Raw genomic sequence first — 115,343 nt, forward strand, 5'->3', positions numbered from 1 at the left:
GGGAACTATGGGAGTATTTTGAAGACATCAAAGTTTTTATGGTGAAAAATAATGATTGTATTTATAAGTTGGAATCATATTACGTGATAGAATAAAAGAATATTTTTTAGTTATTAAGGAATGTCTAAAACAATACAAATAATGAAAAATGTGATAATGATTGTATTTTAAAAACAATTTAAGTGAAAATTATTCTATAACAAATTTGAAGAGCTTTAAAAGAAAATATACTATTCAAACGAATACACCAACACTTTTTTATTTTTTTTAAAAGTATATCTAGTTCATCTAAAACACTCACTGAAACTGTTGGGCAGCCCTAACTAGTAGCAATGGGGTTTGGGTAGGTTTCTTTTTCAGGCATGGCTTTCCAGCCATGTAATACCACAATTCTTTTTCGCATGTTGCTATTTGTTTTCCCCGACAACTACTTTCGGGTTTGTGTCTTTAAGTCTTGGTTCTATTTTAGCTACGGATGTGCATTTACCCAAACTTCCCCATCTACAAAATGTTCTTTTTTCCAAATTGGGACAGTTTCTTTTAGCGTATCAATAGCATATTGGCAAGCTGCAAAAGCTGCTTTTCTATGAGCAGATGAAACCGCAATAATTACAGGAATATCACCAATTTTCAATTCACCTTCAGCATGGTGAATGGCAATTTTTAAAATGTCAAAATCTGCTAAGGCTTTATCTGCTATTTTCTGCATTTCTTTTATAGCCATCGGCTTGTAAGTAGAAAAATCTAATAAATTAACTTCTTTGTTTTTTGTAGAATTACGTACCGTTCCAACAAATAAAGCAATTCCTCCACAAGAGGCATCTTTTACAAAGTTGTAACACGTTTGTAAATTCAATTTTTCTGTGGTTACATGTATTGATGTGTTTTGCATATTCCAAAATTAAGCATTTATAAAGCTTATTTGTACCTGAATTCAGGGGTTTTAAAAACTCAACCCAAATACAACACCATTGGTAGCTTTTCCGTTAAAATGGGATCGCACATAATCAACTCGTAAAAATCTAAATTTGCCAAAACCGATATTATCCAACCCAACTGAATATTCAGAATAAGGTTTGTTGTCAGGTGTAAACAACGCTTTTGCACCGACCACCAATTGAAATTGAAGTTTATTCATCAATGGAATTTTTCGTAACAGATAACCATTAAAATGATGTTGTGCATGAAATTCGGCGTACTGATCATCTGTACTTAAATCATAATACGGTAATAAATTAAAGCTATTGGTATAGTTTAAATCTAGATTTACATGAGTTTGATTTCCGTTAAAGTGCTTGTAATCTGTAAAGGAAAGCTCATCCGTATTTAAAAACTTCCCTGCTTTTACATTGTAAGAAAAGGTTCCTTTGTTCCCAAATTTTAAGTCTTGATACAAACGTGCTTGTATCAAATCATAATTGTATTTCTTATCACTTGCAGCAAACCCTTTAGTGTAACCTAAGTTTAAAGTAGGGTATTTAGTTTCGTATACATTTATTTTTCTATCGGGTAGTGAAATGTATTTTTGATCAAATTTAATGGAAGCTCCAAGTGAAAACTTATAAATACTATGTTTGTCAAAAGCTGTTGAAGTGTAATTGTAAGGCTCTAATGGATTGTTAGAAGAATATTTCTCATTCTCTTTGTTTAGAATGACCCAATCGGCATGGTTAAATAAAGGCTTTCTGTTTTCGTAACTGAATGAAGAATTCATTCTTAAGCCATTAAAAATTTCTTTTCCTCCACTTATAGAAACAAAAGTTTTGTCGTAATACTTGGCATAATTATCTTCAAAAAACAAAGAACTTACCGCATTTACTATTGGAGCAATAGGCTCGGAAGCGTTGAATTGCATAATTTTTCTACCTCCATTTATAGAAATGTACGGATTAGATCTTCCATTAAAACGATAAGTAAACCCTCCACTCAATCTTAACTGATCATCTGACAAACCATAATCAATTTTGGTTCTTATAGTAAAACTTCTATTTTCGTTTTTGTAATACTTATAAAATGATAAATCCATATTGGTATGCCATCCTTGTACAGTATTAAACATAGAATTAAATACTGGAGAGCCAATAGATAAGCCCCATTTTTCATACGTATTTGAATAATTATAGCCCGTCAACACATTCATAATTTTAAATGCATTCCGTTTCTGATCTACAGAATCTAAATATTTTTCTGACTGTCTAATTTCTTTAATACTATCTTTCAGATTATAATCCTTAATTTCTTCAACAGTAAGGGGAATAGGACGCCTGTTTTTCCAAAAAAGACTGTCTTTTTTATTGGCACTATCTACAAAAGAAAGAATTTCATTGGTAAAAGTAGCTTTGGTAAAATTAGGTTGAAAATTATAATTGCTATATACTCCAGTAAACCGACCATCTACATTTATACCAAACATTCCGAATATAAAATCAATACTCTGAGAAAATAAAGTAAACATTTTATCCTTTTCAGAATATGAAAAATTTTGCTTTAAGGTTAATTTTTTTACTATGGGTTGCTGTATTTGTTTACCAGTAACAGACAATTCAGCTGCATATATTTCCCATTTATCTTCTACAATATAGATAAATCCATTGAAGGAATTATCTGTGGGTTTTTTAGGCTCAACTTTTATTTTATTAATCAAAAACTCGCCTTCATAATAACTATTTACCAACGTATATTTATAATAGTTAAAGGCATAAGTAGCAATAGGCGAAACAATATTATCAGGTCCCAAATTAATCAAATTGGTATATAAATTAAAATTAACTTCTGAGGCTTGATTAAAACTAAAACCATTATCATCACCACTAACTTTAGAAGCTAGAATTTTCTCTTTAAACTCTTTTTCACTTTTAGTAATTTTAGATATGGTTTCAGAAAGATACAAAACGCCACTTCGAGTAGAATCGAGACCTCCGCCTAAATCACCTAATTCAAAACCCATAATTTTTTCAGGAGCATTTTTAATTCTATAGATACCGCGTGAGTAAAAATCAGCTGTAAACTCCGCTGTTTTCTTAAAGTTTTTATCTTTTGAGGCAATAGCAGCCTTAATAATTCTATGAGCAGGATTATCTTTAGTACTTAATTTTACCTCTTCTAAAGCCAATGCATCCTCTTTTAAAACTACATTTAATTGAAAAGGAAACGCTTTAATGTTCACCTCTTTTTTAAGTGTTTTAAATCCTAGGTATTGAAAAATGATGGTATGTTTTCCTAGTGTTGTAACATTTAAATTGTAAATACCATTATCGTTTGAGGTAGTGCCATTATAAGAACCCTCAATATAAATATTTACAAAAGGTAAAGGAGTATTGTCTTCATCTTTTACATTACCAGTAATTTGAGCTTGTGAAAAAGAATAACTAATAAAAAAGAATAACGTAATTTTAAATTTCATAGGCTTAATTTAGTTGAAAACGTGTTTGAACACAAACCTAAATGATTATATTTTAGAAAATTAATAAGAATTTGTTAAAAGTGTATGTAACTTTGTTTAAGTTTTGTTAATGTTTACAAAATACACCTTACTACAGGAGGTGTTTAGATTGGGAATTTCCTATTTTTGCGAACCCTAATTTCAAAAGACATCTTCCATGAAAACTACTTTTAGAGTTGTATCTATTTTAGAAGGATTATCTTATTTAATATTACTATTTATTGCGGTTCCTATTAAATATATTGGCAATGATGAATCATGGGTTAAACTATTTGGTATGCCACATGGTTTATTGTTTGTTGCATATGTTGTTTTGGCTTATTTAATAAAGGCAGAATTAAACTGGAACACTAAAACGTTTTTAATAGTACTTCTAGCTTCAATAATACCATTCGGTACTTTTTATATAGATAAGAAATACCTTAGAAATTAATTGTTTACATATTTTTTTAACCTCCACTAACTGGAGGAATTAATGCTACTATATCATTATCCTTTAACTGATAATTATCTTCAACATAATTTTCGTTAACAGCTACTGAGAAACTATTATAGTCAGCCAGTTGTGGATATTTTTCATGTAAAATAGCCTTAAATTGTTTTATACTACAATTATTAGACAATCTAAATTCAGATGTACTTTTTCCAACAATATCTTTTACAATTCCAAAAAACAATAGTTCTATTTTCATATCGTTTTGTTTATATCGGTACAATTGCATTACTTTTGTAGAAGTAAAGATACGTAATTCTTTAACTATAATTGATTGACTTAGATTTGCATCAATACCCCTTTTTATAAAAAAAGTGGATTACAAATGATTAAATGAATAAAGTTTTCCCAATATTAAACTGGCTTCCTAATTATAAGGCATCTTACTTAAGAGGAGATCTTTTAGCTGGTTTAACTATAGGTATTATATTAATTCCACAAGGTATTGCCTATGCTATAATAGCAGGTTTGCCTCCTATTTATGGACTTTATACGGCTTTACTACCACAGTTAATTTACACTATTTTTGGAACCTCCAGGTGGATGTCAACAGGACCAACTGCCTTAGATTCATTAATATTAGCCTCAAGTATTTCTGCTTTAGCTATAGTAGGTAATGAACATTACGTAGTTACCGTTCTTGCAATAACCCTACTTACTGGTATTTTTCAATTAATACTAGGAGTCTTTAAACTAGGTTTTATTATGAATTTTGTCTCTAAACCTGTACTAACAGGGTTTGTAACTGCGGCTGCCGTAATTATAGCATTAAGCCAATTTAGAGACTTATTTGGAATCAATGCTCCTCGTAGCAACCAAATTCAATATATTCTTTCTGGTCTATATAACAATTTTGGATCTTTACATTGGCATAGTTTAGTAATTGGTGTTTTTGCTATTTTTATTATTTATGGATTACAAAAAATTAATAAAAAACTACCAGGACAACTTATTGTTATAATTTTAGGAATTGCCATAATGGCTTTAGCTTATAATTATTTAAGTGATGTTGAAATTGTAAAAACAATTCCTAAAGGCTTACCCTCATTTGCAATACCAGAATTAAACTATGACTTGTTCTTAAAATTAATGCCAGTTGCTTTAACGCTTTCTTTTACAGGTTTTTTACAAGCAACTTCCATATCAAAATCACTACAAGAAGCTGATTCTAAATTAGATACAAATAAAGAACTAATAGCATTAGGAATGAGTAATTTTATTGGATCTTTTTTTAATGCCTATGTATCAACAGGTAGTTTTTCAAGATCAGCAGTAAATAAAGAAGCGGGTGCAAATACTCCATTATCCAATCTTTTTGCCGCTCTTTTTATTTTAATAACTCTCTTATTTTTAACCCCTTTATTTTATTATTTACCTAAACCTGTACTTGCGGCTATTATTATTACAGCAGTAATTAAACTAATAAAAGTAGAGCAAATAAAATTTTTATGGAATACCAATAAAAAGGATTTTATAATGATGTTAATCACCTTTTTAATTACCTTAACTTTTGGTATTAAAGAGGGAATTATAGTTGGGGTTTTAGTATCTATTTTTGTAGTAATTTTTGAATCATCCAAACCGCATATGGCCGTTTTAGGCAAAGTTCCTGGTACAACCTATTTTTATAGAAATATAGACCGCTTTGATGATGTTCATACAGATGAGGATATTTTAATTGTTCGATTTGATGCCCAATTATATTTTGCCAATGTAAATTATTTCAGAGAAAAATTAGATCGATTGGTAAATTTAAAAGGAGATAAATTAAAATTAATAGTAATTGCGGCTGGAGCTATTCACAATATAGATAGTACTGGTATTGCTACTTTAGATGATATTATAACAAAATACCATAAGAGAGGTATTAAAATTTACTTTACAGATATAAAAGGCCCTGTAAGAGATTATTTTACTGTTAGTAAACTTATAGACAAAATAGGTGTAGAAAATTGTTTTATGCATGTACAAAATGCTATTGAATATTACAGAACAGGAAAAAGTAATGGTGACTTTTTAAAGTATATAAATCAGTCCAATAAAAAACTACATAAAGAATAGTATTTTCCGGCCACTAAAATAATCTAATAAAACTGCAATTACATTTAGCTTTCACTTAATAGTTTCTTTATAAAAATACTATTCACTATTTTTTATTACAACTTTACAATCCTTAACATTTCTTTGTAATTTTTGTTACCAAAGTTTATTATATTAGTGAGTATCTTTGTAAAATTGAGAATTTTGTGCCCTATCCATATATTTATGGGTGGATAATTTAAAAAAGGAAAATATGAATATTGAACAAATTTATACTGGTTGTTTAGCTCAAGGAGCCTATTATATTGAAAGTAATGGTGAAGTTGCCATTATTGACCCTTTACGTGAAGTGCAACCTTATATTGATAGAGCAGAAAAAGATGGTGCAAAAATTAAATACATTTTTGAAACCCATTTTCATGCAGATTTTGTAAGCGGACATGTTACATTAGCAGAAAAAACTGGTGCAACAATTGTATTTGGTCCCACAGCAAAAACAAATTTCGATTCATATGTGGCTAAAGATGGTGAAGTCTTTAATTTAGGTAATATTACAATAACAGCCTTACATACTCCTGGTCATACTATGGAAAGTGTATCGTATCTATTAAAAGATAAAAATGGTAAAGATTATGCTCTCTTTAGTGGAGACACATTGTTCTTAGGTGATGTTGGGCGTCCAGATTTGGCTCAAAAAGCAACTTCAATGACACAAGATGAACTTGCAGGTTTGCTGTACGATAGCTTAAGAACAAAAATTATGACCTTAGCAGATGACGTTATTGTATATCCCGCTCACGGAGCAGGATCTGCTTGTGGTAAAAATCTAAGTAAAGAAACGGTAGGTACAATCGGTGAGCAAAAAAAGACCAATTATGCTCTAAGAGCAAATATGACTAAAGAAGAATTTATTAAAGAAGTTACTGACGGTCTATTACCTCCACCTCAATATTTCCCTTTAAATGTTCAAATGAATAAAGAAGGTTATGATAGTATTGACACAGTTCTAAAAAAAGGAACAACGGCCTTATCTCCTGAAGAATTCGAAAAAATTGCCAATGATACTGATGCCTTAATTTTAGATGTTAGACATCAATCTGAATTTATAAAAGGATTTATTCCTAGGTCAATTTTTATTGGCTTAGACGGAGGATTTGCCCCTTGGGTTGGAGCGTTAATAAAAGATGTACAACAACCTATTTTATTAGTAACTCCAGAAGGTAAAGAAGAAGAAACTGTTACTAGATTATCTAGAGTAGGTTTTGATAACACTTTAGGTTACCTCAAAGGTGGTGTTAATGCTTGGAAAAAAGCAGGTAAAGAAATTGATACATTAGAATCAATTTCCGCAAAAACACTTGAAACTAAAATTGATGATGAAATTGCAGTATTTGATGTTAGAAAACCTGGCGAATATGCTAGTGAACACATTGTTGATGTACCTAATACACCTTTAGATTTTATTAATGATTACCTTTCTGAATTTCCAAAAAATAAAGAGTTTTATGTACATTGTGCTGGTGGATACCGCTCAGTTATCGCTGCCTCTATATTAAAAGCTAGAGGATATCATAATGTTATTGATGTTGCAGGTGGTTACGATGCAATTAAAGAAACATCTATTAACAGAACAGAATATGTTTGTCCTTCAACACTTTAAACTAAGAATATGAAAAATTTACCAATAAGTTTATTTATCGTTATCGCGTTATTATTCTCTTGTAAAAATAACTCACAAAACACTGATAAAAATGCAACTATTGAGGTTGTAAATGCAACTGATTTTAAAGCTAAAATAGACAATGCTAAGGAAGTGCAATTGGTCGATGTTAGAACACCTAAGGAGTATAACACAAGTCATTTAAAAAACGCTAAAAACATTAACATTTTTGATGCTGATTTTTTAACAAAAATGAATACTTTAGATAAGTCTAAGCCTGTTTATGTATACTGTAAAAGTGGTAAAAGAAGTAGTAACGCCGCTAAAAAACTAAAAGAAGCTGGCTTTACTAAAATATATGATTTAAATGGTGGAATATTAGCTTGGACTAAAGAAAATTTAGAAACCAATTAATAAAAAATTATGACAACTATAGAAATATTAAACCTCAAATGTGGAGGTTGTGCAAATACTATCAAAAAAGGGATATTATCAATTGATGGTATTACTGAAGTAGCAGTAGATTTAGATTCTTCAAAAGTGAGTGTAAATTCTGAGAATGAGTCTGTTTTACAGTTGGTAAAAGAAAAACTCTCTAAAATGGGTTATCCAGAAGCTGGAGATGCCAATACTATTTTGCATAAGGCTAAATCTTTTGTGAGTTGTGCTACTGGTAGAATGACTGAAAAAGCATAAAAAAATGGCTTCATTTAATGAAATAATAAACCAAGACGTACCTGTCTTGGTCGATTTTAAAGCAGATTGGTGTGGTCCTTGTAAAATGATGACACCTATTTTAAAAGAAGTGAAACAACAGCTTAAAGACAATGTAAAAATTGTAAAGATAGATGTTGATAAAAATCAAGCTGTGGCATCAAAATTTCAGGTAAGAGGTGTACCAACATTAATACTATTTAAAAAAGGTAAACAAGTTTGGCGGCAGTCTGGAGTATTACAGGCTAGTGATATCATTTCAATTATAAAAAACAATTGAAAAACTTAAAAACAAAAAAAATAAGCGTGATCAAAATCACGCTTATTTTTTTATTTTCATTAAGGTCAGACAAGTAACTTATTCCTCTAACAATTCATTAATAGCATCTAAATTAGGTGCCAATATAATTTCTATACGTCTGTTTTTAGCTTTTCCTGCTGAGGTGGCATTACTTGCTACAGGCATAAACTTACTGCGGCCCGCAGCGGTAACTTGCTTAGGGTCTACATTATTATCAACCAAAATACGTACAATTGCTGTAGCTCTTTTAGTAGACAAGTCCCAGTTGTCTATTAAAACGCCTTTTCCTCCATAAGGCACATCATCTGTATGTCCTTCAATTAAAACATCAATTTCGGGGTTTTGTGTTAACACCTCAGCTAAATTATTAACCGCTCTACGTCCTTCACTATTAACTGCCCAACTACCAGAACTAAACAATAGTTTATTTTCCATTGAAACATACACTTTACCATTTTTACGTTCAACAGTTAAACCTTTACCTTCAAAACCTTGTAAAGCTGCAGAAACAGCATCTTTTAATTGTTGCATGGCAGCTTCTTTGGCTGCAATTAAACTTTCAAGCTGATCTACTCGAGCTGAACGCTCACTTAATTGACTTTGTAATTCCGCTAATCGGTCACTTTCAGCTGCCAACTTTGCTTCCTTTTCTTGTAATTCAACCAATAGCTTTCTATTTTCTTCAGCTTTAGCAGACAATTGCTGCTCACTATCATTAGCTAAATTCTTATATTCTGCTTCTAACCTATTTTTCTTTTCTTCTAATTGATTTACTGCATTGGTAATTCGTTCTTTCTCCTCTTCTAAGTTAGCAAGTTCAGATTGCAGCTTGAGCCTTTCAGCTTCTAATTCTTTTTTCTGATCTATTAGATTCTGATTTTCGTTAAATAATGCTTCGTGATTACCACGTAATTTATCATACTTTTCTTCTAACTCGGTATACACTTTTTTAGAAACACACGAGCTAACTAATGTTACAGTTAAAATTAATAAAGCTAATTTTTTCATGATATATATTTACTAATTATTATTGATTATAATCTAAATAAACTATTCAATCTCTACACCAATAGGACAATGATCTGAATGTTTGGCTTCTGGCAAAATATATGCTCTTTTAAGTCGGTCTTTTAAAGGTGCTGCGGCCATGCAGTAATCTATACGCCATCCTTTATTATTATTTCTTGAATTAGCTCTGTAACTCCACCAACTGTAATTATGAGGCTCTTTATTAAAATGCCTAAAAGTATCAATAAAACCACTATCAATAAACTTGCCAATCCACTCTCGTTCTACAGGCAAAAACCCAGAAACACCTTTCATTTTCGGATTATGAATATCTATTTCTTGATGGCATATATTAAAATCACCACAGATAATTAAATTAGGAACATCTTGTTTCAAATTATTTACATAATCCTGAAATTCATCCATGTAATTTAATTTAAAATCTAATCGAGCATCATTAGTACCAGAAGGTAAATATAAGCTCATTACCGAAACATCATCAAAGTCTAAACGTAAGTTTCGACCTTCAAAATCCATAGTTTGAATACCTGTACCATATTCAACATGATTTGGTTTTAATTTAGACAATATGGCAACACCACTGTATCCTTTTTTTTCAGCCGAAAGCCAATAATGATGTGGGTAACCTGCTTGTTCAAAAATTTCTAAATCTAACTGGTCTTTATGAGCTTTTGTTTCTTGAATACATATTACATCTGGGTTAGCTGCTTGCAACCATGTCATAAATCCCTTTCTTAAAGCTGCTCTTATACCATTTACATTATAAGAAATTATATTCATTTATTCTATAGTTTTATTATTAGAGTAAATACATACTAACTATTTCTAGTATATAAATCTCTTAACGTTCTTCGCATTACTTTACCAGAAGCAGTTCTAGGCAATTTATCAATTTTTATAAGCTCCGCAGCCTTAAAAAGTGGATTAAGTTCTTTTTTAATAACAGTATTTATCATCGATAGGTATGATAAATCTTCATCTTTTGATTCTTCTTTAGATTCATTGTTAACATAAAAAATAATCAAATTACTTGGTCCGCCATCTTTTGGTGAAACTGCTATAGCGGCTGATTCTTTAACAAAATTTAAGCTATTAACTACTGCTTCTATCTGAACGGAACTCACTTTTATACCTCCTAAATTCATAGCATCATCTACCCTTCCCATAGCTTTATAATATCCGTTTTCTAAACGGACCAATCGATCTCCATGTCTACGTAACTTTTGACCTTTGTATGTTGGAGTTCCTTTATAATAAACATCGTGATGATTTCTATTTAATAACGTTTCAGACAATCCGATTATAGGTGGAATTAAGAATAATTCACCTGAATCTGTAGGTTTATTATCTGAATCCATTAAAACAAACTCCCCTCCTAACGCCTGTGTAGAAAAAGTACTTGGAATATTTTCCTGAACTACAGTACTAGTTATGTAACCACCTCCTATTTCTGTTCCACCACAATATTCGATTATTGGTTTATGATTTCCCAATTGCATTAAATACTCCATTTCTTTTGGATTAGATGCTTCTCCAGTAGAACTAAAACATTTAATAGCACTCCAATCTAAATTTTCAATACACCTAGTTCTAACCCAATGCTTTACAATACTTGGCACTACACCCAACATGGTAACCCTGGCATTTTGAACAAACTCTCCAAAATTACGATCAATTGGAGCCCCATAAAACAATGCAATACTCGCTTTATTAATTAATGCTGAAAAAATTAACCATGGCCCCATCATCCAGCCTAAATTAGTAGGCCAACAGACCACATCATTTTTTTTAATATTATGATGATAATAACCATCAGACGCCGATTTTATGGGTGTTGTATGCGTCCATGGAATAGCTTTAGGCTCTCCTGTTGTGCCTGATGAAAATAAAATTGTAATTACATCTTTAGGATTTTGAATTACACTATTAAATATAGTTTTATCAATTAAAAAATCATCCCAAAATAGATCATCTTCTCTAACATGTTCTAAATCTTTTGTAACTTTAATAATTATTGCCCTTGGAGCATTTGCTTCAACTACTTTTTCATACAAAGGCAACTTTTTACCTGCCCTCAATAAAAAATCTTGAGTAAAAATTAATTTTGGTTTCGTAATTTTTAACCGAACTGCAATTTCATTTGGTGTAAAACTATCTGCAACGGTGGCTACAGAAATTCCAGCTTTTATTGCTGCCAAATAGATAGCCACTGCCTCTAAAGTCATAGGCATATCAATAGCTATTACATCTCCTTTAACTAACCCAGCATTATATAAACTATTAGCAATTTTATTAACTAATTGTTCTAATTGTTTTTGTGATATTTTTTGTAATGAGCCATTTTCTTCTTGGTAGATTATAGCTGTAGCATCTTGTTCATTCTGAAAACAGCTATCTACAATATTAAATTGAGCATCTTTTAACCATTCTGGATTTTCAACATCTTGAAGATTACATACTTCTGAAAAAGGAGTTTTAAAACTAATATTAAGGTTGCTAATGGTCTCAGACCAAAATTCTTTTTTGTTAGAAACTGACCATTTCCAAAAATCTGAATATTGGGTAAAATGATGTTGTTGCATCATTTTATAGATGTTACTATTTTTTAGAATATCTTCATTAGGTATCCAGTACATCTAAATAAGTTTAAAATTCAGGCACTTCTTCAATAGTATTGTCCCCCTCCTTATTGGTTTTATATTTTTCGCAATCTAACTCAATAGACAAATTATCAGGTTTTGTAAATGCTTTGTCGCTTATGTTTAACTCAGAATCTGCATAGCATTTTTTCATATACAATGCCCAAATAGGTAACGCCATAGAAGCCCCTTGTCCTCTACCAATATCTGCAAAATGAATAGCTCTATCTTCACCTCCAACCCATACTCCAGTAGTTAAATTTGGCACAAACCCCATAAACCATCCATCAGATTGATTTTGAGTTGTACCAGTTTTACCAGCAATAGGATTGGTAAATTTATAAGGATAGCCGGTTACTATATCATCAGGATATTTACCCGATGAAGTTCGAAGACGTAAACCTGAACCTGCGGTGGTTACACCTTCTAATAAATTAACCACTGTATAAGCAGACTCTTCACTCAACACCTCTTTAGTTTCAGGTGTAAAATTGTCAATAACAGTACCGTTTTTATCTTCAATACGTAATACCATCATCGGTTTTACATACATTCCTTTATTAGGAAACGTATTATAAGCACCTGTCATTTCAAACAATGATAAATCTACTGTACCTAAAGCAATAGAAGGAACTGCTAGAATATCACTTTCTATTCCTAAATTATGAGCCAATTTAACAACATTTTCTGGAGTGGTTTTATCAATTAACTGAGCAGTAATAACATTTGTAGAAGTTGCCAATGCATTTTTCAACGTTTTAAATCCTCCATATTTATTGTCAGAATTTTTTGGTGCCCAATCTTTATCTAATCCATATTTACCTTTTGGTATTGTCCAGATAGTATTAGAAAACTCTTCACACGGAGACAATTGCAATTGATTAATCGCAGTCGCATATACAAAAGGTTTAAAGGTTGAACCTACTTGACGTTTACCTTGTTTTACTTGATCGTATTGAAAGTGTTTGTAATTTATACCTCCTACCCAAGCTTTTACATGACCCGTTTGAGGTTCCATAGACATTATACCTGCCCGCATAAAGTATTTGTAATACCTAATTGAATCTAAAGGAGTCATTATAGTATCTATTTCACCTTTCCAAGAAAACACACGCATTTCTGTCTTTTCATTAAAAGACTTGATAATATCTTCTTCAGAAACCCCGGCTTTTTTCATTCGCCTATATCGATTAGACCTTTTCATAGCCGACTCCATATTACGTTTAATTTCTTTTTGAGTTAAATCGAAAAAAGGAGCGTTCTTGTTGTTTTTTTGCTGTTTGTTAAATACTCTCTGAAGATTTGACATATGTTCTTCCATAGCTTCTTCTGCATATTTTTGCATACGAGAATCTAGAGTAACATAAACTTTTAATCCATCACGATAAATATTATATTCTGTTCCATCTGGTTTTTTGTTCTCTTTTACCCAATCTTTTAAAAACCCGCGTAAATATTCTCTAAAATAAGTTGCAACACCGTAACCAGTATCTTCAGGAGAAAAATCAAGTATTAATGGTAATTTTTGCAAAGAATCTTTTTCCTCTAAAGTAAGTGTTCCATTTTTTTCCATTTGCATTAACACCACATTTCTTCGTTGTAACGATTTCTCTTTAGAAATTTCTCTTTTTGGATTGTATTGACGAGGATTTTTAAGCATTGCCACTAATACTGCAGCTTCTTCGGTTTTTAATTCTTTTGGTTCTTTACCAAAATAAATACGAGCAGCAGAACGTAAACCTACAGCATTATATAAAAAATCTTGTTTATTAAAATACATGGCTATTATCTCTTCCTTGGTGTATTGACGCTCCAATCTCAAGGCAATAATCCACTCTTTAACTTTTTGAGTTATTCTTTCTATAATATTTTTAGATCCTTCTCCATGAAATAATAATTTGGCCAATTGTTGTGTAACAGTACTAGCTCCTCCATCTTGACCTAACTTTACTGCAGCCCTAATAGTGCCATAAAAATCAATACCTGAATGCTCGTAATAACGCACATCTTCAGTAGCAATTAACGCTTGAACAATATTTTCAGGAATATCTTTATATTTTATAGGTGTTCTATTTTCGTTAAAATATTTACCTAAGGTTTTATTATCAATAGAAATAACTTCTGTAGCTAGATTGTTTTCAGGATTTTCAAGTTCTTCAAAGCTAGGTAACGGACCAAAAACACCTAAAGATCCCAATAAAAATAGTAACGTGATAAAGCCAAAACCACTAAAAAATAATATCCATAACCATTTGGTATATTTTTTAAATGCTGCTGTATTGTCTGAATTTTTCTTATTCATTCGTAATCATTTTTTCAATTTGTATTCCCACATCTGTTACGCCTTTTAATGCTGTTATTCCATCAACTTCCCCACTTTTTCGCATGGCTTGTTGAATAGAAATATCATAAACACCTGTGGTTGGAAAAATTACATTGGTTTTAAATTCAAGCAGGTTTTCTTTAAGATCAGTTAAACCCTCTCCTAAAAAATTTCCTTCAACATCTGCCATTTCATATTCTAACGTATCTACAACTCTATAATTGTTAGGAAAATCTATTCCTACTATTAAAAATAAGTTGCTGTATGCATAATCATTATTATTTCTAAGGTTAATATAGACATTATTTCTTGAAATAGTATCTACGGGACTAAATTGAAACTTAACAATAGAGTCTTTGTGCCATTCAGCATTTGGAATTGATTTATACTCATTATAAACCAAATTATTAGTACATGAGGTTAAAACTAATAATACGATAACTAAGCTTAATATATTACGCATTTTTGCGGGATGATTTTCTTTTATTATTTCTATTTTTTCTTCTTTTGTTGTTCTTCTTCCTTTTTCCTTTATCAAATCTAGTTAAACTATCTTGACCAACTACATTTGTAAAAGCAGACGCTGGTTCAGCCTCAACATTAGATTTAGACGCATACATTTCTAAACTAGGAACTTTTTTTCCAGCTTTATTCAATTCAATAATTTCGTTTACTTGATCAACTTCTAAATCAATCCATTGCATAGGATTATCTTTATATGCATACCAAAGCAACCCTTTAAAAATATCCATTTTCTGAAAAACAGCTTTTCCTTTTTCAGTTAGTAACCAAATATCCGTTTTTGGGAAATTTTTCAAGGCATCTAAATAAGAATCTAGTTCATAATTTAAACAACATTTAAGTTTACCACATTGGCCTGCTAATTTTTGAGGATTTAATGATAACTGTTGGTATCTTGCAGCAGAAGTACTTACTGACCTAAAGTCAGTTAACCAAGTAGAGCAACACAATTCTCTTCCACAAGAGCCAATTCCACCAAGTCTTGCCGCTTCCTGACGCAAACCAACCTGTTTCATTTCCACTCTAATTTTAAAAGTAGAAGCTAATTCCTTAATTAACAACCTAAAATCTACTCTATCATCTGCGGTGTAGTAAAATGTTGCTTTATTTCCATCTCCTTGAAATTCAATGTCAGAAAGTTTCATTTTAAGTCCCAGCCTATTAACAATCAACCTTGATTTTCGCTGCACTTCTTGTTCTTTATCTCTAGCTGCTTTCCAAACGTCGATATCACGCTGTGATGCTTTTCTGTAAATTTGCTTTACATCTTCACTATCATATTTAATCTCCTTTTTACGCATTTGAATTTTAACCAATTCTCCAACTAAGGAAACTGTCCCAATATCGTGACCTGGAGAAGCTTCAACAGCAACAATATCTCCAATAGAAATAGGTAAATTTTTAGTGTTTTTATAAAAATGTTTTCTGCCGTTTTTAAAACGGACCTCAACAATATCAAAAGTAGATTGTCCGTTAGGCAAAGTCATGTTAGACAACCAATCAAAAACGGTTAACTTATCACAACTTCCAGTACCACAATTTCCGTTACTTTTGCAACCTTTAGGTACGCCATTTGCATCTGTAGAGCAACTATTACAGCTCATATTTATATTTTATATTTTGAGTTATATCTAAAAAAAGATATAACATAAATTCATGTTTAAATACAATAGATTTTCTACTGTATCGTTTGGTTATAACCCAAACTAATTAATTTGTAAATATAAATATAATTCGTAACATGAAAAGTTAATAAAATTATATTTAAAATTAGTTACATTTGTTTTTGTCTTTTACATCAACCCAACCAATCATGAAAAGATCCTTGTTCGTATTATTTATGTTTCCTGTGTTAAGTTTTTCACAAATAACCATAAGCGAAACTTTTGGCAAAGATTTAAAGTTCAATCCCAATAACTCTAGTTGTATTACCCAAGAAGCAAAGGAAATAATTCAGAAAAAGATTCAAATAAACATTAATAATTTAAAAAAGCAAGGTAAGCTTTCTGTAAAGAAATCAACAGCACAATCCCCTACTTTTATTTGGCCTGTCAAAAAATCTTCATCGTCAACTTACAATGAAGTATGGGCAATTTCTAATTATGTAGACCATAATGCTTCAACTCCAAACAATTTGCAAGATTATAATTGTGGCACTCGTACGTATGACACAGATGATGGATACAATCATGCTGGTACAGATATTTTTACATGGCCTTTTTTTTGGGATCAAATGGAAAACAATATAGCAGAGGTTGTGGCAGCAGCTCCTGGAACAATTATAACCAAGTCTGATGGTCAATTTGACAAAAGTTGTAGCTCTAATAGTAATCCTTGGAATGCCATTTACCTGCAACATAGTGATGGTAGTGTAACATGGTATGGTCATCTTAAAAATGGAAGCTTAACTTCAAAATCTGTTGGAGACACGGTAGAAGAAGGAGAGTATTTAGGTATAGTAGGTAGCTCTGGAAATTCAACAGGCCCTCATTTACATTTTGAAGTTTATGATAATAATAATAATTTAATTGACCCTTTTAGTGGTTCTTGTAACAATATTACATCATGGTGGAAAGAACAACCTGATTATACAGAACCTCAAATTAATGCAGTTCTAACCCATAGTGATGTGCCAAATTTATCTACATGTCCTGAGGATGAAACCACAAACATCCAAAATAAATTTTTGCCAAATTCTGACATTTACATGATTGCATATTTTAAAGATCAATTGGAAAATACATTAGCATATTATAGAGTTTTTGACCCAAACAATATATTAATTGCTAATTGGTCTGAAAGTTTTACAACCAATTCTACACATTCTTACTGGGGTAGAAAATTATCTAACCTAGCAACTATAGGCACTTATCGATTAGAAGTAAGGTATGAAGGCAAAGTTGTAAATCACAGCTTTGAAATTAACACCACCTTAGGTATAGATGATGAAAAGCTAAAAAGTGTTGCCGTGTCTCCAAATCCATTTGAAAATGATATAAAAATTTCAGGCTTCGCTTTAGAAAAAGACAATTATTACATTTCCGTTTTTAATCAATTAGGACAAAAAATAGTGGAAAAAGATGACTTTTCTGAAAATTTAGATTTACATTTTTTGTCAAAAGGAATGTATTTTCTTAATATTGGCAACAAGATTACCGGCGGATCTAAAACTTTTAAAATTATTAAAAAATAAATGCTTTTTTCAGACATTATAGATCAAGAAACAGTAAAAAAACAGCTTATTTATAGTGTTAAAAGCGGAAGAATACCCCATGCTCAACTTTTTGTTGCTCCAAAAGGGACAGGTGCTTTACCCCTAGCAATTGCTTATGCTCAATATATTTTATGCAACAACCAAGATGGCGAAAATCAAAATGGCGACCAAGCTTGTAATATTAAAGTAAATAATTTAAGTCACGCAGATTTACATTTTGCCTTTCCAGTAGCCTCTACAGATAAAGTAAAAAAACATCCTGTGAGCGATTTGTTTTTAGATGAATGGAGAAAATTTGTAAAAGAAAATCCTTACGGTGATTTATTAAATTGGTATGCTCAATTAGGGATTGAAAACAAACAAGGACAAATAGGTGTAGATGAAGCTGAAGCGATTGTAAAAAAATTAACGTTAAAATCTTACGAAGGTGGTTATAAAGTGATGATAATTTGGATGGCGGAAAAATTAAATAATACAGCTTCTAACAAATTATTAAAACTAATAGAAGAACCTCCAAATAAAACCATTTTATTATTAATTACTGAAAATCAAGAGCAAATTATTAATACGATTTTATCTCGTTGTCAAATTATAACCTTAAAACCATTAAGTGAAAACCATATTAAAAACGCTTTAATGGCTAAACAACAGATAACAGAAAACGAAGCTGTAAAAATTGCACATCAAGCTGATGGCAACTGGAACAAAGCAATTCATATTTTAAATAATTCTAACAAGGATGAACAATTTGAACAATGGTTTATTCTTTGGATTCGCACTGCTTTTAAAGCTAAAGGAAACGCTTCTGTAATTCAAGACCTTATTACTTGGAGCGAAACTATTGCTAGTAACAATAGAGAAATTCAAAAAAGTTTTTTGAACTACTGCTTACAGTTTTTCAGACAAGCACTACTAAAAAATTATACGGCTGATTCTCTTATTTATATTAAACCATACACTCCAAGTTTTGATTTGGCAAAATTTGCTCCATTTATACACAGCGGTAATATTTTAGACATTACAAATGAAATGAATGATGCTATTTACCATATAGAACGTAATGGCAATGCTAAAATAATTCTATTAGATTTGTCTATAAAGTTAACTCGACTTTTACATCAAAAAGAAGCCGTTTAAAAATTGATATTTTTAGCAAATATCCGTAAAAGATCATATGATTAATTCTTAACAAAGTTTTCTATAGAATTAGAAAAAATTCTATAGACAATTAACAATAAATTATTAATTTGTGCTTTTGCAAAGCATTTCTAACTCAAAAAACAGTCGTATATTTGTTTTTTCTACATGGCAAAACAAAAGGTAAATAAAACGAAGATTAAAGAAAAACTAACGTTTAAATATCGCTTTGTGGTATTAAACGAAGACACTTTTGAAGAACGTTTTTCTTTTAAACTAAACCGACTTAATGTACTAATTTTAAGCTCTTTATTTTCAGTATTACTAGTTGGGTCAACCATATTTTTAATCGCATTTACACCTCTTAAAGAATATATTCCAGGTTACTCATCAACTGCCTTAAAGAAAAAAGCAACTGATTTAGTTTACAAAGTAGATTCTTTAGAACAAAAATTGGCAGTTAATGATGTATATCTCCAAAATATTCAACAAGTTCTCACTGGTAAGGTGAAAGATTTTACTATAAATAAAGATTCTATTGAAGAACATTTACATTCAAAAACTGAGGAAATAAATTTAGATAAAACAATCTCTCCTGTTGATTCTATGTTTAGAGAAGAAGTAGAGCGTGAAGATAGATTTAGTGTTTTTGAAAAAGCAACCAAAAAAACAGATTTGGTTTTTTTTGCACCAATTTCAGGTAAAATTACAGATGTTTTTAACCCTGAAGAAAAACACTATGCAATAGATATTGCAGTTGAAAAAGATTCTCCTGTAAAAGCAGTTGCCGATGGAACCGTTATTTTTTCTGGTTTTACAGCAGATACTGGTTTTGTAATTATTATAGAACATGCTAAAGGATTTTTATCTGTTTATAAGCATAATTCTTCATTACATAAAGAACAAGGCGACTTTGTAGAATCTGGTGAAGCTATCGCAAATGCAGGCTCTACCGGAGAATTATCTACAGGTCCCCACTTACATTTTGAATTATGGAATGATGGTTTCCCTGTAGACCCCTTAAACTTTATAGATTTTAAATAATGAGCATCAAATCTATTTTAGCTAAACCAATTGCTAAACGTATTCAAAAACAAACGTATAAATGGGCTAACAAACCTGAAGAAACCCAAGAAAAAGTCTTTAAAAAACTAATAGCCCAAGCCATAAATACTAAATTTGGTAAAGATCATAATTTTGAAACTATAAATTCTTATAACGACTTTAAAACAAGAGTTCCTGTCAGAGATTATGAAGCATTCAAACCTTATATCGAGCAAATTTTACAAGGAAAATCTGATGTGCTTTGGCAAGGAAAGCCACTTTATTTTGCAAAAACTTCAGGTACAACTTCAGGTGCTAAATATATTCCATTAACTAAAGAGTCTATGCCTTTTCATATTAAAGCAGCTCGCAATGCTCTATTAATGTATATTGCTGAAACTGGTAATTCCAATTTTGTTAATGGTAAAATGATTTTCTTACAAGGTAGTCCTATTATTGATAAGAAAAACGGTATCAAAACAGGTCGACTTTCAGGAATTGTAGCACATTATGTGCCTAATTATTTACAAAAAAATAGGATGCCATCATGGGACACCAATTGCATAGACGATTGGGAGACAAAAGTTGATGCTATTGTTGAAGAAACTATAAAAGAGGACATGACTCTTATTAGCGGTATTCCTTCTTGGGTACAAATGTATTTTGAAAAATTAATAGCAAAAACAAACAAACCTATTTGTGAAATATTTCCAAATTTTAATTTGTTCGTTTATGGTGGTGTAAATTATGAGCCTTATAGAAATAAGTTTGAAAACATGATGGGGAAAAAGGTAGATTCTATAGAACTTTTTCCTGCTTCTGAAGGTTTTTTTGCATTCCAAGATAAGCAAAATGAATTAGGAATGTTACTCTTATTAAACAATGGTATTTTTTACGAATTTATTAAGGCTGATGAATTTTTTAATGAAGACGCAAAACGTATAACCATTGCAGATGTAGAATTAGGAGTAAACTATGTAATGATAATTTCTACCAATGCTGGCTTGTGGGCTTACAATATTGGTGATACTATTAAATTTACCTCTCTTAAACCACACAGAATAATAGTTACCGGAAGAATAAAACATTTTATTTCTGCTTTTGGCGAACATGTTATTGCTAAAGAGGTTGAACAAGCCTTGCAAAATGCTATTAAAGGTACTGATATTGTTGTAAATGAATTTACTGTAGCTCCTCAAACGAATCCAGAAAATGGATTACCTTATCACGAATGGTTTATAGAATTTGAAAATAAACCCTCAAACATGAATGATTTTTGTGCGAAAATAGATGCTAGTATGCAACAACAAAATTCATATTATTATGATTTAATAACAGGAAATATTCTGCAAACACTTAAGGTTACCGAAATACAAAAAGACGGTTTTCAAAATTATATGAAATCTATAGGGAAATTAGGTGGGCAAAATAAAATACCAAGACTGTCAAATGACAGAAAAATAGCGAGTCAATTGGAAGTTTTTAAAAAATAATTCATTAAACAATTAATTTCTTTAATTAATAATACCATTGAAAGTTATATCTTTAAATATCGGAACAAAGAAAACTATTCAATGGAAAAATAAAACCGTTGAAACAGGTATTTTTAAATACCCTGTAAAAACACCCATCTTTTTAAATACTGAAAATGTAAAAAATGACACCATTGTAGATAAAAATAATCATGGTGGAATTAATAAAGCCGTTTATATATACGGAGAAAATCATTATCACTATTTTAAAAATTTGTATCCAAATTTAGATTGGAAACATGGTATTTTTGGCGAAAATATAACGCTTAAACATCTCAATGAAACCCAAATACATATTGGTGAAATTTATCAATTAGGAGAAGCCCAAATACAAGTAACACAACCTCGATTACCTTGCTATAAATTAGGAATAAGATTTAACAATCAATCTATCATAAAGCACTTTTGGAATTCAACAAAGTCTGGAGTCTATTTTAAAGTAATTAAACGAGGTAGTGTAAATATTGGCGATAAATTAGTATTGCTTCATTCTGCTCAAGAAAACCTTACCATTGCAGAAACATACACACTTAAAAAACCTAAATGATTTAAACCTTTATTTAATCTTTTAGTCAAAATTTAAAAAAGCTAAAACGATTATGAAAAAAGCACAAACCATTGTATTAGGCCTTATTATTTTATTATTTAGTAATTCTTGTACTACTACAGTTAGACCTAGTCACACTAAAACCTTAATTATTAAAAGAGCACCTCAATATAAAAAAGTTGTTTATGTAAAAGGACGAAAATATTACACTTGGGGAGGTAAATACTATAAAAAAACAAAAAGGGGTTACGTGTTTATATCCTTCTAAAGCAAAAAACTCGAGTTTTTCAACTCGAGTTTTCAGGGTTATTGATTTTGGTTATTTCAATTAATATCTTACTTATTTTTCAATAAATCTCTAATTTCAGCTAATAAGTCTTCTTGAGAAGGACCTGCTGGTGCTGCTGGTGCTGGCGGAGTTTTTGTTTTATTGTAAGCTTTTACAATCATAAATAAAACAAATCCTACAATAATTAAATTAATTATTGAATTAATCCATCTACCATACATTACTGCATTTTCTGGTTTGCTTACTGTTCCGTCAGCTGCAATTTCTGCTGGTGATAATACATATTTTAAATCGGCAAAATCAACGCCTCCTGCAAAGTTACCAACGATAGGCATCATAATATCTGACACAAAACCGTTTACAACTAAGCCTACAGCTCCTGCTAGTATAACAGCTACAGCCAAATCTATGACATTACCTGTCATAATAAAATCCTTAAATTCTTTTAACATTTTAGTTTTATTTTATAGGTTATTAGGCCGCTAATATACAAAAATTAACATTTACTTAACTATTCTTTTTACACGTTGCGAAATTGCTGTTAAAATTTCATAAGGAATAGAGTTAATGGCATCTGCAAAATCACATATCATTTCTTGATTATCAAAAATGATTACTTCATCTCCTTCTTTACAATTAATATCACTGACATTAACCATTAACATATCCATGCAAACATTACCAATAAAGGGTGCTTTGAAACCATTAATGGTTACATATCCTTTACCATTACCAAAAGCTCTATAAATACCATCAGCATGACCAATTGGTATGGTTGCTGTTCTAATTTTTTTTTCTGCTTTAAACGCTCTGTTATAGCCAACCGTTTCTCCTTTCTCTATTGTATGAATTTGAGAAATAATAGATTTTAAAGAAGCAACATTTTTTAATTGCTTAGTAAATTTTGCCTCATTAGCAAAACCATAAAGACTAATTCCTATTCTAACCATATCAAAATGTGCTTCTGGATAATTTAATATCCCTGAAGTATTTGCCATGTGAAACAATGGACGATAATTTAATTTCAATGTTATTCTTTTAATAATACTTTTAAAAATCTCAATTTGATTGTTTGAAAAATCTCTTTCCGATAAATCTTCACTAGCAACCAAATGTGAAAAAACAGAAGCAATTTTAACAACTGAAGTTTTTGATAAATACTTAAATATTAAATCAACATCATTTTCAACAAACCCTAGTCTATTTAAGCCTGTATTAAATTTAAGATGTATCGGGTAATTATTTAACCCCAATGCTTGTGCTAAATCTATAAAGGCTGTTAGCACTCTTTTACTATACAAATTAGGTTCTAAACAATAATTTATTACTGTTTTAAAATCAATAATTTGAGGGTGTAATACTAAAATAGGTGTTTTAATTCCAGCTTCTCGTAAAACTACACCTTCTTTAGCATAAGCAACTGCAAAATAATCTACTTTTAGTTTTTCTAAATGTTTTGCAATACTACTGGGTTCAGTTCCATAAGCAAAAGCCTTTACTACGGCTAATGTTTTTGTATTTTGATTCAGTTTTGATTTAATATACTCGAAATTATGCTGAAGTGCGTTTAGGTTAATTTCTAAAACCGTTTGTTGTGTCCCTGTCATTTATTCTTTTAATTTAGAGGAAATACTTTCAGCGTCTTTTACATCCATATTTTTTACCTTTTCTTTTAACATTTCTTTATAATACGCAGCCCTACTTAATGGTTCATATTCTTCTGTTTCTCCTAAAAAAACCACATTCTCATTCTTTATTTTTCTATGACTATAATGGGCTAAATTTCCCGTTTTTGTACATACCGCATGCACTTTGGTAACATACTCAGCAGTAGCCATTAGTGCAGGCATTGGACCAAAAGGATTTCCTTTAAAATCCATATCTAAACCCGCTACAATAACTCGCACTCCTCTATTTGCCAAATCATTACATACAGATACAATTTCATCGTCAAAAAATTGTGCTTCATCTATACCCACTACATCAACATCATTAGCTAATATTCTAATGTTTGCTGCCGCCGGAACTGGTGTTGAACGAATTTCATTGGCATCATGAGAAACTACATTTTCTTCATCATAACGGTTATCAATAGTTGGCTTAAAAATTTCAACTTTTTGTTTAGCAAATTGAGCTCGTTTAAGTCTTCGTATAAGTTCTTCTGTTTTACCCGAAAACATAGAACCACAAATAACCTCAATCCAACCAAATTGTTCTGCTTGATTTACTGTATTTTCGAGAAACATTTTGTAATTTTAAACGTTGAAAGATTATAACTTTGTTTTGTGATTATAGAATCAAAACAAATCTATTAAAAAATAGTCCGACAACATAAATAAAATTATCATTTTATGCACAAAAAACTTGAAGCGGAGCTAGTGAGCCTAGCCCATAGCATTTTACAAATGAAAAATAAAGATGAAGTTTTAGCCTTGCAAGAAAAGGCAAGATTGATTTACGAAAAACTTTCTGTACTTGCTTTTGTTGATGATTATCTGGTAACAACTCCCAATCTCCAAAAATCAAAAGAAGATATAATTGCCGAGGTTCAAGCTAAAATTGAGAAAAAGCTAAAAACAGTAACTATAAATACAAAGCCCAATTCTATTGTAAAACCTTCTGTACAAACAGAAGTAAAGCCAATTGAAGAAAAGAAACCTATAGAAGAAAAAAATTTGTTTGAACCCACTTTTGACAAAGTAAAAATTGACATTAAAGGGTTAAAAGCCAACCAAATAAGCTCTAAAGAAGAATTTAGAGATTCTGTTTCTGCTGATAAAACCTCAACTTTATTTGACGATGATGATGAACCTAAAGAAAGAAAAACATTGAATGACAAACTATTTAATAAAACTATACAAGTAGGCCTAAATGATAGAATTGCTTTTGTAAAGAACTTATTTAATTTTAGCCAAGCAGATTTTAATAGGGTCTTATCTCAGTTAAACACCTTTAAATCAGAGAAAGAAGCAAAAGATTTTATCTACAATCAAATTAAACCTGAATATGATTGGACTGGAAAAGAAGAATATGAAACCCGATTAATTAATATTATTGAAAGAAAATTTTCTTAATAAATGAAAGCACAAGAATTTAACAATTTATTTGATGGTGTTATTGACAAATACCATATAGAAGATAGCGTTGATCAACCTTTTACAAATCCTTATAACAAAAACTCCTTAGAGCATTTATTATACAGAAAATGCTGGATTGATACAGTACAGTGGCATTACGAAGACATAATTCGCTTACCAGACATTAATCCAGAAGAAGCATTAACTTTAAAACGAAAAATTGACGCATCAAATCAAGATAGAACCGATATGGTTGAATATATTGATAGTTATTATTTAAATAAATATAAAGATGTTACTATTCAACCTAATGCTACTATTAATACTGAAAGTCCAGCATGGGCAATTGATCGTTTATCTATCTTAGCATTAAAAATCTATCATATGAAAGAAGAAGCTAATAGAGCATCAGCTTCTGATGAGCATAGAGCAAATTGCAAAACTAAATTAGGGGTTTTATTAGAACAACGAAAAGATTTAACTACTGCTATTGACGAGTTGTTAAATGACATTTCACAGGGTAAAAAATTTATGAAAGTATATAAGCAAATGAAAATGTATAATGATGATGAGCTAAACCCAATGTTGTATGCAAAAAAATAATTATTGAAGATCTTTCTTTAATGCTTCAATTGTTTTTTTTGAATTTCCAACATAAATTTTATCGTTAATTAGTATTACAGGACGTTTTAAAAATGTGTATTCATCTAAAATTAACTGTTTATAATCTTTCTCGGATAAAGACTGATTTTTTAAATCCATTGCCGTATATTTTTTTGAACGCTTATTAAATAAAGCTTCATAACTATTGGTTAAGGTATACATCTCTTCCAATTGAGAAACGGTGATGGGGTCAGTTTTAATTTCTTGAAGCGTAAACTCTTTAGTATCAATTTCTTTTAAAATTCTTCGACAAGTATCACAAGTTTTAAGAAAATATATTTTTTTCATTTTAATGAATTTAAATTTTAAACCCTTAATTTCACGCTAAAATAAACAATATGAATAAACAATTTGACATTTTGAGGTCAAACAGAATTTTAATCTTAAAAATTATTAATGACTGTACTTTAGAGCAAGTAAATAAAATACCTAAAGGTTTTAAAAATAACATTGCTTGGAACATAGGTCATCTTATAGTGACACAGCAGTTACTTTGTTATCAGTTTTCAAATATTCCTTTACATGTTACTGAAAAAATGATAGAAAAATATAAAAAAGGAACTGCCCCAGAAGAGCCAATTACCGAGAAAGAATTTTTACAAATAAAAAAACAATTTTTAGCTATCATAGATAAATTTGAAGAAGACTTTAAAACAACTATTTTTAAAACATATACACCTTATACAACCAGTGCTAACGTAACTTTAAATTCAATCTCAGATGCTATTGAATTTAATAACTTTCATGAAGGAATTCATTTAGGATACATTATGGCATTAAAAAAATTAGTGTAATTTTAGTTTTTAAATATTTATAAATAGAAAACCGAACATGAATACTATCTTTGGTTAATCTTAAATCAATTAAATAACAGAAAATTACAATGAAATTCAATACTAAAACTATACATGGCGGTCAACATCCAGACCCCTCTACAGGAGCTGTAATGCCTCCAATATACCAAACTTCTACTTATGCACAGAGCAGCCCTGGAAAACATCAAGGGTACGAATATTCAAGAGCCGCTAATCCTACACGAACAGCTTTAGAAAATAATTTTGCCGCTATTGAAAATGGCACTCATGGATTTGCTTTCTCTTCAGGGCTAGCAGCAATAGATTGTGTTTTAAAGCTATTAAATCCTGGGGATGAAATAATTACTGGTGATGACTTATATGGAGGTTCTTACCGAATGTTTACTAAATTATTTGAAAAATATGGATTAAAATTCCATTTTGTAAACATGGAAGACGCTTCAAATGTGACAAAATACATCAATAAAAATACTAAACTTATTTGGCTCGAAACCCCCACCAATCCATTAATGAAAATTGCAGATATTGAGCAAATTTCAAAAAATGTTAAGGCTTTTGATAAAACTATTCTTGTTGCTGTTGACAATACATTTGCCACTCCTTATATACAACAACCTTTAGATTTAGGTGCTGATATTGTAATGCATTCTGCTACCAAGTACTTAGGAGGTCATTCAGATTTAGTTATGGGAGCTTTAATGGTTAAAAACGAAGAGCTAGCTGAACAAATACATTTTATTCAATTTGCAGCAGGAGCAATAGCTGGACCACAAGATAGTTTTTTAGCTTTAAGAGGCATAAAAACCCTACATTTAAGAATGCAACGCCATAGCGAAAATGGATTAGCTATTGCTAATTATTTAGCTTCACATCCTAAAGTAGAAAAAGTGTACTATCCTGGTTTAGAGAATAGTAAAAATTATATGGTAGCAAAACAGCAAATGAAAAGTTTTGGAGGAATGGTATCTTTCAAATTAAAAAATAATAGTAAAGATGCTACATTTAAGGTATTAGAAAGTTTTAAGCTATTTACATTAGCCGAATCCTTAGGTGGAGTAGAAAGTTTAGTAAATCATCCCGAAACGATGACACATGCCTCTATTCCTGCAAAAGAAAGAGAAAAAATAGGCATAACAACCAACTTAATTAGATTAAGTGTGGGTATTGAAGCTATTGAAGATTTAATAAATGATTTAGAAAGTGCGTTAGGTTAATAGTATTTACTACCAAAAATTTCCATATCAAAAACAACACCAATACTAAAATAAATTAAGGTATCGTTAAATTTACTAGAAGCATCTTTTTTAGAATCTAGACCATCATATTTATCTGTAAAGAAATATTGCCAACGACCATCTAGAACTAAATCGAAATTATCTAATTTATAACGTGTCCCAGCACTCATCGTCATAGAAAAACCATCTTGTTTACCCACATACACTTGGTCTTGCCATTTTTCAGGTAAAACAGAAGGGTTCGTTGTCCAATCTCCTAAATCTGAAGTTAATTCAGGGTTAAACATGTTGTATTGAATACCAACACTAATATATGGAGCAAACCTATCATCATCATTAAATAAAAGACCATAATCTTCTAAATTCTTAAAATAATATTCTAAAGCAGTACCAATATTTAAGGATTTTGTCTTTCCTTTCATTGCTCTAAGTTCTGCTAACTCAGAATTTCTTGAGCCATCTGCAACGTAACGTCCCTTATGCTCTAAGCTATTATTAAAATAATAAGACACTTCTGTTTTTAACTTAAAGTGATCTGAAAAATAACTTGCTCCATTTCTCCAGTTATAATTACTACCGTAAAAACTTAAATAGTGAACAGCAGCTAAACCAAAACTAGTAGGTGTACTACTTGGTAAGTGATGTCTTTCACCATAGTCAGTTTGCATAATAACAGGTCCTGCAGTAATACCAAACTCATTACTTAGCTCAAGTTGAGCGAAAGCTTTTGGCATGGAAAAAAGTATAATTAATGTAAATAATTTATAAGATAGTTTCATGTACTCTCCCTTTTGGGTCGCAATTTAGTAAAAATTATGCAATAGCATTATTTAAAACAACTAATAAAACTTAAATTTAGTAAAAATATTGTTTCCTTTTAAAAATTAATCGCATGGATTCCAAAAAACCTCTTCAAAGTTAATAATTTTAGAGTCCTTAACTCTAATTCCCTCGTTAACTAATAGTTGCTCCATTAGATTAATTCCATTAAAATGGTGTTTTCCCGTCAGAATCCCATTTCTATTAACTACTCTATGAGCTGGAATCGACTCATCTAAGTGGCATGCATTCATAGCCCACCCTACCATTCTTGCTGATTTTGCTGCACCTAAATATTTCGCTATTGCACCATAAGACGTAACTCTACCGTAGGGAATTTTCCTTACTACTTTATAAACCTTTTTAAAAAAGTTATCATCATTCATATAGAAAAATAATAATTACTAAAACAATATTAGTTATAAAACGTCCTAAATTTAATATAAGTAATAGCTTTATTCTGTTCTAAAAACTGATTTTCATAAAATGTTTGAATTTGTGTAACTTCTAACGGACTATGGTTATTGTTGTAAATATCATGATGAGCATATATAATCTCATGATTACCTTCTTGTAACAATCCTAATGTATATCCATGCAAAAATTCACTATCAGTTTTTAGGTGTATAACGCCTTCATCATTAAGAATCTGTTGGTATTTTTTTAAAAAATCTGGATTTGTCAATCGATGTTTCATCCTCTTAAATTTGATTTGAGGATCAGGAAAAGTAATCCAAATTTCATTAACCTCATTAACAGCGAAACATAAATCAATCAATTCTATTTGAGTACGAAGAAAAGCAACATTATCAAGCTTTTCTTCTAAAGCTGTTTTAGCTCCTCGCCAAAAACGAGCTCCTTTTATATCTACACCAATATAATTTATTTGTGGATTTTGCTTAGCTAATGCAACAGTGTATTCACCCTTGCCGCAACCTAACTCTAAAACAATAGGATTATTGTTTTTAAAAAAAGTATTCCATTTCGATTTTAAATGAAACCCATCAAAAATTTCTTTTCGCGAAGGTTGTAAAACATTTTTAAACGTTTCATTCTCGCGGAAGCGTTTCAATTTATTTTTACTTCCCAAAATTTGTTTTTATTAAAGACTATTTTCTCTTTGGTGTTTAACCATTTGCCCAAGCCAATAAAAAGCAGCAATGAAACCCAATGAAACAAAAACAGTATTTATAATATTAGATGACCACCAACCACTGTCCATAAACCTAAAATAATCATATGGTACAAATAAAACATTTGTAAAAAAATCGCCAATAGCTCTAAAAATATTGTTTGCAATCATAACTTAAGTATATTTACAGGGCAAAAATATGAAATATTACCAATGATTGCGAATTTTTTTAATAAATCAGCTCCAGCTACCACTTTATCCATTTTTATTATAACATCTTTGGTTGTATTAGTTTCTATTTTTACTACAACAGCTGCTGATTTCAACTTCATTTTTTTTATTAAAAAAATAGCAGTGCTTTTACTTTTAATGCTAACGCTATTTCTAATTCAGTTTATTACCAAAAAAAATGGATTAATAAAAGATAATGCTTATGATTTACTTTTAGTAGTACTTTTTATGACAATGTTTCCAAAGAGTATTGAAAAAACCAATTTTATACTATTACATTTCATTCTATTATTGGCATTCCGAAGACTTTACAGCTTAAGAACCATTAAAACTCCTAAAGAAAAATTATTTGACAGCTCTTTTTATATTGGTATTGCAACTTTAATATATCCTTGGTCTATATTCTATCTGGCATTACCATATGTTGCAATTGCTAACTTTAACAAAAGAACCATAAGAAATGTAATTATTCCATTAGTAGGCTTTGCAACCCCTTTTATTATATATGTGTCTTATCTCTTATTGATAGATAAGTTTACAACATTTGAGCTTGATTTTAACTATAACTTTATATTTACTGAATATAATGCTTTAAATTTATTAGCTCCTATAGCTCTACTCTTAGGGTTTTTAATATGGGTAATAATACCCACAACTATTAGAATAGTTAGCTTTAATACTGATTTAAAAAACACTTGGTATCTTTTACTTGCTCATTTAATTATAAGTATTCTGGTTATCATACCAGCTCCTATAAAAGATGGTTCTGAGTTTATATTTTTATTTTTTCCTTCTGCAATAATTTTCACCAATTATCTTCAAGTTGTAAAGGAGAAATGGTTTAAAGAAGTCTTTTTATATCTATTTTCTCTAATAGCAATTATAACCTATTTTTTATAACTTTTCACCATAACATAAATCGCCAGCATCACCTAAACCAGGTACAATATAACCTCTAGCATTTAATTGATGGTCAATAGTAGCAATCCACAAATGTGTATTTTCAGGAAAAACCTTTTCTGCATATGCTACACCTTCTGTAGAACCAATTACAGAAATAATATGAATTTGTTTTGGCGTACCATGATTTTCGAAACCTTTAAGTACATTTTCTAAGGTTTTACCAGTAGCCAGCATTGGATCAGCTAAAACTAAAATTTTATCATTTAATGCAGGTGAGGCCAAATAATTAACTATAACTTCAAAATTATCTTTACCTTTTGGATGATGCCTGTATGCAGAAACAAAAGCATTTTCTGCTTTGTCAAAATAATTTAATATACCCTGATGCAAAGGAAAACCAGCTCGTAAAATAGAACATAAAATTAAATCATCATTTAATACAGAAACTTTCTTATCACCTAATGGTGTTTGAACATTTTTTGAAGTAAATTCTAAAGTTTTACTCAACTCATAGGAGAGAATTTCACCAACACGTTCTATGTTTCTACGAAACCTCATGCTGTCTTTTTGAATATTAACATCCCTTAATTCAGAAATAAATTGGTTTAAAACACTATTGTTCTTTTCAAAATTGTGAATTATCATAAAATGGTCTTTACACAAAAATACACTTTTAAACCGAATTTTTAAGTGATAATAATTTTGGAATTCTTAACAATTTTTTAAAAATATCGTATCTTCACGGTCTATAACATAAAAAACTAAATAATAAATTATGGGATTATTTTCATTTATTAAAGATGCTGGTGCAAAAGTATTTGGCATCGGAAAAACTACAGAAGAAGAGGCTGCTGAAGATGCTGCGAAAGCTGCAGAATTGGCTCATGAAAAAGCTGAAAAATTGGTTAATGCTGTTGAAGCTCTTGGCTTTGGTGTAACTGATTTAAATATTTCTGTTGATGGTGATACAGCTACTGTTTATGGTGAAGCTGAAAATCAAGCTACACGAGAAAAAGTAGTTTTAGTAGTAGGAAATACTGAAGGTATTGCAAGTGTTGACGACAGAATGACTACTGCCGTTCAAGAGCCTGAAGCACAATTTCACACTGTTGTTAGTGGAGATTCTTTAAGTAAAATTGCAAAAAAATATTATGGTAACGCTATGAAGTACCCTGTAATATTTGAAGCAAATAAACCAATGTTGTCTGATCCTGATAAAATTTATCCAGGACAAGTATTACGTATTCCTTCTGAAGACTAAATTAGAAAGAATATAAAATAAAAAACCTCCTTAGTGGAGGTTTTTTATTTTATATTAATTTTATAATTGAAAACGAAGACCTAATGAAATATTTTGTTGCTCTACAAGAGCATCTTTAAAGATAGGATTTAAATCATACTTTAAATATAACGTGGTATCACCAAAACCAACATAAGTGCTTAGTCCATAAACAAAGTTAGGTGTGTTATACTCTCTTTTTATTTTATCTTTTATCTTTTCTCCATCTATTTTGTATTTTAATTTTTGACGCGTACCTAAGTTAAATCCACCATAACCACCAATTCCGAACTTAAACTTTTTATATGTAGAATATCTAATACTTTTTTCAGTCTTTTTAACTTTTGAAGGACCAAATTCAAAATGAACAGGAAATACCAAATTATCCATGCGTAATTTTGATTTTTTTAAATCATAATCAAATTCTTGTAACTCTGTTTGACCATCTTTACTTACAAAGTATTGATTATTCTTTGGCTTTAAACCGTTAAACTGTAATGATAGTCCATAATTGAATCTTAAAAAATTAGAGTTTTTAAACACCCTCGTTTGCCACTGCCAACCCAATTCAAAAAAGCGGCTCCCTCCTACTTTATATGGAGAATCATCTAAAGACTGATTGTCTATCAATGCATTGTTAAGACCAAATGCAACAATTAAAGCCGATGAGGTTCTATTATCATATTTTATTTTTTTGGGGCTTCTATGTTTTATACTTACTCCGAAGAGAGTGCTATTATTATCAGTATCACCAAAACCAATTATGGCTGTTGCACCTCCTGATTTAGAATCAATTATGGTTTCGACCAATTTACTATTACCATTATTTCGTTTTAAAAGATCTATTTTATTGTCAATCAAAGCAATTTTATGTTCAATATTAATAGCATGAATTTTGGCTGCATTCTCTTTTAAAATATTTGCTTCTTCAAGACTTATTTCTTTATTTTTTAGAACTTTATTAATATTTTCAACTTTTCGTTTGAGAATGGCTTTTTCTTCGTCCATTACACGACTTTTTTCATTTTTCAGACTGTCAATTTTAGAGTTAGCCTTTTCTTGTGCATTTAAATTTAGGGTGCTAAATACCATTAGCAAACCTATTATATAGATACTTTTTTTCATGTGTTTATTTTTATCGCTTTTTATGTTCACACGCAGTTCGCAAACCATCTTTTTATAGATAATACTGCGTTATCATGCTCGTGCAATTTTGTAAATTTTATAAATTATTAATTTGAATCGGCAAGGGCATTTTTTGTTTCTAACATTCCTTTTTTAAGCAAGTCGAAAAGTTTGTCTTTCAAAGGTCTTTCTAATTCTCCTTCAACTTCATTCAACAAAGCCATAGCATCAACAGAATGATCTTGTCTAAATAATTTGTTTTGAAGAATTTCCTTTTGAGCTTGCAATATTAAAGAGTCCACTTCTACATCTGTTAAGGTCTTTTCATTTTGTTCTAATTGGTCAACTTTAGCTACTACTTCGGCAATTTTTTGTTGTAACAATTCTTCTTTATTAATCGCATTTGTTTCAATGTTAACTTCCAATGTAGGTTGAACCAATGCAATAGTATTTGTATCATTTTTTAGAGATTGATCAATTACTTTTCCCGGTTTTTCAACCTCTTCATTTTCATTAACCTTTGAATTTGTCTTTCCTTTATCTATTTCTATAGTAGCTACCTTAACTTCTTGAGTTTTTTCTAGTAACGGTTTTGATTCATTTTCTATGGTTTCAATATTTTCTTTATTAGTTTTAACCAAAATATTAGTATCATCAGTACGAGTTGTATCATAATTAAAATATATAGTTGATATAATAAGTAACCCAGCAAAACTAGCGGCGATTCCTAACCACAAATAGCTTGATTTTTTTTTCTTTTTAGGAGAGTCTAACCTTTTAGAAATTTTATCCCAAGCGTTATCTGATGGCTGAATTTCTCGCTGGTTTAATTCCTTTTTTATATGTTGTTCAAATTTATTTAGTTCCATAACCTATAATTTTTTGTTGCTTCAATTTTTTCTGAAGCATTTTCCTAGCTTTAAACAATTGTGACTTCGAGGTACTTTCTGAGATATCTAACATTTTTGCAATCTCTTGATGCTTGTAACCTTCTACAATATGTAAAATAAATACTGTTTTATACCCTGTTGGCAACTCATCTATTAAAAGTTGAATATGAGCCACATCTAATTCAGAAGTATACGAGTCAACCTCATTATTACGATCAATAATATCATCATCATATACCACAAATTGTTGCTTTCTGAGGTGAGAAATGGATTCCCTTACCATTATTTTCCTTATCCACCCTTCAAAACTACCTTCATGTTTAAATGATTTTAAATGCTTAAACACTTTTACAAATCCATTTACCATTACATCTTCTGCAAATTGAAAATCATTAATATACTGTCTACAAACACTTAACATTTTTGGTGCGTGTTTTTCGTACAACAGCCGCTGTGCTTGCCTATTTTCAGCAGCAGCTTTTTTAATCAATTGCTTTTCGTTAGTATAAAATGGTATAATTTTCAATGATTATAATTTCTATTTATATAGACGCAGTGAAATTTAAAATAGTTGCCTGAAGTGAAATAAATTCTTAAAAAAATAAAACCACAATATTTAATAGAACCTTCTTAAATTTTTTTTAGTAAAATTCCACTCTGGAGTGTACAAGTATTGCAAGTATTCAGCATCATACCATGGAGAAATACTTGTATTATTAAAATTCTTTAACACATGAATTTCCTGTGCCGGCATATAGCTCTGAGCTAACAAGAATAGCTTTTTCCCGTTATCATTTTTAACAACATCAACAACTACAACAGCATGCCCCGGATTACCTCCTTGTATAAAAACATCGCCTATTTGTAAATCTTCTACATCAATTTTCTTCATCTCCTTTTCTAAAGATAAGGTTCCTGCATAGCTAAAAACCATTGTTAAGTATTTATCAAAAGTCGCTCTTGAATTACTCTGTTCAGCTCCGCTATACCAACTGACCGTATTTCCTTTAACTGAAATTCGCTGTCCACTTCGCCATTTGTTATACTTCGCATTAAAACCATTGGTAAAATTAAAATGTATACTATCGTATTTCTTTTGCTGATAGAGATAGTCGGCACGCAATCGAATTGCAGCATCTGCACATTGTTGTAAATTTCGTTTACCAACATTTATATCAAAAATAGCAGCATGCACATCTTGTCGGTTCTTTAAATTACCATTATAAAGCCGAACTTGCTTGCCGTGCTTTTTTAATGGATAGTTTTGCAGAAAATAACCGAATGAATCTTTTTGAAGAGAATCTCTTTTATACCCATTTGGCGGATTAAATCTAGTTTTAAGTGTATGTCCGTCTGGGTTTATTCTATCCTGTTCTAATGTTGGTATTATAGCAATACTCAAGAGATTTTGTGATACTTTTTCTTTTTTGAATGAAAAAAGTATAACTAACAGAATAATACTTGCACTTTTTTTAATCATAAAAAATAGACTATCAACTATTATTCCATAAAAGATTACCCAATCTTCTAAACAACTTCCTCAATTTTACGTATCACTGTTTGAGGGTTAATGCTACGCATCACATCTTCATAGCCATCAAAAATTTTATTCCCATAAATAGAACAAGGTAGTTTCGGATATTTATCTAAATTTGGTAAAATTTGATATTCATTTGGTTGATTAAAAGGTGCAAAGCCTGCATAGGGATGAGTAACGCCCCAAATGGTAATTGTTTTAACACCTTGCATAGCCGATAAATGTCCGTTGGCTGAATCCATGCTTACCATAACATCTAAATTGGAAATCAGTGCCAATTCTTCTTTAAAATTTAATTTTCCGGCTACAGAAATTGTATTTGCATAACGTTTTTCTAGATTGCTTAAAACCTTTACTTCCTTCTCTCCTCCACCAAATAGTAATACCTTATAATTGTTTGTTATTGTCAACTTATCAATTACATTTTCTATTAAATCTAGTGGATACATTTTTCCATTATGTTGTGCAAAAGGAGCAATTCCAATCCATTTTTTATGGTCTAAACCTATTAAATTGGTTGTTTTTTGTGTTAATTTTTCTTTTTCAGGAAAAATAGGGCTTGATAAATCGATTGGATAACCTAATTTTTCAAATACATCTGCATAACGTTGGTGTGAGGTTTTTAGTTGTTTAAAAATCTTATTCTCAGCACGTGTTAACGCTTTTTTTTCTGCTCTACCTTTATCAATTACAGCATTTTTTATTCCAAGAAGAAAAAATCGTAATACTTTTGATCGCAGCACATCATGTAAATCTGCAATTGCATTGGGCTTTAATTGCTTTAGCTCTTTACTTAATTTAAATAATCCCTTAATGCCTTTATGTTTATCTTTAACATCTGCAGTATAAAAATTAACATTTGGAATATCTTCAAATAATGGTTTTAGAAAAGCTCTAGAGACCATGGTTATTTTAATATTAGGGTATTGCTTTATCAAAGCTCTAATTACCGGTACTACCATTGCTACATCTCCCATTGCTGAGAGACGAACAACTAAAATATGTGATGATTTAAAACCCATAAATTTTGAATAAAATTACTAAAAATACTATTGTAGTTATAAAAAACCCCACATAGTTTAAAACTATGTGGGATTTATAAATTCAATTTAAAAATTATAAAACTAAATATTAACCTTTTATAATTTTTTCTTGATGATCAATAGACTCTTGATGAATAGATTTGAATATCTTTTCAATAAATTCTTGACTTAATCCATGTTGGGCTCCTTCTTTAATTACTCCTTGAATTACTTCTGACCATCGACTACGTTGTAAAATGGCAACATTACTTTCTTTTTTAACCTTACCAATTTCTTTTACGACATCCATTCTATCACCTAATAAATCAATTAATTGTTTATCCAATTCATTAATTTGAGCTCTAAGATTATTCAATTTTTCTAAAGAATCTTTTTCTTCAACTCTATCTTTACGAACTTTAAGCTGTTCAGTAATTTCTTTTAATCTTGCCGGTGTAATTTGTTGTTTTGCATCACTCCAAGCATTGTCAGGATCAAAATGAGTTTCTATCATTAATCCTTCAAATTTTAAATCTAGAGAAGTTTGACATACATCAAAAATACCAGTTCTTTCACCACAAATATGAGAAGGATCATTAATAATAGGCAATGTTGGAAATCTTTGTTTCAACGCAATTGGAATTTGCCATTGTGGTGTATTTCTATATTTTGTTTTCTTAAAAGAAGAAAAACCTCTATGAATAGCTCCTAAATTTTCAATACCCATAGTGTGCAAACGTTCAATAGCACCAATCCACAATTCCAAATCAGGATTAATAGGGTTTTTTACCAATACAATCTTATCTGTTCCCCTTAAAGCATCAGCAATTTCCTGAACTGCAAATGGATTTACAGTAGTTCTTGCACCAATCCAGATGATATCAATATCAAATTCTAATGCCAATTTTGCATGTTCTGCATTAGCAATCTCAACAGTGGTTAACATTCCTGTTTCTTTTTTTACTTTTGCCATCCATGGTAATGCCTTTACGCCATTACCCTCAAAATTACCAGGGCGTGTTCTTGGTTTCCAAACACCCGCTCTAAAAACGGTAGCATCTGTTTCTTTTAGTTGATGAGCTATTTTTAACACTTGCTCTTCTGTTTCTGCACTACATGGGCCAGCAATTACTAATGGATGGCTTAATTCCATCTTTTTTAACCATGTTGAGAAGTCCTTTGTTTCCATAATTTTTCTGTTTGCTAATAAATACTACTGTGTATTTTGTTCTTATTTCTGTTTATTATTTGTTACTGATTTTTAATCACTTACCTACTTAACAATACCGTCTAGTATGTTTTTTATTCTATTTGTATTCTCCATTATACTATAAACCTTTTCATCTGAACCTTCTTCAATCAAATTTTTAAAGGTTTCAAGATTTTTAATGTATTCGTTTAATGACTTTAATACATTTTTTTTATTCTGTAAAAAAATTGGAGTCCACATCGCTGGCGAACTTTTTGCCAACCTTACCGTTGATCTGAATCCACTCCCTGCCATATTAAAAATATTATGCTCATTCGGCTCAATTTCTAGTACCGTTTTACCTAACATAAACGAACTAATATGTGATAAATGTGATACATAAGCAATGTGTTTATCATGTTCATCGGCATTCATAAACGTAGTTCTCATTTGTAATTCATCAAAAATTTGTAATGTTTTTTCCAATATTTTTTTACCGGATTTATCTTTATCACAAATAATATTGATTTTATTTGTAAATAATCCACTAAAAGCAGCCTCTGGACCTGAAAATTCAGTTCCTGCAATAGGATGTACCGCTACATAATTTTTCCTATTTGCATGATTTTTAATTTGATCACAAACCGGTCCTTTTACTGAACCAACATCAAAAACTAATGTGTTTTTATCAACACCATTCAAAACCTTATTTGTTACAGTAGGAATTGCATCTGCCGGAACGGCAACAATAACAACATTAGCTTCGGCAATATCATTTTCAGTTCCTATTTTATCGATAATACCAAGCTCTAAGGCTTTTTGAGTATGATTTTTATTTTTATCTAAACCTATAATTTGACTCCCTCTATTTTTCTTTAGGTCAATTGCCAAGGAGCCTCCTATTAAACCTAATCCAATTACAACTATTTTTTCCATTAATTCTGATCAATTAAAATACGTTGTAAAACTTCATTTAATACTTCTTCTGCAACACAAAGAGACAACCTAATATACCCTTCTCCATTTGTTCCAAAAATAGTTCCTGGTGCCAAAAAAACATTATATTTATACAAGAGATCATCTGCTTTTTCTTCTGCTTTTTGCCCATTCGGTAATTTTGCCCAAACAAATAGCCCAGAAGCTTCTTCATCATAAGAACATCCTAGAACATCAGCAATTTTCCAAGCAATATTTCTTCGTTTTTTATATACAACATTTAAGTTATCAAACCAATTACTGTCAGATTGTAATGCTGCAATTGCACCTTGTTGAATGCCATAAAACATTCCAGAGTCCATATTGCTTTTTACTTTTAATACAGTTTCAATATTACTTGATGCCCCCAATAACATACCTACTCTCCATCCTGCCATATTAAAAGTTTTACTAAGTGAATTTAATTCAAGTGCTACATTTTTAGCTCCTTCAACACTTAAAATACTTTGCGGATTATCATTTAAGATAAAGCTATATGGATTATCATTTATTAATAAAATATCATGCTTTTGAGCAAAAGCAATCAAATTTTTATATAATGTTATTGTTGCATTTTTACCTGTTGGCATATGAGGATAGTTAATCCACATTAATTTTACCTTTGACAAATCAGTTTTTTCTAACTCTTCTATGTCAGGAAACCAACCATTTTTATCGTTCAAATCATAAAATATAGGTTCTGCTTCCAATAGTTTTGTAACTGATGTATATGTTGGGTACCCTGGATTAGGAATCAAAACCTGATCTCCAGAATCTAAAAAGGCCATTGAAATATGCATAATCCCTTCTTTAGAACCCATTAACGGCAATATTTCATTTTCAGGATTTACATCAACACTATAATACTTGTTATAAAAATTAGAAATTGCTGCTCTAAACTCTGGCAACCCTTGGTAACTCTGATAACCATGAATATTGTTTTGTTCTAATGCAACCTCCATTGCTCTAAGCACCGTAAGAGGAGGATCCAAATCAGGACTTCCTATTCCAATATTAATAATGGGTTTTCCACTTGCTTTAAGCTGACGAACTTCCCTTAACTTCTTAGAAAAGTAATACTCTTGAACACTATTTAATCTGTTGGCTTTAGCTGGCATATTTACGTTTACTTTGTTGATATTCGCCTAATATTTTTAGTTCACTAACATTTTCTTTAACCTTTTCAATTGCATTTTGAAACTGTTGATAATTATCAAAAATAACATCAACAAAAAAAGCATAATTCCAAGGATCATCAATAATGGGAAGCGATTGTATTTTAGATAAATTCATATTGAAGTTGGCAAAAATACGCAAAACATCAGACAAACTTCCTGTTTGATGATGCGTTACAAATCGTAACGACGCTTTATTTATAACTTTGGGAATTACAATATTTCCATTATTTTTCTTTAACACGAAAAAACGTGTATAATTCTGTTTTCTAGTTTGTATTTTACTTTCTATAATATTTAAACCAAAAATTTCTGCTGCTTTTTTACTTGCAATGGCCGCAATACCCATCAATTGCTTTTCTCTAATTTGCTTTGCAACTTCTGCCGTATCTGCTGCTTCTACCAATCTTATTTCTGGATAATCTCTAAAGAATTTTCTACATTGTAATATTGCCATTGGATGTGACCATACTTCTTTAATATCTGATAATAATTGTCCTTCAAGTGCCATTAAATTATGTTGGATAGGCAAATGCACCTCTCCTTGTATTTTTAAATCAAATTCATTGATTAAAGCATAATTAGACAAAATTGAACCCGCCAATGTATTTTCTATAGCCATTACAGCACCATCCACTTGGTTTGAATTTATTAATCGAGGCATTTCATCAAATGACAAACATTCAGTTAATTTAATAGTATCACCAAAATACTGATTTGCCACAATGTGATGGAAAGATCCTAATATTCCTTGAATTGCTATGTTCATTTTAAATTATCTTAGAACTGAATTAGTCTTTCACACCTAATAAAAACAATTGGCTTCAATAAAATTTGTATAATTTTACGTTTAACCACCAAAGATTTCAACTTGGTAAAAGTTTAAATCAGCTCATAAAAAAAGCCTCGAATTAACGAGGCTTTTATATGATTGTGTTTATAATTTCTTATTCAAAAACACCTACAAAGCCTCGCTTCATCTTAAAAAAATAAAAGAAGTAAAAATAGGCTTGCCAAGTGTTATTAATTTTCATTTTATCACATTTGATAGAGCAAATCTATACTTATAATTTTAAAAAACAAATTTTTTTTAGCGAATTCTAATGTTTTTTATGGAATTGATATAAAAAATGAGTTGTTTTTAAATTAAAAAGGCTTAATGTTATTTTAAAACTTAAAAAATTAAAAAATCCTCAAAACATATTTTTCTCGATTAACTTGTAATAAACATTATATTTTAATTGTAATTGACCATAAAACTCAAACTACTTGATGACACAAGTCTTTTTAGACTAATTACGAGCCCTAAAATGCTAATTAATCACAAATTAAACCTTAAATTTATCCTATATTAATAAACATGTTTAATCTATTATGAAAAGAGCTCTATCAATTTTAACCATAGCTTTACTTATTTCATCTTGCAATAACAAACCACAAACTAACAAACTGCAAAAACCTAATATTGTCTTTATTATGTCAGATGATCATGCTTACCAAGCCATAAGTGCCTATTCTGATAAATTAATTAAAACCCCTAACATAGATCGAATAGCCAATGAAGGAATGTTATTTACAAATGCAAGTGTTACAAACTCTATCTGTGCACCATCACGAGCGGTTATACTTACTGGAAAACACAGCCATTTAAATGGAAAAATTGATAACTTAAGCAAATTTGACACAACCAATGTCACATTTCCTCAATTACTTCAAAAAGCGGGTTATCAGACTGCTATGTTTGGCAAACTTCATTTTGGTAATAAACCAAAAGGTTTTGATGAATTTAAAATTTTACCTGGACAAGGGAGCTATTATAATCCAAAATTTATAACTCAAACAGGAGATACTGTAATTAACGGCTATGTAACCGATATAACTACTGACTTAGCCTTAGATTGGTTAAAAAATAGAAGAATTTCAGAGAAACCTTTTCTATTAATGTATTTACACAAAGCCCCTCATAGAGCGTGGTACCCACATGAAAAACATTATAAAAAGTTTACAAAAAAAACTTTTCCTTTACCTGAAACTCTTTTTGATAATTACAAAGGTAGACTTGCAGCTAAAACTGCCGAGATGAATATCTTAAAACATATGCATTTAGCTTACGACAATAAAATTGATAAAGAGATTTTAAAAGAATTAAACATCTATGATGGCATGGCAAGATCTGAAATAAAAAGAATGACTACTCAACAGCGTAGTAGTTGGGATAGTGTTTACAATCCTATTATTTCCGATTTTAAAAAACGCTATCATAAAATGAATGAAAAAGAATTAACAGAATGGAAATACCAACGTTATATGCAAGACTATTTGGCAACCATAGCTTCTGTTGATGACAATGTTGGACGTATGTTAGACTATTTAGACCAAGAAAACTTATCAGACAATACATTAATAGTATATACATCAGACCAAGGTTTTTATTTAGGAGAACACGGATGGTTTGATAAGCGTTTTATGTATAATGAGTCTTTTAAAACACCATTATTGATAAAATGGCCAAATAAAGTTACTCCAGGAACTACTGAAGATGAAATGGTTCAAAATTTAGATTTTGCCCAAACTTTTCTTGAAATAGCTGGAGCACATGTTCCTGAAGATATGCAAGGAGAAAGTCTTATTCCTTTATTAACAGGTAATAAAGAAAAATGGAATAGAGATGCTGTATATTACCATTATTATGAATATCCAGCAGAGCATGCGGTAAAACGTCATTACGGCATAGCAACAAAAAAATATAAAATAATTCACTTTTACCATGACATTGACCAGTGGGAGTTTTACGACCGTTCAAAAGACCCTCAAGAAATATACAACTTTATAGATAATAAAGATTATGCCGATACCATTGTAGAAATGAAACAAAAGTTAGAAGAAATTAGAGCAAAATATAAAGATTCGGAGAAGTTAGATAATTATTATATTGAACTCTATAACGACTTAAAAACACGTTAATTATCTCCTTTTAAAATCAATATTATTCTTAAAAGAATAGTTCTAATAAAAAAATTAAGGATAACATTTACAACATATAATATAATTCACAACGAAGTGCCAATGTACAAATAACCAATTATGTATATTATATATCTCGTTTTTAATTTTTAAAAACTGAGTATTTCTTCTTAAATTGCTGAACATATATTTAACATTCATTATCTAACCCATAATCTTAAATACTATGAAACCAATTATTTACGCTTTCCTTTTCCTTTTTATTATAAGAATTAATGCTCAGGAAAATATTACATATCAAAAGCCATCTAAAGAAATTTTAGATTTAGTTGATGTACCATTGGCTCCATCAGTTCTAATGGATGACGCTAAGTCTGTAATGGTGTTTTTATATAGAGATGCCTTTAAAACCATTGCTGAATTGTCAGAAGATGAATTGCGATTAGGCGGATTAAGAATAAATCCTATTACGAATATTGGTAGTAGAACCAATTACTACAATAACATAAAATTAAAAAGTTTAGGCAGTAAAAAAGCTGAATTAATTCAAGTTTCAGGCCTACCTAAAAATCCTAGAATTGCAAATATCAGTTGGAGTCCCGATCAAAAAAAAATCGCTTTTACACATACTACAACTAATGGAGTTGAACTTTGGGTAATAGACATTGCAACTGTAAGTGCAAAAAAATTAACTGAAGCCAACATCAATGCTAACCTACGTGATGCTATCAATTGGTTTAAAGATAGTGAGTCTATTTTAGTAAAAATAATTTCGAATGATAGAAAAGAGTTAATAAATACTGCAGAAGCTATTCCTGAAGGACCAACAATATCAGTTAACGATGGTAAAAAAGCTCAAAATAGAACTTATCAAGATTTGATTAAGAATGCTAACGATGAACATAATTTTGAACAATTAGCCTTGTCTGAACTTCATAAAATTTCTTTAAATGGCACTTCGTTAAAATGGTTAGAAAGTGCAATGTACAAGTCTATCAGTTTTTCTCCAGATGGAAATTATGTAATGGTATCAACTATAGAAAAACCATTTTCATACATTGTTAATTACAACCGTTTTCCTTCTAAAACTAAAATTTACACCAAAAATGGTATGGAAGTAGCTACAGTTTTAGAGTCTCCTTTATTAGAAGAACTACCTAAAGGATTTATGGCAACTAAAAAAGGAAGAAGAAATATTAGTTGGCGTTCAGATAAACCTGCTACACTTATTTATGTAGAAGCTTTAGATGAAGGTGATCCTAAAAAACAAGTAGAATATAGAGATGAGGTTTTTCAATTAGAAGCTCCTTTTACAGGTAATGGTAAAAGTATTCTTAAAACTATTAACAGATATTCAGGAATTCAATGGGCAAATGATAATACCGCTATTGCTTATGACCGTTGGTGGAATACTAGAAACACTAAAATTTATATTTTTAATCCTTCTGATACTACTCAAAAACCAGAAATAATCGAAGATAGAAATTATCAAGATGTATATTCAGACCCAGGTTCTTTTGTTTCTAAAAGAAATGAATTTGGAAGTTATGTTTTAGCACTTGATAAATCAAACAATGCATATTTAATTGGTGATGGATATTCTGACGATGGACAATTTCCATTTGTAGATAAATTTAACTTAAATACAAAGAAAAAGCAACGTATCTATCAATCAACATATACTGATAAACTTGAAGAAATTTACAATTATGATATTGATAAAAATCAATTATTAGTTAGAATAGAGTCTCCTAGCGAATATCCAAATTATTATTTTAGAAAACTGCGAAATAAAAAATTAACACAACTAACTTCTTTTGAAAATCCATTTAAAGCCCTTCAAGATGTACACAAAGAAATAATCAATTACAAACGCGAAGACGGACTTGACCTTTCAGGCACTTTATATTTACCTGTTGGTTATGATATGGATAAAAAAGAAAAAATGCCTATGATTTTATGGGCTTATCCCAGAGAGTATAAAGATAAGAGTAGTGCTTCTCAAAACACGAGTAATTCTAACGAATTTATCTCACCTTATTGGGGATCTCCAATTTATTGGGTAAACAAAGGTTATGTAGTTTTAGACAAAGCTGCATTTCCAATTGTAGGAGAAGGAGATGAACAACCTAATGACACTTTTAGAGAACAATTGGTAGCCAACGCAAAAGCCGCCATTGATGCAGTTGATAAATTGGGATATATTGACAGAAATCGTGTTGGCGTTGGAGGCCATAGCTACGGTGCTTTTATGGTAGCTAACTTACTTTCTCATAGTAATTTATTTGCAGCAGGAATTGCAAGAAGTGGTGCATACAATCGTACATTAACACCTTTTGGCTTTCAAAGTGAAGAGCGTAACTACTGGGAAGCTCCTGAAGTATATTATACTATGTCACCTTTTATGCATGCTGAAAAAATGAAAACACCTTTACTACTAACTCATGGCGTTGCAGATAATAATTCTGGTACATATCCTCTACAAAGTGAACGTTATTTTAATGCTTTAAAAGGATTAGGAGCAACTGTAAGATTGGTAATGTTTCCTAAAGAAAGTCATGGCTATAGAGCTAAAGAAAGTATATTACACTTGCTTTGGGAACAAGACCAATGGTTAGAGAAGTATGTAAAAAATAAAAAATAACTTAACAGTAAAAAAACCCTCCTTTTTCAAGGAGGGTTTTTCAAAATATTACTTTATAAAACAGAACCATTAGTTAAGCATTATATCCTACTCTGATAGGTATATAAATCAAAATATCTACCTTTTTTTGCTATAAGCTCTTCGTGTTTTCCTTTTTCGACAATATTTCCATCTTCAATTACCAAAATTTGATCTGCCTTTTGAATGGTACTTAACCTATGAGCAATTACAAATGTAGTTCTATTTTGCATTAACACACCTAAGCTTTTTTGGATATACGACTCACTTTCAGTATCTAAATTAGAAGTAGCTTCATCTAAAATAATAATTTTAGGATTTGCCAATATTGCTCTAGCAATAGAAATTCGCTGACGTTGTCCTCCAGATAGTTTTACTCCTCTTTCACCAATTACAGTATCAAGCCCTTTATCGAATCTATCTGTAAACTCGTTCACATAAGCACCTTTAACAGCTAATAACAATTCCTCTTCAGAGGCATCTGGCCTTGGAAATAAAATATTTTCGCGAATAGTTCCTTCATATAAAAAATCATCCTGCAAAACAACAGCTAAATGTTTTCTAAAACTATTCAAATTTACTTCTGCCAAATCTATACCATCAAGTGTAACTTTTCCCTTTACTGGATTTAAAAATGTAGCTGCCAATCCAGCAATAGTTGATTTACCCGAACCTGAAGACCCTACCAAAGCTGTAACACTACCTGAAGGTGCTTTTAAAGAAATATTATGTAGTACTTCTTTATTTTTTTCGTAACTAAATGAAACATTTTCAAAAACAATTTCTCCTTTAATATCATTTAAAACAACTAATCTTTTTTCAGGATTATCTTCTTCTATCATATTCATCAACTCTTGGGTACGGTCTAAACCTGCCATTGCTTCAGTAAGTTGACTTCCAATGTTACTCATTTGTACAATTGGAGCAATCATAAAACCTAAAAACAAAGTAAATGAAACAAATTCACCATAAGTCATTGTATTATTCATAATAAAATAACCACCAATACCCATTATCCCTGCTGAAGCCAACCCTAATAAAAAAGTAGATGAACTAGTCATTAAGGCCGTTGCCGTTAAACTCTTTTTTACATTTAAGTAGAGACGTTCAACACCTTCTTCAAAAGTTTTGTTTTCTTGTTCTTCAGCATTAAATCCTTTTATAACTCTAACACCATTTAAAGTTTCTGTTAAACGACCAGTTACTTCAGCATTAATCTTACCTCTTTCTCTGAAAATAGGACGAATGTATCCAAAAGCTTTTAAAGCTATAAAAGCAAAAAGAGCAACAGGAACGAGCACAAAAAACGTCATAGTTGCGTTTAATTTAATTAAAATTACTAGTGAAATAACAGCTGTAATGGTTCCTCCAATTAGCTGTACCAATCCTGTACCAACTAAATTACGAACCCCTTCAACATCTGACATAACACGAGAAACCAATGCTCCAGATTTATTATTATCAAAAAAACTGATAGGCAATGTCAATAATTTCTTTTGCACTTTAGCCCTTAATAAAGCGATTAGATGCTGTGCTTCAACACTTAATAATCTAGTTAATAAAAAAGAGGTTACTGCTTGTATTAAAATAGCCGAACATACAAAAATTAACAATGTAGTTAGGGCTTGCATGTCTTTATTAGGAATCACTTCATCTATCAAATTTTTACTGGCATATGGCAACACCAAACCTGATAAACTTTTTAAGATAATTAAAAATAAACCTAATAGAATAATGTTCTTTCTTGGCCAAATAAACTGTTTAAATGCCCAGGCAAATGATACTTTCTTTTTTTCACTCATTCTTTAAATACTACTATTATTGAGCCAATTTTTTTTTGCTGACAAATAGGCATAAACATATTCTTTTTAGGATAAAAAAACTTGATTTACGTAAAAGTCTCCAAGAATTTAATTAAAATATAGAGTTACAGGCATACATCAAAATGTTTGAATATTTCCTTATAAAAACACTAATAAAAACCGACATTTGTACTGTGTAATTCTATTTAGAATTAACTACAATTAAAAAAAATTATTATGCATAACAAAATATATCCCTTATTATTTATTCTTTTTCTTTTTATTGATGTAATTCACTCTCAGCAAGATATTACCGTAGAGGAACTCAAAGAGCATATTAAATTTTTAGCATCAGATAAAAATAAAGGTCGCTTTCCGGGAGAAAAGATGAATAAAAAAGTGGTAAAGTATATTAAAAAACAATTTAAACAATCTGGAATAAAACCAATAAAAAATAATTATAAACAAACATTTATGGCTCAATTAAGAGTTAAAAAAAATGAACCAAAAAAACCTAAAGTTAAAACTTGGAATGTTGTTGGGCTCATAGAAGGCTCAGACCCTAAACTTAAACATGAATATATAGTTTTAGGAGCTCATTACGATCATTTAGGTCTCGGGTATGGCCCCTCATCAAAGTCTGATAAGGTTGGAGTAATCTATCATGGAGCTGATGATAATGCAAGTGGAACTGCAGCTCTTTTAGAAATTGGAGAAAAACTTGCTGCTAATAAAGAAATTCTAAAACGAAGTGTTATACTAGTAGCATTTGGTGCTGAAGAACAAGGCTTATTGGGGAGTAGGTATTTCGTAAATAACCCAATTGTTCCTTTAAATCAAATTAAACTAATGATTAATATGGATATGGTAGGTAGGTTAAATAGTCAAAATCAAATTTATATGGGCGGAGCTGGAACATTTAATGGGGGAATGGAATTAATGAAAAATTTAGGTCCAAAACACAATTTATCTCCAATAGTACATTCAGGTTCCGTTGGCGGATCTGATCATGTTTCTTTTTATAAAAAACAAATATCAGTAATTGGATTACATACAGGAGGTCATCCACAATACCATACACCTGAAGATACGGCCGATTTAATTAACTATTTAGGAGAAAAAAAAGTGTGTAATTATATTTATGATGCAATCGAAAATATATCAACACGTAGTAATGAAATAAATTTTATTCAACAAGATTAAAATTTACGCTAATTTTTTATCGTTCTTTAAACCAATTAAAACAAAAGTGTCAAACTTTTAGAAAAGATTTGTTACTTTGTAAATATAAACTATCATTATGTCAATAGAGATACAAAACATCAGTAAAATTTACGGAACACAAAAAGCATTAGATAATATTAGTTTTAAAATAAATTCTGGTGAAATTGTTGGATTTTTAGGGCCAAATGGTGCAGGTAAATCTACCATGATGAAAATTATTACCACCTATATTAACGCAACTGATGGAGTGGCTATTGTAAATGGACATAATGTAACTACAGAACCTATACTAGTAAAACAATCTGTTGGGTATTTACCAGAACATAACCCGTTGTATTTAGATATGTATATAAAAGAGTATATTCAATTTAATGCTTCCATACATAAAATTTCTAAAACTAGAATTCGAGAGGTTATAGAACAAGTAGGTTTAAGTCCAGAAGTTCATAAAAAAATAGGACAATTATCTAAAGGATATCGTCAACGTGTTGGTTTGGCTGCTGCTTTATTACATGATCCTGAAGTACTTATTTTAGATGAACCAACTACAGGTTTAGACCCAAATCAATTGGTAGAAATTAGAAGCCTTATTAAAAGAATTGGAGAAACTAAAACTGTATTATTCTCTACTCATATTATGCAAGAAGTTGAAGCTGTTTGTGATCGTGTAATTATTATTAATAAAGGAAAAATAGTTACTGATAATAAATTGAACAAACTCAAAGGAAATACAGACCAAGTTATAGAAGTTGAATTTGACTTACGTGTTGAACCTCAATTACTTCATAAAATTCCAAAAATAAAAAATATAGAAAACCTTTACGAAAATGTCTGGAAATTAACGTTTAACACAAGTAAAGATATGCGACCAGCAATTTTTGATTTTGCTCACGATAACGGTTTAAAACTATTACAATCTACAGTAAAAAATCAAGATTTAGAAAGTTTATTTAGAGACCTTACAAAAAAGTAAGTAGCTATCAAATACAATTGGCAGTAAACGTGTTTTTACTTGCAATACTTCCGTACTTTTTTATATTTTTACTTCAAACTTAGTTAACAGTATCTTTTTCTTCTTTTTTCTTTCCAAAAAGATTTTTTAACGCATCTTTTGCCACGTCTTCTACAGTAGGTTTAGTGTTTGAATTTTTAACAGAGTCCTTTGCTGCAACTGAAGATGTAGTGTCTTTCGCTGTTTCTTTGTTTCCAAGTAAATCTTTTAAAGCATCTTCAACTTTTTCTTTTCCTTTATCTATTAATTTATTTTTTTGCTGAGTTACCAATTGATTTGTTAAATTAGTAACTGCTGATTTTAAATCCGTTTTTATAGATGGATTGGTAAAACTACCTGAAATAATTGCATTTACAGGAATTTGAATATTTTCACTATCCTTTTCATCTAATTGAGCTAAAAGTTTTGTTACATCAGATCCTAAATATTTAGCAGGTACATTAACAACAGCATCATAGCCCAAAGTATTATCAAAACCATGCCCACCACTAATATCAACTTTAATATCTTCATAATTAATAGAAAATGGGTTTATCTGGACTTTTCCATCTTTAAAAGTTAATGCTGTTTTTAAATCACTTAAATCTAACTTTTTTGAATCTAAAAAGGTCAATTGACTTTCTAATTTCTGAATTAATGGTGAATTTTCAGGTGAAAGTTTAGATCCTATCAATTCTGCCATAGCATTACCAGATACAGTGTTTAAATTAGGTGTAAAGTCATTATTCAAGCTTCCTGAGAGACTAATATTTGTATTTAATTTTCCTTGAATTACTTTCGCTATTGGAGCTAATGCCTCCAACAAACTCAATTGTTTAAAAGACTCGTCTATGTTAAGACTATTCATATCCAAATTCATGGCAAAAGTTGGGGTTTCTGACTTGGTAGAAACATTTCCGTCAAAACCTATTGTTCCATTAAAAATACTCGATTTCATATTCTTTAATGTTGCCGTTTGATCTTTAATCAGTAACGTACCAGAAACATTTTTTAAGGTAATATTATCATATAAAACCGTAGTTGCATTAGCTTCAACAGTGCAATCTAAAAAGGAAGGAATTTTAATACTTTCCTCTTGTGCCTCTACATTATCTGATTTTTCCTCTTTTTCTTTTGAATCAACTTCAGCAACCATAAAATCATCGACTGAAAACGTGTTAGAATTTAAAGAAAACTGCCCTTTCATATCTTCTTTATTAAAGAAAAAGCCAAGTAAATTATCTATACGACCAGATGCTTGAATATCTGTTTTACCTAATTTAGCAGCAAAACTATTTAATTTAACAACTTTTGGGTTTAATGATAAAGATGTTTTATCAATTATTAATTTATCGCTTAATTCATTAGAAACATATTCAAAATTCTGTAAAATAAAAGTACCGGAAGTTCTAGTATTTTCATAATTTCCTTTTTCAATTGAATTCATATCAAACGCAGTACTCGCGTTTATAGATAAATTTCCTTTTAAATCTTTAACAGCATCTGCAGGATAGACTTGCTCTAAATTTGCTAAATTTATTTTACCATCTAAATGAGCACTAACTTTCATGTTCTCAGTTACTTCAGTCAGATTAGCTGATGCATTAAAAGTTTCCTGCTCTAAACGAAATGATAAGGTATCTATAGCTACATAGGTGTCTTTTACCAATCCTGTTTCATTCGCTATTTTAGTGTTAAGATTTATGTTTTCTAACGATTTTGGTAAATCAGGATACTTAAATGATGCATTGTCAGAATTAATAATAATATTAAACTTAGGTATATGAGTTTCGTCAACTACACCTTCAAATTTTCCTGTAATATCAAAATTACCTGTAGTGGTTACACCTTCAATATTTTTAGAATATACTTCTGGAATTAAAGCCAAAAAGTTTTTAAAATCTGATGATGGTGTTTTAAAATTTATAGCGACTTCTTGATTGTTTTCATTAATTTTTACAAATCCATCAAAAACTAATGGTAATTGATTAATTAATGCTTTATTTTCTAGAAAACTAAATTTATTTTCATTTAAATCTATACCAATAATAGCTTCTAAATCTATTACGTTGTTATTTAAGTAAGCTACACTATCCATTTCAAAAGTAACAAGACCATTTGTTTTCGTATTTAATTTAGATGTAACTGAAGATAAATTACCTTCTCCTTTATGATTAAATTCTTTCAACAAAAAGCCCATTTTACTTGTTGCATCTATATAAGATATTTTACTATTTGTAATTGAATAATTATCTAAATTTAATTGTAGTGGTTCAGATTCTAATTCTGTTTCTTCAGCTATATCAGCATCACTTTCTTTGGCTATATCATAATTTGCATTTCCATTTTCATCAATTTTTATTGCCAAATTTGCTTTATCAATGGCAAAAGATGTAATACTAATGTCTGAGCCGCCTTTAAACAGCTGACCAAGTGGTAATTTTAAATCGATTTGATCTGCATAAAAAAGAGTGTCACCTTCAAAAGGGGCTTTATTTATTAAAGATATTTTATGCAATGAAACCTCAGCACTCGGAAAACTGCTCCAAATACTTAAATCGGCATCCTCAAAATCTAAGGTAGCTTTTAAATTATTATTAGCAGTTGTTTTTACCATCTCAATAATTTTTCCTTCAAAAACAATAGGAATAATAAAAATTGCTGTAATAATTAAAACTATAACAATTCCGAGAATTTTAACTACTTTTTTCATATCTCTACTCTATCTCAAATTTGGTTTAAATCTACAATACATTAATAACGTTCGTTAATGCATAAGATTATATTATTATAATATTTTTCAAAGGTAAGTTGCATTTCATGATTTTGAGGTTAAATAAAATATAAAAAACCGTACTTTTGCATCAAACTATACTTCATGGATATTTCTATTATTCCCAACATAAAACATACAACTAGTAATAATTTTTTTTTATTAGCAGGACCTTGTGCTATTGAAGGTGAAGAGATGGCATTACGCATTGCGGAAAAAATAATTAACATTACTGACAAATTAGAAATCCCATTTATTTTTAAAGGAAGTTTCAAAAAGGCAAATCGATCAAGAATAGATAGTTTTAGTGGAATTGGAGATGAAAAAGCTTTAAAAATACTTCAAAAAGTAAGTAAGACTTTTAATGTACCTACGGTTACTGATATTCACGAAAGTGGAGATGCTTATTTAGCGGCACAATTTGTTGATGTATTACAAATTCCAGCATTTTTAGTTCGTCAAACAGATTTAGTAGTAGCTGCAGCAAAAACTGGAAAAGTTGTCAATTTAAAAAAAGGACAATTTATGAGTGCTGAAAGTATGAAACATGCCGTAAATAAAGTGCTTGAATGTCAAAACAATAACGTTATGCTTACGGATAGAGGCACAATGTTTGGATATCAAGATATGATTGTTGATTTTAGAGGTATCCCAACTATGAAAAAATATGCCACTACTGTTTTAGATGTTACTCACTCCTTACAACAACCAAATCAAACTTCTGGTGTTACTGGCGGCAGACCAGAAATGATTGAAACTATTGCCAGAGCAGGTATTGCAACTGGAGTTGACGGTTTATTTTTAGAAACTCATTTTGACCCTGCAAACGCAAAGTCTGATGGTGCTAACATGCTTCATTTAGAGCATTTAGAAAAGTTACTAACCAACTTGGTTGCCATCAGACAAACAATTAATTCTCTATAATTACACATTCAAATAATGATTTCAATTCGATCGTTTATAGGCTTTTGCTTGCCTTTTTTTGCCTTTAGTTTAAATGCTCAAAGAACAGCTCCTAAATCTTTTACAAGTTCTAATAAAGGCAAAATTTTTGTCAGTTGGGGAGGTAATAGATCTTCATTTACAAATTCAGACATCACTTTTAAAGGAAATGATTATAATTTTACATTGTCAAACGTGAAATCTCATGATAAACCTAAAGGTTGGCATGTAGATTATATAAACCCTTCTCGAATGACAATACCTCAAACTAATGCTAAAATAGGTTATTTTATTAGTGAAAATTATACAATTGCATTAGGTGTAGACCATATGAAATATGTAATGACTCAAAATCAAACTGCTCAAATTGATGGAGAGATTAATTTATCTCTTGATGAACCTGGAGCCAGTTTCAATGGTTTTTATAATAATGTTCCAATTCAATTAACTGAAGATTTTCTAAAATTTGAACATACTGATGGTTTAAATTATGTTTACTCTGAGTTTTCAAGATTTGATGATGTTTCATCCATTTTTAATATAAAAAACATTGATGTATTTCAAATAAACGTTACTGAAGGTATTGGTGCTGGTGTATTATACCCAAAAACCAATGCCACTCTTTTATCTAAAGAGCGTCATGATGATTTTCATATTTCTGGATACGGGGTTTCCTTAAGTGCTGGATTACACCTTAATTTCTTTAAATATTTTTATTTAAGAGGAGATTTAAAGGGAGGTTTTATTGATATGAATTCTATTAGAACTACGCAAAGCTCGGCCGATAGTGCCTCACAGTCTTTTTTCTATTTTCAAAGGGTTATTTCTTTGGGCGGTATTTTTAGGATATAACATATCATACAATTTTTTAGTTAAATAACTGTTATATAGTTTATTATGAGACTAATAACTATATATTTAACCCTCCTTTTGTTTTTAAACAAAATAGTTGCTCAGCAATTTGAAATTGCAGATCAACTAAATACTACACACCACAAAATCTCTTTTTCGGAAACGTTGAATGCTAATTATACTTCTGTTGATACTAAAGTAAGGGATTATGGAGCAAAGTATAACTCATCAAACGAGTTAGCTGAACAAATATTAAAAGATTTTACTTTAAAAAAAGAAAGAATACGAGCTCTATACACATGGATATGCTTAAATATCCATTATGATATGGATGCACTAACCAATAAACAGACAGAAATTAGCTTTAGTTATACATCAAAAGCCGATTTTAACAGCAAAATAGAGGCCGTAAATTCTAATATTATAACAACCACCTTACAATCAAAAAAAGCAATTTGCGAGGGCTACGCACTAACATTTAAAAGAGTCTCTGAATATTTAGGTATTCCATGCGTTTTAATTGGTGGTTTTACGAAAGGTAAAGCGTCAGACATTAATAACCCTACACTTACAGAAAATCATGCTTGGAACGCCGTTAAAATCGATAAAAAATGGTATTTAATAGATACTACATGGGGAGCAGGATATTTCAATGGGAACCGATGGGTATCTCAATTTGATGATTTCTATTTTTTCACTGACCCAAAGCAGTTTGCTTTGACACACTATCCAACAGAAAAAGAATGGTTACTTAGAGAAGATAATCTTACTAAAAAGCAGTTCTACAATACTCCAATATATAAAAAATCATTTTTTTTGAATAAGATGAAGTTGATTTCTCCAAATTTTGGACTTCTTAAAGTAGCAACTGGAGATCATATTTCATTTTTAATAAATAAAATTCCTGAAAATACACATTTATTTTATGCTTACGAAGGTGATAAATACAGTAAAAAAGTTGAATTAAATTGTAATAACTCTCAGTGCAATTTTGCCATTCCTTTTAAAAAAAATAGGGATTCAGTTTTATATCTTTTTTTGAATCAACAACCAATTTTGGAATTTTTTGTAGAAAACAAAAGGTGATGACAAAAAAATCCAAATTTCAATTGTTGAAATTTGGATTTTTAGTATGATTAATAAGTGTAATACTATCCACATTTAGACATACCACAACTTTTACATTTTAAACAACCTTCTTCATAAACCAATCCTTCTGGGTCTCCACATTCGCTACATTTTTTATCCTTTACTTCAGCATCTTTTGGAATGAACCTTTTTAAAGCTCTAGCAACACCATTTTTCCAAGTATTGATATGATCATCATAAAGATTCAAATTCTGAATTAAATCTACAACATAAGGCATAGGCATTCCGTGACGTAAAACCCCTGAAATTAATTTAGCATAATTCCAAAATTCCTTATTGAACGATCTTGATAACCCTTCAATAGTTGTTTTATAACCATCACTGTCTATATATTGAAAATCATATCTGGCATTACCATTTTCATCTCTATTTTTAATAACCCATCCTTTTTCAACCCATTGAGGAAGATTAAAAGCATCTTTCATCTTACCTGTAAAAATTTCATAAGGTTTACTATCAATTAACCCAATAACAGCCAACCATTTCTCAGACTCATTGTGAAATCTAATTATTTCGGCCTCAATCTTATGAGGTCTTTTTGCGACTAAGGTTTCTTCAGTATAATCTTCCTTCTTCTTTTTAGGCTTATCATCAGATTTAACTAAAATTCCACTTCTTGAACCATCACGGTATACAGTAATGCCTTTTAATCCTTGTTTCCATGATTCAATGTAAATGTCACCAACTTTATCAACTGTAACATCTGAAGCTAAATTAATAGTTGAACTGATAGAATGCGTTGTATATTTTTGAACTAACGCTTGCATCTCTACACGTTTGTTCCAGTCAATTTCTGGTGCAGTTGCTCCAGCATATGGGCTATCTTTAACATCAGTTTTACCCGTTGTATTCATCCAAGTTTCAAATTTCTTATGATACACAGTAAACTCTTCAAATGCGTCACCCAAATCATCTACAAAATCAACATTAGAATTATCATCACTAGTATTAACTTTTCTTCGACGAACATATGATAATAAAAATACTGGTTCTATTCCTGAAGATACTTGTGCCAACATACTTAAAGATCCCGTTGGTGCAACGGTACTGATAGATATATTTCTACGACCATTTTCCATCATTCTAGCATATAAATCAGGAAATTCTCTGCTCATCATTTGAACAAATTCTGACGTATCTTCAATATTTCTATTAAAAACTTCGAACTGACCTCTATTAATAGCCATATCAATGCTACTGTCAAATTCAGCCACAAGTTTTTTCTTCATAATTTTATCAACAACTGTCAATGCTTCTTCCGTATCAAACTTAATACCTAAAGCCGCAATAGCATCGGCCAAAGCTGTAAATCCAAGTCCTGTTCGTCTTCCTTTTTTACCAGTTTCAGACAACAATTGCCATATTTCTTTTTCTGCTCTTTTGATATGGTCTGGTTCTGGATCTGCTTCAATTTTCTCCAAAATTCTATCTACAGCTTCTAGTTCTAAATCTACTAAATCATCCATTAAACGTTGAGATTCGTAAACAACTTCATAGAATTTTTTATAATTGAATTTTGCTTTTTCAGTAAACGGATTTTCAACAAAACTGTACAAATTAACAGCTATTAAACGACAACTATCACCACCTTGCATTGCAATTTCAGAACATGGGTTTGTTGAACTATTTTTAAATTCTGGGTACACTGATGATGTGGAATAATGGTGTTGTCTATCCCAAAAAATTAATCCTGGTTCGGCTGTATTATGTGCACATTCAATAATTTTATTCCATAGCTCTTTAGCATTAATCTCTTTAGTATATTTAGGTTCTGCACTGTCTATTGGCCATTTTAATGTAAATTTTGTGTCATTTACTACAGCTTTCATAAACTCATCTGACAATCTAATAGAAATATTGGCACCAGTAACTTTAGTTAAATCTTGTTTAATAGTAACAAAATCTTCGATATCAGGATGAGCAACATCCATGGTTAACATTAATGCTCCACGACGACCATTTTGAGCAACTTCTCGTGTAGTATTAGAAAATCTATTCATAAAAGAAACCGCTCCAGTAGTGGTACCAGCTGCATTAGAAACTAGAGCATTTTTAGGGCGTAGTTCTGATAAATCTACTCCTACTCCACAACGTCTTTTAAATAATTGTACCAATTGTTGATCTGTATAACATACACCTCCATAAGAATCCATAACAGACGGCACAACAATACAGTTTGACAGGGATGCAATAACCTCCTTATTTCCTAAACCAAACATGACACTGCCTTGAGGAATTACATATTTAAAATCTTTAAATAGATTATAAATTTTTTCTGTATTTAATGGTTTTCTAGTTTTACCATAAGCAGATAAATTGTCTGAAATTTTATCGTTAGGAATATAGTTTTTTTCAATTCTACCAAATTCTTCAGCCATTCGTTGATGCATATCATCTGGAGATTTTTCCAAATAATTACCATGTTTATCTTTTAAACAATACTTATTAATCCATGTAGTAGCGGCAAGTTCATCATTGTTAAAATAGGCTAATGAAGTCTTTAAAACTTCATTATAATCGTAAGTTTTAGTGTTGGTTTTGATAGTTTCGACAGACATTTTCTTTTTATTTTTTGGTATTAGAGTTACCAAAAATAATACAGAAAATTATTCATTTCATTAATAAATTTTTTAATTAGTAACAAAATTTTTAACTTTTAGTTGAAAACTTTTTTCAACAATTATTTTTAATTATTAATTATTTTAGATAATTTAATAAGCAAAATTTATCTCTTTTTTTAAGCGTAAACCTCATTAAATCAAGCAATTTATAATAAATTTTACTCTATAAAAAGATTGAACACGCAAACTAAAACAGTTTTATACTATTGGACTGTATAGGCAGTTCTTTAAATTTAAATATTATACTGTTCTTTTTAACTACAAATACTTAATTAGTAATAAAACGAGTTATAGTAAAATCATTAAATTTAAAAAATTGAAATTTGTATTTCTCAGTTAAATATTTCATCCAATTAAAAGAATACTCATTAAACAAGTAAAAAATTAAATTTTAGGTGTGATAAAGCTCAATTATAATTTCTATGTACTTTAAGATGTAAGAATTTCTTGTGTATGTTTAAATTAAAGTTAACTTTGTTATACAAAGTTCTTTAACTAATTAAGTTAATTATTAAATTAAACAATACAATTTGAGTATACTAAAAAATATAAATAAAGTTTTTGACCACCGTGTTAGACTAGGCATTATGTCAGTTTTAATGACCAACGACAGCTTAGATTTTATTACCTTAAAAAAATTACTAGATATAACTGATGGTAATTTAGCCAGTCATATTAAAGCTTTAGAGAAAGAAAATTACATTAAAATTAGAAAATCTTTTATTGGTAGAAAACCAAATACTCAATATAGTTCTACACATTTAGGAACTCTAGAATTTAAAAAACATCTGACAGCATTAGAACATTTAATTAACATAAAAATATAACAGAATTTCATTTACTTTTAAATACAAAGTACTTTTAACCTATATTTAAGAATAGGCATAATATACTATAATTCCCAAATAAATAATAGATTCTTTTACTCTCTCCTCTTAATTTCTCTTACTAAATGTTCTAAACCATTAAGTTTTAGCTCATAAACTAAACCTAGCATTAATCCTAACTTTCCTTTTGGAAAACCTTTGGCATGGTACCAAACAATATAATGTTCAGGTAGATCAATCAAGTCTATACCTTTAAATTTTCCATAGGGCATTTTGGTATTTGATAAATCGATAAGAAATTGTTTATCTTGCATTAATTGGTATACTATAGTTACTACCTTTTTCTATTCTTTCTTCCAAAATACAAAATCCGTGATAGCTAGCAATAAATTATTTTGTAGAGTTATTAATTTATTCTTTACCATCGACAAAATCCTGTAAATATTTAAATTTATTAGTTAATTTACCATTTTCAGTTATTTTAGCACGATGTAAAATACCATCCTTATCATTATTAAAAAATGCTGGAATTACGTCTTTCAAAAACATAGATCCAAATCCACGACTTGCATTATCAGGAAGTTCACAGGGTAAATTATCAACAGCCATTACCACAATTGCTTTATCGTCTTTATAATCAATTTCGTCACCCGTTTCTGGGTTATATCCATATATAGGGTATTCAATGGTAGAAGGTCTAATCGTTGGTGCAATAGGACCGTTAATATCACAACTAATATCTGCTACAACCTTTATATTAAAATTAGGTGATTTAACATTTCTACGCGTTATAATTTCTGGAGCTCCTTCTCCATAGAAATGTGCAGCAATATACATATCACTAACTTTTGCAAAACGCATGAAAGTTGATTTATATTCACTGGCATTCTCAAAAAAATCTTTTTTACCTAAAAAACTACCATCTTTACGACTATTGTAATCTAAAGCATCTAGTTGTACATAAACAGGCTGACTAAATTCCTTTTTTAAGAAATCATCCGTTGATACTTCTTTAATATTCAATATGTCTAAAATCTCCCTAACACCAGTTCCGACTTTACCCGTACCAGTTACAACAATTTTTATTGGCGGAACTACTATTTGTCTTAGCTCCTTTTCTAACTCTAATAAATTTTTTAAGTCATTAGCTTTTGGCAAATCTATACCTCCAAATTTAAGACCATAAGCTCTAAAAGCATTGTACGCACCAACAACGCCAGCATAATAACCAAAGCCAATTAGTCTATAACCATCACTATTGGTAACCGTTTCGTGATCATACAATGTAATATTTTTATCAAGAATTGCTTTTAATAAGTCCCTATTGTAAGGTTGTTTTTTAATTGTATGTGAAAAGAAAAAGTACGATTTATTAGCTATTAAATTTTCAATGGGTACTTCCTTAACACCCAATAACACATCACAACCTGAAACATCGTCAGTTACCTCAATTCCTAAATCTCGATATTCATCATCATTAAACACTCTAATGTCAGATGATTCAACAAAAACCTGAGCATTTGGATATTTTTCAACCAAGTTTTGACATGCATTCGGAGATAAAACTACTCGACGATCGGGTGGATTTTTACGTTCTTTAATAATAGCAAATTTCATGAATTGATATTTTTTATTAATCTCAAAATGGCAAGATACTAGAATTACAACTAAAATTAAAAATATAGTTACTGAAAATTTAAAGCTTTTTAACTCTACCCTTAGCCTTTCTTGGGTTTTTGGTATAAAATTTGTGCAATGTATTATGAAATAAGGTATTTCACAAGTTTTGATTTCAAAATTATAATTACCTTTGCACAACCATATTATAACATGGGGATGACTGGTTTTGACAGCAAGGTCAGTTAAATTGTAAGCATGTCGAGCAATGAAATAGTACTCGTAAAACTCAATTTCAACACTTTAAACGGCGAGAATAACTACGCTTTAGCTGCATAATCTGAATTACAGTAGGATTAAGCCACGTCTCTACAAGGTAGAGAAGCTTTATGTCTCCTGAAAGCCTTTGTTAATGGCGTTCAATTTTGAGGCATCGTAAAAATTAACATAGAAATACTAGGCTTCGATAGTATTTTGAAATTTAAGAAGCTAAGCTAAAAGTAGGCAGTTTTCGGTCAGCTTTTAGACTAAAATTAAGCGAAAACTAAGCATGTAGAAAGCATTTTAGTTGCTTGTTTGGACGAGGGTTCGAGTCCCTCCATCTCCACTACTTTTGCCTTCCTAAAACCTAGGAGGGCTTTTTTATACCTAATAAACTATTTTCAATATTATTTAGAAGAAACTAAAAAATACCCACTACAACCTTTTGTAGTGGGTATTTTTATATTAAAAATTTGAACTATGTTAATTTACTGTAAACTTAGCCATATTATTAGTTGTTGAACTACCGCCAACCCAAACATTAAACTCACCAGATTCTACCTCCCACTTTTTATTTACAGTATAAAATTGAAGAGTTTCAGCATTTATAGTAAAATTAATCGTTTTGGTTTCTCCAGCTTTTATCATGACTTTATTAAAGCCTTTTAATTCTTTTATTGGTCGTGTTAAACTACCAACTAAATCTCTAATGTATAATTGTACTACTTCTTCTCCATCTCTAGAACCATTATTAGTAACATTAACAGATACTTTTATTTCTCCGCCTTTATCCATTTCGGACTTGTCTAAACTCAATTTACTATAAGTAAAATTGGTATAACTTAATCCGTACCCGAATGGAAATAAGGCTTCTTTAGGAGCATCGTTATACCCAGAATATGTTACTTGAGTACTCATAGGCCTACCTGTATTTTTTTGATTGTAATATAAAGGCTCTTGACCTACATTATAAGGGAAAGAAACTGGTAATTTTCCTGAAGGATTATAATCTCCAAATAATACATCTGAAATAGCATAACCAGATTGTGAACCTAAATGCCAGCATTCTAAAATACTTGGTACATGTTCAGCTGCCCATGCAATATCCATTGGACGTCCATTCATTAATACAATAACTATATTTTTATTGACAGCATAAACAGCTTCCAATAGTTCTTGTTGTAATCCTATAAATCCTATATTCGTTTGACTTCTACCTTCACCCGTTTGGTACGCATTTTCACCAATAGCAAGTAATACGACTTCTGCCTTTTTAGCAGCATTTACCGCAGCTGCTATGCCAGATCTATCAGTAGTATTATATTCAATATGGTGTAAAAATTGATTTTCTCCTGGTTCAACTGTTTTAGAAGTTAACTCTACTCCTTTTTCATAATATATTTTAGTGCTATTTCCTACAGCAGCTTTAACTCCTTCCAATAAAGAAATTGCTGAATTATATTCTCCATGAGCTCTCCAATTACCTAACGGTGTATCTTTATCATCTGCTAACGGACCAATAACTGCTATACTATTTATATCTTTAGACAAAGGTAATAATGTGGATTTTTTAACGGTATCGTTCTTTAACAATACAATTGATCTTTTAGCTACATCACGAGCTATTTCTAGGTGTTCTTTTGTATAAATTTCGTTTTTCTCACGTTCTTCATCACAATATTTATAAGGATCATCAAATAAGCCCAATTGGAATTTTAAACGTAAAATACGTTTTACAGCGTCATCAATATCACTAAGTTTAACTTTATTCTCTTCTATAAGTTTTTCTAATTCTGCCTCATATGCATAAGATTCCATGTCCATATCACTACCTGCATTTAAAGCAATTTCAGCGGCGTGCTTTTTGTCTTTAGCAAAACCGTGAGCTATCATTTCACCAATAGAACCCCAATCAGAAACAATAAAACCATTCCAACCCCATTCACCTTTTAACAGATCTCGTTGCAATACTTTACTTCCTGTAGCGGGAATACCATCTATTTCGTTAAAAGCATTCATAAAAGTTGCAACACCTGCTTCTGCAGCTGCTTTAAAAGGTGGTAGTATTACATTATGTAATTCGTGTTCTCCAATATTTACAGTGTTATAATCTCTACCTGCTTCACCAAAACCATAACCCGCAAAATGTTTAGCACATGCAGCAATAGTATTATTTTTAGACAAATCATCACCTTGAAAACCTTTAATTCTAGCTACACCTATTTTAGAACCTAAATAAGTATCTTCTCCTGATCCTTCCATAATACGTCCCCAACGAGCATCTCTAGAGATATCTATCATAGGAGCGAATGTCCATTGCATACCCGCAGCTGAGGTTTCTTTTGCTGCAATTCGGGCTGATTTTTCAATAATATCAAGATCCCAACTTGCACTTTCTCCTAATGGTATTGGAAATATAGTTTTATACCCATGAATTACATCGTATGCAAAAATTAGGGGAATTTTTAATCGTGAATTCTCCATAACTAATTTTTGTGCATTTCTAACCGCTTCTACTGAGGTTACATTAAGCATAGAGCCTACTTCTCCTTTCTTTAATTTTTCTTCTTTAAACTTGTCACCTTCAGCTGATGCGGGTCCAGTTACATCCCAACTTGCAGAATATTGAACCATTTGACCAATCTTTTCTTTTAGATTCATTAGAGCAAGTACAGAATCTACTTTTTGCTCAATAGCATCGTCTTGCATTGCCGATTTTTTCGAAGTATTGGTACCCGTTTTATCGCAAGAATTAAATAGTGCTATTGCAGAAATGATAAAAAGTAATACAATAAATTTCTTCATAAATTATAAATTTTAGTGGTTTTTAAAGTGTTGGATATTATTTATTCTAATTCTAACTGTACGAAAACAGGTAAATGGTCTGAAGGATATTTTAAATCTTTAGAATTACTTAAAACTGCATATTTGTGCACCTTAATATTAGACTCTTTTGATATAAAAATATAATCAAGGCGTCTAGTTACTGGTTCATTAAATTTAAAAGCATTAAAAGTACCAATAGGTCCGAATTTGAGATTACTCACCTCTTTAGTATCAATAAAATTTTCCTTCAAATGATTAATTAATGTATTCTCAGGTTCTACATTAAAATCACCCATTAAAATCACAGGATAATTTTTAGTATTAAGCGAAGCAATTCTTTGTTTAATTAAATCCATACCTTTCAATCTCGCTTGTTGCCCAATATGATCTAAATGCGTATTAACTATCCATACTTTTTCTAAACTTTCTAAATCTGTAAATAATCCATAAGTACAAACTCTTTCATAGGCCGCATCCCAACCTTTTGACCTTTTTTCTGGAGTAGTAGATAACCAAAAAGTACTGTCTTGTTCGACTTTTACTTTATTGGCATTATAAAAAATAGCAGAATACTCACCCTTATCACCACCTTCACGACCATGACCAATCATTTTATAATCTATTAAAGAATTTTTCATATATGCTATTTGATTTGGGCGACCTTCTTGCGTACCCATCACATCAGGATTATAAAACTTAATCTGATTTAGTAAAAATTCTTTACGATTCTCCCATGCATTTTCTCCATCAGAAGCAACATCAAGACGGATATTATAAGTCATCACTGTTAAATTTTGACCATAAACTGAAGTAAATAACACTAATGTTATTATTAAAGAAATAAAATTTTTCATATTAAAAATTATTTTTGTTGAAATACTCTAACATAATCTACCACCATTTGTTGAGGAAAAACACTGTCGTCGATACCTTTTTGTCCTCCAAGCATGCCTCCAACGGCAACATTTAGAATTAAATAAAATCTTTGATCAAATGGCCATTCTGCAGTAGTTTTCTTCTCATTTTCAAACGTGTTATAAACCTGATCATCTAAGATAAAATCCATTCTTTCTGGAGTCCATTCCAATGCGAATACATGAAAATTATCATAAGGATTATCTATAAAAATACTCTTACCACGTTGTGTGTTTTTAGTATGATTATATGCTAGTGTATGTACAGTTCCAAAAATAGAGTCTTTATTAAAGCCTACATGTTCCATAATATCAATTTCACCAGATTCAGGCCATCCAACATTTTTCCTGTTTTCGCCCAACATCCATATTGCAGGCCACATACCAACACCTTTAGGTAATTTGGCTCTTACTTCAATACGGCCATATTTCCATGAAGCTAAATCTCTAGTAACCAATCTAGCTGAGGTATATTTAGCTGTTTTTCGCTCTGCAGCATATTTAATCCAGCTTTTATTTAGAAGTTCTGGATTATTATAATCTTTATTAGCTATTGTTTCTTTATGTGTTTCAATAATCAAATGACCGTCTTCTACTCTAGCATTTTTTAAGCTATCAGTATAATATTGTTCTTCTCTATTAGCAATAAAACCATAATCATACCCCCATTTTGTACTGTCTGGCTTTCCTTTATAATTGAATTCATCTGACCAAACTAAACGATAGCCTTTATTTACTGGAGTTTTCTCTATTCGTTCAAATAGTAATTCCGGCTCATTAGTTGTAATGTAGTCAAATTCATTATCTAACAGCCAATCTAAATCTTCTTGTTTATTTACGGTCCATGCATTTAAAGTTAGGCCAAGTTCTTTGGATTCTTTTATCCATTGTGGATTTTTCTTAAAAATACTAAGATGATAATCCAATCCAGAAATTCCATCGTTTTTAAGTTCTTTAGGAGATTTGGAACCGTTTAAATATTGTGTCTTTGCAGAAGAATCTATTTCTACAATTTTTTTAAGAATATCATAACCAAAACTGATATAAGAATGGATATAAGGTTCAGCATTTAGCTCTTTAACCAAAGCCAATACTTTATCAGTCATTTTAAGGTTATACGCTTTGTCTTTTGAAGGTTTAATTTCAAGTACCAAACCGGTAGAAGAGTTATTTTTCATACCAGCTAAAAGATAGTTTCTTAAGGTAGGTAAATTTTCACCATTAGATAGTCTAAATTTTGAGAGCTCTTCATAAGTACTTTCTTTAATTGTTAAGCCATTATAGTGACCATCATGAAAAACAACCAAAACACTATCTGCCGTCATGTGCACATCAAACTCAGAGCCCGTACATTTTAATTCAATGGCATGTCTTAAAGAAGCAATAGAATTTTCAGGAAGATTATTTGCTTTGAAAGCTCCACGATGAGCAACAACATTATTATCTGCAAAAGAAACATTGTCTTTCATTGTTTTATTACAAGATATGAGGTTTGTAACTACTAATATAATAAATATAAAACGCATTGGGACTGATATATTATGCTTAAAAGTTTAAGCTCTTGTTATACTCTAATTTTAATCTATAAATTTACGAAGAATATATATAAAATATAATCTCTTATACCTTTAATAATCCTCAATTACTAAATGAGAATTTAGTTAAACTTACACTTTACAAGTACTCCAGATAAAACGCCTAATTTTTAAAGATATGTTTTGTAAAAAAACCTTAGGGCATACAAGATGCCCTAAGATTAAAACTAACTAACTCAAAATAACGTAAAATGATCTGTGAAACTATATTTTTAATCTTGTAAATACCATGGTGTCTTGTTAATACCATCATACCCTCCAAATTGATCATCTATAGCTTTTTGATAATTTTCAGGATTTGTATTTTGCTCAGATGCTGGATACTTATATCGTTTAGGATAAACTGAAGTATCGTCTGGATTCAAACTTGTTGATGGATCTAATGGATATTCAGGGTAACCTGTACGTAAAAATTGAGGGTAATTACCTCCATTACCTTGGAAGAAATCAATCAACCATCTTTGAGTCAAAATTTGTTTTAATCGATCTTCTTTAGAACCTCCTGTAGCATAAGCCGCGGCACCTGTAAAATAATTATCAATATATGCTTGATCAATAGCCATACCATGAACAAAATCTTCTGTATGTGGTAAATTCATATAATACTCAAGCATCGCTTTTACTCCATTTTCATAATATTCTTGAGCATCTCCAGTTACCCACCCTTCTTCGATAGCCTCAGCAATGATAAAACATTGTTCTGAATACGTAAAACGTAGCATAGGTTCTCCATCCATAAATTGAACGTAACGCTCATTTAACAAAGAGTATTCACCATTATCGTTATTGAAAGCCAATGTAGTTGGATCTTCTGAGGTTAAGGCACCTACATAGGCATCAAAATCAGATTCTGACATGCCATCATCAATTAATTTTTGTGCTGGCTCTGCAAAATAAAATAGTCTTCTATCATTATTCTCTTTCAAAAAGTCTGCAGCTAATTTTGAAATAGCGGTAGTAATTCTAAGGTTTTCACCATTGTAAAATTCATGGTTAGCATTAGGAGTTTCAGTATAAACTAATTTTAGGTTATCATCATTATCTTCCATTAATACACCAGTATTAACAATTTCTGCAAAACGTGCTTTTTGCTCTGCAGTAGCTTTTTTACTTATTGTCTGAATTACTTTTAACTGCATAGCGTTACACAATTTTTGCCATTTACTAGCATCTCCATCATACATAATATCTCCAGCAAAATTATTTCCTTCAGCGAAATAAGCTTCAGCTTGTTTTAAATCCTCTAAAATTTGCACTATCACATCAGCTTGTTTATCATATACTGGTCTCGTATTCCCTTCACTTGCCAATCCAGCTTCAGAATAAGGTACATCACCCATAGCCAATGTTGCGGAGAATCCATAATATGCTTTTAGGAACAAGGCTAATCCTTTGTAGGATGGTTGAGATACGCTTCCTTCAGCAAATTCAACCATATATTCAAGATCTGTTAATCTGCTGTAAGCTCCAAAACTACCATAAGTTGCATAATAATACTGATTTCCATTTGGAACAGCTGTAAGTAAAGCTACATGTTTATTGAATAAGTTACCATAAACATATTCGAATGCACCAGAGCCGTTAAATGTAAACGTATTTTTTAATACTTGTGTGGCAAGCATTTCCGGAGCAACTAATGTTGACTTGTCCGGGTTAGTATTAATATCTTCAAAATTATCACACGAATATGTAATAATTAAAGAGATTGTTGCTAATAATATATATTTTAAATTCTTCATTTTTATTTATTTATTTGTTTTTTTAGTCATCCTAAAGCATTGAAAGAAATTTGCATAGAATAAATTTCTAATTATGCTTATTTCATATTAAAACGAAAGTCTAATATTAGCTCCAAGATATCTAACCGATGGATCTGCAAAATCTTCAGTACGGTTATCTGGGTCAGAATATTTAAAATCTTTAGCCCATAAGAATACATTTTGACCGATTAAACTTACAGAAGCTGTTTTAGCTCCCCATCCGTTTAACAATTTAGAAGGAATCTGATATGTTAAAGAAATTTCACGTAGTTTAAAAAATGTTCTCTCATAAGCATCTGCAGAAGTTCCAGTACCACCCCAAGCACTACTACCATGTAAATCTTTTACAGCTTGCAAATACGTTGTAGGTACATCATTTGGCACAAACACACGTGTATCGCTAATAACACTACCATCTGTATCAAATTCAACTGTTCCGCTTGCTACCATAACACCATCGCCAATATAGTTTTTCGAACCAGGGTTAGCAACATCTAATGCTCTTTCAGGAGTAACAGAATCAGGATGTCCTCCAGATTGCCACATATAACTTTCTGTTCTTGTACTAGACATACCTCCAACTAAACCGTCAAAACTCACAAATAAGCTGAAGTCTTTATAACGTAATGTCGAATTAGCACCCCATAACCAATCTGGATTCGTATAACCAAAAACAGTATTATAAGGATTCTTTACAATTCTACCGTTACTATAAACATATTCGCCTGTACCAGGAGCCTTCATAAAGTCTTTACCTACATAGTGATCGGTACGCTCACCAACTTTTATCCATGGCTTAGCTTCATCTAACGTATATGTTTCATCAATTTTTGCATATACATCTTTGTAGGTAGACCAGTTAACACTTAAATCCCATTGCAAATCATCTTTTCTAATTGGAGTTGCAGTAATTGCTACTTCCCAACCTTTACGATCTACTTCATCATCAGTATTAAGTACCACACCTGTATATCCTGAAGCTGCAGATAAAGAGCCTGTTTCTAAATAGTCATACATATGTTTATTATAATAAGCTAAATCAACTGTTAAGCCCTTTTTTAAAAACATACCTTGCAATCCAACCTCATAAGTATCAGCACTTTCCGGACGAATACTTGCCAAATCATATAAATTGTTAGGAGCCGCTGCACCATTTAAATCATTCCAAGTGCTTGGGTAGGTTGAGAAAACACTATTAATATCATAAATACCTGCTGGTTTTTTTGATCTAGTCCAAGAACTTCTAACTTTTAAAAGGTCTAACCAATTTCTTGTAGACGGTAATAATTCAGATACTACAAAACTACCTGAAAATGAAGGATAAAAATAAGATCTTTTAGAGTCAGGAACATCTGGTCCTGCCAATGTAGAACTCCAGTCATTACGACCAGTAATATCTAAATAAATTAATCTATCCCATGCTAAGGCTAATCGGCCGTATGCAGAGTTAACCTGACGAGCTAGAGTAGTTTCTCCCACAGCTGCAGGATTAACAGAAGCATTTAATGAGAAAAAACCTGGCACAGAAATTCCTCCTACTGTTTGTGCAGTAATATTGTCATTTCTTTCATAAAATATAGTTCCTCCGACAAGATATTCAAGCTCAAGTTTATCATCAACCAGTTTTTGATCTCCAGTTAATAATAAGTCATTATTTATACTAAATCCTTGAGATTTACCAGTTACATAAGCACCTGTTCTTGAACCATTCCATGTTGATGACGCTCCAGGAACAGAAGTATTACCAGTAGAGGTATACGATCCTTGAGATACTCTAAGTTGACCACGGTCTACATAAAAATCTAAACCAGAACGTACTGTTGCCTTTAACCAATCAGTAACATCATAACTCATCGTAAGATCTGCGTTGAATATATCTCGAGACACTTCATTGGTTTTTTCATATCTATCAAAATAGGGGTTATTTTGATTTTTTCCACTGTATTTATCATTTTCAAAATCGTATCCATAATGGTTATTTTGCAATACACCAGGAATTAACCAATAATTGTCTTTATAATCTCTTACATCCCAATCAGAAGGACTCCAAATTAATAAAGAGTACATAGGGTCATAAGATGTGTACCCATTAGAACCCATATTTGGAGATTCTGTTTTAGAATACGATAAGTTTGAACTTAAATTAAATTTATCTAAACTAATATCTCCACCAAAAGTATACGTATACTTATCTAATTTTGAATTAGGATATTGACCTTTTTGTTCAACCCAGTTTACAGAACTTCTAAGAGAAACATTATCTTTTTTATAAGCTAAACTTACATTATTATTAGTTACATATCCTTGCTCTAAAAAATTCTCAAAATTATCTTTACCTACTGGCAAATATTCAAAATCCCTAAATTCTTTTGCAATAGGATCCCATTGTGTTTGAATAGAACCGTCCATTGGAACACCCCAAGATTGATCTTGATTGATATTGTAAGTATTGTTGCTACCACGGCCATAAACACTTTGTTTTTCTGGAATGGCCAAAAAGCCAGCTGAAAACATTGTATTTGATGTTAAGTCAACAGCAAACCCTTCGCTTCCAGAACTACCATTTTTAGTTGTAATTAAAATAGCACCATTAGCCCCACGAAAACCATATAACGCAGAGGCTGTTGCACCTTTTAATATAGACATTGACTCAATATCTTCTGATGAAATATCACTCAAGGTTCTATTTTGATAGGCTATACCATCAATAACTAATAAAGGTTCTTCACCTCTAATTGTGATTTCAGGAGCAACATTAAAATCTGTAGAGTTATTAACTAACAAACCCGCTACCTTACCGGTAAGTGAAGTACCCACGTCAACACCTGAAACTTTTTGAAGTGCGTCTCCATCAATTTCTTGAACTGCATAACCAAGAGATCTTTCCTCTCTTTTAATACCCAAGGCAGTAATTACAACCTCTTCTAACGCATTAACATCCGATTGTAATGTAACCGAGATTGGACCATCCGCAACAGCTACTTCTTGAGTAACATATCCTATAAAAGATACTAGAAGTGTTGTTGCTTCGTTTTTAACTTCCAATGAAAACTTCCCGTCAAAATCGGTTGAAGTTCCATTGGTAGTCCCTTTTTCTACTACAGAAGCACCTGGTAATGGCATTCCTGTTTCATCTAGTACAGTACCAGTTACTGTTTTCTGAGCTTGTAATGCACCAAAACTGGTCATTACCATAGCAAACATTAACAAGGCTAGATTTTTCCTTTTTCTAATAAGTTTTAACATCATAATTAAATTTGAATTTGAGTTTAATTTTCGCAAAATTAGGAGCATACTTTTAAAGCTAGTTTACCCTAATATTAACTTAATGTTAAATATAAATAAAGTATTTAAAAATTATAAAAAAACACCCCTACAAAAAACATACATATAAAAAATATAAAATCACCATAACTAATTTTATTCAAAATACAATTTAAACACTGATATACAAGGCTTTAAATTATTACAATAAAAACAAGTAATAAATATTAAAAAAGATAAATGTAGTGGTATTGTTTGGGTAAAATAGGTGTAACAAACCACCATTAAATAGTCAAAATATGATCAGTAAGGTTAACATTGTGTTTTAGTTTCATTTTCTTTCGTAATCTATACCTTCTAACTTCAACACTCTTAACCGAAATATTTAATAAAGGAGCAATTTCTTTTGAAGATAAATTCAATCTTAAATAAGCACAAAACTTAAGGTCGTTATGCGTTAAATTTGGGTATAAGCTCTTAGCTCGTTTTAAAAAATCTTTATCAGCACTATTAAAAGCGTCTTTAAACAAATTCCAATCTTTAGTACTTTCAAGATTTTTATCGATTAATTTGAAAACAGAATTATTATTCGAGATGCCAACATTGCTTTTTAATTCTTTCTTTATCTTTCGTAATACTTCATTTCGTTTAACAATACTCATTGTAGATATAGCAAGTTCTCTATTTTTACTTTCTATTTCTTGATTTAACTTTTCATTCTTTAACCTTATTAATTCTTGCTCATTACTAATTCTATTAATCTCTAATTGCTTTTGATTTTGTTTAATAAGCTCTAAATGCTGTCGTTTATAATAACTTTTATACAGACGATGTGTTACAAATCCAAAAATTACCAATAACAATAAATACCCTAAAATGGCAACATTTGACAAATAATAAGGTCTATCTACCTCAAAAGTGTATTGAACAATATTGGATGATATTTGATCTCCAATTTTCGATCTTACATTTAACGTATACTTACCAAAAGGTAAGTTTTCGAAATTTGCAACTGGCAATGTATTCCAATCACTCCAAGCTTCTTGGTAATCATCTAATTTGTATTGATAATTTATAAATTCATATTTATTGTAACGAGGTGTGCTAAAACCAAATTGAATAATATCTTGATTATATTTAAATATCCCTTTATCCTTCAATAAAGCATTATAAAGACTATCCTTTCTAGTTACTCTTATCTTGTTTAAATATATTTGATGAGAAGACCTACTAAGTTTATCTAAATCAACTAATATATAACCGTTTGTTTTTCCAATAATGTATAAATTATCTTTAAGATGCGTAATATTTTCAAAACTTACTGTAGTTTTTCTTAAATAGTTTTGAATTGGAATTGACTTTATAGATAAATTACCTGGTATGGGTCCTTTTTCAGCATAATAAATATTAGATTTATTAAAAGACCACAATCTTTGTTTATTATCTTTTACAAGTTTACCAGAGATATAATCTTCACTATTTATTAATTTACTAAGAGCTGTATCCTTAACAAATTTTTCTGTTTTTAAATCTAATTTATAAACTCCTTTTTGATAACTATACAATAACTTATTATCATATTTTAAAATACCAGACCCTTTTCCTTTAGGCACATCCGTAAATAAAACTACTTTTGAAAATTCTGTTAGCTCTTCATCTAACTGTAATTTATAAACTCCTTTATATTCATGATTAACCCAAACTTCTGAATCATTTAAAACTTCAAAAAAGCGTGCAGAATTTTCAAACCCTTTAATTTTATACTTGAGTTTCCATTTCTGATTGGTTTTTTCAAGTAAACTCATACCAGAGTAATGACCTTGCAATAATACATTAGGATGATTGGGGAGAACTCTAAAATTCCATGTTCCAGCAATATCGGAAATTTGTTCAGACTGATCTCCACGAATTAGAAATGTTCCTGAAGTATGACCACACAATAAGTCATTATCATAAATAAAAAGAGACCAAACTTGCCCTTTTGTACCTGCAACAAGTTTTAATGGTTCATTTACCTGTGCTGATTTATAAAACAATCCTTGATTAGTACCAACATAAAGTGTTCCTTCATAGATAATTGAACTATATGTAGTACCAACAGTTCCTCCATTGTCATTATATTCACGGATAAAAGATTGCATATTTAAACAATCAATTCCATTATCTAAAGCAGCCCAAACATTACCTGTAGCATCTTCAAATAAGTTTAGAATAGTATTATTGCTAAGTCCATTTGACTGATTTATTGTATTTAAAAAATTTCCTTCAGGAGATAAATGTATAATACCAGCAGAAATAGTGCCCAGCATAAAAGTTTTATCTAACAATTGAATTCCACTGTAAATTTGATACTCTTTTAAAATATCATTAGCTACAACATTCCATTTCGTAAGGATTCCGTTTTTAATTTTAAAAAAACCCTTATTTCTAGTTAACAAAATCAACTCATCACCATTATCAAATATATTTAACACAAATTTTACACCAAATTGTTCAGGAATTGTTGCCACCTCCTCCTCCTTACCAGTTTCAAGTCTGTAAATTTTACCATCATGTTTATGAATATAAATAACATTGTTAATTTCAAATATTCGATAATAATTACCTTTATCAGTAAAGTAATTTAATTCCTCATTATCAGTGTTATAGAAGTATAACCTATCATAGGATTGAAAAATAATCCAGCTATCGTAACTTTTAATATTCCAAATATTCTCATCTTCTAAGAGTTCTGACTTTATATTTTTAGATAATGAAGTATACTCCAACAAACCTCTTTTATTTCGTTTCCAAAAACCAAACTCCATATATGCTCCGGTAAAAATTAGATCTTTTACCGCGAGTAAAGATCGAATAATGGTTTGGTTAGGTGAAGGGTAAAGTGTCCAGTTTGCCCCATTAAATTCTAACAGACCTTCATTGTTTGCAACAAAAATGAAATTGTCAGAATTTTGTGAAACTGCCCAGTTCTGATTTTCGGCTTGATAGGTATTTGATGAAAACTTTAATATAGGAGGTGTTTCTTGGCAAAATAATGCACACGGTATAAGTAATATCAAAAGTAATTTAAAAACCTTCATATTTTAAGCCTACAATTTTTATTATCTTCAAATAAAAAATTATGCTGTAAAGGTAAAAAAAAGTGAAATGAAAAAGGGCTTTACAACAATAACGAATAATTTGAATTAAATTACGTTATGTAAAAAACAAATGCTATTTAAATATAAAAATAATCCTTTTAATAACTTATATTTAAAATTTATAGAAGTATCTTTAACTAAATACTGTTTGACAATACCAACATTAAAATTGCCGCGGCTGATGCCCCAATAATTGGGCCGACAATTGGTATCCAAGCATAACTCCAATCATTAGAAGCTTTGTCTTTTATTGGCAAAATAGAATGAATAATGCGAGGCCCCAAATCACGAGCAGGATTAATAGCATAACCTGTGGTACCTCCTAAGGACAACCCAATAACCCAAACTAATATTGCTACTGGTAAAGCCCCCAAAGATCCTAATCCAATAATAGTTTCAGGTTCTGACAATGAAGCATTTGTAAAATATAATATTACAAAAACTAAAGTAAAGGTTCCAATAATTTCCGAAAAAATATTCGTTTTCCAATTTCTAATTGCAGGAGATGTACAAAAAATGGCTCTCTTTGATTCCCCATCTTCAGAGATATCAAAATGATCTTTATAAACCAACCAAACAGCAATAGCTCCTAACATAGCACCTATAAACTGAGCCAGTACATAACTTGGTATAATTGCCCAATCAAACTTACCTGCAATAGCTAACCCTATACTCACAGCAGGGTTCAAATGTGCTCCACTATAAGGCCCGGCAACTACTACTCCAACGAACACTGCAAATCCCCAAGCGGTAGTAATTACCATCCAACCATGGTCATTTGATTTTGTTCCTTTTAAAACAACATTAGCTACCACACCTCCTCCTAATAAAATAAGAAAAAAAGTTCCAATAATTTCTGCTACAAATGGAGTCATACTATATTTATTTATGATTTATTTTTAGTCCAATATTCTAAAGCATCAATTGCTTTATACCACCCATGAATTCCTTTTTCAATTTCATCTCTGTCTTTAGATGGATTAAAATATTTATCTGTTTGCCAAATTTTTTGGATTTCTTCAAGGCTATCCCAATAACCTACTGCCAATCCTGCCAAAAAAGCAGCTCCCATTGCAGTTGTTTCAACTGTTTTTGGTCTAACAGTAATAGTATTTAACACATCTGACTGAAATTGCATTAACATATTATTTACGGTTGCTCCACCATCTACACGTAATTCTTTTATTGATATCCCTGAATCTGCCTCCATAGCTTTTAAAATATCCATAGTTTGATATGCGATAGATTCTAAAGCTGCCCGTGCAACGTGTGCATCTGTAGAACCTCTAGTTAGCCCAAAAATTGTACCTTGTGCTTGTTGATTCCAATGTGGAGCTCCTAATCCTGCAAAAGCAGGGACAAAGTAAACCCCTTCAGAACTTTTAACAGAACTTGCTAAATTTTCTACATCTGCAGACATTCTAATAATCTTTAAACCATCTCTTAACCATTGCACTACCGCACCACCAATAAAAATACTACCTTCTAAAGCATAATTTGTTTGTCCATTAATTTTCCAGGCAACCGTAGTCAACAAATTATTCTTTGAAATTGTTGGCTTTTCACCGATATTCATTAACATAAAGCACCCTGTCCCATAGGTGTTTTTAACCATACCAGGTTTAGTACACATTTGGCCAAACAAAGCTGCTTGTTGATCTCCAGCTATACCAGCTATAGGAATATTTGTATCATAAAATGTAGATTGTGTATGTCCATATATCTCACTAGATTGCTTTACTTCAGGAAGCATACTCTTTGGTATGGTAAACAAATCTAACAATTCATCATCCCAATCCATAGTATTAATATTAAATAACAATGTTCTTGAAGCATTTGAAACATCAGTTACATGCTGATTACCTTTGGTAAAGTTCCAAATTAACCAACTATCTATAGTACCTAAAATCAAATTGCCCTCTTCTGCTTTTTTTCTAGCACCCTTAACATTATCTAAAATCCATTTCACTTTTGTTCCAGAAAAATAAGAGTCAACTACTAATCCTGTTTTATTTCTAATTAAGTCAGATTTACCTTCCTTTTTTAAAATATCACAATAATTAGAAGTACGTTTATCTTGCCATACAATTGCATTATAAATAGGTTGACCTGTATTTTTATCCCAAACTACAACTGTTTCACGTTGATTGGTAATACCTATAGCAGCAATATTTTCAACATTTAATCCTTGTTTAGCAATTGCTTCAGCCGCAACACCTGTTTGAGTTGACCAAATTTCGATAGGGTCATGCTCTACCCATCCTGGTTTTGGAAAGTATTGTGTAAACTCTTTTTGAGCCATTGAGATAATATTTCCTAGTTTATCAAAAACAATTGCTCTAGAACTGGTAGTTCCTTGGTCTAATGCCAGAATGTATTTTCCCATAATTATATTTATTAAACAAAAAAACGAACAAAGCTCAAAAAGAGGTTTATTCTATTTATAACACATATTCTTTAGCCATACTAACAAAGGCATCTACTTCTTTACGCTCCCAAGCCTTATCTTTTTTCAATTCTTTTGCTAAAATATTAGCTACAACTGGAGCTGATTTAATAGCTGCTCTGGAATTTAAAAATAGCATTCTAACTCTTCTTGCCAATACATCTTCTACTGTCCTAGCCATTTCATATCTAATTGCCCAAACTACTTCTGCTTTAGTAAAACCTAATCGAGAATCTAGAGGTTCTCCTAATTCAGGCTCCTTTGCAATAAGTGCCTCGATACCTTTTTGATCCGCTCCATAAATATACAAATGATTCGTTTTATCTAAATTTTTAATAGAACCATGTATAGGTAAATTTTTAGTTTTACAAGAAATATTAGGTAATTTCCCCATAGCAATGGCTTTATTAATAGTATCTTGAGCCATTCTTCTATAGGTAGTCCATTTTCCTCCTGTAATGGTTATCAATTCAGAATCAGAAATAATAATTTTATGACTTCGAGATATTTCTTTTGTTTTTTCTGAATTATCCTTTGGAGCTGCTAAAGGTCTTAATCCTGCAAAAATGCTTAAAACATCATCTTTACTCACCTTTTTATTTAAATATTTATTGGCCGTTTCAATAATAAAATCTACTTCTTTATCTAAAGGCTTAGGCTCTAAACTATGACTATCTAACAAAGTGTCAGTAGTACCAACAACAACTTTGTCATGCCATGGAACTAAAAACAACACTCTACCATCATCCGTTTTAGGAATCATTATTGCATCATTTCCAGGCAAAAATGATTTGTCTAAAACCAAATGAATACCTTGACTTGGACGTACAATATCTTTGGCATTTTCGTCATCCATTTGTAATACCTCATCTGTAAATACTCCAGTAGCATTAATTACAACTTTGCTATTTATATTGTAAGATAGGTCTTTTTCAGTATCATAAGCTACAACACCATTTACAATTCCCTTATCATTTTTTAACAACCCAGTAACTCTGCAGTAATTTAAAACAGTTGCTCCTTTTTCTATACAAGTCTGTGCTATATTAACAGCTAGTCTAGAATCATCAAATTGTCCATCATAATAAACAACTCCCCCTTTTAGTTTATCAATTTTAATTGTTGGTAATCTTAAAGATGTTTTCTCTTTATTAATTCTAATTGACTTTCCGAAGCTCAATTTACCTGATAAAAAATCATACAACTTTAATCCGACTGTATATTTTAAAGAATCCCAAAATTTATAGTTAGGAATAATAAAAGACTGATTACTTACCAAATGTGAAGCATTTTTTAATAATAAACCTCTTTCGTATAATGCCTCTCTAACTAAATCAATATTTCCCTGAGCTAAATAACGTACACCTCCATGCACCAATTTAGTACTACGACTCGATGTTCCTTTAGCAAAATCAATCTGCTCCAACAAAAGTGTTTTATAGCCTCGTGTAGTACTATCTAAAGCTATCCCTAAACCCGTAGCCCCGCCACCAATAACAATAACATCCCAACTTCGGTTAGTTTGCATTTGCTCTATTAATCGATCTCTTTGAAATAAATTCACTTGTATTTTCTTTTGAAATATATTATTTAGATTTCAAATATACATATTTTGTAAGAAAACGAAAGAAAACGAAAGTAAAATTTAAATATTTTATTAAATTTAATCAATTCCATCAGTCATTACACCTTCGTTTGATTTCATTTTAACTACCTTTGTATAGATAAGTGTAACAAAACAAATGGTTACTAAAATCAATAAGCAATGAAACGACATCAAATTATTCTAGACATTTTAAATAAGGAAAAGTATCTTGAAGTATTAGATTTGTGCAAATTATTAGATGTATCTGCCGTTACAATAAGAAAAGATTTAAAACTACTTGAAGAAAAAGGGCTATTATATAGAACGCATGGAGGAGCTTCGTTGGAAAATCCTTATATAAATGAAAAAGCTGTAAACGAAAAGGAAAAAATATCTGTTGAAGAAAAAAATGGAATTGCCCAAGCTGCCGCAAATTTAATCGATGAAAATGATTCAATTCTAATTGCTTCAGGCACAACTGTCCAAGCCTTAGCTAAATATATTATTCCAAAAAATAAATTAACTGTAATTACCTCTTCTTTACATGTTGTATTACATTTAATTAATCATAAAAATATTGAGGTTTTACAATTAGGTGGATATATAAGACATAGCTCTGCTTCAGTTGTAGGTAATTATGCTTCACAAATATTAGATAATGTATCATGTAGTAAATTATTTTTAGGTGTGGATGGTATAGATTTAGAATATGGACTGTCAACAACAAGCTTAGAAGAAGCACAACTTAATAAAAAGATGATTGCATCTGCACAAAAATCTATCGTATTAGCCGATTCATCAAAATTTGGTAAAAAGAGTTTTGCTAAAATTTGTGGGATAGAAAAAATAGATCAAATTATTACTGACGTAGGCATATCAAAGTCAATAGTTAAGCGATTAGAAGAAAATGGTATTGTAGTTAGTATTGTTGGCTAAAATTGTACTATTAGAATAATATTGCTCTACATTTTCAAATCATAATACTATAAATAAAATCTTTACGTTATAGTAAATATTTAACACATTATTTATAGCCTCAAATTTTAGCAAAAAAAAAGAGCTACGCAAAATTCTATCTTACAAATTAAAACACATAAATTTTAACACATGAAAAAGCTATTACTCATATTTTTATTATCTCCTATTATTACGCTTGCCCAAAACGAAAATTCTAACAATTCTATTGAACAACAAGAGAACAGGGTAATTGTAAAAAAATGTATTGCTGGCAATTGCATAAATGGCAAAGGAACCATGCAGTATCAAACAGGGGTTTATGAAGGCTACTGGAAATCAGGATTACGTGATGGAGAAGGTAAATATGTTTGGTCTAATGGTGATGTTTATGAAGGTGAATGGATGCAAGATAAACGTCACGGTTTTGGAACATATACTTGGCATGACGGTTCAAAGTATGTAGGCAATTATAGTCATGGTATAAGAAGTGGTTATGGCATATATTATTATACAAATGGTACCATTTATGAAGGTACTTGGCAAAATAATTTAAAACATGGTATTGCTAATTTCTATTATAAGGAAAGTGTTAATATTGGCGGAAAGTATATTAATAACGAGTATGTAAGTGGCACTGGAATTAATCAAGAATCTTATAACTTTAAACCAAAACAATAGTTATTCAAAACCTATGTAAGGGTATACAATTAACTACGACTTAATAAAGAGGTGACACGTCATCTCTTTTTCATAGCAATTTCCCGTTTTTAAGAAGTTAAGAACGGGATTTTTTTTACCTTCGTAACAAAACAATCCATTGCAAAGAATTATAGTTTCTGTAATAAATGATTTGGTTACTGACCAACGCGTACATAAAGTTTGTACAACCTTGGTTAACATGAATTATGAGGTTATTCTTATTGGGCGAAAGTTACCTGATAGCTTACCTATTCATCGAAATTATCGTACAATTAGAATGAAACTTCTCTTTAAAAAGAAAGTTTTTTTTTATGCCGAATTCAACATACGCCTATTTTTTAAGCTCCTTTTTATAAAAAAAGACATCTTACTTTCTAACGACTTAGATACCCTTTTACCTAATTTTATAATCAGCCGCTTTTTCAATAAAAAATTAGTATACGATAGTCATGAACTATTTACTGAGGTTGGTGAATTAACTCATCGTCCTTTCGTTCAAAAAATATGGAAATCTATTGAAAAATTTATTTTTCCAAAGCTTAAAAATGTATATACCGTAAACAGTAGCATTGCAAATTTTTATCATAAAAAATACGGAGTTAAGGTAAATGTAATAAGAAATATTGCTCCTAAACTACACCAAAAGTCTATTGACCTAGATTTTGCAAAAAAAATTAAGAGCAATAAAAAAATGCTGATTTTACAAGGCTCTGGACTTAATATTGATCGTGGAGCAGAAGAAGCCGTTAAAATGATGCAGTACTTAGATAATACTATACTTTACATAATTGGCAATGGTGATGTTTTTAAAAAATTAAAAGATTTAGTAACAAATCTAAACTTAAAAGATAAAGTAATTATTAAGGATAAAATGCCTTATAAAGCCTTAATGGAATATACAAAAATATCAGATTTAGGCCTCTCTTTAGATAAAAACACCAATTTAAACTATGAATATAGCTTACCTAACAAGATTTTTGACTATATACAGGCCGAAATTCCATTATTAGTTTCTAATAGAATAGAAGTAGCTAAATTGGTGTCTGAAAATAATATAGGCTGGATAATTAATGAATTAGAACCAAAAAAATTAGCTAAAAAAATAACGGAGATATTTGAGAATAAACAATCCTATTTTATAGCAAAACAAAACTTAAAAACCACAGCTAAAAAGTATTGTTGGGAAAATGAAAAGCAACAATTAATAAAAATATTTCAGAACATAAAATAAGTATTATTTCTTTAGTTATTACTGAATATTTAATTAATATATTGATGATTTTAACTGTTTAATGTCTAATTTTAATTCTTATTAATTTATAAAATATATTAAAGTAATATCTTAGTAAAATGTTTTTTTTACATGAGTATAATTAATGAATAAATCTTTACATATAATTTCATTTGATGTTCCTTATCCTCCTAATTATGGTGGTATAATAGATGTATTTTATAAGCTAAAATCTCTATATGAATTAAAAATTGATATTTATTTACATACTTTTGAGTTTGGTAAAGGCAAACAGGATGAGTTAAAAAAATATTGCAAACAAGTTTATTATTATAAAAGAAAACCTTTTATAAACAGTATTTTTTCAACTCTTCCACTAAGAGTCAATTCAAGACAAAATGAAAGGCTATCTGAAAACCTAAATTGTATTGAAGCCCCAATATTATTTGAAGGTTTACATACTACAAGCTTATTATTAAAAACCTCTTTTTCTAACAGAAAACTATTAGTTAGAGCTCACAATATTGAACATAATTATTTTTATGGTTTAGCAAAAAGCGAAAAAAACATATTAAAAAAAATAATATTTAAAATAGAAGCTTTTAAACTTCAACGTTACGAGAAAATACTAGACAAAGTGAATAGTATTTTAACAATTTCTCCATTAGAACAAAGTTATTTTAAACAAAAATTTGGTGATAAAGCCTTTTACTTACCTGCTTTTCATAAAAATAATACTATAAAAAATCTTTCTGAGAAAGGTTCTATTATATTATATCATGGAGATTTAAGAGTAGCAGATAACATTAAGGCTGTTCTTTATTTAATTGACATTCTAAAAGAGATTAATTTTCCTACAGTATTTGCTAGTAGTTTTAAAAATGAGTTTCTTTCTAAAAAAATATCATCTTATAGTAATATGCAGTTTGTAATTATAAAAGATAAAAATCATTTAGATGATTTGTTAAAAAAAGCTCATATAAATATACTACCAACTTTTCAAAATACTGGCATAAAATTAAAACTTATAAATGTACTTTTTAATGGTAGATTCTGTTTAGTTAATAGTAAAATGGTAGAAAATACTGGTCTAGAAAATTTGTGTGAAATAGCAAACACAAAAAAAGAATTTACTCAAAAAATAATTGAATTACTAGAAAAGAACTATACAACCAAAAATTTTGAAAATCGTTTAAATTCAATTCATTTAAAAGAATTTGATACTAAAAAAAATGCACAAAAAATAATTGACCTAGCTTACTAAGCAAAAGCCAAAACTAAATACGCTCTAAACTACTTCAAAAACCTTTTCGCCATCGCATTTAATGGTTTTATGAGGATATTTTAATATTAAGGCATAATCGTGTGTTGCCATAAGTATAGTTCTACCTTCTTTATTAATTTCCTCTAAAACACTCATTACTTCTAAAGAAGTTTTAGGATCTAAATTACCAGTTGGCTCATCAGCCAAAATTAATTCTGGATCATTTAAAAGGGCTCTTGCAATCGCAACACGTTGTTGTTCACCTCCAGAAAGTTGAAAAGGCATTTTAAACCCCTTAGTTTTCATTCCCACTTTTTCTAAAACCTCATCAATTTTTGCATTACACTTAGAGCTATCTTTCCAACCTGTTGCTTTTAAAACGAATAATAAATTATCATGTACATTTCTGTCATTAAGCAACTTAAAGTCTTGAAAAACAACCCCCAATTTTCTTCTTAAATAAGGTATTTCTTTTTCTTTCAACTTATTTAAATCGAAATCTACTATATAGCCTTCTCCTTTTAGCAAAGGTAAATCACCGTATAATGTTTTCATCAAACTACTCTTTCCACTACCTGTTTTACCAATTAAATACATGAAATCACCCTTGTAAATATCAAGATTAATATCAGAAAGTATTAAATTCTCTTGCTGAAAAATAGAGGCATTCTTTAAATGTAATACTGGTTTTTGTTCAGACATAGATTTACGATTAATATACTTGACAAATTTAGGGTTAATAATTTAAATTATGAAAACCATTTTTACAACGAACAATATTAAATTTTGACACATTAAAATACTTAACAAAACCTTTTTCACTTAAATATACTTTTAGAACTTAAAAATGAAAACTAAACTGGGTTTGGCTTAATATTTGCTCTATTGTGTTAAAGTTTAACACATTTAGTTAACAAAATGTTATATTAATTAACAATTGTACAATTTAGAATAAAATACACGTTGTTTTACTTAGAGTGTATTATTTTTGATAACTATTAACGAATATCTATTTAAACTATTCACAGCAATGAAACATCGCCATAATTGGCTTATTGCCTCCCTAATTTCAATATGCTCAGTTACTGGCTATGCCCAAAAAACTGAAATTTACACACATAATTTAGCTGCGTATAATCACGCAGTTGATTTGTATAATAATCGAGATTTTGTTGCCGCCAAACATAAATTTAGCTCCTTAAAATCAGAATTTGATGATCTTTCTGAATATAAAGCTAATTGTGTATACTACGAAGCTTTTAGTGCTATTCAAAATGGTGAACGAGATGGTGACAAAATGATGCTTAATTTTGTAGAACGTTTCCCTACTAGCACGAAACAAAACACAGCTTTTTTAGAGGTTGGTGATTATTATTTTAAAAATGCAAACTATCCTTATGCCCTTAAATGGTATAAACGAGTAGAAACACGCAATTTATCTATACAGCAAGAAGAAGATTTTAATTTTAAATATGCGTATGGGCTATTTGCTGTTAAAAGATATGATCAAGCAAAAGGAATATTTCAAAAACTATTGACTTCACAAGAATACGGTTCTCAGGCCAAATATTATTATGGGTTTATTGCCTATCAAGATGATGATTATGATAATGCCGACCGTTACCTTGGTGAAATTGCAGATGATAAAGAATTAGGAGATGATGTTCCTTATTACATGGCAAATATTAAATTTAAAACAGGACAATTTCAAGAAGCTATTGATATTGCAGAACCCTTTCTTGCAAAAGCTGATAGAAACGAACATTCTGAAATTTCTAAAATTATTGGAGAAAGTTATTTTAACTTAAATAAATACGCCGAGGCAATTCCACATTTAAAAAATTACAAAGGCAAACGTCGTAAATGGAACAATACCGATTATTACTTATTAGGCTATGCTTATTACAAACAAAACGATTACGAAAATGCCATAGCTAATTTTAATAAAATTATTGGTGGTAAAAATTCAGTTTCTCAAAATGCTTACTATCATTTAGCAGAATGTTATTTAAAAACAGATTTAAAAACAGAAGCCTTAAATGCTTTTAGAAATGCCTCTCAAATGGATTATAGTGAGGATATCAAAAAAGATGCTTGGCTAAATTATGCTAAATTGAGTTATGAAATTGGAAATCCATATAAAAGTGTTCCCGATGTTCTTCAAGAATATCTCGATTTATATCCAAAATCTTCTGCAAAAGATGAAATTAGTGAGCTTTTAATTAGTGCCTATATCTCTTCTAAAGATTATGTTGGAGCATTGGAAGCTTTAAAAGGTAAAAACGAAACGCATCATAAAGAATTATATCAAAAAGTAGCTTTATATAGAGGAATTCAGTTGTTTAATGATGGTAATTATAACAATGCTAAAGAGTATTTTGGCATTGCAGTTGATAATCCTATGGACAGTAAAATAACGGCTCGTGCTATTTTTTGGAAAGCAGAAACCAATTATTTATCTAATAATTATAAAGATGCGTTAGAAGGGTTTCAACAATTCAAAAATATGAATACTTCTGAATTGTCGGAAAATGAAATTATCGATTATAACATTGCATATTCTTACTTTAAACTAAAAGATTATAACCGTGCAGGAGATAATTTTCAGACATTTATAAATAGTCGTCCAAACGATAGTGATAAACTAAATGATGCTTATTTACGCTTAGGAGATGCTTATTATGTATCAAGTAATTATAGCAAAGCTATAACAGCATATAATCATATAATCAATTCTAAGGGAATAGATAGAGATTATGCTCATTTTCAACGTGCTATGAGTTATGGATTTATCAGAAAAAACAATGCTAAAATTGACGATTTTAATGCATTTTTAAAAGCATATCCTAAATCTACCCTACGTGATGATGCCTATTACGAACTAGGCAACTCTTATGTTGTTGCAGAAAATAACGATGCTGCTCTTTCTACCTACAATAATCTTTTAAAGGAATATAAAAGAAGCTCTTATGTACCAAAAGCCTTATTAAAACAAGGCTTAATCTATTATAACATTGAAAGAGATAACGAAGCTCTTGATAAATACAGACGTGTTGTAAAAGAATTTCCTAATACCAGTGAAGCAAAACAAGCAGTTGCTAATGCAAGACAAATTTATGTAGACTTAGGTCGTGTTGATGAATATGCTTCTTGGGTAAAAGGGCTCGATTTTGTTACCGTAACAGATTCTGATTTAGACAATGACATGTACGAATCTGCCGAAAAACAATATTTATTAAACAACCGTAAAAAAGCCATAACCGCATTTAAAAAATATTTAAAAGAATTTCCTAATGGTGGACATGCTTTAAATGCTAATTTTTACCTAGCAGAAGCCTTATTTAATGAAAAACAACAGACGGCCTCAATTCCGTATTACAGTTATGTTATAGACCAAGGCCGTAATGAATTTACTGAACAGGCTTTGTCTAGACTTTCACAAGCATATTTAGAGGCTAATAATTGGGCTAAAGCAATGCCAATATTAGAACAATTAGAAGAACAAGCTGATTTTCCTCAAAATATCACTTTTGCTCAAAGTAATTTAATGAAAGGTTACTACGAATTAGAAAATTACGATGCTGCAGTGGCTTATGCTGAAAAAGTACTATTAAGACCTAAATTAGAAAACAGAATAAAATCAGATGCAAAAATAATTATTGCTCGTTCTGCTTTTAAAACTGGAGATGAAAGAAAAGCTGAACAGGCTTATAAAGAAGTTGGAACTATTGCTAAGGGTGAATTAAAAGCTGAATCGTTGTACTACGATGCTTATTTTAAGCATCAAGAAGGAAATTATAAAGTTTCTAATACTGTTGTTCAGCAACTAGTAGCAGATTATTCTGCTTACAAATACTTTGGTGCTAAAGGATTAATAGTAATGGCTAAAAACTTTTATGAATTAAAAGATGCTTATCAAGCAACTTATATTTTAGAAAGTGTAATAAAAAACTTTTCAGATTATAAAGATGTAACTGACGAAGCCAAAGTAGAACTTGCAAAAATTAAAAAGAAAGAAGCAGAAACAAATGAGTCTGTAAATCCTGATAATTAATATTAAAAGTTCAATTTATATTAGATTGATTAGAAGTGTTTTTAGTTAAAAATTAACTTTCAAAAACAGTCAAAATAAAATTATAACAAAAAACGAGCTTGTTCAATATTTTATCATAAAAAATGATGAATTGCGAACTGCATGTGACCATTGAAAAACAATAGATTTAAACACATGAAAAAATACATTTCAACATTATTAATACTGTTGGTATCTACCATAGCTTTTGCTCAAGTAACTAAAAAAGATACTATTGGAACTGAAGTAATTAATGTAGTAAAATCGTATACACCAACCGTTTCTGATGCTTTTAAAATAAAATCGTCACCTGAAATTGATACCAACGATATCAATGTTAAAAAACCTATTAAGTATAGTATTTTTTCTATTCCTGTAGCCTCAACTTTTACTCCTGCCAAAGGAAAAGCAAAAGTTTTAAAGGTTAACCCAAGTCCACAGGTTTATGACAATTATGTATCTGTAGGATTTGGTAATTTTACTACTCCCGGTGTTGAATTATTTGTACACGGTAACAGCAATCGTTACAACGATTTTGGTGCTTTTTTTAATTATATTTCATCTGTTGGAGGAATTAACAATATTGTACTAGACGATGATTATTTTGACACAAGATTAGATCTATTTTATAAGCAAGATGAACGCAATTTTAGCTGGCAAGTTAACGGAGGTGCTCATCTTCAAAAATACAATTGGTATGGGTTACCCGAACAAATTTTATTTAGCCAAAATACAATTAATAGTATTGATGAAAAACAAAAATACACTGAAGTTTATGTTGATGGTAAGGTAGATTACTACGATTCATTTTTTAAAGGAGCAACAGTAAGTTCTAATCGGTTTACTGATAGTCAAGGCAGTGCTGAAATTTACTTTTTAGCTAAACCACAAATAGAATTCCCTATTGCTTACGAATACATTACAGCTGATGTTAGGTTAGAGTTTTTAAATGGAAAATTTACACAAAATTATGATAATCTTGACGACTTAAAATATACCATGTTTAATATAGGTTTTAACCCAAGTTTAGAAATTTTAAGAAATGACCTTACTGTAAACTTAGGAGTAAAATTATTGTATAGTGCAGGTTCTGGTAGTGGAAACACAAATAACGCCTATTATTACCCTAACGTAACAGCCTCTTACAAAATCATAGACGAGGTATTGACACTTTATGGAGGTGTTACGGGTGATTTACACCAAAACACATTTAAAAGCTTTACAGAGGGCAATCCTTTTGTGTCACCAACATTAATTGTAAAGCCCACTGATGAACAATACAATGGCTTTTTCGGTCTAAAAGGAAAATTAGCCTCAAATATTAGTTACAACTTTAAAGCTTCTTACAGTAACGAGCGTAATAAAGGACTTTACAAATTAAATGCCTCAAAAACCTCTGGCATTAACACCGTAGATTATGGTTACGAAGCAGGAAACTCTTTTGGAATTGTTTACGATACTGTTAAAACGATTCATGGATTTGCAGAAGTAGCAATAGATGTATCAAAACAATTAAAATTAGGTGGTAATGCTGAGTTTAACCAATATGATACCAAAAACGAAGAAAAAGCATGGGGTTTGCCCGCTTTAAAGGTTAGTGCTTTTGCAGATTATAATAATGAGAATTGGTTTGCTGGTGCCAATATTTTTTATGTAGGTAGTAGAAAAGACGAAATTTCAACACCAATTAATTCTCCCGAAATTATCACTGTTGGAGATTATGTAGATTTAAATTTTAATGGAGGTTATAAATTCAATGAAAAATTAACCGTATTTGCCAAAGTAAATAATTTACTCAGTAGCGATTATCAAAAATACACCAACTACTATGTACAAGGTTTACAAGTTTTTGGTGGTTTAACCTATAAATTCGATTTCTAAAAATCCAATCCTTCTTCAAAGCAAGGCAATTAGGTCTCATATTGTAGAAATTGAAAATACTATTAACCCTTAATAAGTGTCCTTTGGCTTATTCCCTTTTGCCAAACGCTACTTGTTTTGGGTTTTTTTATGCATAACTTCTACCACGGCATCTGAATAATAAATCTTTCCACCAATTACGTTTAATACAATTTCTTGGAATTTATTATGATCCGTATTTCCATCTTTTATTAAAAATCCTTCTGGTTTAATACTTTTTAGTATTGTATTTATCCGAAGTTCATCACAATGAGACGTAAAAACTATAATTTTAGTTTTTGGAGTGTGTTTTCTAATTAAAACACCTAATTCTAGGCCTGTTTTTTTCTCGTTTTTATCTAACTTCCCTAAATTGATATCTAAAATTACTGTATCCAAGCACCCTCGTTTGGCAATTTCTAAAATATTTACAACACCACTTTCATAATCAGTAGCTTTTCTAATTTCAATTTTTTTTAATGATTCTTTTACAGGCAGTAATTTAATCATCATTTCAATAGCATCAGATAAAAGAACATTGTCTTCTACTATTAAAATTGTATTACCATTTTCAATGTTATCTGTTGGGTTATTTCTCATAGACATATAAAAGAAACTTAACACATCTAAGAAATTTTATAATAAAGTGTTAATGAATATGTTAAGCGACTGGCCAAAGATAGTCATTAATTTTTTAGCAAAGAATAAAACCTCTTATCTATGACAACTTAAAAATTACCTAACAAGGTAAAAGAAAAATTTCTCCCTGGTGCACTGATTCCTGAGGCAAACTCTTTGTAATGAATATCAAAAATATTATCTACAGCTACCATCAAATCAAAGTTCTTGGTTAGTCTGTATTTGGTATTTATATTTAAAGTTGACCACGCTGGTGTACCATAATATGAATCAGATTCTGGTATATACGGAGTTTCTTCATAACGGTCAATATCTTCTGAAATGTTATAATCTTCGGGTCTCTTTCTTCCATTAAATTTAAAATCAATACTAGAGGTAAATCTTCCTTTTTCATGACTTAATTCTATCTTTCCGAATAATGGTGGAATAGATGATAAGGGTTCTTTAGTATCATAAGCTTTACCTTTGGTATAGGTTACAGAAGCACGAGTGCTAAAGTATTCAGAAATTGTTCCTTTTATGTCAAAAGTACCTCCATAAATATAAGCTTGATCTTTATTTACATTGGCTACTATATTAGCTTCTTCACCTTCGTAAATCATTGTTGTATTTCCATTCAACTCAAAAGCTACACGCGTTATATAATTATCTAATAAAGTATAATACATTGTGGCTCCTACATAGAATTTTTTTTCATTAAAATATTTTAAAATTCCCAGTTCTGCATTATACGCGTATTCGGGTTTTAAGTTAATATTTGGTACAGTTACATCACCTGATTTTTCACGTACTTTACCCGTATCATCTAAATTTGGTGAACGGAATCCTGAAGATAACACACCATTAAATTGCCAATTGGTAAAAGGCTTAAAAACATATCCTAAAGTAGCTGTAACAGCGGAGTTATCTATATTAATGTCACTATCAGGCAGGGTAAAAAACGTATCATCTAACCATGTTGCAGCTAAATTGGTATAGGTAAAACGAATTCCCGAATTTAATGTTGAAGTTTTGCTAATATCTTGTCGGTAATTTACATAAGTAGCAGCTGTAGAATAGGTACTACCTCCATCTGCGTATCTAGATTGAACAGCGAAAGTACCTGAATAACCTGTAATTGTATTGCCATTGACAGCTAAGGTTTTTCCTTCAGGGTTAGAGCCAACATCATTGTGAGTAAACTCCATACCATAAGATAAAATTCTATCTTTTGATTTTGTTAAAGGTACAGAAAAGTCTGCATTTAAGCTAAAAATATCTACATTCTCTTTTTTATAAGACCGATTTAAACTACCAAATTTTCTGTTTATACGAGATTCAGAAATGTCTTGATAAGCTAACGTAATTAAACCGTGATTCATCCATTTTTTATTTGGATTTAGTTCTAATTGTGTAGATAATAGAAATCTTTTTTGCGGGCCATAATACCATTCTGCATAGCGTAATTCACCATCTTTTCTTTCTGTTAGACGATCAAAACGTGGAATGTCGGAAGAGATACTATATTGCATGTTTACATTCAATTTAGTAGTCTCAGTAAGAGGAATAAAAAACTTTTGTAAAAAATCTGTTTGATTAAACCCAGTATTCTTTTGTAAATTTGGATTCGAATTTACTACTGGAGACTCTCCGTAATATGTATCTGAATTATTAGAATATTCAAAAACTTTACCCCAATCATCAAAACCATGATTTCGGCTTTTTCCCATCATTAAATCACCAAATTTACTATGAGAAATACTTGTGTAACTTGCTATTTTTTTAAACGAGAGCTCAACCCCTGCTTGAGCTGTAATTTCATTATTTACAGAGCTGTATCTTGCTAAACCAGATGCATTTACTGATGGTTTGTTACTCAAAGTTGGCTTTCTTGTATAGTAATGTATAACACCACCTAACGCATCAGAACCGTAAATTACCGAAGATGGACCAAAGATAACTTCTGTTCTATCTAACATATTTGGAGATACTGTAATTGAGTTTTGTAAATGCCCTTTTCTATAGATAGCATTGTTCATTCGTACACCATCTACAACTAATAAAACTCTATTAGATTCCATCCCTCGCAAAACAGGACTTCCGCCACCAAATTGAGATTTTTGCACTTTAATTCCTGGCATTTCCGCTAACATATCTGCTGAAGTTTGTGGAGAAACTTTTTGAATATCTTTTATAGAAAAAACATCAATCTGTTCTGCGATACGATTTCGTGTTTCTTGACTTTTAGATGATGATAAAAACACTTCTGCCAATTGATGTGAAGAGCTTCTTAAAAACACTTTATTATCAATAATTTGCCGTTTTAATACTTCAAATTCAATAAAGCCAACATGACTAAATGATAAAATATCATTGAAATTAAAAGCAGAAAGGTCAACTTGTCCGTTTTTATCTGAAACTTTTCCTTTTGTTTTATCTTCATTAAATACGGCCACATTAGCAATAGGGAAATTTGTATCCTTATCTAAAATAGTTATGGTTTGTGCCATTGATGTAAAATAAGAAACAATAAAAAAAAGTGATAAGAAACGCTGCATCAAATTTAACTTTTACATTTCTGTGTACAATTACACATTAATTTGGGTTGATATTTAATGTAAAATAGATTTAAATAGTTACTAAAATACTCTACTTTTTTATATAAATTTTTAACAACTTCAACCAAATTACAAGCCTTAATTAAATACTGCTTTTAAAACCTCTAAAGACTTTGGTTTTTTAAATCCAGGTAAATGTAATTCAAAAAATTGAATCAAAATTTCTAATAAATCTTGTCGGTTAGTTTTATTTAATTTTAGCTCATATAATCTATCAAAATTTGTGCCGAGTAAGGTTTTAAAATAATCTAAATTTTTACCCGAAATGTATAGGTTTGAAACCAAGTGATTTGTAAATTTTCCTTCAATTAAATCAAAATATAAAAATTGATCTCCTTTTTCAGGATAAAACCCCAAATATTTGGTCAAGTTTATCAAAAATACCAGATGAAAATTTGAAGCATTACTATGACTATCTAACCATTGAAAAGCTGTTTCTAAATACCTAAATAAAGATGGGTTTTCCTCTTCTTCTTTTAAAGCATTTGATAGCATTTCAGACAAAAATACTACCATAGTTTGCTTAATTATATTGTTATGATTTGTGGTATAAGGAGTACTAATTTTAGCTTCTTTAATAAAATGTAACGTTCTGTTATCGTTATAATTAGCTGTAATTTCTAATTGTGTTAACGGTTGAAAAAAAGCTGGAGTTAACTTGCCTTTTGAAGCTTTAAATATTCTTTTTACCAAATACGACCGTATTCCTTCTTCTGTATAACATTTTACTATAAGGTCGTAATCGCCATATTTTATGGCATTTAAAACAATAGCTTTGCTTGTAATTAACATGTTAGTTGATTATAGCTATTTTGGTTATTGAGGTTTCTGATCTGTCAGGAATTGTTAAGAGAACAATATATACTCCAGAAGCCACTTTTCTGCCTGCCAAATTAGTTTTATTCCAAACAACTTTTCCTCCTTTTAATTCTTGACCTTCAATTACATTGGTTTCATGAACTAGTCGTCCAGAGGCATCTAGTATTTTAACATTTGTTCCACGTGGTAAATGAGTGCCATTTCTACCATCAATGGTTACAAAAGCATGTTCTTTTTTTACAGGATTTGGATAAGCATAAACTTCTCCCAATTCATCTCCAAACGGAGCAACATTATTATTAAATGCCACGAGCCCTTTATCTGTAGCAAAAAATACTTTACCAGTACTATCATCTACTTTTATTTTAACAATTTTATTGGAAGGCAATGGCGAATTGTCTTTATTAAAATTAAATAATGTTTCTTGACCTGACGAATTAGTCCCCAATACGCCACCTGTTTCTGTACCAAACCATTTATTATCAGCTCCGTCAATTGCAATAGTATTAACGGGCTGATCGCCTAATAACTTTTTGGCAATACCGTCATCATCAACAATTATTGAGGAAGCATCATATATAGCATCATCAAAAACACTACCTGCATTTGAATATACTACAAGACCTTTTTTTGTACCTATCCAAACTCTATTATTTCTATCAACAGCCAATGATCTAACATTTGAATCGGGTAATGAACCTTTTGTAGTTTCTGTAATTAAGGCTCGTTTTCTTTCTCCGTTTTCGTTAAAAATTAATACTCCATTTCGCCTAGAACCTATCCAAACACTGCCTGTTTTATCAATAACTAATTCTGATAAACCTGGTGCATTACTGGTAATTATAGAGCTTAAATCAAAGCTACTCCAAGTGCCATTTTTACTTAATTTTTTAAGTTTATTATTAACCCAAGAATTTGTAATCCAAAAATTTCCATTATTGTCAAATGCCGTACCATTTATACGAACACTATTGTAATTGGGATTGTCGGGTGCTAAATCTTCAAGATTACTATTTGTATGATTCCAAAAGGAAGTTATTTCATTATTTTCAACAACTAATATTCCTCCAGTAGAATTAAGACTATTTATATCGCTCTGACCAAAAGAACTGATGTATACTTTTTCTAAATTTTCTGGATCTATTGTAACATGAACTAAATCACGAACAGGAGCAATACTGCTGTAAGGTATATTAATCCATTCTGAACCGTTAAAATGACTTATTTGGCCTTCGTTCTGTAAAGGAGTAAAAGCTCCGTCATAACCTCCATATACAACCCAAACATGGTTTTTTTCAGATGTAATAGAGAATATATCATTAGAAATAGGCCCTTGAGGATGAATCTCAATATATTCTGATACATTTGAAAAACTGCGGCGTAAAATTCCAAATGTTTTAGTACCTAAATAAATATAATTATCATCTGCCAAGGCGGATTGTAATACATAATTATATTCTAATGATGTATTGGTAATTATTTGCTCAGACAATGAATTATTATAAACGTAAGCTGATTTTTGAGTTGTAGCAGTAAGAAAATTTTCAGAACTTTTTAATTGTAATATGTTATCTTCCAAATAGTTAATTAATTCTAAATTTTCACCATTTATCTTATACAATCCACTAAACCTAGAGGTAAAAAGTTGATTATTAAAAACTATTATCGTTCTAAAATCTCCAACAAAATTACCTTGTGGTTGTTGCCAATTATTAAAATCAATTAAACTATTACTATCTACATCAGCAGTATAAATTCCATTTTCTGTAGCTGCATAAATTAAATTGTTATAAATGGCAATTTGATGAATATTTACTGTAGAAGAGTTAGCTCCAATAAAATAAGTATCTTGATACTCTAACTTTTCAATATCATATACTACAATGGCAAATGGTGTAGAAAAATAAAGTTTATCATTTCGTTCAATAATATGCTTAATCGTTTTTTCTCCAGTAATGCTTAATCGCTGAATATCATTAGCCAACGTAATTTTTCCTTTTTCGTCAACAATTTCTAACAATCCATTTTGATATCCAATTACAAGCTTTTTATGAGTTTCACTATAATAAATACTACTTGTAGTTTCTCCTGATAATCCTTGAATTGACGATAATTTTTCTGTCTCTTGACTAACCTCATCATAAACAAAAACAGCATTGTCAGTAACTGCATAAATCTTTGACCCAGATTTAGTAAAATCTTTTACATTATTGTAAGAATAAAAATCTTCCCAACTTGAACTATAATCAGTTTGAGACAAACAAGGCCAATTTATTAATACTAGAATTACTAAAATAAATCTATTTATCATCAATATTAGATTTCTGTCAAAGATATTCAATAAATAATAAAGCGAAAACAAAATTTTGAGGTTGAAGTCTTATAAGAAAAAACATAAAAAAAACCTCAAAATATATATTGATTTTTGAGGCCTTAGGGAACATTTAAGAGTTTCCTTTTCATAGAAATTTTCCCACTTTCGTATCCGTAAATTTTAAATTGGAATTAAGTATTTAACAAAACTGTTTCTGTTTTTTTAAAAAACCAGTTTATACCTAATTTTACATAAACTACATTCTGTAATACTTCTTCTTGGTCTACTATAATTTTAATAGTTCTAATATACCGTGTTTCGTTCATGTTCTGTAACACAACACCTTTACCCACAAAATTTAAGAATTTTCCATTAGATTCCATTTTTTGTAATACATCAGCATCTGATGGTTTTGAAAATGATGCTATAGACATTGGGTTTTCAAGTAGTTATATTTTCTACTCAAATTTACATTTTGTTTTTGATAGGGTCAACTAAATTCAATAAATGCCCAGAAAAATCTAATAAATGGTAGAATTTTAACAATAAATGGTGTTAAATCATCTCTCAAAAATCTAATATTTATACCCAAAAGAGTGTAATTTATTTGAAATTAACTCAATAGCACCACTTACAATATCTTTTTAGGAAATTTGATTGTCACTTTAGTACCTGTCTCTTTACCGTTAGAAATATCTTCGATAATTACATAGACTTTTTGATTTTCGTGCAATAATTTAATTCTGTCTTCAGAAGCCTTTAAACCAAATGGCTTTCTATTAGATTTACGCTTTGCAGCATTAGCCTCTGATTCTTTTATACCAACACCATTGTCAATAATTTCACAACGGATATTATCTTCTTCATCATAGATAGAAAGATTTATTCTTTTGTAATCTTTTTTATTATTAAACCCATGCCAAATGGCATTTTCTATAAAGGGTTGCATAAATAATGGAGGCACCTGTATATTTCTTAAATTTATACTTTCATCAACAGTAACAATATAGTCAAAACCGCCAATCATACGCATTTGTTCCAGCTTAATATAAAGTCCTAGTATGCCTAAATCATCTTCTAAAGGTATTGTTAAGTTTGTAGAATTTTTTAACACCTCTCTAATTAATCTAGAAAATTTCGTGATGTAATCCGAAGCCTTTTCTTTATCGTATTGTAATACAAAATTGTTAATAGAGTTTAATGAATTATACAAAAAATGAGGATCCATTTGAGTTTGTAAAACTGTCATTTTTAAGTCAGCCATCTCTTTAGACTGACTTACTAATTCTTTTTCCATTCTGAGCTTATTGTTTTCAAATGAATTGAATTTATTTACAATAAGTAATGAGGTCATAATCATTTCAATAACAACGCCTAAATACATTAAAAACTTTGGTTGTATACCAAAGTTTTCCAAATAATGATTATCAAATGCAACTTTTAATAAATAACCAGTAATAGCCAAAGTCATTAAAGAGGAGGATCCGATAATAAAATAAGTTACATGTTTACCTCCTATTTTGGGCAATACAAAATAAGTAAGAATAGAAAATACCGTAATTATAGGCATTAAGAAGATAAATGCTTTTTCTTGATAATTATTTCCTAAAAATAGTTCAATAGCTACAAAAATAAACGCCACAATAAAGGTAAAACGCATTGCCAATACCACTAGCTGATCCCATTCTGGGATTCTCTTTTTTGTTTCTAAAATATCTCTTCCGAATGCTATATATGCCGCTAATCCCAATAATAATATTGGATAGTTTATGTAATCGTAAATAAATTCGTAGGTACTATTAACAATGTTTTTTAAAAAATAAATAAAGAAACAGAGTAAAAACAAACTATAATAGAGATACTGTTTTCTTTTATTAAAAATAAAAAATAATAAACTATATATAGATGCTAACAAAACACCTCCTCTTATCCATGCATATATTTCAGAATTAAAGTCAAATAGCATAAAAAATCGTATATTACTTCTATAAAGTTAGACTATTAGAAATTGCTTAAAAAGAGTTTTTTTGAAAAAATTGGAAGTTTATGAGGCAATTTTATTAGAAAAATCTTTCTAATAATTCATTTTTCTTATTTCTGCTCACTGAAGCTTCTAAATCATTAACAAGTGTTAAAACATCTCCGTCTTTTTTTGAAAACTCTTTTACGTGATTCATATTTACTAAATATGAAGCATGTACTCTAAAAAATTCAGGATAGTTAAACTTTTTTTCTACCTCTTTTAATGTTTTAGTAACTAATAAAGTTCTTTTATCTATCAAATGAACCGTTGTATAGCTTTTATCAGCTTTTAACATTACTATATCATCTCTATCAAACAAAGAAATTTTTCCATCAGCAGCAATGCTAATTTTGTCATTTTTCCTTTTTAAATTTAAAAATAGAGATTGTAATTTATCTTCAATTACATTTTCCTTTCTTGATGCTTTTACCTTTTCTACAGAAGTAATTAACTCATCTTTATCTACAGGCTTTAACAAATAATCAATTGCAGAAACCTTTATTGCTTTTAAAGCAAATTCATCATGAGCTGTTGTAAAAATAAGATCAAAATTAGTGTAAGATAATTGTTGTAGCAGAGAAAACCCATCCATTTCAGGCATTTCTATATCTAAAAATACTAAGTCAGGCTTTTCTCTTTCAATGGTATCTATGGCTTCTTTAGGATCGTTACATTTGATAATTTCCATTTTATCAACATAACGTTCAAGCTTCCATTCTAAAGCCTCAAGTGCGTTGATTTCGTCATCAACAATTACTGTCTTTAACATGGTAAGGGGTTGCATTAGAGTTATTAATGGGCAAGATAATACATTTTCAGTATTATTTAATAAAAGTTATTCTGTAATTTCTATTAAGCGTTTAATTTCATTCCCTAATTCATCTACAACTGTTACTACATGTTTACCCGGTTTTGGACTGAAAACCAATTCGTGAAATGTTTGTGTTGTACCTATGTAATCTTTATCTAAATACCAAAAAATTTTAATGTTTGGAATATTATGAGCTAGTTTAAAAACCAACTGATTGGTATTTTCGTCAAAATCTTTTGGTAAAAATACCTTAACCGATTCTTTTGGATAAATAAAGTCCATCACTACTTTATCCGAGGATAAACAATTGGGTAAAAAGGATGGTAAATTTTTATATGAAGGATTTTTACGTTGATAATAAAAAGCTTCTAAAGGCGGTAATACAAACCATGAAGTATGTTTCATTTTGTTAATAGGATAACAAGATGAATTCACTTGATACTGTTCGCTTTCATCTAAATGTATCCATTTATGATATGGACAAGCTTTTGTTTTCAGTCCTGCTCGTTGTACAAAAACAGAATCGACTTGCTCGCATATTTCAGAAGCTCTATACCCACTTTTTGAACAAACTGGTATCTTCTCTAACTCATCGAAAGGTGTTGTAAACCATTTACTTTTTGGCAATACATCAAAAACTTCAAACAAAATAGGTGCTGCTGTTGAAACACCAACCAACCCCGGTCTACCCTCTCCATCGGCGTTACCCACCCAAACACCAACTACATAATCTTTGGTTGAGCCAATAGCCCAAGCATCTCTATATCCAAAACTAGTACCGGTTTTCCAAGCAATTTCTTTTGAGGAGTCAAAAAACTCCCAATTTTCTTCTCCTTGGGGTCTATTAACTTCTTTTAAAGATTGATAAGTCATATAAATTGAGCCCGCGTCAAATATTGGTTTTTCAGTAGATATTTTTCCAAAATCAACTTTAAAGTCTGATAGAAAAGTAGGACTTACAAACTCATTTGTATAATACTTACCACTAGTTTCTTCGTAATGATTAATAGTTGAGGACATTGCCGCATAGCTCTTACATAAATCCCATAAATTACTTTCTGCACCACCTAAAATTAATGATAATCCATAATGATTAGCATTATATTTAATATCTGTTAAGCCTAGTTCTTTCACATAATGATGAAATCTATCCAAACCAAACTGTTGTAACATTCTAACTGAAGGCACATTTAGTGACCTCGACAAGGCTCTACTAGCTGGCACAGCACCATCATATTCTAAATTGAAATTTTTAGGATTATAACTCGCTATTTGAGTAGGGACATCTGCTACCAATGTGTTTGGTAAAATTTCACCAGCATCTAACATAGCAGCATATAAAAAAGGTTTTAAGATACTACCTGTACTTCTTGGCTTATCAATAACATCTACATCTTTTTGATGTTCATTATCTGTTGGCGAGTTCCCTACATAAGCCAATACTTTTCTAGTTTTTACATCTAAAACTAAAACTCCTATATTATAAATTTGATTTTGTTTTAAGATGTTGTAATTGTTCTTTACAACAATATTTACACGTTGCTGTAAGGCTTTATCTACTGTTGTTTTAACTCGTTTACCAACATATTCTTTGTTTACTTTTTGTAGTAAATGTGGGGCAATTTGTGGCAAAGGAAAAGGTTTTTGAGGCAAACTTTCTTGAATTGCCAACTCATAGGTCAATTGATCAATAGTTTCTTCCTCAAAAAGTTTTTTTAATAATCTATTTCGTTTTTCTAATAAGCGTTGTTGATTTTTACCAGGATATATTAAACTTGGTGCATTTGGTAAAACGGCTAGTGTAGCACTTTCCGCCCAAGATAAATCATGTGGGTTTCTACCAAAATATCGCCAAGCCGCAACATCTAAACCTACAACATTACCTCCAAAAGGAGCATTTGCTGCATATAGTTTTAAAATTTTATCTTTACGATGCCTAAACTCCAATCGGGTTGCGAGAATAATCTCAATTAGCTTTTCAAAATAAGTTCTAGGTTGCCCTTTTCGAGATAAACGAATTACCTGTTGTGTTAATGTACTTCCCCCTCGCTCAATACCACCTGCCCTAATATTCTGCCAAAAGGCTTTTGCAATAGAGATGGGATTAAAACCTGGGTGTTTATAAAAATAGGCATCTTCAAAGGCAATAATGGAAGCAGAAAATTTAGAAGGAATACTATCTGAACTTGGAAAACGCCATTGGCCGTCGTTGGCAATTTGGGCTCCCAATAGTTGACCATCTTTGCTTTCAATAACTGTTGATGTAGGCTCAGAAAATAATTGTTTTGGTAATGAAAAATAATACCAAATCAAAAGTATTACAATACAAATACTTTTGATTTTATGGGTTCTAATTAAGGAAATTATGTTTTTCATTGTGCACTTTCAATTGCAGAAACAAAACCTACAAAGCCAAAAGCCTTGTAGGTTGAATGATTGGTAAAAGTAAGGCAATTATTTAACCACCTGAATCCATTGTCCTTTGTCTCGCACAAAATAATCGTTGTCGTACATAGCCTCTGCTTGAATTCCTGGTAAGTAATATTTACCTAAATAAGCAGCATTTAACTGTACAGTAAAGGTCTTCGTTTTTTGTCTGTCTAAATCAAAATAGAAATTGACTCTATCATCTCTAATATCTGTAAAATTGGCTTGACTTGTGGTAGAATTTCCATAATCTGTAAAGCGTGTATTAATGATTTCCCACCCTGAAGGGAAAATTTCTGTTAAAGCTATATTAGATACAAATTCATGTTTTAAATTACTGACTGTAACGGTAGCAGTAAAATCAGTTCCTTGAGCTAATTTTGTAACATCTATACGTTTTCCGTCAGTATTTTTATATACTACCTGAACACTCAAATTTCGTTTTTCTACCATTTCTTCACCTAAAGGCAAGATTCCAGAATTCAACACAGTAACATAGACCGTATTTGCTTTTTTGTTGGTTACTTTAAGACTATTTCCGCCATCTATAATCTTCAATTTACGTTGAGCTATAGATTTTTTGGTATTAATTGATTCTACACTACTATTGTTAGTACTAAAAGTAACATTCAAATCTTTTCCACCACCTATTTCTACCATTTTTGACATGGCTAATAAGCTATACGCTGTAGTTTGTGTACTCAGCCATTTATCAGAAGATAATTCTTTGGCAAGATACTCAGCCATTTCTCGTGATTTCGGATTGTCAGTCAATAACATGGTCTCCATGGCCATAGCTCTATTTCTATTGGTTGAACCGTAGGTATAATAATCGTAGGTTTTAGATTCAAAATGAACATTTGCTGTTTGAGCTATTTTTTTAGCCACTTCTTTTTGTCCTGCTATGGCATAAGCTGCTGCCAATCGCCATTTTGCATCGTTAGAAAGTTGATTATACTCACGCAACCTATTCATTGAAGCCAAATCAGCATGACCCGCTAATGCTAAGGTATATAGCCTGTAAGCTTGTGCTAAATCTGTATTGTAACGTCTAGCGTTTGCTCTCCAGTTTTTAGCAGCTTCTTGTTGGTATTTTAACCAATTATTCATAAAGGTTAAAGGCATTACATATCCCTTTTTCTGTGCTTCTAACATAAAATGACCGGCATAACTTGTTCCCCAATCATTGGCAGTATTCTGACCTATCCAATAACTTAATCCGCCACTAGGTGTTTGATATCTCCCTAATCGCTCAACCGTCTTTTTAATATTTTTATCAATTTCTTGCTTCTTATCTAAGGTCAAGTCTAAAATATCTGTCAAAAACAATTGTGGGAAACCGCTAGAAGTAGTCTGTTCTACACAACCATGAGGATAACGAATTAAATACTGCAACCTTCTGGTAAAGTCCATAGGAGGCAAAGTAGAAAACTCTACTTGAGCAAAACTTGTACCTGGCACTCCGAAACTAGTAAAATCTATAGTTTGAGATCCATTTGGCTCTAAAATTACCTGTGTAGATTTTGAGCTTATCGGATTTGGATTAACCACATCAATTTCTACTTTGTAAGACGATTTTTCGCCATTACCAGATGCCAATACTTCAATGGTACCAATTCCTTGAGCTTTACTAACGTCTAACTCAAAATAAACCATTTTTTCATCGGGTTTAGCAAATGAAACTGATTGAGTTTTATCGCCTACAATAGAAATTCCCTTGCTTAATTTTAATGAAATATTTGCTCGTTTTACTTTGTTCTCCATAGCAAAAACGGTAACAGGAAGTGTTACTTTTTCACCAGGACTCAATTTTCTTGGTAATGAAGATAAAACCATTAACGGTTTACGCACTGGAGTAGTTTCACTAGTACTTCCGTAGGCCTCTTTAGAGTTATCTCCGGCAATAACCATTGTTCTTACCGAACCTATATATTTAGGCATCTGTATTTCGTGCGATGCTGTTTTTCCTTTATCCAAAGTAAAAGGTCCTAAATAGGTAACTACAGGTTTAAATCTATTGGCTTTTTTAGGTTTTTTTGGTCCAGCATTTTCGTCACCACCAATAGCAAATATTTGTGAAATGGTTCCTCCATAAGCTCCAATTACATAATCAAAAATATCCCAAGTTTTAACTCCAAGAGCCTCCTTTTTATAAAATTCATTCCATGCATTTGGCGTTTTAAATCGCGTTAAATCTAATAAACCATCATCAACGACTGCTAAGGTATACGTCATTGGTTTACCTCGTTTTTCACTCACTTTAACTGTAAATTTCTCTTCTGGTTTCAATACTTTTGGCATTGAAATTTGTGGTTCTAAAATGGTGTTTTTATCTTTAATCATCAACGGAATTACACCGTACATACGAATTGGCAAATCATTTGCAGTTGACGCATGAGGTTGCAATAATGAAATGTTTACAAATACATTTGGAGCCATTTCTTTTGTAATGTCAATCTCCGTTGTAGTTTCTCCTTTTTGAGTTTTAATCCATCGTTGGTCTATTACTTCCGTTCCATTTTCTATACTTATCAAAGCTCTTCCTACTGATCCTGACGGAAAAGTAATTTTCGCCTTTTCTCCTACATTATAATTTTTTTTATCGGATGAAAATACAAGCATTGTTGCACCTGAAGCATCACTACCAGCAGGTCTTTTCCACCAATCTTTATAAAAATAAGCTGTTCTACCTGTTGCGTGACCACTTTCAGGATCGAAAACACGAATTAAATATCTTCCTCCTTCTTCATGAGGCACATTGACCTTAAAACTACCTTTACCATTAGCTGAAGTATTAATCACTTTAGTAAAAACGGGGTTGTGATACTGACTGCCAACATACGAAGCTAAATCATCATAAGATGAATTCCACCACCAACGCCATTCTATTTTATATACTTTTACTTCAATTCCTTTTTTAGCTATTGGATTTCCTTGATTGTTAACTGTAACTACATCAAATAGAACGTCTTCATCCGTAAAATAAGAACCATAGGCTTTTGCTTCTGGAGATTGTAAGCCCACAAAAGCATCATAAGGTGCAAAATTCTTTGAAATAACATCAATAGAAAAATCACCACCATTTTCAAAAGCTCTTGTTAAAAATGAAGCTCTAAGCATACCTGGAGTTTTACTATTAAAACTTAACTTTTTAGTTAAATTGGCATTTCCTTCCGCATCTAATTTTCCATCAAATATTGTTATTTCTTCAGGGACGTAAGTTCTAGTAGGATCTGAAAAAACATAATTTGGATACTTATCAAAAGCAGTTGTTGTTGCCGTAAATTTTGCTTTTACATCAGCTTTCAAATATTTTGCGTCTGCACCATGAAGCCATTTCACAGATAATTTACCGTCAATGGGTTTATCGGATGTTAAAATTTCATCTTTAAAATCAATAGCAATTTTTAAACGGTTAGGTTTAACGGTTTCTATTTTTAAGGTTTTGTAAAAATGAGCTCCACCTACACTTACTTTAGCATTCCAATTTCCAGTAGCTGAAGTTTCATCTGTCACAACGGTAAACTTATAAAATCCATTTTTACCATTAGTATTTATGAATTTATGTGTTAATTTTCCATGTGGATCTGTAACTTCTAATTTTACAGGATGATTTTTAGGAAGAGGATTGACTTTATCATTTAAAACAAAAGTCAAATGGATACTATCTCCAGGTCTCCAAACACCACGTTCACCATAAATGTAGCCTTTTAAGCCTTTTTGTAATTTCATACCAGAAACATCAAACTTACTTAACGATAGCGAATAGCCATCATTAAGTTTAAGATAACTTTTTTGTCCTGAATAAGAAACAACAGCAAAATGTGCATTTTTAGCTGATTTATAAATAGCAAAACCTTGACTATCTGTATTAACAGAACCTATTTCTTGTTGTTGAAAATTGTATAGTTTTATAGTAGCTCCAGAAATAGCATTTGTTGTTAATATGTCGGTAACAGCAAAATGGTAAGTTTTATCTTCACTTTTTTTTGCAATAACACCTATGTTAGTTGCCATAATATTGGTAGTAGCAATATTGTTTAAATTATAATAATACGCTTCTTTACAAGGGTTTTCTCTATCCTCCCAATTATAATATCTATAATTTTTATAGTTATAAATTAAGTTATCCCAATATTGTTCTTCACGATCTTCTAATTCGTCTTCATCAACGTTAGTGTCATTGTAGTTATCATCCTCAAAATATTTATCATAATCTTCAGTAACAACATTGGTCGCTAACTCACTTCCATCACAAATATTTAAAGCATATTCTTTGGTAAAACTTAATTCAATTCTATAAATAGCTCCAGGATCTACTTTTATCATTTTTGATAAATCTACAGCATATGTTTTCCATTTTCCATCATTTTCCATATCACTATTTATTAGAGTAACAGTGTTTTTTGCTACACGACGTCCTACACGTCTAATACTATAGTTATTAATTCCGTTGAGATTCTCTTCTTGTAAAAATTGCAAAATATTATTCTCAAAAATTTTAACAACGCGAATATCAACAGCCTTTAAATTTACCGCTTCAAAATTAAGTTGCAAATTTTTTGAATCTGGTAGAATTACACCATTACTTATCAATTTAACAGCTGGTTTTAATTCTTCAAAAGCAATTTGTTCAGAAAATGGTTTTTTAAATTTATACCCATAAATATTAGTAATTCCAGAAAACACATTAACTTGTACATTCCCTTTTAATCGATTTTCTGGATATACTTTTAGCACATTACCATCAACAACGTACTTTAATTTGCTACTTTCACCTAAGGTAACTAAGCCCTTAAAATTTTGTTGTTTTTTAATTGGATCTGAAAAATTCAATGCTAAATGTTGCTCCGGAGATTGAATTACATTAACATTTACTATGGAAAAATTACTAATGCCTGGAATATTTCTTTTGGCCTTGCCTACATTATCAATACCATACTCCTTACCTGACCATTTTATTTCAATTTCTGAATCTTCTTTTAAACGTTTAATACTGTCTATTTTAAATTGATAAACAGATGAGTTTTGAGAAACTGGAAACCATTTTACCGATATCGATTCGCCGTTTTGAGCAACCGTAATGAGTTTTTTAACTGTTTCTAATGATAATACATCAGCTGAGCGTAAAACTCCTTCCATATACTGCCATTCTTTGCTATACGATTGCAAATTATTAGTATTAATAACAAAATTAGGTTCAATGGTTTTAAATTTAAAAGTATAATTTTTAAACTCTGATGGAACATTCAAGTACAGTTTAGACAAATTTACTGTAATGGTATATTCCGTGTTAGGCTTTAAATATTTTTCTGGTTTAAAAACAAAAGTTCGTGAATTTAACGCTGTTAACTTACCTGCAACAGCAGGAGAAATTGAAAAGATGCTTTCCGTAATTTCAGTATCTACCTCCCACCCTTCTACTTCTTTTGCTAATCCTATTTGAATCGGTTCTGCGATAGAAACCACACCTGAAGTAGTGTAATAAATATAATCTTTAAACTTAAAAAGATTATCGGTTTCTGATTGAGTGCTATTTTTTTTACAAGATAGCACTACTACTATTAATAAAACTATAGTAATTATACGATTAAAAGTCTTCATTTTGATGGGAAGTTGATTATGGTTTTACTTTTGCAAGCGAATGTTGTTATATAACCACAAATTTAGGTGATTATTGCACAATAATATACCTAAGTAAAGGGATATGTTACCCCTATAAAACGGGGTTTATTAAATTTTACAATTATTTCTACTTTAGAACAAGGTTTCGTTCTAAAAAACAGCTAAATAGCCTCTAATTTTTTCATTATCTTTGAATAAAAACAACAACTATGGAAAACCTATATAATACAGGCATTAAATTTGCACCTCAATTATTAATTCTGGTCTTTATAACCATTACTTTTTTACAATCGGGGATAGATAAAATTACAGATTGGAAAGGAAATGTATCGTTTTTAAAAACACATTTTGGTAAAACTTTTCTAAGAAGAAGTGTTCCTTTATTACTTTTAATTATACTTATAGGAGAAGTAATAGTTGGTTTTTTGAGTATTATGGGAATTTTTCAGATTTATATAACAGGAAGTACTTTTTTAGGTTTTTTAGCAACTGTATTAGCGTCGAAAATATTACTAATGCTACTCTTTGGGCAAAGAGTAGCAAAAGATTACGCTGGTGCAATGACTATTGCAGTATATTTTATTGTAACCGTATTTGGAGTCTATCTATTAGGATAAATTTAAAATATTTTCACCGACTTCAACACCATCAATAAATATGTTTACAGTATAAATTCCTTTACTAAACTTATGAATGATTTTATCAATAAACATAACCGCTTTGATACTTTGATTGTTATAGTAAATAGTTGTTAAATCTGTATAGGGTTGATCGTTACCATTATCTAAAGTAAATACACCTTTTTCATTTACTATTTTACCACTTGGAGATTTTATTACAACATATGCATCTTTATAGCCTGTTTCAACACGATTATTAGGTTGAACTCTAAAAATTACTCGTAATGCATTTACTCGTTTGGCATTATTCGTTTCAATATATTTACCTCGTTTACTTTGCATGCCTTTTACACTGACTTGACTAGTGCTTAAAACAGCTTTTTTAATTTCATAGCTAGAGGTTTTATCTGTTGCATTATCTTCTAAACCCTGTATACTGTTTTCAACTTGTTTAGATGCTCCTTGAGCTTTTACATTCGCTAATAATTCATTAGGATCTGAATTAACATTGGTTATTTTTTGTTGATTCTCTTCTCTTTCAAAATTAAATTTTTCTTCAACTTTTTCTTCTGCTTTAGCTGTTGCTGCTAATTTTTTAAACTCATCACTATCTTCTGTTAAAACATCAGATTTAGTTAATATATTTATCTGTGATTGTACTTTATTTTTATCTTCACTTACTAAATTAATTTCTGTTTCTACTTCAGTTGAAGTATTATTTATAGATTCATTTAACTGTTGATTACTTTTTTCTATTTGACTGTTTAACCATTTAGCTTCATCACTTAAAGTTTCGTCTTCCTCATTTTGATTTGAAGTCTCTACTACATCTTTATTTACATTTGTATTTATTGATGTTTTTGATGAATTTGCAATCTGACTTTCCACTTCTGTTTGCCTTTTTACAGGAATATTAGTTGTGCTTTTGTTTGTCTTTGCTACTTCAGTTACAACACTATTAACACCAACATTTTCTTCCTGTTTAATAGATTCAAAATCGTTCTTTATAGAATCTGAATGGTTAGTATTTCCAGAGTAACTTGATACTTCCTTATTTGCTTTTACAGGAGTTTCTTTTACTTCTGCAATTTCATTCGTTTCTTTTATAGAATAGTTATCAAAATTATTGACTGACGCTTGAGGATTAATAAAAGCAAACTCAGTTCTTCTATTCTTTTCGTGAGCCGCTTCGCTACAAGCTACACCATCAATACATTTATTAACCATTTTACTTTCACCATATCCTTTAGCCTTAATTCTACTTCTATCTATACCTTTAGATACTAGATATTCTAATGAAGCTTGAGCTCTTCGCTCTGATAATTTTAAATTGTAAGCACTACTTCCTCGTGAATCTGTATACGAAGATAGTTCCACATGAATTTGTTCATTATTCTTTAAAATTTTCACCAATTTATCTAGTTCTTTAGCAGCTTTTGATGTTATTATTGATTTATCAAAACCAAAGAATATTGGGTTGATTGTCGCTTCATCTTCTTCAATTGAAGTAGTGTTGTTAACAAGGTTTTTCTTATCTTCTTTTCTTAAATCATTTTCATTTATAATTTTATCACTTTCAGCTATAAGATTATCAGAATTTTTAATTTCTTCTTCTGATTTTTTAATTAAGAATTTGTTAGCTTCTAACACAGGAGCTCCCAAGTAATTTGCAGTATTTACAATATGATCTTCAGTATTGTAATTTTTAGCCTCTGCTTTAACCGTATATGTTTTGTTACAATCTAAAGTTAACTGATATTTACCTTCATCATCAGTTTTAATTTGTTCTAGTTGATTGTTTTCTACATCAAACAAGGTAATAGTAGCATCTTTAATAATTGCTTTTGTGCCATTATCTTTTACTACACCAGTAATAGATTGAACACATGGTCCTTCTTCTTTAACTCGTTCAACTAAAAATGAATAAATATCATGATTATTTCGACCTTGTAACCTATTAGAAGAGAAATAACCTCTATTATAATTATCATTTATAATAAAAGCAAAATCGTCATTTATACTATTTATCGGAGCATCTAAATGAATAGGTTTACTAGAAGGATTATTAAAATCTAAATAATAAACATCTAAATTTCCTAATCCGCCTTGGTGGTTGTCAGATGAAAAATATAACTTATTATCCTTAGTAATAAATGGTGTTACTTCATTTCCTGATGTATTTATTCTATCCCCTAAATTAATAGGTTTGGTAAATTCTCCATTCGAATCAATTGAAACCATATAAATATCTGCTCCCCCTTTACCTCCAGGCATGTCTGAAGTAAAATACAACTCATTTCCATTTGCACTTAAAGAAGGTTCTCCAAAAGAATACCGATCATTTGAAAAAGGTAATTTTTCAATATTTATCCAATTTCCATTTTCATCAACATCAGCCTTAAACATTTGTTCTTTATCATTACGGCGTGGCTTTTTTCTATACTTTTTAGCAGAAAAATATACGGTCTTTAAATCAGGACTATATGATGCTCCAGTCTTTGTGATTTTATTTGTAGGTAATCCTTGAATTTCTTTCTTCTCAATGATATCACCTTCATCACCAACAGTAGCTAAAAATAAATTTGATTCTGATAGTTTTTCACTATTCGTGTTTACTTTTTCAGTATTGGGAGATTTGAAAATAAACTGATTATCACTTAAAAAAGTTACTCCATAATCAGGTTGTGTAGTGTTCGTTTCTAAGTATTTTATTAAGTATTTATCCTCTTCAGTTTGTGCAAAAACTGAAACAAAAAAGCATAATAAAATGGTTAATAATGTTAATTTTCTCATTACTAGTTTTAAGTTGTGTTAGCTTATTCATAACGACAGATTTATTGATTAAGTATTTTTTATCAACAACTTATTAACATAAAAAAACCCGATTCTAATATGAATCGGGTTTAATTAACTGACTAACAGTAATTTAAAATACTATTTACTTTTGTAAGATTTATTTAGTTGAATTAAAACTTCATCAGTAACATCAGAAGCTTCATCGCCGTAAATGACTGTTCCTGAGGTACCTGAAGTTCCTAAAACAAAATTATAGCCTTTCTCTTTTGCATATGATTTAACAAAATCACTAATTTCATTTGATAAGGCTTCTAAACTTTCTTGACCTTCTTGCTGAACTTGTTGTTGAATAGTTTGTTGACGTTGATTAATTTGTTGTTGTTCTTGCATTAAGCTCTGCTCTCTTTCTGCTCTAGCTTTAGCAGACATTTTTGGAGCGTTATCTTGATACGCCTTGGCTTTATTTTGCCAATTACTAATTAAACTATCTAACTCCAACTTCAACTTATCAGATTTTACTTTCATCGCTTCTTCAGTATCTTTAGTCCCTTTATATTCCTTCATAATTTCCTCAACATCTATATAGGCGATTTTAACAGATTTTTGACAAGAGAATAACCCCAGTGCAACTATTAGTACAATTACAAATTTTTTCATTGTGTTCTTAAATTATTTTAAACTTCGGCAAATATATAAAAATAACTTCGCTCAATATCTTAAAATAGTATTATAAATAATATTGATGACATCTATTTTCTTAATAATTGATATTTATAAAAAACAAAGCTATATAAGTCGTTTTAAGGCATTTTAAAAAAATTTACCCCCATTACGTTGTTAACATAGTTAAAAGAGCTTAAAACGCATTAAAATTAATATTTAAACATTTTTAATAATATAAATTAGAGAAGAATACTCTTTGGTAGTTTTTGCCTTAATATTAGATATCAAACCGATCCAAAATGCCTTTAACATATTAGATTTTCCTCTTTTATATTTTTCAGAAAGTAAACTAACATAAAATGAATCGAACATCATTGGCAATACTTTTTCTACTTTCAAATTTTCCTGCTCAAAAAGCTGACTAATCGATTTTCTAGAAAAATGCCATAAATGTCTTGGCACATCATAAGCAGCCCAAAATTCTTGATAGACATTTGCGTCGTAACTTTTATAATTAGGAACCGCAATAATTAATGTTCCGTTAGTACTTAAAAGCTCTTTCAACTTTGAAACATATTCACATAAGTTTGGTACATGCTCTAATACATGCCACATTGTAATTACATCGTAACTTTTAAGTTCTAGATCTTGGATATCGTTATAAATTTTAATTTTAGAGTCTGCTAACTTGGAATAAGCAATCTCTTTTGCTTTTTCACTAGGTTCAATTCCAGTAACACTCCAACCATCATTTTTGCAAGCAGCTAAAAAATCTCCAGTACCAGCACCAATATCTAAAATAGATCTATAATCAGAATTGAAAGAATTAATTAACCTGACTTTTTTCTTTATCGTAAAATTTCTGACCCAATGATATAATTTATCAACCAAAGATTTTTTTGTATCAGAATGCGAGATATAATCTTCACTCTCGTAATACTTTCCTAAATCATCCTCCTTTGGTTGAGGATTTGTAATTAACAATCCAGAATCTTTATCTATAGAAATTGAAAATATTTTGTTAGAAACTGTATAATCTTTACATGAAATATAAGGTTCTAAATTATTATTTTTAATTGGAGATCTATCTATTTGTTTCATATCTTAATTTCTATAGGTTTTAACAGTCAGAAACTGTTTTATTAAAAAATATCTTTTAAGAGTTTATTAAATTAGAAACTATTTTAAAATAATTTACAAATACACACTATTAATTTTACTAATATTACTCTAAACAATTGAAGGATTAGACTAAAAGCAAATAAAAAAGTTATTACGGTATTTCTTTTAAATAAATAGATTTTGTTTCACGTGAAACTTTTTTGAAACTTCAAACTTAGATTATCTACCCATATAAACTAATAATACAGAAATATCACTAGGTTTTACGCCAGATATTCTACTAGCTTGAGAGATAGTAGTAGGTTTGATTTTAGAAAGTTTTTCTCTAGCTTCATATGATAAAGATTTCAACTTATGATAATCGAAGTTAGTAGGTATAACAATATTCTCAAGTCTATTTAATTTATCAGCATTGTTCTTTTCTTTTTCAATATAACCAGCATATTTCACATGAATTTCAGCTTGCTCTAAAATTTCATTATCGATATTATTATTATAAATAAATTCATTCACTTTCGGAAATTGTTGAACATCACTAAAATCTAATTGTGGCCTAGAAGCTAACTTAAACATTTTCATAGACTGATTAACTTCGGCTGTATTTTTACTTTTCAAAATCGGATTAACATCTTTCGGAGTAATACTAGTTTCTTTTAAAAAAGACACAAATAACTCGGTTTTTTCTTGTTTTTCAATTACTCTATCAAACCTTTCTTTAGAAGCTAACCCAAGTTGATATGACATAGGAGTTAAACGTAAATCAGCATTATCTTGTCGTAATAATGTTCGATACTCGGCTCTAGATGTAAACATTCTATAAGGCTCTTCTGTACCTTTAGTAATTAAATCGTCAATTAAAACTCCAATATAAGCTTCACTTCTCTTTAATATAAAAGGGGCTCTATCTTGAATTTTTAAAGAAGCATTAATACCCGCCATTAAACCTTGAGACGCAGCCTCTTCATATCCTGTAGTTCCATTAATCTGACCCGCAAAATATAAATTATCAACTAATTTAGTTTCCAATGTATGTTTTAATTGTGTGGGAGGAAAATAATCATACTCAATAGCGTAACCAAAACGAAAAAATTTAGCATTTTCAAATCCAGCAACTTTCCGTAAGGCTAATGCTTGAACATCTTCGGGAAGAGATGTAGAAAAACCATTTACATAAACCTCTACTGTATTCCAACCTTCTGGTTCAATAAACATTTGATGTCTATCTTTTGAAGCAAAACGATCAATTTTATCTTCAATAGAGGGACAATAGCGTGGACCAATACTTTTAATTCTACCATTAAACATAGGAGATCTATCAAAACCAGTTCGCAACAAATCATGTACTTCAGCACTAGTATATGTCATATAACATGAACGTTGTTTTGTTAAAGGTTTCGTTAGATTAGAATAAGAAAACTTTTCAGGAACAACATCTCCTGGCTGTTCAATCATTTTAGAATAATCCAAAGACCTACCATCAACTCTTGGCGGCGTACCTGTTTTCATTCTTCCAGATTCAAACCCTAGCTTTACCAAATCTTCAGTAATACCAGTGGATGCCTTTTCCCCTGCCCTACCTCCTCCAAAATTTTTATCACCGATATGAATAAGACCATTCAAAAAAGTTCCAGCAGTTAAAATAACAGCTTTAGATTTAATTGATAATCCTAACCCTGTTTTTACACCACAAATTTTTCCTTTTTCAATAATCAAACCATTGACCATATCTTGAAAAAAATCCAAATTATCTGTTTGCTCTAACATATTTCTCCATTCTTCAGCAAAACGCATTCTATCACTTTGTACTCTAGGACTCCACATTGCAGGGCCCTTAGATTTATTAAGCATTTTAAATTGAATAGCCGACTTATCTGATACAATTCCACTATAACCTCCTAATGCATCAATTTCTCTAATAATCTGACCTTTAGCAATACCACCCATAGCAGGATTACAACTCATCTGAGCAATATTCTGCAAATTCATTGTAATTAAAAGCGTTTTACAACCCATATTAGCACTAGCCGCTGCAGCTTCACTACCAGCATGACCACCACCAACCACAATAACATCATATATATCTTTAAAAATACTCATTGTTTCACGTGGAACATATAACCATTATAACTGATTAAGGAAATAAAAGTTAAAATTAAAATAAATAGTTTTTCTACTTTACAATAAATAATATATTACTTACTAAAAATCAACCCGCAAAGATAAATAATAATCTTCTTTCATACGCATTATAGCCTTGTCTTCTTTAGTTTTATCTTTATACCCACATAAATGAAGAATACCATGAATAATAACCCGATGCAATTCATCATTAAACGAAACATCAAAAATTTTCGAATTTTCTAATACTCGATCAATTGAAACAAAAATATCACTAGAAATAATTTTTCCAACATTATAATCAAACGTGATAATATCAGTTAATGTATTGTGGTTTAGATATTTAACATTAATATCTAAAAGATAATTGTCACTACAAAATACATAACTGATAGTATCTTCTTTATAATCTTCTGATGTAATAGTATCAGAAATCCATTTACTAATAGCATTTTCATTTGACAATGAAAAATCAGTTAAATAATTATATTTTATCATTATTTAAATTTCTTTAAAATAAAGTTGAACCCTCTTTCTATAAACATTCTTAAGGGGTAAAGGTTCACGGTTTAAAATTTCATCCTTATTAAAAAACAACTTACGATGTTTTAACTCAGGAATACTTTTAACATCAAACGATTTGGTATTTGTTTCTGACTTTCTCATATCATCTTTACCTTGATCTAATATAGCATCATCTAACTTTAACAGTTGATGCTCTAAAAGGTTCATTTTTTGCATAACAGTTTTATCAAAACCTTTATCTAGTAATTCCTTTTCTAACTCTTCCATTTGTTTTAATGCTTGTTTTCCTTCAGAACCCTTATTACCATTTTTATCTAGTAAATCATTAAGAGCTTCTTTTAAGGCATTTTGTTCTTGATAAATACGAAATTGTTCTCCACTCATCCGCTCTTCACCTTTACCAGATTCATTTTTTATTCCTTGCTGCATTTGTTTCTTCAATTTACCCTGTTCTTTAATAATATCTGGTAAACTAAATTGTGGCTGGCCTCCTTTTCCTTTACCTTGACCCATACTAGGGTTTTGTAAACTATTTAATAAATCACTAAGCATATCTGCAAGATTGTTAGCAGAAGTCATAGTATATTGCTGATTAGATCGACCAGATTGAATTCTATTCTCTGCTATATTTTCCAAAGATTTATATAAATTATAATGAGCGTCAGTCAAATCCTCTTGAATTTTAGAAGTCAATTCAGGGATTCGTAAGGAAAGTGTATACAAACTATCATCAATATGCTCAAAATTTTCTTTAAGAATATGTTGTTTTCTAAGTTTTTTAGGAAATTCAGCATGTTCAGAATCAATATTTCCAAAATCAATTAATAGAGCCTCTTGATCAAAAGAAAATAAAAGTAAATTCTTTAAAATTTGTTTTAAATCTTCAATATTTTCATTTAACATTTCTCCTTCCATTTGTTCTAAAGAACCGCTCATTTTATCTTTAAGTTCTTTTTGCTTCCGGGCAGCAGATTTTTGCTTTTTAGAGATTGATTTTTGTTCTTCTTCATTAGCATTAGAATCTTGAGTAGAATTATTCTCTAAGTTATTTAAATCGTCCTCTGCACCTTTCATTTGCTTTTCAATTTCAATTTCTTCATTTTTTGTTGGTGGAAAATTCATAGGTTGAGCCAAATTAGAATTTTGTTTTCGAAGTTCTTCAAAATCCTTTTTGATATCATCAAAGGCCTTGTTTAATTTATTTTGATCAGTAGCTTTGCTGTCCAATTTTTCAGCCTCCTTATTCTGTCTATTAACTAATGAATCTAATTTATTAGTAATTTGAACAGCTTTCTTTTCAACGAAAAACCGCTTAGACAATTCTAACAATCTTTCCAAGGTCTTTTTTTCCTGTTTATTCTGTTCAGTTAATTTATCCAATTTGTCCAACATTTGTTCCTTTCTCAATTTATCAG

The 115,343-nt window shown here is 30.3% G+C and carries 90 protein-coding genes and 1 other RNA gene (1 of these 91 running past the window's edge); 34 read left to right on the forward strand and 57 right to left on the reverse strand.

The genetic code is table 11. From position 1 onward, the window contains the following. Positions 1-469: 469 nt before the first annotated feature. A complete protein-coding gene (locus tag EGM88_RS08555) occupies positions 470-892 on the reverse strand; it encodes a molybdenum cofactor biosynthesis protein MoaE (RefSeq protein ID WP_123897563.1) in 423 nt (140 codons plus the stop codon). A 51-nt stretch (positions 893-943) separates the two neighbouring features. Beyond that, positions 944-3,403, reverse strand: coding sequence for a DUF5686 and carboxypeptidase regulatory-like domain-containing protein (locus EGM88_RS08560; protein WP_123897564.1), 2,460 nt, complete (start codon positions 3,401-3,403; stop codon positions 944-946). Positions 3,404-3,599: 196 nt separating this feature from the next. Between EGM88_RS08560 and EGM88_RS08565 the strand changes: the two genes are divergently transcribed. Further along, positions 3,600-3,875, forward strand: coding sequence for a DUF3817 domain-containing protein (locus EGM88_RS08565; RefSeq protein ID WP_123897565.1), 276 nt, complete (start codon positions 3,600-3,602; stop codon positions 3,873-3,875). A gap of 16 nt (positions 3,876-3,891) precedes the next feature. On the opposite strand, the gene EGM88_RS08570 is transcribed toward EGM88_RS08565, so the two are convergent. Next, entirely contained in the window at positions 3,892-4,134 is a 243-nt protein-coding gene (locus EGM88_RS08570) for a MoaD/ThiS family protein (protein ID WP_123897566.1), read from the reverse strand. Between the two features lie 134 nt (positions 4,135-4,268). Here EGM88_RS08570 and EGM88_RS08575 point away from each other — a divergent pair, with 134 nt between their 5' ends. From EGM88_RS08575 to trxA, 5 genes are all read left to right on the forward strand, one after another. Beyond that, complete coding sequence (locus EGM88_RS08575) at positions 4,269-5,996, forward strand: SulP family inorganic anion transporter (RefSeq protein ID WP_123897567.1); 1,728 nt, start codon at positions 4,269-4,271, stop codon at positions 5,994-5,996. 232 nt (positions 5,997-6,228) lie between these two features. Next, positions 6,229-7,635 (forward strand): MBL fold metallo-hydrolase, encoded by a 1,407-nt coding sequence (locus EGM88_RS08580; RefSeq protein ID WP_123897568.1) that lies wholly within the window; start codon positions 6,229-6,231, stop codon positions 7,633-7,635. Positions 7,636-7,644: 9 nt separating this feature from the next. Further along, positions 7,645-8,049: a rhodanese-like domain-containing protein gene (locus EGM88_RS08585; protein ID WP_123897569.1), complete on the forward strand. Its 405-nt coding sequence runs from the start codon at positions 7,645-7,647 to the stop codon at positions 8,047-8,049. Positions 8,050-8,058: 9 nt separating this feature from the next. Beyond that, a complete protein-coding gene (locus EGM88_RS08590; RefSeq protein WP_123897570.1) occupies positions 8,059-8,331 on the forward strand; it encodes a heavy-metal-associated domain-containing protein in 273 nt (90 codons plus the stop codon). A gap of 4 nt (positions 8,332-8,335) precedes the next feature. Beyond that, positions 8,336-8,629 carry a thioredoxin gene (gene trxA / locus EGM88_RS08595; RefSeq protein ID WP_123897571.1) on the forward strand — a complete coding sequence of 98 codons (294 nt, stop codon included), beginning with the start codon at positions 8,336-8,338 and terminating at the stop codon, positions 8,627-8,629. A 78-nt stretch (positions 8,630-8,707) separates the two neighbouring features. Here trxA and EGM88_RS08600 read toward each other — a convergent pair whose 3' ends face one another. From EGM88_RS08600 to EGM88_RS08625, 6 genes are read right to left on the reverse strand one after another with little or no spacing between them, the layout of a single operon-like run. After that, positions 8,708-9,658 carry an OmpA/MotB family protein gene (locus tag EGM88_RS08600; protein WP_123897572.1) on the reverse strand — a complete coding sequence of 317 codons (951 nt, stop codon included), beginning with the start codon at positions 9,656-9,658 and terminating at the stop codon, positions 8,708-8,710. A 42-nt stretch (positions 9,659-9,700) separates the two neighbouring features. Continuing rightward, entirely contained in the window at positions 9,701-10,459 is a 759-nt protein-coding gene (locus tag EGM88_RS08605; protein ID WP_123897573.1) for an exodeoxyribonuclease III, read from the reverse strand. A gap of 35 nt (positions 10,460-10,494) precedes the next feature. Continuing rightward, on the reverse strand, positions 10,495-12,315 hold the full coding sequence (locus EGM88_RS08610) for an AMP-binding protein (protein WP_123897574.1): 1,821 nt from the start codon (positions 12,313-12,315) through the stop codon (positions 10,495-10,497). A gap of 10 nt (positions 12,316-12,325) precedes the next feature. Next, positions 12,326-14,620: a transglycosylase domain-containing protein gene (locus EGM88_RS08615; RefSeq protein ID WP_123897575.1), complete on the reverse strand. Its 2,295-nt coding sequence runs from the start codon at positions 14,618-14,620 to the stop codon at positions 12,326-12,328. Further along, entirely contained in the window at positions 14,613-15,104 is a 492-nt protein-coding gene (locus EGM88_RS08620) for a gliding motility lipoprotein GldH (protein ID WP_123898211.1), read from the reverse strand. Before EGM88_RS08620 ends, EGM88_RS08615 begins: the two co-directional genes overlap by 8 nt. After that, positions 15,097-16,266: a PSP1 domain-containing protein gene (locus tag EGM88_RS08625; protein WP_123897576.1), complete on the reverse strand. Its 1,170-nt coding sequence runs from the start codon at positions 16,264-16,266 to the stop codon at positions 15,097-15,099. The genes EGM88_RS08620 and EGM88_RS08625 overlap by 8 nt, the downstream gene beginning before the upstream one ends. 209 nt (positions 16,267-16,475) lie before the next feature. Here EGM88_RS08625 and EGM88_RS08630 point away from each other — a divergent pair, with 209 nt between their 5' ends. From EGM88_RS08630 to EGM88_RS08655, 6 genes are all read left to right on the forward strand, one after another. After that, positions 16,476-17,855 (forward strand): peptidoglycan DD-metalloendopeptidase family protein, encoded by a 1,380-nt coding sequence (locus EGM88_RS08630; protein ID WP_123897577.1) that lies wholly within the window; start codon positions 16,476-16,478, stop codon positions 17,853-17,855. After that, positions 17,856-19,013 carry a DNA polymerase III subunit gene (locus EGM88_RS08635; RefSeq protein ID WP_123897578.1) on the forward strand — a complete coding sequence of 386 codons (1,158 nt, stop codon included), beginning with the start codon at positions 17,856-17,858 and terminating at the stop codon, positions 19,011-19,013. It abuts the gene before it with no gap. Between the two features lie 168 nt (positions 19,014-19,181). Next, positions 19,182-20,057: a M23 family metallopeptidase gene (locus EGM88_RS08640; RefSeq protein ID WP_123897579.1), complete on the forward strand. Its 876-nt coding sequence runs from the start codon at positions 19,182-19,184 to the stop codon at positions 20,055-20,057. Then, a complete protein-coding gene (locus EGM88_RS08645) occupies positions 20,057-21,550 on the forward strand; it encodes a GH3 auxin-responsive promoter family protein (protein WP_123897580.1) in 1,494 nt (497 codons plus the stop codon). The genes EGM88_RS08640 and EGM88_RS08645 overlap by 1 nt, the downstream gene beginning before the upstream one ends. Positions 21,551-21,587: 37 nt before the next feature. Further along, complete coding sequence (locus EGM88_RS08650; RefSeq protein WP_123897581.1) at positions 21,588-22,136, forward strand: MOSC domain-containing protein; 549 nt, start codon at positions 21,588-21,590, stop codon at positions 22,134-22,136. Between the two features lie 52 nt (positions 22,137-22,188). Next, complete coding sequence (locus EGM88_RS08655) at positions 22,189-22,404, forward strand: hypothetical protein (RefSeq protein ID WP_123897582.1); 216 nt, start codon at positions 22,189-22,191, stop codon at positions 22,402-22,404. A gap of 68 nt (positions 22,405-22,472) precedes the next feature. Here EGM88_RS08655 and mscL read toward each other — a convergent pair whose 3' ends face one another. The 3 genes from mscL to EGM88_RS08670 are packed head-to-tail and all read right to left on the reverse strand — an operon-like array spanning position 22,473 to position 24,671. Beyond that, positions 22,473-22,877, reverse strand: coding sequence for a large conductance mechanosensitive channel protein MscL (gene mscL / locus EGM88_RS08660; protein ID WP_123897583.1), 405 nt, complete (start codon positions 22,875-22,877; stop codon positions 22,473-22,475). 51 nt (positions 22,878-22,928) lie between these two features. Next, a complete protein-coding gene (alr, locus tag EGM88_RS08665) occupies positions 22,929-24,032 on the reverse strand; it encodes an alanine racemase (RefSeq protein WP_123897584.1) in 1,104 nt (367 codons plus the stop codon). Next, positions 24,033-24,671: a thymidine kinase gene (locus EGM88_RS08670; protein ID WP_123897585.1), complete on the reverse strand. Its 639-nt coding sequence runs from the start codon at positions 24,669-24,671 to the stop codon at positions 24,033-24,035. A 105-nt stretch (positions 24,672-24,776) separates the two neighbouring features. On the opposite strand from EGM88_RS08670, the gene EGM88_RS08675 reads away from it, so the two are divergent. Continuing rightward, positions 24,777-25,499: a hypothetical protein gene (locus EGM88_RS08675; RefSeq protein WP_123897586.1), complete on the forward strand. Its 723-nt coding sequence runs from the start codon at positions 24,777-24,779 to the stop codon at positions 25,497-25,499. A gap of 3 nt (positions 25,500-25,502) precedes the next feature. Next, complete coding sequence (locus EGM88_RS08680; protein ID WP_123897587.1) at positions 25,503-26,105, forward strand: DUF4254 domain-containing protein; 603 nt, start codon at positions 25,503-25,505, stop codon at positions 26,103-26,105. On the opposite strand, the gene EGM88_RS08685 is transcribed toward EGM88_RS08680, so the two are convergent. Continuing rightward, entirely contained in the window at positions 26,106-26,453 is a 348-nt protein-coding gene (locus tag EGM88_RS08685; RefSeq protein ID WP_123897588.1) for an arsenate reductase family protein, read from the reverse strand. 50 nt (positions 26,454-26,503) lie between these two features. Here EGM88_RS08685 and EGM88_RS08690 point away from each other — a divergent pair, with 50 nt between their 5' ends. Beyond that, positions 26,504-26,959 carry a DinB family protein gene (locus tag EGM88_RS08690; RefSeq protein ID WP_123897589.1) on the forward strand — a complete coding sequence of 152 codons (456 nt, stop codon included), beginning with the start codon at positions 26,504-26,506 and terminating at the stop codon, positions 26,957-26,959. A gap of 89 nt (positions 26,960-27,048) precedes the next feature. After that, positions 27,049-28,194 carry a cystathionine gamma-synthase gene (locus EGM88_RS08695; protein ID WP_123897590.1) on the forward strand — a complete coding sequence of 382 codons (1,146 nt, stop codon included), beginning with the start codon at positions 27,049-27,051 and terminating at the stop codon, positions 28,192-28,194. Here the strand turns inward: EGM88_RS08695 and EGM88_RS08700 are convergent. The 4 genes from EGM88_RS08700 to EGM88_RS08715 all read right to left on the reverse strand — a co-directional run bounded on the left by EGM88_RS08700 (position 28,191) and on the right by EGM88_RS08715 (position 30,337). Then, on the reverse strand, positions 28,191-28,994 hold the full coding sequence (locus EGM88_RS08700; RefSeq protein ID WP_449374876.1) for a THC0290_0291 family protein: 804 nt from the start codon (positions 28,992-28,994) through the stop codon (positions 28,191-28,193). The genes EGM88_RS08695 and EGM88_RS08700 overlap by 4 nt on opposite strands. Before the next feature lie 105 nt (positions 28,995-29,099). Continuing rightward, on the reverse strand, positions 29,100-29,420 hold the full coding sequence (locus EGM88_RS08705) for an MGMT family protein (protein WP_123897592.1): 321 nt from the start codon (positions 29,418-29,420) through the stop codon (positions 29,100-29,102). A 29-nt stretch (positions 29,421-29,449) separates the two neighbouring features. Next, positions 29,450-30,124: a tRNA (guanosine(46)-N7)-methyltransferase TrmB gene (gene trmB / locus EGM88_RS08710; protein ID WP_123897593.1), complete on the reverse strand. Its 675-nt coding sequence runs from the start codon at positions 30,122-30,124 to the stop codon at positions 29,450-29,452. A 12-nt stretch (positions 30,125-30,136) separates the two neighbouring features. Beyond that, positions 30,137-30,337, reverse strand: a complete 201-nt coding sequence (locus EGM88_RS08715; protein ID WP_123897594.1) for a DUF6341 family protein — start codon at positions 30,335-30,337, stop codon at positions 30,137-30,139. Between the two features lie 42 nt (positions 30,338-30,379). Between EGM88_RS08715 and EGM88_RS08720 the strand changes: the two genes are divergently transcribed. After that, complete coding sequence (locus EGM88_RS08720) at positions 30,380-31,297, forward strand: DUF6427 family protein (RefSeq protein ID WP_123897595.1); 918 nt, start codon at positions 30,380-30,382, stop codon at positions 31,295-31,297. Here the strand turns inward: EGM88_RS08720 and upp are convergent. Further along, positions 31,292-31,945 (reverse strand): uracil phosphoribosyltransferase, encoded by a 654-nt coding sequence (gene upp / locus EGM88_RS08725; protein ID WP_123897596.1) that lies wholly within the window; start codon positions 31,943-31,945, stop codon positions 31,292-31,294. The two genes, EGM88_RS08720 and upp, sit on opposite strands and share 6 nt — an antisense overlap. A gap of 130 nt (positions 31,946-32,075) precedes the next feature. Between upp and lysM the strand changes: the two genes are divergently transcribed. Continuing rightward, positions 32,076-32,561 (forward strand): peptidoglycan-binding protein LysM, encoded by a 486-nt coding sequence (gene lysM / locus EGM88_RS08730; RefSeq protein WP_123897597.1) that lies wholly within the window; start codon positions 32,076-32,078, stop codon positions 32,559-32,561. 60 nt (positions 32,562-32,621) lie between these two features. Here the strand turns inward: lysM and EGM88_RS08735 are convergent, their stop codons facing one another. The 9 genes from EGM88_RS08735 to EGM88_RS08775 form a co-directional block, all read right to left on the reverse strand. Further along, positions 32,622-33,704 carry a porin family protein gene (locus EGM88_RS08735; protein ID WP_123897599.1) on the reverse strand — a complete coding sequence of 361 codons (1,083 nt, stop codon included), beginning with the start codon at positions 33,702-33,704 and terminating at the stop codon, positions 32,622-32,624. Between the two features lie 107 nt (positions 33,705-33,811). Beyond that, positions 33,812-34,573, reverse strand: a complete 762-nt coding sequence (locus EGM88_RS08740) for a hypothetical protein (RefSeq protein ID WP_123897601.1) — start codon at positions 34,571-34,573, stop codon at positions 33,812-33,814. Beyond that, on the reverse strand, positions 34,560-35,120 hold the full coding sequence (locus EGM88_RS08745) for an RNA polymerase sigma factor (protein ID WP_123897603.1): 561 nt from the start codon (positions 35,118-35,120) through the stop codon (positions 34,560-34,562). Before EGM88_RS08745 ends, EGM88_RS08740 begins: the two co-directional genes overlap by 14 nt. 90 nt (positions 35,121-35,210) lie before the next feature. Continuing rightward, a complete protein-coding gene (locus EGM88_RS08750; protein ID WP_123897604.1) occupies positions 35,211-36,074 on the reverse strand; it encodes a DUF4846 domain-containing protein in 864 nt (287 codons plus the stop codon). 47 nt (positions 36,075-36,121) lie between these two features. Continuing rightward, positions 36,122-37,153, reverse strand: coding sequence for a glycosyltransferase family 9 protein (locus EGM88_RS08755; protein ID WP_123897606.1), 1,032 nt, complete (start codon positions 37,151-37,153; stop codon positions 36,122-36,124). A 109-nt stretch (positions 37,154-37,262) separates the two neighbouring features. Continuing rightward, a complete protein-coding gene (locus EGM88_RS08760; RefSeq protein WP_123897608.1) occupies positions 37,263-38,342 on the reverse strand; it encodes a bifunctional 3-deoxy-7-phosphoheptulonate synthase/chorismate mutase type II in 1,080 nt (359 codons plus the stop codon). Positions 38,343-38,426: 84 nt separating this feature from the next. Then, positions 38,427-39,278: a prephenate dehydrogenase gene (locus EGM88_RS08765; protein WP_123897609.1), complete on the reverse strand. Its 852-nt coding sequence runs from the start codon at positions 39,276-39,278 to the stop codon at positions 38,427-38,429. Further along, on the reverse strand, positions 39,278-40,435 hold the full coding sequence (locus EGM88_RS08770) for a pyridoxal phosphate-dependent aminotransferase (protein ID WP_123897611.1): 1,158 nt from the start codon (positions 40,433-40,435) through the stop codon (positions 39,278-39,280). The genes EGM88_RS08765 and EGM88_RS08770 overlap by 1 nt, the downstream gene beginning before the upstream one ends. Then, positions 40,425-41,261: a prephenate dehydratase gene (locus EGM88_RS08775; RefSeq protein ID WP_123897614.1), complete on the reverse strand. Its 837-nt coding sequence runs from the start codon at positions 41,259-41,261 to the stop codon at positions 40,425-40,427. Before EGM88_RS08775 ends, EGM88_RS08770 begins: the two co-directional genes overlap by 11 nt. Positions 41,262-41,866: 605 nt before the next feature. Between EGM88_RS08775 and EGM88_RS08780 the strand changes: the two genes are divergently transcribed. Continuing rightward, positions 41,867-43,456 carry a sulfatase family protein gene (locus EGM88_RS08780; RefSeq protein WP_123897616.1) on the forward strand — a complete coding sequence of 530 codons (1,590 nt, stop codon included), beginning with the start codon at positions 41,867-41,869 and terminating at the stop codon, positions 43,454-43,456. A 226-nt stretch (positions 43,457-43,682) separates the two neighbouring features. After that, a complete protein-coding gene (locus EGM88_RS08785; protein ID WP_123897618.1) occupies positions 43,683-46,100 on the forward strand; it encodes a S9 family peptidase in 2,418 nt (805 codons plus the stop codon). A gap of 80 nt (positions 46,101-46,180) precedes the next feature. Here EGM88_RS08785 and EGM88_RS08790 read toward each other — a convergent pair whose 3' ends face one another. Next, the gene (locus EGM88_RS08790) at positions 46,181-47,920 is read right to left on the reverse strand and encodes an ABC transporter ATP-binding protein (protein WP_123897620.1); all 1,740 of its coding nucleotides are present in this window, start codon (positions 47,918-47,920) and stop codon (positions 46,181-46,183) included. Between the two features lie 237 nt (positions 47,921-48,157). On the opposite strand from EGM88_RS08790, the gene EGM88_RS08795 reads away from it, so the two are divergent. Both EGM88_RS08795 and gldA read left to right on the forward strand, forming a co-directional pair. After that, on the forward strand, positions 48,158-49,123 hold the full coding sequence (locus EGM88_RS08795; protein WP_123897622.1) for a M28 family metallopeptidase: 966 nt from the start codon (positions 48,158-48,160) through the stop codon (positions 49,121-49,123). Between the two features lie 97 nt (positions 49,124-49,220). Further along, the gene (gene gldA / locus EGM88_RS08800) at positions 49,221-50,117 is read left to right on the forward strand and encodes a gliding motility-associated ABC transporter ATP-binding subunit GldA (protein WP_123897624.1); all 897 of its coding nucleotides are present in this window, start codon (positions 49,221-49,223) and stop codon (positions 50,115-50,117) included. Positions 50,118-50,196: 79 nt separating this feature from the next. On the opposite strand, the gene EGM88_RS08805 is transcribed toward gldA, so the two are convergent. After that, complete coding sequence (locus EGM88_RS08805) at positions 50,197-52,848, reverse strand: AsmA-like C-terminal region-containing protein (protein ID WP_123897626.1); 2,652 nt, start codon at positions 52,846-52,848, stop codon at positions 50,197-50,199. Between the two features lie 165 nt (positions 52,849-53,013). On the opposite strand from EGM88_RS08805, the gene kdsA reads away from it, so the two are divergent. Genes kdsA through EGM88_RS08820 form a run of 3 tightly spaced genes read left to right on the forward strand, consistent with a single transcriptional unit; the run spans position 53,014 to position 55,788 of the window. Beyond that, complete coding sequence (kdsA, locus tag EGM88_RS08810; RefSeq protein ID WP_123897628.1) at positions 53,014-53,832, forward strand: 3-deoxy-8-phosphooctulonate synthase; 819 nt, start codon at positions 53,014-53,016, stop codon at positions 53,830-53,832. 15 nt (positions 53,833-53,847) lie between these two features. Then, positions 53,848-54,702, forward strand: a complete 855-nt coding sequence (locus EGM88_RS08815) for a hypothetical protein (RefSeq protein WP_123897630.1) — start codon at positions 53,848-53,850, stop codon at positions 54,700-54,702. Between the two features lie 45 nt (positions 54,703-54,747). Next, positions 54,748-55,788 carry a transglutaminase domain-containing protein gene (locus EGM88_RS08820; RefSeq protein WP_123897631.1) on the forward strand — a complete coding sequence of 347 codons (1,041 nt, stop codon included), beginning with the start codon at positions 54,748-54,750 and terminating at the stop codon, positions 55,786-55,788. A 65-nt stretch (positions 55,789-55,853) separates the two neighbouring features. On the opposite strand, the gene EGM88_RS08825 is transcribed toward EGM88_RS08820, so the two are convergent. Then, entirely contained in the window at positions 55,854-58,409 is a 2,556-nt protein-coding gene (locus EGM88_RS08825; RefSeq protein ID WP_123897633.1) for an adenosylcobalamin-dependent ribonucleoside-diphosphate reductase, read from the reverse strand. A gap of 593 nt (positions 58,410-59,002) precedes the next feature. Here EGM88_RS08825 and EGM88_RS08830 point away from each other — a divergent pair. Then, a complete protein-coding gene (locus EGM88_RS08830) occupies positions 59,003-59,299 on the forward strand; it encodes a winged helix-turn-helix domain-containing protein (RefSeq protein WP_123897635.1) in 297 nt (98 codons plus the stop codon). 95 nt (positions 59,300-59,394) lie between these two features. On the opposite strand, the gene EGM88_RS08835 is transcribed toward EGM88_RS08830, so the two are convergent. Both EGM88_RS08835 and EGM88_RS08840 read right to left on the reverse strand, forming a co-directional pair. Beyond that, entirely contained in the window at positions 59,395-59,613 is a 219-nt protein-coding gene (locus tag EGM88_RS08835) for a DUF3820 family protein (protein WP_123897637.1), read from the reverse strand. 97 nt (positions 59,614-59,710) lie between these two features. Continuing rightward, positions 59,711-60,916, reverse strand: a complete 1,206-nt coding sequence (locus tag EGM88_RS08840) for an NAD(P)-dependent oxidoreductase (protein ID WP_123897639.1) — start codon at positions 60,914-60,916, stop codon at positions 59,711-59,713. Between the two features lie 215 nt (positions 60,917-61,131). On the opposite strand from EGM88_RS08840, the gene ssrA reads away from it, so the two are divergent. Continuing rightward, positions 61,132-61,526, forward strand: a transfer-messenger RNA (tmRNA) gene (gene ssrA, locus EGM88_RS08845). Between the two features lie 134 nt (positions 61,527-61,660). On the opposite strand, the gene bglX is transcribed toward ssrA, so the two are convergent. The 9 genes from bglX to EGM88_RS08890 form a co-directional block, all read right to left on the reverse strand. Next, complete coding sequence (bglX, locus tag EGM88_RS08850) at positions 61,661-63,982, reverse strand: beta-glucosidase BglX (protein WP_123897641.1); 2,322 nt, start codon at positions 63,980-63,982, stop codon at positions 61,661-61,663. Between the two features lie 41 nt (positions 63,983-64,023). Then, positions 64,024-64,857, reverse strand: coding sequence for an endonuclease/exonuclease/phosphatase family protein (locus EGM88_RS08855; RefSeq protein ID WP_123897643.1), 834 nt, complete (start codon positions 64,855-64,857; stop codon positions 64,024-64,026). An 8-nt stretch (positions 64,858-64,865) separates the two neighbouring features. Then, the gene (locus EGM88_RS08860) at positions 64,866-66,386 is read right to left on the reverse strand and encodes a glycerophosphodiester phosphodiesterase family protein (protein WP_238988414.1); all 1,521 of its coding nucleotides are present in this window, start codon (positions 66,384-66,386) and stop codon (positions 64,866-64,868) included. Positions 66,387-66,724: 338 nt separating this feature from the next. Next, positions 66,725-68,251, reverse strand: coding sequence for a SusD/RagB family nutrient-binding outer membrane lipoprotein (locus EGM88_RS08865; RefSeq protein WP_123897647.1), 1,527 nt, complete (start codon positions 68,249-68,251; stop codon positions 66,725-66,727). A gap of 87 nt (positions 68,252-68,338) precedes the next feature. After that, the gene (locus EGM88_RS08870; RefSeq protein ID WP_162497560.1) at positions 68,339-71,518 is read right to left on the reverse strand and encodes a SusC/RagA family TonB-linked outer membrane protein; all 3,180 of its coding nucleotides are present in this window, start codon (positions 71,516-71,518) and stop codon (positions 68,339-68,341) included. A gap of 302 nt (positions 71,519-71,820) precedes the next feature. Beyond that, positions 71,821-74,616: a LuxR C-terminal-related transcriptional regulator gene (locus EGM88_RS08875; RefSeq protein WP_123897651.1), complete on the reverse strand. Its 2,796-nt coding sequence runs from the start codon at positions 74,614-74,616 to the stop codon at positions 71,821-71,823. A gap of 197 nt (positions 74,617-74,813) precedes the next feature. Then, a complete protein-coding gene (locus tag EGM88_RS08880) occupies positions 74,814-75,551 on the reverse strand; it encodes an MIP/aquaporin family protein (protein WP_123897653.1) in 738 nt (245 codons plus the stop codon). A gap of 11 nt (positions 75,552-75,562) precedes the next feature. Then, positions 75,563-77,062, reverse strand: a complete 1,500-nt coding sequence (gene glpK / locus EGM88_RS08885; protein WP_123897654.1) for a glycerol kinase GlpK — start codon at positions 77,060-77,062, stop codon at positions 75,563-75,565. 55 nt (positions 77,063-77,117) lie between these two features. Continuing rightward, on the reverse strand, positions 77,118-78,650 hold the full coding sequence (locus EGM88_RS08890) for a glycerol-3-phosphate dehydrogenase/oxidase (RefSeq protein WP_123898212.1): 1,533 nt from the start codon (positions 78,648-78,650) through the stop codon (positions 77,118-77,120). 237 nt (positions 78,651-78,887) lie between these two features. On the opposite strand from EGM88_RS08890, the gene EGM88_RS08895 reads away from it, so the two are divergent. The 4 genes from EGM88_RS08895 to EGM88_RS08910 all read left to right on the forward strand — a co-directional run bounded on the left by EGM88_RS08895 (position 78,888) and on the right by EGM88_RS08910 (position 82,858). Next, positions 78,888-79,643, forward strand: a complete 756-nt coding sequence (locus EGM88_RS08895; RefSeq protein ID WP_123897656.1) for a DeoR/GlpR family DNA-binding transcription regulator — start codon at positions 78,888-78,890, stop codon at positions 79,641-79,643. A 171-nt stretch (positions 79,644-79,814) separates the two neighbouring features. After that, on the forward strand, positions 79,815-80,342 hold the full coding sequence (locus tag EGM88_RS08900; protein ID WP_123897658.1) for an MORN repeat-containing protein: 528 nt from the start codon (positions 79,815-79,817) through the stop codon (positions 80,340-80,342). A 139-nt stretch (positions 80,343-80,481) separates the two neighbouring features. Further along, positions 80,482-81,594, forward strand: coding sequence for a glycosyltransferase (locus tag EGM88_RS08905; protein ID WP_123897660.1), 1,113 nt, complete (start codon positions 80,482-80,484; stop codon positions 81,592-81,594). 145 nt (positions 81,595-81,739) lie between these two features. Further along, the gene (locus tag EGM88_RS08910; protein WP_123897662.1) at positions 81,740-82,858 is read left to right on the forward strand and encodes a glycosyltransferase family protein; all 1,119 of its coding nucleotides are present in this window, start codon (positions 81,740-81,742) and stop codon (positions 82,856-82,858) included. Between the two features lie 24 nt (positions 82,859-82,882). On the opposite strand, the gene EGM88_RS08915 is transcribed toward EGM88_RS08910, so the two are convergent. Then, a complete protein-coding gene (locus EGM88_RS08915; protein ID WP_123897664.1) occupies positions 82,883-83,560 on the reverse strand; it encodes a cell division ATP-binding protein FtsE in 678 nt (225 codons plus the stop codon). Positions 83,561-83,888: 328 nt separating this feature from the next. Between EGM88_RS08915 and EGM88_RS08920 the strand changes: the two genes are divergently transcribed. Beyond that, positions 83,889-86,912, forward strand: coding sequence for a tetratricopeptide repeat protein (locus EGM88_RS08920; protein ID WP_123897666.1), 3,024 nt, complete (start codon positions 83,889-83,891; stop codon positions 86,910-86,912). A 174-nt stretch (positions 86,913-87,086) separates the two neighbouring features. Further along, entirely contained in the window at positions 87,087-88,811 is a 1,725-nt protein-coding gene (locus EGM88_RS08925; RefSeq protein ID WP_123897668.1) for a TonB-dependent receptor, read from the forward strand. A 108-nt stretch (positions 88,812-88,919) separates the two neighbouring features. On the opposite strand, the gene EGM88_RS08930 is transcribed toward EGM88_RS08925, so the two are convergent. From EGM88_RS08930 to EGM88_RS08970, 9 genes are all read right to left on the reverse strand, one after another. Next, positions 88,920-89,435: a response regulator gene (locus EGM88_RS08930; RefSeq protein WP_123897669.1), complete on the reverse strand. Its 516-nt coding sequence runs from the start codon at positions 89,433-89,435 to the stop codon at positions 88,920-88,922. 122 nt (positions 89,436-89,557) lie between these two features. Further along, complete coding sequence (locus tag EGM88_RS08935) at positions 89,558-91,957, reverse strand: TonB-dependent receptor (RefSeq protein ID WP_238988415.1); 2,400 nt, start codon at positions 91,955-91,957, stop codon at positions 89,558-89,560. Between the two features lie 186 nt (positions 91,958-92,143). Continuing rightward, the gene (gene recO, locus EGM88_RS08940; RefSeq protein WP_123897672.1) at positions 92,144-92,857 is read right to left on the reverse strand and encodes a DNA repair protein RecO; all 714 of its coding nucleotides are present in this window, start codon (positions 92,855-92,857) and stop codon (positions 92,144-92,146) included. A gap of 1 nt (position 92,858) precedes the next feature. Then, positions 92,859-95,195, reverse strand: a complete 2,337-nt coding sequence (gene porZ / locus EGM88_RS08945) for a type IX secretion system anionic LPS delivery protein PorZ (RefSeq protein WP_123897674.1) — start codon at positions 95,193-95,195, stop codon at positions 92,859-92,861. 194 nt (positions 95,196-95,389) lie between these two features. Further along, positions 95,390-95,632, reverse strand: coding sequence for a hypothetical protein (locus tag EGM88_RS08950; protein WP_123897676.1), 243 nt, complete (start codon positions 95,630-95,632; stop codon positions 95,390-95,392). Positions 95,633-95,829: 197 nt separating this feature from the next. After that, positions 95,830-97,164 carry a sensor histidine kinase gene (locus EGM88_RS08955; protein ID WP_123897678.1) on the reverse strand — a complete coding sequence of 445 codons (1,335 nt, stop codon included), beginning with the start codon at positions 97,162-97,164 and terminating at the stop codon, positions 95,830-95,832. Between the two features lie 94 nt (positions 97,165-97,258). Next, positions 97,259-97,990, reverse strand: coding sequence for a LytR/AlgR family response regulator transcription factor (locus EGM88_RS08960; RefSeq protein WP_162497561.1), 732 nt, complete (start codon positions 97,988-97,990; stop codon positions 97,259-97,261). A gap of 66 nt (positions 97,991-98,056) precedes the next feature. Beyond that, positions 98,057-100,408: a penicillin-binding protein 1C gene (gene pbpC / locus EGM88_RS08965; protein ID WP_123897682.1), complete on the reverse strand. Its 2,352-nt coding sequence runs from the start codon at positions 100,406-100,408 to the stop codon at positions 98,057-98,059. Between the two features lie 78 nt (positions 100,409-100,486). Further along, entirely contained in the window at positions 100,487-106,063 is a 5,577-nt protein-coding gene (locus EGM88_RS08970) for an alpha-2-macroglobulin family protein (protein WP_123897684.1), read from the reverse strand. Between the two features lie 230 nt (positions 106,064-106,293). Here EGM88_RS08970 and EGM88_RS08975 point away from each other — a divergent pair, with 230 nt between their 5' ends. Beyond that, positions 106,294-106,701: a DoxX family protein gene (locus tag EGM88_RS08975; protein WP_123897686.1), complete on the forward strand. Its 408-nt coding sequence runs from the start codon at positions 106,294-106,296 to the stop codon at positions 106,699-106,701. On the opposite strand, the gene EGM88_RS08980 is transcribed toward EGM88_RS08975, so the two are convergent. The 6 genes from EGM88_RS08980 to EGM88_RS09005 all read right to left on the reverse strand — a co-directional run. Continuing rightward, positions 106,693-109,497, reverse strand: a complete 2,805-nt coding sequence (locus EGM88_RS08980) for an OmpA family protein (RefSeq protein WP_123897688.1) — start codon at positions 109,495-109,497, stop codon at positions 106,693-106,695. The genes EGM88_RS08975 and EGM88_RS08980 overlap by 9 nt on opposite strands. Before the next feature lie 141 nt (positions 109,498-109,638). Next, positions 109,639-110,157: an OmpH family outer membrane protein gene (locus tag EGM88_RS08985; protein WP_123897690.1), complete on the reverse strand. Its 519-nt coding sequence runs from the start codon at positions 110,155-110,157 to the stop codon at positions 109,639-109,641. 222 nt (positions 110,158-110,379) lie between these two features. Continuing rightward, positions 110,380-111,264, reverse strand: coding sequence for a class I SAM-dependent methyltransferase (locus EGM88_RS08990; protein WP_123897692.1), 885 nt, complete (start codon positions 111,262-111,264; stop codon positions 110,380-110,382). Positions 111,265-111,504: 240 nt separating this feature from the next. Beyond that, positions 111,505-113,376, reverse strand: a complete 1,872-nt coding sequence (mnmG, locus tag EGM88_RS08995; RefSeq protein ID WP_123898213.1) for a tRNA uridine-5-carboxymethylaminomethyl(34) synthesis enzyme MnmG — start codon at positions 113,374-113,376, stop codon at positions 111,505-111,507. A 108-nt stretch (positions 113,377-113,484) separates the two neighbouring features. Then, a complete protein-coding gene (gene ybeY, locus EGM88_RS09000; RefSeq protein ID WP_123897693.1) occupies positions 113,485-113,901 on the reverse strand; it encodes an rRNA maturation RNase YbeY in 417 nt (138 codons plus the stop codon). A gap of 3 nt (positions 113,902-113,904) precedes the next feature. Further along, positions 113,905-115,343 carry the 3' portion of a DUF4175 family protein gene (locus EGM88_RS09005; RefSeq protein ID WP_123897695.1) on the reverse strand. 1,831 nt of this gene lie beyond the right edge of the window, so only the last 1,439 of its 3,270 coding nucleotides appear in the window; the start codon falls outside the window, past its right edge; its stop codon occupies positions 113,905-113,907.

It is taken from the genome of Aureibaculum marinum, assembly GCF_003813905.1.
Lineage (GTDB): Bacteria > Bacteroidota > Bacteroidia > Flavobacteriales > Flavobacteriaceae > Aureibaculum > Aureibaculum marinum.

Coding starts and splice junctions, on each gene's coding strand:
- EGM88_RS08955 (WP_123897678.1), bottom strand. CDS start 97,164: ATGCTATTTGACTTTAATTCTGAAATATATGCATGGATAAGAGGAGGT.
- EGM88_RS08585 (WP_123897569.1), top strand. CDS start 7,645: ATGAAAAATTTACCAATAAGTTTATTTATCGTTATCGCGTTATTATTC.
- EGM88_RS08560 (WP_123897564.1), bottom strand. CDS start 3,403: ATGAAATTTAAAATTACGTTATTCTTTTTTATTAGTTATTCTTTTTCA.
- EGM88_RS08875 (WP_123897651.1), bottom strand. CDS start 74,616: ATGAAGGTTTTTAAATTACTTTTGATATTACTTATACCGTGTGCATTA.
- EGM88_RS08935 (WP_238988415.1), bottom strand. CDS start 91,957: ATGGCACAAACCATAACTATTTTAGATAAGGATACAAATTTCCCTATT.
- EGM88_RS08880 (WP_123897653.1), bottom strand. CDS start 75,551: ATGACTCCATTTGTAGCAGAAATTATTGGAACTTTTTTTCTTATTTTA.
- EGM88_RS08860 (WP_238988414.1), bottom strand. CDS start 66,386: ATGAAAGACAATGTTTCTTTTGCAGATAATAATGTTGTTGCTCATCGT.
- kdsA (WP_123897628.1), top strand. CDS start 53,014: ATGGATATTTCTATTATTCCCAACATAAAACATACAACTAGTAATAAT.
- bglX (WP_123897641.1), bottom strand. CDS start 63,982: ATGAAGAAATTTATTGTATTACTTTTTATCATTTCTGCAATAGCACTA.
- EGM88_RS08970 (WP_123897684.1), bottom strand. CDS start 106,063: ATGAAGACTTTTAATCGTATAATTACTATAGTTTTATTAATAGTAGTA.
- EGM88_RS08820 (WP_123897631.1), top strand. CDS start 54,748: ATGAGACTAATAACTATATATTTAACCCTCCTTTTGTTTTTAAACAAA.
- EGM88_RS08920 (WP_123897666.1), top strand. CDS start 83,889: ATGAAACATCGCCATAATTGGCTTATTGCCTCCCTAATTTCAATATGC.
- gldA (WP_123897624.1), top strand. CDS start 49,221: ATGTCAATAGAGATACAAAACATCAGTAAAATTTACGGAACACAAAAA.
- EGM88_RS08925 (WP_123897668.1), top strand. CDS start 87,087: ATGAAAAAATACATTTCAACATTATTAATACTGTTGGTATCTACCATA.
- EGM88_RS08840 (WP_123897639.1), bottom strand. CDS start 60,916: ATGAAATTTGCTATTATTAAAGAACGTAAAAATCCACCCGATCGTCGA.
- EGM88_RS08980 (WP_123897688.1), bottom strand. CDS start 109,497: ATGAGAAAATTAACATTATTAACCATTTTATTATGCTTTTTTGTTTCA.
- EGM88_RS08700 (WP_449374876.1), bottom strand. CDS start 28,994: ATGAAACTATCTTATAAATTATTTACATTAATTATACTTTTTTCCATG.
- EGM88_RS08795 (WP_123897622.1), top strand. CDS start 48,158: ATGCATAACAAAATATATCCCTTATTATTTATTCTTTTTCTTTTTATT.
- EGM88_RS08675 (WP_123897586.1), top strand. CDS start 24,777: ATGCACAAAAAACTTGAAGCGGAGCTAGTGAGCCTAGCCCATAGCATT.
- EGM88_RS08740 (WP_123897601.1), bottom strand. CDS start 34,573: ATGGAACTAAATAAATTTGAACAACATATAAAAAAGGAATTAAACCAG.
- EGM88_RS08575 (WP_123897567.1), top strand. CDS start 4,269: ATGAATAAAGTTTTCCCAATATTAAACTGGCTTCCTAATTATAAGGCA.
- EGM88_RS08865 (WP_123897647.1), bottom strand. CDS start 68,251: ATGAAGAATTTAAAATATATATTATTAGCAACAATCTCTTTAATTATT.
- EGM88_RS08620 (WP_123898211.1), bottom strand. CDS start 15,104: ATGCGTAATATATTAAGCTTAGTTATCGTATTATTAGTTTTAACCTCA.
- EGM88_RS08930 (WP_123897669.1), bottom strand. CDS start 89,435: ATGTCTATGAGAAATAACCCAACAGATAACATTGAAAATGGTAATACA.
- EGM88_RS08755 (WP_123897606.1), bottom strand. CDS start 37,153: ATGGGTTTTAAATCATCACATATTTTAGTTGTTCGTCTCTCAGCAATG.
- porZ (WP_123897674.1), bottom strand. CDS start 95,195: ATGATAAATAGATTTATTTTAGTAATTCTAGTATTAATAAATTGGCCT.
- EGM88_RS08580 (WP_123897568.1), top strand. CDS start 6,229: ATGAATATTGAACAAATTTATACTGGTTGTTTAGCTCAAGGAGCCTAT.
- EGM88_RS08615 (WP_123897575.1), bottom strand. CDS start 14,620: ATGAATAAGAAAAATTCAGACAATACAGCAGCATTTAAAAAATATACC.
- EGM88_RS08645 (WP_123897580.1), top strand. CDS start 20,057: ATGAGCATCAAATCTATTTTAGCTAAACCAATTGCTAAACGTATTCAA.
- EGM88_RS08770 (WP_123897611.1), bottom strand. CDS start 40,435: ATGCCAGCTAAAGCCAACAGATTAAATAGTGTTCAAGAGTATTACTTT.
- alr (WP_123897584.1), bottom strand. CDS start 24,032: ATGACAGGGACACAACAAACGGTTTTAGAAATTAACCTAAACGCACTT.
- EGM88_RS08975 (WP_123897686.1), top strand. CDS start 106,294: ATGGAAAACCTATATAATACAGGCATTAAATTTGCACCTCAATTATTA.
- recO (WP_123897672.1), bottom strand. CDS start 92,857: ATGTTAATTACAAGCAAAGCTATTGTTTTAAATGCCATAAAATATGGC.
- EGM88_RS08735 (WP_123897599.1), bottom strand. CDS start 33,704: ATGAAAAAAAGTATCTATATAATAGGTTTGCTAATGGTATTTAGCACC.
- EGM88_RS08900 (WP_123897658.1), top strand. CDS start 79,815: ATGAAAAAGCTATTACTCATATTTTTATTATCTCCTATTATTACGCTT.
- lysM (WP_123897597.1), top strand. CDS start 32,076: ATGGGATTATTTTCATTTATTAAAGATGCTGGTGCAAAAGTATTTGGC.
- EGM88_RS08695 (WP_123897590.1), top strand. CDS start 27,049: ATGAAATTCAATACTAAAACTATACATGGCGGTCAACATCCAGACCCC.
- EGM88_RS08765 (WP_123897609.1), bottom strand. CDS start 39,278: ATGGAAAAAATAGTTGTAATTGGATTAGGTTTAATAGGAGGCTCCTTG.
- EGM88_RS08985 (WP_123897690.1), bottom strand. CDS start 110,157: ATGAAAAAATTTGTAATTGTACTAATAGTTGCACTGGGGTTATTCTCT.
- EGM88_RS08690 (WP_123897589.1), top strand. CDS start 26,504: ATGAATAAACAATTTGACATTTTGAGGTCAAACAGAATTTTAATCTTA.
- EGM88_RS08670 (WP_123897585.1), bottom strand. CDS start 24,671: ATGTTTCTCGAAAATACAGTAAATCAAGCAGAACAATTTGGTTGGATT.
- EGM88_RS08960 (WP_162497561.1), bottom strand. CDS start 97,990: ATGTTAAAGACAGTAATTGTTGATGACGAAATCAACGCACTTGAGGCT.
- EGM88_RS08805 (WP_123897626.1), bottom strand. CDS start 52,848: ATGAAAAAAGTAGTTAAAATTCTCGGAATTGTTATAGTTTTAATTATT.
- pbpC (WP_123897682.1), bottom strand. CDS start 100,408: ATGAAAAACATAATTTCCTTAATTAGAACCCATAAAATCAAAAGTATT.
- EGM88_RS08775 (WP_123897614.1), bottom strand. CDS start 41,261: ATGAACATAGCAATTCAAGGAATATTAGGATCTTTCCATCACATTGTG.
- upp (WP_123897596.1), bottom strand. CDS start 31,945: ATGATAATTCACAATTTTGAAAAGAACAATAGTGTTTTAAACCAATTT.
- EGM88_RS08990 (WP_123897692.1), bottom strand. CDS start 111,264: ATGAAACAAATAGATAGATCTCCAATTAAAAATAATAATTTAGAACCT.
- EGM88_RS08640 (WP_123897579.1), top strand. CDS start 19,182: ATGGCAAAACAAAAGGTAAATAAAACGAAGATTAAAGAAAAACTAACG.
- EGM88_RS08950 (WP_123897676.1), bottom strand. CDS start 95,632: ATGTCTATAGCATCATTTTCAAAACCATCAGATGCTGATGTATTACAA.
- EGM88_RS08910 (WP_123897662.1), top strand. CDS start 81,740: ATGAATAAATCTTTACATATAATTTCATTTGATGTTCCTTATCCTCCT.
- EGM88_RS08605 (WP_123897573.1), bottom strand. CDS start 10,459: ATGAATATAATTTCTTATAATGTAAATGGTATAAGAGCAGCTTTAAGA.
- EGM88_RS08855 (WP_123897643.1), bottom strand. CDS start 64,857: ATGAAAAATTTTATTTCTTTAATAATAACATTAGTGTTATTTACTTCA.
- EGM88_RS08750 (WP_123897604.1), bottom strand. CDS start 36,074: ATGATTAAAAAAAGTGCAAGTATTATTCTGTTAGTTATACTTTTTTCA.
- EGM88_RS08705 (WP_123897592.1), bottom strand. CDS start 29,420: ATGAATGATGATAACTTTTTTAAAAAGGTTTATAAAGTAGTAAGGAAA.
- EGM88_RS08715 (WP_123897594.1), bottom strand. CDS start 30,337: ATGATTGCAAACAATATTTTTAGAGCTATTGGCGATTTTTTTACAAAT.
- EGM88_RS08760 (WP_123897608.1), bottom strand. CDS start 38,342: ATGGAAACAAAGGACTTCTCAACATGGTTAAAAAAGATGGAATTAAGC.
- EGM88_RS08780 (WP_123897616.1), top strand. CDS start 41,867: ATGAAAAGAGCTCTATCAATTTTAACCATAGCTTTACTTATTTCATCT.
- EGM88_RS08870 (WP_162497560.1), bottom strand. CDS start 71,518: ATGTTAAAACTTATTAGAAAAAGGAAAAATCTAGCCTTGTTAATGTTT.
- EGM88_RS08685 (WP_123897588.1), bottom strand. CDS start 26,453: ATGAAAAAAATATATTTTCTTAAAACTTGTGATACTTGTCGAAGAATT.
- ybeY (WP_123897693.1), bottom strand. CDS start 113,901: ATGATAAAATATAATTATTTAACTGATTTTTCATTGTCAAATGAAAAT.
- EGM88_RS08610 (WP_123897574.1), bottom strand. CDS start 12,315: ATGTACTGGATACCTAATGAAGATATTCTAAAAAATAGTAACATCTAT.
- EGM88_RS08890 (WP_123898212.1), bottom strand. CDS start 78,650: ATGCAAACTAACCGAAGTTGGGATGTTATTGTTATTGGTGGCGGGGCT.
- EGM88_RS08625 (WP_123897576.1), bottom strand. CDS start 16,266: ATGAGCTGTAATAGTTGCTCTACAGATGCAAATGGCGTACCTAAAGGT.
- EGM88_RS08630 (WP_123897577.1), top strand. CDS start 16,476: ATGAAAAGATCCTTGTTCGTATTATTTATGTTTCCTGTGTTAAGTTTT.
- EGM88_RS08655 (WP_123897582.1), top strand. CDS start 22,189: ATGAAAAAAGCACAAACCATTGTATTAGGCCTTATTATTTTATTATTT.
- EGM88_RS08815 (WP_123897630.1), top strand. CDS start 53,848: ATGATTTCAATTCGATCGTTTATAGGCTTTTGCTTGCCTTTTTTTGCC.
- EGM88_RS08895 (WP_123897656.1), top strand. CDS start 78,888: ATGAAACGACATCAAATTATTCTAGACATTTTAAATAAGGAAAAGTAT.
- EGM88_RS08570 (WP_123897566.1), bottom strand. CDS start 4,134: ATGAAAATAGAACTATTGTTTTTTGGAATTGTAAAAGATATTGTTGGA.
- EGM88_RS08825 (WP_123897633.1), bottom strand. CDS start 58,409: ATGTCTGTCGAAACTATCAAAACCAACACTAAAACTTACGATTATAAT.
- EGM88_RS08835 (WP_123897637.1), bottom strand. CDS start 59,613: ATGCAAGATAAACAATTTCTTATCGATTTATCAAATACCAAAATGCCC.
- EGM88_RS08915 (WP_123897664.1), bottom strand. CDS start 83,560: ATGTCTGAACAAAAACCAGTATTACATTTAAAGAATGCCTCTATTTTT.
- EGM88_RS08680 (WP_123897587.1), top strand. CDS start 25,503: ATGAAAGCACAAGAATTTAACAATTTATTTGATGGTGTTATTGACAAA.
- EGM88_RS08720 (WP_123897595.1), top strand. CDS start 30,380: ATGATTGCGAATTTTTTTAATAAATCAGCTCCAGCTACCACTTTATCC.
- EGM88_RS08565 (WP_123897565.1), top strand. CDS start 3,600: ATGAAAACTACTTTTAGAGTTGTATCTATTTTAGAAGGATTATCTTAT.
- mscL (WP_123897583.1), bottom strand. CDS start 22,877: ATGTTAAAAGAATTTAAGGATTTTATTATGACAGGTAATGTCATAGAT.
- trxA (WP_123897571.1), top strand. CDS start 8,336: ATGGCTTCATTTAATGAAATAATAAACCAAGACGTACCTGTCTTGGTC.
- EGM88_RS08600 (WP_123897572.1), bottom strand. CDS start 9,658: ATGAAAAAATTAGCTTTATTAATTTTAACTGTAACATTAGTTAGCTCG.
- glpK (WP_123897654.1), bottom strand. CDS start 77,062: ATGGGAAAATACATTCTGGCATTAGACCAAGGAACTACCAGTTCTAGA.
- EGM88_RS08785 (WP_123897618.1), top strand. CDS start 43,683: ATGAAACCAATTATTTACGCTTTCCTTTTCCTTTTTATTATAAGAATT.
- EGM88_RS08790 (WP_123897620.1), bottom strand. CDS start 47,920: ATGAGTGAAAAAAAGAAAGTATCATTTGCCTGGGCATTTAAACAGTTT.
- EGM88_RS08635 (WP_123897578.1), top strand. CDS start 17,856: ATGCTTTTTTCAGACATTATAGATCAAGAAACAGTAAAAAAACAGCTT.
- EGM88_RS08590 (WP_123897570.1), top strand. CDS start 8,059: ATGACAACTATAGAAATATTAAACCTCAAATGTGGAGGTTGTGCAAAT.
- EGM88_RS08555 (WP_123897563.1), bottom strand. CDS start 892: ATGCAAAACACATCAATACATGTAACCACAGAAAAATTGAATTTACAA.